Below are 111,638 nucleotides of genomic sequence, written 5' to 3'. Positions count from 1 at the left end.
CCCAGCTCGGCGACCACCCCCGACAACTCGTGCCCAGGCACGCTCGGCGTCCGGTCACGCCCGCCTCGGTCGGTCCACGTCCCGGGCCAGGCGAGTTCCCCGCGAGTGAAGCCAGCTGCATGCACACGCACAATGACGTCGTTCTCAGCAGCGTGAGGATAAGGCAGTTCCGTCAGAGTGAGGCCGCTGGCACCGGCATCACGGTTACGGACGGTGATAGCTTGCATAGAGATCATCCTCTGAAGAGCAAAGTAACGGCGAGCAAGCAGACATATGCCCGATAGGAACGACGTGGCACTCGACGCATCATGATCTCGACCGTATGCGCCATCCGCTGTCACCGCGTGGGCCACTTCCCAGGCAATGGAATGAGCCACTTTCGCGTCGCCAGCAGGGGTGGGCCCGCCATCCCATCCGAGGGCTGACCGGTCGTTGAGCCCCGGGCCGCCAGACTGAGACGGTGATGCGTCTTTCCAGGAGTCCCTCGATGCCTACATGAGACGTTGAGGTAGCCGGCGAGCTGCATACCCGGCTGAGCGGCAAGGTCAGCGAGCGTACGCACCGAGAGCTCACGGCCATCACAGCCCCCGTCACCCAGGTGACACTGCCACGGGGGCGACTTCGTAGGCCACGACCGGTGTCCGGGCAGTCGCCGGCCGGCTTCTCCAGCACGGCCTGTTCCTTCGTGTCGACGGTGAGCTTCCAGCGGAGCTTGGTAGCGACCCAGTCCGAGGCGTACGTGCACTGCGCGGCCGCAGCCGCGGAAGCCACACGGCGGGGTCCTTGTAGCTCTTGGACCGGTTCGACTCGGCAGTCCCCGCGACCCTGCTCCGCTCGCTGTCGAGGTGCCGAACGGCGGCGAAATCACGAAACCAGCCACGGGCAGGGGCGGCCGTCAGGGCTTGGCGTTGGCTCCCTGACGGCGGGCTTTGAGAGGTTCGGGCAGGAACCGGCTTCTTCTGTTCCTTGCCGATGGAGGTGTCGCCCATGCCGGCCCGTGGGTGGAAGTCGCTGTCGGTGGCTCCGGGCAGGGGGGTGGCGGAGATCGACGAGGTGATCAGAATGCGGCCTTGGCCACGCGCCAGCATGCCGGGGACGACGCGCTTGGCGAGGAGCACGACGGCATTGATGTTGAGCGCGATGAGCTTGAGCTCGTCGTCGAGGTCGGTATCGGTCGCGAAGGCGCCGCCGATGCTCCTTCCGGCGTCGAGGACGGTGATGTCCAGGGGGCGCCCGATCTCCTGGACCTGCTTCCAGAGCTCTTCGACACCGTCGCAGGTGCCGAGGTCGGCGCGCAGCGGATAGACGGTGACGCCCAGGGCCGCAGCTGTTCCGCAACCGTGTCGACGAATTCGTAGGTGCTGTTGAGGGGGCCGACGACGGGGTAGTTGAACCGTTTCGTTCCCCAGGTCCGCAGCCCCTCCCCCCGCCGTAGGCCGGCTGTCTCAGATCATCGGCGCCGATACCATCCTGCGGCTCTACCCCACCCTGGAGGCTGCTCCCGCCGCTTGACCCCGGAGGCCTGCTTCCGGACTGACACTCATTCGGCAGCCTTACTGTCGTCGGCCGCCAAGTCGGTGGCAAGAAGCTGGTCTCGCGAGGGTCTGGTCGGCACCCAAGGGACGGAGCCGGCCAGTGGCAGCAGTTTCGCCGCTTTCTGGCGCTTCGCTCGATCGTCAGCGACGGGCTTGGATCTTCAGGTCGCCGCGGGTCTGGAGGCGGATGTGATCGCTCGCGAGCATGGCGTGGGGGAATCCGAGGTCGATCGCGCTGACCTCGTCCAGACGCGCCATCTGGGACGGAGTGAGGTCGACTTCCAGAGCTCCTAGGTTCTCCCGCAGTTGCTCGGCGGTTCGAGCCCCTACGACCGACGCCGTCACCCCTGGGTTGTGCAGGGTCCAGGCGAGCCCCACCTGGGCCGGCGTGCGGCCTACCTCGTCAGCGACCTTCTTGACCACATCCACGATGGCGAGGTTGCGTTCGGTCACTCCGCCGAGGGCCATGTTGAAACTCTTGCGGGCGCTCTCGCTCTGGGCGGACGGCGTCGTGGTCAGGTCCTGGCGGCTGTACTTGCCGGTGAGTACCCCTCCCGCCAGCGGTGACCACAGAACTGTTCCCAGCCCCAGCTCCTGTGCCATCGGGATGAGGTCACGCTCGCCGGTGCGCTCCACGAGGTTGTACTCCAGCTGCAGTGCCACCAGCGGCGGCCAGCCGCGCAGGTCGGCCATCGTCTGCATGCGGGAGATCTGCCAGGCTGGGGTGTTGGAGATGGCCACGTAGAGGACTTTGCCCTGCCGGACCAGGTCGTCCAGACCGCGAAGTATCTCCTCCACGGGTGTGGTGGGATCCCATACGTGCAGGTAGAGCAGGTCGATGTAATCGGTGTTCAACTGTCGCAGACTGGTTTCGACCGACCCGAAGAGACTCTTTCGGCTCGCGCCACCGGAGTTGGGGTCGTCAGGCCGGCGCAGGGTCGTGTACTTGGTGGCCAGGACCAAGCTGTCTCGCCTGTCCCGGGCGAACTCACCGAGCATGCGCTCCGACGTGCCGTTGGTGTAGGTGACCGCCGTGTCGATGAAGTTCCCGCCGCGCTCGACGTAGAGGTCGAACAACCTCCGCGCCTCGTCCTTCTCCGCACCCCAGCCCCATTCGTTGCCGAAGGTGGCCGCCCCGAGCGCGAGCGGCGAGACCCGCAGGCCGGAACGTCCCAGTTGCCGGTAGGTGTCGAGAGTGAGTGGCATGGTGATCTCCTGTAGTGGTGGGTTTCTGAGGTTCGAGGCGCGCGGACCGGTGGTCGGCGTGCCTGTGTTCAGGCGCCGGGCTCGTAGCCGCCGGCCACGGCGAAGTCCTGGCCGGTGGCGTAGCCGGTGATGTCCGAGGCGGGGAAGGCGACGGCTTCCGCGGCCTCCTGGCTGGACCCGGAGCGCTCGAACGGAATCTTCGTGCGTATGGCGTCGCGGCCGTTCTGGGGTTCCCCCAGCTTGTCGAACAGCGGGGTCTCGGTCGCGCCGTTGCTCACGGTGTTGACGCGGATCCTGCGCGGAGCCAGTTCGAGCGCGAGCGAGGGCAGCATCGCCAGCACGGCACCGCGCAGCCCTGCCCCCACCGTGGCGCCAGGGCTGCCCCTGCGGGATGCGCTGTCCACGGTGAGGATGATCGGACCGCCGTCGTTCGTCTGCGGTCGGGCCTTCTGGAGGGTGTGCCGCCCCTTGAAGTTGACGTCGACGTGCTCGTCGAACGACTTCTCCGCCACGCCGGCGCGACCGGTGCGGGGCAGAAACCCGGGCGTTGTTGCGGAACAGCAGGTCGAGAGACCCGAAACGTTCGGACACCCTTGCCATGAGAGCCTCGGTTTCGGGGGAACGCGTACGTCGGATCGGACGACGATCATGTCGTCGGAAAGCTCACGTCGTGCTCGCGCGAGGGGCTCGGCGCTCTGTCCGGTGACGGCGCCCCGGTGGCCACGGGCGTGCAGTAGTGCGGCGTTCGCTCTGCCGATTCCGGTCGTGCCGCCGGTGATGAGTGCTGCGGGCATGGCGGGCCTTTCGTCGGGTGGGCAGGGTTGGGCACACCAGTAAGCGGGGAGGTCTCCGTTTGCACCCACCGCACACTTAACCGGAGACCTCCCCGAATCACCCCGTACTTCGACCCGACACTCCCGATCGCGAAGGCCATGACACCTCCACGCAACACCCTGCGCGCCGATGCCCAGCGCAACCGCGAGCACCTCATCGCCACGGCCGCTGAGGCCTTCGCCTCCGGAAAGGCAATCTCGCTGGACTCGATCGCCAAACGCGCGGGCGTGGGAAGCGGCACCCTCTACCGGCACTTCCCCACCCGAGAGGACCTGGTCGAAGAGGTCTACCGCGACCAGATCCGCCCTCTGCGCGACGACGCCCGGACCTTCTGGCCTCCGAGCAGCCCGCACAGGCTCTCCACGCCTGGATGCGCCGCTTCGCCGAGTGGGCGGGTGAACGACGCGGCATCTGCGAAGCCCTGGTCGCCATGAGCGCTTCCGGACGCTTCGGCACCGGGCCCGTCTGCGACGAGATCCAGCAAATCCTGGGGATGGTGCTGCAGACCGGCGCCGAAGCAGGAGAACTGCGTAGCGACATCGACCCGGTCGACGTCGGCGGCATCCTTGCCGGCGTGCTCTCCGTGGCCGGCGCGACCGGGCAGCGCGCCCAACTCGACCGCATGCTCACCGTCGTCGTGGACGGGCTGAAGCCGCTCCAGGAAGATCGAACGCGCACCCACCCCGCGCCTGTGCCCAATCGAGGCTGCACATGAGCGCGCATCTCTCTTGCGCCGCAGCTTCACGCTCAGGCGTCCGGCCTGGTCGACGCCGACGGGAGCGTGGAACGGGCCAAGGGCATCAAGGCAGCACTCTCGAATCCGCCGGCCGCTTCTGTGTCCAGTTGGAGGCCTCCCGGCTGAACCCACCGAGCTGACGCAGGTGGCCGCCCCGACCTGGGACGCGTGCCCGGCCGGAGAGATCTTCGTCCACTCCCGCGCAGCCTCCGAGTGCGGGACGCGACCGACACCCTCTTGGTCGTCACCACCAACCGTGACGGCGGCGCCGTCCACAAGCCGTCCTTCCTCCTCGTCCCCTAATCGCACCATGCACACGGATGGGGCAGCGCGCCACGCCGGCGGGCCTCCGCCCCCTCCCTGCGGCTGCCGAGCGATGGGCGTTTCCACGGTGCGGGATGGCGCAGGTAGCCGGCCTGGAGCGGCCGAGCTGGTGATCGGCGATTTCGCCGAAACCTGCCAAAGTATCTGCACTCCCGCGCAGATCTCCTGCGCGGGCACCCCGTTGGCTTTGAACAGTCTCGCCTTGGACTACTGCTCCTCGACCGAGACCACCCCTGACGGTTCCGGAGGACCCGCTGCCCCGGGTCACCTGCTACCTCGCCGATCTGCCGGGAACCATTTAGCAGATCGGCGAGGCCGCCACGATCGCTGACTTCAACGCCACCCACCCGGGCCGGCCGATCGGCCGGGTCCTTGGGCTGCGTGCCTTCCCGCCCCTCGACCCGCCGTGGGCGGATCAGATCTACGTCCACCACCACCTGGGCCACCCCGACTACGCCGCCCTGGAGGTCGGCGCCACCGGCGACCAGCCTCCCCTTGAGCAGTGACGTGTCGCGGGGGCACAGGGGTGGTGGGCGCGCAGCTCGTACGTGCCGCTGCCCGTCATGACGCCGCCCCCTTCACATGACGCACCCGTCGACGCTGCCACCGGCGCCGCACACAGGCCGGCCTCCGGGACGACGCAGCCGGTCACCACGGGCGAATCGGGCGCACCCCGATACGCCGGCCGTCCTCGTCCAGCAGGTGCCCCATCCGCTTGACGGTGCCCAGGCCCACGATCCGATCGGTGACCGTCAATGTCGGCAGCCGTGCGCACAGCGCGGTCTCGCGGCGCTGGATGTCGCCGAGGTCGTGGACCCACAAGGTTGCGAAGACGTTGGCGCTGCCGGTGACGGAGGCGACGAGCCGGCATTCGGGCAGTGCGGCCAGGGTGCGGTGGATCGTCGCCGTGTCCCGGGCGGGCGCCCGTCCGAGCAGTGAGACGGGGACGGGGCTCCCGGCGAGGGCGGACGCCATGTCGCAGCGCAGGGTGAGAACCCCTGAGTCGGCGAGGCGGCGGAGCCTGCGGCGCACGGTCGCGGGGCTGGCGGCCGCGTGGTCAGCGAGCGCGGCCAGAGGCAGACGGCCGTCGCGGACCAACGCGTCGAGCAACGCCCGGTCGACTACGTCGAGTTCGACCCCGGACAGCCGCTCGGCCGTGCCTGCGCCGGGTGGACCGAGGGCCGTGAGCTGGGTCGGGGCGAGCGAGCGGAGCCGCCACCGACTGCCTTCGACGGACAGGGAGGTGGCCAAGAGGCACTCGACGGAGACGAGGCCGGGCAGAGGTTCGAGCCGCGTGATGAGGAAACGCTTGAGAGCGGGCAGGCCGGGGGTCAGGACGTCGAGGAGCAGATCGGCACTGCCCGGCCCGGTGTGCTCGATGGTGGCGGCCTCCTCGAAGGCGCAGAGCCGCTCAGCGATCCGGGACCGGCTTCCCGGGGCGCAGCGCACCAGGACGAACGCGCTGCAGCGGGTGCGGGAGAACTCCCGGCCAGGCGCCGCGTAGACCCAGGCCAGGCCCTCTTCCTGCAGGCGGTCCCATCGCCGGGCGAGGGTGCTCGCGGTGACGCCGAGGGCAGGGGCCAGTTCGGTCCAGGACGCTCGGGGCCGCAGCTGGAGCGCGTTGACGAGCGCCAGGTCCAGTTCGCTCGCGGTAACTGTTTCTCGCATTCGGTGCCCGCCCCACGCCTGTTTCTGCCGAAAACCGGCCCAGTTCCGGCTGTTGCCCGCACAGTAGCGAGCACTTCGGAATCCGGCCACCAGAAGGGAAGGCCCCTGTGGTCACAGAAAGATCAGCGCAGAGCACAGCGGCGCGCGGCGCACTGTTCGCCGACGGGCGCGGCATGCTGGGCGCGATGGCGGTCGTCATCGTGCTGAGCGGCGTCGTCCAGGGCTATCTCACTCCCCTGCTGCCGGAGTTGGGCGGGCGGCTCGGCATCGATGGGGTGGGGCAGAACAACCTCTATCTGTTGTCGCAGTGCGCCTTCGCGGTGCTGACCCCGCTCCTTTCGCGCCTGGGCGACCTGTACGGGCACCGTCGTCTGCTGCGCGTGGCGCTCGGGATGGTGGTGACAGGTTCGCTGCTGATGGCCGTGCGGCCGTCGGTGGTGACGCTCACGGTGGGCATGGTGCTGCAGGGCGCGGTCGTCGGCTTCTTCCCGCTGCTCGCGGGGATTCTGCACTCGCGCGCTCCGGAGCGGGGCCGCAGCGGCATCTCGCTCCTGGTCGGTGCGCTCCTGATCTCCATCGGCGTCGGCGGCCTGGTGGCGGGGGTGCTGAGCGAGGGCCACGCGGAGGCGGGGCTGTGGGCTGCGGTGCCGGTGGCGGTGCTCGCCGTGATCGCCGGTGCGGTGCTTCCGGACAGCGACAGGAAGTTCGGCGGGCACTTCCACTTCGGGGCCGCGGCCCTGTTGACCGTCGGCCTCGTGGCGCTGGTCCTGGTGCTCGCACAGGGCGGTGCGTGGGGCTGGACGTCGGCGCGCTCCCTGGGGACCGGGGCGCTGGCCGTCGTGGTCCTCGTTGCCTGGGTGACGGTCGAGCGGCGGGCGGCGCATCCGCTGGTGAGCGTACGGATGCTGCGTGACCGGCGGCTCGCGGTGGTCAGCGCGCACACGTTCTGCGCGGCCTTCGGCACGATCGGGTTCCTCGGGGCCAACGCCCTTTTCCTGGGTGCCGATCGCGACCGGGTCGGCTACGGCATGGGCCTGGGGCCGCAGGCCATCGCGACGGTTTCGCTCTGCATGGTGGTGGCAGGTTTCGCCGGGTCCACCGCGACCCCGCGCCTGGCCCGGCGGTTCGGTGACCGGACGGTCCTCGCGACCGGCGGGGGCCTGATCGGACTGGGCTTCCTCGGCATGATCCTCTTCCACGACACGCTCCCCCAGTACGTCGTATCGGCGCTGGTCGTCGGCCTGGCCACAGGTCTGTTCGAGTCGATCACGCGGACACTGTCGGCCGAGGTCGTACCCCGGCGGCAGATCGCCCTCGCCGTGGGCCTGAACGAGCTGGCGCTGTCGCTCGGAGCGGCGATCGGCGCCGCCGTGATCGGCGGTCTGTTCGCGGCGCACCGGCACGGCGACGCGGGCGGTCACATCGCGGTGTCCGGCTTCGTCTGGAGCTGGGGTGCGTGCGCCGGGGTCGCGCTGCTCGGCAGCGCTCTGGCACTGGCGTACGGCCACGCGACGCCCGTTTCCCCGTCTGCCGCACGTGCGGTCCGCGTCACCTCGGAGGATGACCTCGCATGACAGACACGACGCCGCTTATGAGCACGGCGACGCAAACCGTGAAGAACACGGTGCAACACTGGCGCGCCCCTCTGATCGAGCTGAGTCACAGCCTGCACGCCGAGCCCGAGACCGCACTCCAGGAACACCGGTCGGCGGCGAAGATCTCCGCACTCCTCGACACCGCGGGCTTCACCGTGACGCGCCCCCTGGACACACTGCCGACCGCCCTCGACGCGTCTTACGGCTCGGGCGAGCTGGTGATCGCGTTCTGCGCCGAGTACGACGCACTACCCGACATCGGGCACGCCTGCGGTCATAACGTGAACGGCGCCGCCGCGGTCGGCGCGGCGCTCGGTCTCGCGGCCGTCGCCGACCGGCTCGGCGTCACGGTACGCCTGATCGGCACCCCGGCCGAGGAGGACACCGGCGGCAAGGTGCTGCTCATCGAGGCGGGGGTCTTCGGTGACGTCGCCGCGGCGCTGATGGCGCACGCCGCCCCCGACGACAGCGTCGGCTCCTCCTCGCTGGCGATCGGCGCATGGGACATCACGTATCGGGGCCGTCCCGCGCACGCGGCCCTCGCGCCGTGGGAGGGCGTCAACGCGCTCGACGCGCTGACGGTGGCGCAGTCCGCGATCGGCCTGCTCCGCCAGCAGTTGCCGCCCGGTTCCGTGGTGCACGGCATCGTCACCGACGGCGGCAGCGCGCCCAACGTCATCCCGGACCTCACCCGCGCCCGCTACGAGGTACGGGCGCCCACGGTCGAGCAGCTCAAGGCCGTACAGCGACGCGTCGGCGCCTGCTTCGAGGCCGGCGCCCTCGCCACCGGCGCCGAGCTCGAACTAGCCGCACACGGACGGGACTTCGCGGACCTGCGCCAGGACCCGTACCTCACCGAGGCCTACGCCGAAGCGGCACGTTCCCTGGGCCGCACGCCCCAGGCCCGCCATGGCGAGAGCACCGCGTCCACCGACATGGGCAACGTCTCGCGCCTGCTTCCCACGATCCACCCGACCATCGGTTACGACACCGCGGGCGCCACCCAGCACACGGCCGAGTTCGCGTCGTACGGCGCCTCGCCAGGTGCCGACCGCGCGGTCCTCGACGGAGCGACGGCCCTCGCCCTCACGGCGGTGGCGGCAGCCACGGACAAGACGCAGCGGGAGCGGCTGCTGAGGGGTGTCGCACGTCGCCGGGGGGCCGGTGGTGCCGCTTCCGCTGCGAGGTGAGAACGCCGCCCCGCCGTCCCCTCCACGCGGCGGGCCGGGTTGTCCAGCGCCATGCGGGCGCCGCGGGTGCCCAGCGCGTTGTCGGCCTGCGGGATCCCGTAGGGCGGGTCCTCATGGCTCGCACACGCCTGCCCGGGGATTGCCGCTGTGCCCAGGAGCCCTCCGGCTCCACCGCCAGCCACAGTTCGGCGTCGCCCTCGGTCTTCTCCGGCGACAGGCGGGTGCGCAGGAACTGAGGGCCGGTGCAGGCGCGATGCGGGTTCGACGGGAACCACTCGGTGAACACGTCCCGCCATAGTTCCTGGATGACCTGCGGTGCCGGACCGGAGGAGGTATCGGCCGGGACGGCCGGCGTGACCGTGCCCTCAAGAGCGGCCGCGGAGGTCATCACGCCGTGGTGGCTGCGATGCGTGCCGGATTCTGCAAGTCGAGGTCCTGCTCGAGACGGCCCTCGATGTGCTCCGCGGCCTGGTTCAGCCACTCCACCACCCCCGTCCTTCACTCTCTCTTCCTTCTCGCCGGCGGTGGTCGGCAACCGCATCTACCCTGCACTGCGGTCGGCGCCGTCCCCGTCCGGACCGGGGGTGTGCTGCCCCAGGCCCCGGCGGATCGCGATCTCCACGGGTGAGTACGCGCCGTCGGCCCGCTCCAGCTCGTACGGTGCGGCCGGCATCAGCGGCGGCTGGGCCATGAAGCGCGGCCGCACCCCATGGTGCGGTTGCGCCGCGTGCACCAGGAACGGATGACACAGGAAGACGTCGCCCGGAGACCCGGTGGCAACGGCGAGTGGCCGGTGGTCGGACGCCGCCGCCAGATCGGGGGCGAGGTCCAGCCCGCTCGCCCCGTCCTCCCCGTACTTCTCCAGCACCTTCGGCACATCGAGGTGTGAGCCGACCCGGATCCGGGTCGGGGCGTCCTCCTCCCCGACCTCGCTGAACAGGAACAGCATCAGCAGCGCCCGGCCCCGGGAGTACAGATTCGTGAAGTACCAGCTCTCACCCTCCGGCAGATAACTCCCCTCGATGTGCCAGCCCGCGTCGTCCGGCTCCTCCTCGTGCGGGAAACGCAGCGGAAACGTCCCCAGCGAGTAGCGCGGCTCCCAGCGCCCCACACCGACGAGCAGGTCGTACGCGCGGTGCAGTGACGGGGAGTTGGGCGCGGCGGCGAACGGCCCCTGCCCCATGCCGGGCACCCAGTGCACGGGCTGCGTCCACGTCGACGGGTCGTCCGGGTCGCAGCCCGTCTCCCGCCACAACAGCCGCGCACAGTCCACGGCCACACGCGGCGCGACAGCACCCTCCAACTTCACGAAGCCGTCACGGAGAAAACGGGATACCAACGTCGTGTCATCCATGCCCCCATCGTGCGGCGGCACCGGCCCCGAGCACCCGACATTCTCCGCACCGCCTTTATCGGGTGACCACCGCGACGCGACCACACAACACCCGCCGCCCAAGACCATGATCAATCCCGGCGGCGCTCTCTCGTACCGCACCTACACACCCGAACCCGCTGAGGGCACCTCACCGGTCCGGTCCGCAGGGGAGACAGGCCAGCTCGCAGGGACCACCCGATCCCCCCAGGCCACTGAACCGCAAGCCGGGCCGCCGACCTCCGGAAGCCTGGACTTCAGTCCACGCTGCCGTCGCCGTCCTCGTCCGCTCCGGCGCAATGCGGAACACACAACGGCCGCAGACCGCCGAAGCCAGGGCCGAGGCAGTGAAACCGCAGCAGCCGAACAGGGTCGGATCGCGGTGCCTGAGCGGGGACGGACAGGCGACCTCCTCGGATCTCGTGACCTTCAACGCGGAACTGATCGACAGCAGCGCAAACGCACTTCGTCATCCAGACCACAATGCCCTTGAGGACAAGGCCGAGGACCCCGAACTGGCTCTCCATACCCCCGCAGCACGTCTGGCCGATGGTGCCGCCCCTACCGTGACACACACCGCGAGCCGGCCCGTGACGGAACTCCTGCACGCTGCGCTCTCGCCCCTCGGAGAGCTACCTCCCCTCCTTCAACGGCGACCCTGCCCCCACCTCCCTTTTCGCTGACAGGAGATCACCGAGGCGGGGCTGCGCCACGCCGTCGGAAGCCGAGCCGTGTGATGCCGTGGCAGCCGTTGCTTTCCGGCTGCATCCCATAGCCCGAGGGGGGTTCGTCATGGCCGCAGGCCGGGTGTCGTATACCGGTCTGGCCGATCAGGCAGATCACCTTGCCTGTCCCGCCCAGCCATTTACTTATCGCCCACGACTGTGAAACAGCACCGATACACACCCCGCCTAACGTCCATCACCGGCTTCCGAGATGAGATGAGGGGTGCGGCAGATGTGGACGGACCGGCGGTCTTTTCTGGGACTCACGGCGGCAGCAGGGGCAGGAGCATTGGTCTCTTCCGCAGGAGCGCCGGCGTTCGCCGCGACCCGAGCCGGCAGGGAGCCGGCACCGGAGGCCCGTACGTCAGGGGACCCCGATCCCACGGTGTGGAGAGAGTTCGGCGACCCACTGGTGCCTGCGACGGGATTCGGTCCGCTGGCCGGACTGACCGTGGCCGTCAAGGACCTGTTCGCCGTCGAGGGGCATCGGGTGGGCGCGGGCAACCCCGCCTGGCTGGCCGGGAGCCGCCGGGAGACCACTACCGCTTCGGCGGTTGCGGCGTTGCTCGCGGCGGGCGCCGCCGTTGCCGGGGTTGCCCGTACCGATGAGTTCGCGTACAGCCTGGCGGGCACGAACGGCCACTACGGTACGCCGCCCAACCCGGCGGCCACGGAGCGTATTTCGGGCGGCTCGACCTCCGGTCCTGCCAGCGCCGTCGCGCTGGGCCAGGCCGACATCGGTCTCGGCACCGACACCGGAGGCTCGATCCGCATCCCCTCCTCCTACCAAGGCCTTTACGGAATCCGCCCGAGCCATGGCGCGGTGTCCACCAGCGGGTTGCTGCCGCTCGCGCAGTCGTTCGACACGGTCGGCTGGATCACCCGTGACGCCAGGGCACTGCGCGCCGCGGGGCGCGTTCTGCTGCCCCGCGGCGACCGCCCGGCTCCGTCGGGTGCCGTGCTCGCGCAGGAGATCATCGACGTGGCCTCGCCGGAGGTCGCCGCCTCGGTGCGCCGGGCGGTGGCCGGCTGGCGCGCAGCCGGACTGCCTCGTGTCCGGGGCGTACGGTTCGACGCCGGCGTGCTGCCCGGCTGGGTGCGCGCCTTCCAGACCAAGCAGGGCGTGGAGGCCTGGCGCCAGTGGGGGCCGTGGGTCTCGCGGCACTGGGAGTCCCTCAACCCGGATGTCAGGTCCCGGTTCGAGACCGCGTCGAAGTACACCTCGGACGATCTCGCCACAGCCGAGCGGGTCCTGCGCGAGGCGCGCGCCCGCGTCGACGACCTGCTCGGCGACCGGGTACTCCTCGTGCCGTCCGCGTCCTCGGTGGCCCCCACCCGTGAGGAGGCCGCACTCGGCGGCCCTGTCATCGAGCAGGCCAGGGCCCAGACCTTCCAGCTCACCTGCCTCGCCGGCATCACGGGCCGCTGCGCTGTCAGCATCCCCGTCCGCAGCCGCACCGCCCCGGTGGGCCTTTGTCTGGTGGGCCCGCGCGGAAGCGACCGTCACCTTCTTGACCTGGCGGTCCGCGTGGAGGCGGCCGAGGTGTGAGCGCGTCCACGCCTGCGCGCGCCGGGGCCTCCCAGCCCGGCGCCCGGCAAAGGGGCGGCCCGGGCGCGGCGGGCGGGCCGGGCCGCCCCGCGAATGATTCCGGTATCCCATATTCTGGACGACACCTAACCGGTCCGTGAGATGCATGAGATCGTTCCGGTGCCCGCACCGGTCGCGCGGCCTTGCCACGAGGGGGACCTGCGCCGCTGTGCGGGACCGTCGGCCCTTCACGTCGACGGCCGCACTCCGCCCTCGTGGGAAAGTCCCAGAGATGTACGCTCCCACTACCGGGCCCGCCCAGGCCCCGTCGCAGTCCCCGGCCGAGGCCGCGCCCGCCAACTCACGGTCCCGCGTCCTGATCGCCAGCCTCATCGGCACGACGATCGAGTTCTACGACTTCTACGTCTACGCAACCGCCGCGGTCCTGGTCTTCCCGAAACTCTTCTTCCCGAGCAGCGACGCGACCACAGCCCTGCTCTCCTCCTTCGCGGTCTTCGGCGCGGCGATGGTCGCCCGCCCGATCGGCGCGATCGTCTTCGGCCACCTCGGCGACCGCCTCGGCCGCAAGGGCACCCTGGTGGCCTCGCTGCTCACGATGGGCATCGCCACCTTCCTGATCGGCGTTCTGCCGACGTACGCGCAAGCCGGGTGGGTCGCCACGGCACTGCTGGTGCTGATGCGGCTCGCCCAGGGCTTCGCGCTCGGCGGTGAGTGGAGCGGCGCGGCCCTGGTCGCCACCGAGAACGCACCCGCCGGAAAGCGCGCGCTGTGGGGCACATTCCCGCAGCTGGGCGCCCCGCTCGGGTTCATCATCGGCAATGGCCTCTTCCTGATCATCGGCGCGCTGCTGCCCTCCGCGGCGGGCGCCGACCCCTCGCAGCCCTCCGACGCCTTCCAGAGCTGGGGCTGGCGGATCCCGTTCCTGTTCTCGGCTGTCATGGTCGCGATCGGTCTGTGGGTACGCATGCGCCTGGTCGAGTCGCAGGTCTTCGCGAAGACGCAGGAGACCGGCAAGGTCCGCAAGCTGCCGCTGGCCACCGTCTTCCGCCACCACTGGAAGCAGCTGGTCCTCGGCAGCTTCGCAATGCTGGCGACATACGTCCTCTTCTATCTGATGACGACGTTCTCGCTGAGCTACGGCCGCACCGCCGAGGACGCGGACGTACCAGGCCTCGGTTACAGCTACACCACGTTCGTCCTGATGATGATCTTCGGTGTGCTGTTCTTCGCCGCGTTCACCCTGATCTCCGGCCCGCTCGCGGACAAGTACGGCCGCCGCAAGACCCTTGCCTGGGTCACCGCCGGCATCATCGTCTTCGGCCTGGTCTGGGTGCCGCTGATCAACCTCGGCACGCTCGGCGTTGTCCTCTGGCTGGTCCTCGGCTTCACCCTGATGGGCACGACGTTCGGCCCGATGGGCGCGATGCTCCCGGAGCTCTTCCCGACCAGCGTCCGCTACACCGGCTCCGGCATCGCCTACAACGTCAGTTCCATTCTCGGCGCGGCCGTCGCCCCGTTCGTCGCGGTCGCCCTCTGGGAGGCCGGCGATGGCTCCCCGTGGCTGGTCGGCGTCTACCTCTCCGTGATGGCCGTCCTCACCCTGACCGCCCTCCTCATCGGCAAAGAGACGAAGGACGTCGCCCTGGACGAAGGCGAGGTCCCGGCGACCCCCGCCAGAACCGAGACCCCGTCCGCCTGACGCGTGTCTTGGAACTGGGCTTCGCGCCTCGCCTCCTGCCGGGATGATCGCGGTGTGGGGCGAGGGGATCTTTCAGTTGACCAGGGCCCCGTGGCGGGATCTGCCGACCGCATAACGGGCCGTGGCAGACGGTCCAGGGGCTCTTCCGCCGCTGGCAGCGCGATGACGTCCGGTCGTCAGTGCTGACCGGGCTGCAGGATGGGGCGGACGCCGCCGGTTTGATCACCTGAGAGGTGAACGTCGCCTCCACGTTCTGCCGGGCCCATCAGCAAGCGGCCGGCGCCCGGCGGGGACGGCCAAGCCCAGAAGGAACCGCCGGGCGGCCACCGGCCCGAACCCGACGATCACGGCCTGGGCCGTTCCCGCGGTGGCTGGACCAGGAAGATTCATCTGGCCTGCGAACAAGGGCAGCGGCCGGCGAGGCGGACACGTAGGACGAAGGGGCGAACATGCCAGCCTTCGATCTTTTGTGCCAGGTGACGCGACCGCCTTGTCGTGTCCTGCGAGGAAACCAGCAGAACGCATACCTGCCCGGAGAGGCAACAGACCCCCTATCTGGACACGTCGTGAAGCCGACGCGGTGACTCCGTCGCCGGGCACCTGCTCAGTCCCGCGCATCCTTCAGCCATATGAGGGCTTCCTCCAAGCGGGTGGTGCGGCACGGATTCCGGGAAAATGATGACGCGGCTCGTGGTCGCCTATTCGGATGATTCCTAGTGTCACAGTGTCCCCGGGTATGTACGTCGAGCGAATCGTCTCCCATTGGGAGCAGGACGAGGAGACAGAAGCCGTTGTCTGCGGCTCGGTGCGGCTCACGCGTGGGCAGGCCCGGTGCCAGCTCTTCCAGCTCGGGCATGCGCTGCGTCGGCAGAGGCTTGCTCCGGGCGACAGTGTGGGGCTGTTTCTAGGGAACCGGGCGGAGTCGGCGCTGCTGGTGCTGGCGGTGCATCTGATCGGATGCCGGGTGGTCATGCTGCCGCCGGAGCCCGGCCCTGGTGAGCTCGCCGCGCTCATCGACCAGTCGGGGGCCCGGGTCGTCGTGGTCGACCCGGCCTTCGGGCAACAGGCCCTCGACGCTGTCGGACGCTGCACCAGTGCCCCGGTACTGCTGAGCCTGGGCGAGACAGGACCTGCTGCCTTCGTCGGCGCGAACTTGTCGGCGCTCGCGGTGCGGTGCCCACAGCGGCGGCCCGAGGCGGCCCCTGAGCCCGGTATGAGCGACGTCGTCACCGTGCTCTACACCGGCGGCACCCTGGGCCGGCCGAAGCTGGCCGCACATGGGCGGCTGGCCTACGACGTGATGGCGGCGGGCGCCGAAGCGGCCCGCGCGCTGCAGCCGCCCGGCGGGGACCGGGTCCTTGCCGTGACTCTCCTGACCCACAGCAGCGGTCACCTGGCCATGCTCTACGCACTCCTCAGGGGCTCGGTGCTGGTAGTGCTGCCGCAGTGGGAGGCTGACGCCGCGTTCACTGCGCTGCGCGAGGAAGAGATCACCATCACGGCCGTGGTGCCCCCGATGCTGTACCAACTGCTGGACCATCCGGGTTGCAAGCCCGACGCCCTGCCCGCGTTGCGGCAGATCAACATCGGCGCGGCGCCGATCGCGCCGGACCGTCTGCGGCAGGCGGTCGAGACGTTCGGCCCGGTTATCGCCCAGGGCTACGGGCAGACCGAGTGCATGGGTATCACCTCCATGCCGCCGACGGACCTGCCCTCGCCCAACGACCTCACGTCTCCGCTGTGGCGTAGCTGCGGGCGTCCCCTGCCCGGCACGCAGCTCGAGATCCGCGGTCAGGACGGCGCATCGCTGCCCCAGGGAGAGGCGGGCGAGGTCTGCGTGCACAGTCCGGCGGCGATGCTGGGCTACTGGCAGGACCCGGAGCATTCCGCACAGGCGCTAGACGCGGCCGGGTGGCTGCGCACCGGCGACATCGGATACCTGGACGAGGGCGGCTTTCTGTACCTGGTGGACCGGGCGAAGGACATCATCGTGACCGGCCCGGCCAGCGACAACGTCTACACCCGGGTGCTGGAAGACTTCCTGCAGACACTGCCGGGCGTGCACCACGCTGCGGCCGTCGGCGTACCGGACGAGGCCACCGGGGAGAGAGTGAAGGTCTTCCTTGCGCCTGCCGAGGGCATCGATGCTGACGCCGTGGCCGACGCGGTCGTCGCGGAACTCGGTCCGCTCTACAGGCCGCAGGAGACGGTGCTGCTGCCTTCGCTGCCCATGACACGCATCGGGAAGGTCGACAAGAAGACGCTTCGTGAGTCAGGCGAACTGGCGCTCCCCAGCTGATAGCGGGCGCTCCGCCGCCTGAGGTCCGCCCTCGAGAGGAAGCCCGCCAGGCCGGGAGCCGTCCCGGCCCTCTGATGCGAGGACCGCCACCCTGCCCGTTCCGTATATCGACACGCCCACTGCCGCCCCACCACCATCGGGTGGCAATGCATTCCGGTCAAAAGGAACAGGGTTGCGGTGGGCGGGCGATACCGGAGGTGGCTTCGTTCATCTCTGGGAGGTTCTGGCACACATTCCGTGAGGACGATCAACGGCGTTCTGCCAGGGTGACGTCTCGTCACCTGGGACCGTGGCGCGGTGTGATGACCTCATGGCGGTGCTCTTTCCGCACTTCAGGGCGGTTCTGGTGGAATGGGTGTGCACAGAGTGGAACCGCGACACGCGTTACTCCTTCGAGTCATGCTCGAACACCGAGGGCTGGGCTGATTGAACAGCATGGCCTGCGGATGGTGACGAACTTCAGCGCTGTCGCCGTTGATCGTCCTCACGGAATGTGTGCCAGAGCCCTCTGGGAGCAGCGCTTGTTGATGGGTTCATGAGACAGGTGGTCATCAACTCACTCGGGAATGTTCACGAGAAATGCCCGCGCCGCCGTTGCGCGACAAGTTGGCAGCGAGCTGCCGGACGATGCCGCATGACATCACTTCTCGTTCGCTGACCACGTGGTCAGATGCACGTGGTAGTGCACGAAGCTTAATCGCGCGTTCGCCAACTACCGCCACTAGCCCATGAGACTGGTCCACGAGATCCATCAGCCGCCGCCAGGTGAGCTCTGTGATCTTGCGGTGCAGTTCGTTGTAGAACCGCAGGTAGCCCGCCCAAAGCTCATCCCACCGCGCACGGTGGTCACGCGGTGGGCAAAACTGCAACGAACGCATGGAGGCGATCATGAACGACCACGGATCCAGCCCGGCCCTCCCGCCCGTGGTGGACAGAAAGACCTGGCAGGAGGCGCGGGACGCACTCTTGGCACGGGAGAAGGCGCACACCCGCGAAGGGGACGCGATCGCGGCGGCGCGGCGGCGGCTGCCGATGGTGGAGGTCGACGCCACCATCGAGGTGATCGGTCCCGAGGGGCCGGTCACGATCCTCGACGTCTTCGAGGGCCGCAGGCAGCTGATCGCGTACTTCCACGCCTGGTGGCCCAGTCGACCCGCCGCGGAGCAGTGTGAGGGCTGCACGTTCTTCAACTGCCAGGTCCGCGAGCTGTCCTACATCCATTCCCGCGACGTCACATACGCCACGCTCTGTAAGGGCCCGTACGAGGCCAGTGTCCGCTACCGGAACTTCCTGGGCTTGGACATGCCGTGGTACTCGGTCGAGAAGACGGCGGCGCAGCTGCTGGAGGGTCGTGACTGGCAGCGTCACCACCTCGTGTGCTACGTCCGCGATGGCGATCGGGTGTTCGAGACGTACTACACCGGCGGCCGCGGCGTCGAGATCATGGCCCCCACCCACGGACTGCTGGACATGACCGTCTACGGACGCCAGGAGACGTGGGAGCACTCCCCCGACGGCTGGCCCCAGCCCTGGGGTGACGCTGAGAACCCCGAGGTCTGGCGTACGAACGGACGCCCCATCGCCCAATGGTCCCGCATCGAAGCCGGCCGCTCCGACGAGCTGACGTCCTAGGACCCGTCTGACGAGTGTCCACCTCAGTGATCGTCGTCGTGGTTGAGGGTGCTGGCGATGCGTTCGGCGAGGGCGCGGCGTAGTCGGGGAGTCAGTCGTTCGGCGGTGAGGGATTCGTACAGCCACAGGCCGTCGGCGGCGAGACGGGCGATGAACTGGTCGAGCGCGTCCGGGTCGCCGGCGTTGGTGGCGGTCAGTGGTGGGGCCATCGCTCCATGACCGCGTCCCAGGGGGCCGCGTGTTCGGGGGTGGTGGATCCTTCGAGCATGAAGAGGAGCTCGGCCCGTGTGGCGCTCTGGGTGGCGACGTGGGTGTAGGCGGGGAGCCGCTCGGTGGGGGTTGCCTCGTGGGCCGGTTTTCCCGCCGCCGCGGCGATTGCCGCTTCCCATTGGTCGGCGAGGTGCTGGTGGGTGGCTTGGACGAGGTCGTCGTGGGAGGCGAAATGGTAGAGGAGCCCGCCCTTGGTCAGGGCGGCCTCGGCGGCGACGGAGTCGAAGGTGACGCTCTTGACGCCTTCGCGCGTCACAACACGGGCGGCCGCTTCGAGAGTCTGGGTTCGTTTGCTGGTTCGCAATGGATGTTCCCGGGACAGGGTGTCAGTGGTGTGTGGGGGCGGACAGGGCCGATCCGGGGCCGTGGTGGCGCAGTAGAAGACCGGTCACGACCGCGCCGGCGGCCATGACAGCGGTGACCACGATCACGACGGTGAAGTAAGCGCTGTCGAAAGCGTCGGATGCGGCGGTGATCAACGAGGCGTGGTTTCCGGCTAGGGCGTATCCGCGATGTCGTCGGGTCGTTGGCCTGTTCGTGGTGCGTCGTCATGAAGTGACTGATCAAGCGTGGGCAGTGATCGGGCCGTTGCTGGCTCCGCCTCGGATGGGGCGGCCGGTGCGGGACCGGCGGCAGGTCCTCAACGGGATCCTGTGGAAGCTGTCCACGGGCGCCGCATGGCGGGACCTGCCGGAACGGTACGGGCCGTAGAAGACGGTGTACGAACGGTTCCGGCGCTGGCTCGCGCGAATTGATCGCGGGCCGTGTCCGGATCCCCGACCAGGGCAGCCGCGACCCCGGCCTCGAAGTTGTCCCAGAGGAATCCCCGGCGCAACGGCCTGGTGGGGCGTCGGAGTAGTCGCCTGTCCCGTTGGCCGCTCGCCCGGAATCGCGTTCCGCCTTGAGACGGGCGTAACGCTCACGAGGTACTCCGGCAAGCACCACCGCCACGGCCTGCACGTCCTCGCCCTGACCGACGAGAAAGGCCGCCTGATCTGGATATCCGCCGCCCGGCCCGGCCGCAGCCACGACGTCACCGCCGCCCGACGCGACCATCTTATGGCCCAACCGCGCAACGCCGACCTCGGCTTCACCGGCCTGCACGACGACCCAGGCGACGCGGTGGTCGTACCCGGCTTCAAGACCACCCGCGCCCGCAAACGCACCCCCGCCGAGAAGGAAGCCAACCGGGTCCTCGGCGCCGGACGCGCCCCTGTCGAGCACGGCTTCGCCCATCTGAAGAACTGGAGGATCCTCACCAAGCTCCGCACCGACCCCGCCCGGGCCACCCACCTCCTGCGAAGCCTTCTCATCCTGGCGAACCTCGAAGCCATCGCAAGCAGACTATCTACACCGCAGACAGCCGCCCACGACCAATTCATGCCCCCGGAACAGCGTCACCGGGCCGGGATCGGCTGAGTGAGGTTCACCGGGTTGCCGTCAGGGTCTTCGATGTGGGCGACGCGCTGTCCCCAAGGCATGTCGTTGGGGCCGCCGCTGACCGAGCCGCCCAGTGCCGTCACCCGGCCGAGCGTCTCGTCGACGTCGTCGACACCGATGCTGAGCAGGATCCGCGGCGTCCCCCCGGTCCCCGGGTTCGCCTTGGCCACCAGCCCGAGGTCGGTGTCGCCGATGCGCAAGCCGAGGTAGAAGGCCGGTCCCTTCGCCGGCTCCCGGAAGATCTCCTCAGCGCCGAACAATTCCGTATAGAAGCCGAGCAGAACGTCCTGGGAGGCAGTAATGATCACTGGCTGGATGGTGGACATGGCACTCCTGTCGAGAACGGTCGTGTCGCTTGGTAGACCGGTTGAGGGCGGTGAACTCATCGGCAAAACCATCCCGCCGGACGATCTACGACACAGACTGCCGACCACGACCAGCACGAGCACCCGGAAACGATTCCACGCCACTCCGCTGACCAGCCACTTCCAGATAGCGGAGCTTCAGTGAAGGGCCCTGGGAACCCGCCCCGGGAGCCTTTCCGCTGTCCGAGCACTACCGTCGGGCGTTCGATGGCCGCGTCCGCCTCCCCCAGCTCAACGACCGGGCCAAAGGCCGCTCCCGTCGCTCCCGTTCCCGCCCTACCTGGATCTCCAGCTCCCGGATGCGGCGCCCGGTCTGTCCGACCTGCCGGCGCAGCCGGTCCAGGAGAATCCGGTTCTTCTCCAGGTCGCTCATCCTGGCGGACTGCGGGGCGCCGTCAGGCATGGCTACGCCGCAGGGCCGGGTCTGAGCAGCCACCCGGTCCGGCCGGTGTCCACTCAGACCCGGCCCTGCCGTGTTCGGGATCTGGCCGCGTCAGGCGGTGTCCGGGCTCATGCTTACCGGCACGCCAACCAGGTCGCGATTTCGTCGACCACAGCCGGGTCCACATGCCCGGGCCGCGCATAATCGGCCGGGGTTGGTTGGCCGCTGCCGGGAAGGAAGAGATGGTTGACGTCCTCGTAGATCCGGATCGCCACTTCGGGCCGGTGGGCCAGGGCACGCTGCCAGCCTGTCAGGTCGTCGGCGACGGTCACTTGGTAGTCCCTACCGCCCTGAAGGATCAGCATGGGGCAGCCCAGTTTGGCCGCAGTCGCCACCGGATCGTAGGCGCGCAGGTCGAGCCAGTAAGCGGCGGAGAAACCCAGGGGCAGTTGGTTTGACGGAGTGTCGGGAGTGAGATCCGCGCCCGCCGCCGTCGCGGCCTGCCGGGCCATGGCCGCCACGGCCTTGTCCGCACTCGGGCCGGGGGCAAGCGCGGCGAGGTAGCGGGCCACCCGGACGGCCGCCTCATGCATCGGCTGCGTGTCGGCAGCCATCAGCACCAGGCCCGCGATCGACGGGTCGGCGGCGGCGATACGGGGCGCCACTTTGCCGCCCATGCTATGCCCGAGCAGGTGGATCCGGTCCGATGCCACCTCGGGCTGCTGCCGGAGCCGCTGGACGGCGGCGAGAGCATGGGGCAGGTACTCGTCGGCCATGGTGAAGTCCGATGGCAGCTGATCGGGATGCGCGAAGGTCACCTTGTCGAAGCGCAGCACGGCCACCTGCCGAGTGGCGAGCCCCCAGGCGAGATCCTTCAGCGGCTTGTTCGGGCCGCTGCTTTCGTCCCGGTCGAACGCGCCGCCACCGCTGAGCAGCACCACTGCAGGCCACGGTCCGGGGCCGGCGGGCAGACTGAGCGTGCCGGTGACCGCAAACGGCCCGGTACCGAGCAGGACCTCCCGCTCGGTGAACCGGTCAGCATCCGCGTAGTGAGGCGGCTCCCACTCGGCGCCGCTGTGCAGATCGAGTCTCAAACCCTGCAGAAGGCCGTTTTCGCCGACCGACGTGACCACGGTGAAGCTGCCGTTGGCGCAGGTCACCGGGATGCGCACGCGCACCAGGTCGGAATCGCCAGTCCCGGCCACCGGCTCGTCGAACACCTCGACACCGCCCTGTCCGGCAACTTCCGTCGTCCACGCGAGTCGCAGCACCTCGGCGGAGACCGCGGCGCGCAGCGGGGGCGCGAACAACTCGACGATCTCGCCGAATCGCTCCGCCTGCAGTAGCGCGGCAAGGTCCCGCGCCATCTTCAGTGCCCCACCCACATTTGTTCTCATAATTGAGAAAGGTAGCAGTTGTGAGAACGTTAGCCATGGACTCTCTGGAACTACTCGCCCACCCCATCCGGCTGCGGATCGTGCATGCGATGGGGGGCGGCCGGCTGCTGACCACCGCACAGCTGTGTGCGCGCATTCCAGAAGCCTCCAAAGCTACGGTCTATCGGCACATCGATCTGCTGGTGAGCGGTGGAATCCTGGAGGTGGCCGAGGAGCACAGGGTGCGCGGCGCGGTGCAACGGCACTACCGGCTGCGACAGGACCGGGCGGTGATCGGCTCCGAGACCGTCCGCACCCTCACCTCCGAGGGCCACCGGCAGGCATTCACCACCGCACTGGCGGCCTTGCTGGCCGAGTTCACCGCCTATCTCGACCGTGACGGAGCCGACCCGATGGCCGACCTTGTCGGTTACCGGCAGCATGCCCTCTGGCTCAGTCAGGCGGAACTGGAGGAACTCATCCACGAGCTGCGCGCGGCCATCGCGCCGAGGCTTGGCAATAAGCCGAGTCCCGAGCGAGCTCAATACCTGCTCAGCCCGATCCACTTCCCGGTGGAACCCCCGCAGGTAGAACCCGAGCGGCCGACGAGAGGAGCCGAGCAGAGGTCGGACATGTAAGCGGCTGAACAGCGCCGTGGCCTATCAGGGCACGTTCGCCTGGCAGTTCGCGAGGCGTGAACTGATTCCCGTACGAGACAGGCTGGTGCGTGGCGAAGACATCGAGTCATGCGTCGAGCTGCGCGCGAATGCGTGTCGAGTCGGTGCCACGCCGGGGACGAGGCGTTGACCGTGCCTTGGATGAGGGCGGGGATCTCGGAGGCTGCATCCAGCTCGGGCAGTTCGCCGGATCCATAGCGTTCCCGCGTCGCCTTGGTGATTTGGCGGGCGAGGGCGTCGATGCGGGGGTCCGAACTCGAAGGCGGCCTGGTGGGGTGTGCCAGTTTGTCGCAAGGAGGCGAAGGTGATCTCACCCCGGCGTTGTGGGACGAGCGGGACGAGGCGCCGCGGGGTATGACCGCCGTAGTCAGCAGGCTGTTCGTTGCCCCGCAGCGAGGGGAGATCGGACCGGAGCGCTGCTGATCGGCCAAGCGCTGGAGGAAACGGGCCTCGTGGCCTGCATCCGGTGCGCGACGTCGTCGCATCCGACACCGCGGCGGCAGGGCTGGGAGCTGATGGCCACAGTGGAGCAGCAGTGGAGTCCGCACCAGACGGTGGCCATCCGCTGCTACGCAGCGCCATCGTGACGTGGCCGGTCATAGCCACTCGTTGATGGCCGCGACGAGGACGGTCGCCTCGTAACGGACCGCGAGCTTCTCGTACCTCGTGGCCACGGCCCAGTGCATCTTGAGGCGATTCACGCCGCACTCCCTGCGTGCCGAGCTTTGCAGTCCTGCGAGTGGACCTTCGGCGGCCGACCGGCGTGCGATCCGCGCTTCTTGTGGTACCCGGCCTGGTAGGCCTTGTCCCGGAGGGTGCAGGGGATCCCGCGCCCCCGCAGGTAAGCGCGGGGCTCTTTGGCGTCCGCCTGTGCCTGCAGGTCGGAGAGGATCCGGTGCCCGGTGCCTTCTCGTTTCCAGCGGCTGGAACAGGTCGCACGGCACCGGCACCCTCGCCTCGGTCAGGCTCTGGTTTCGCCTCAGAGTCCAGGCAGAGGCTAGACGCCGGTCTGTCCGTCGACGAGTTCGCGCACCATATCGAGGTGACCGTTGTGGCGGGAAATTTCTTCGATGAGGTGGAGGACCACCCAGCGCAGGTCCACGTGGCGGCCGTCGCCGATAGGGCGCTCGGCAGCCGAGTTCAGGTCGCGGTCGGCCACCAGCCGGCGATAGCGGGCGCTCTGCTCCTCGTACTCGGCGAGAAGCTGGGGCAACGGGATGTCGACCGCTGTCCGCATCTCGGGGTCGGGGTCGTCGTCGGTCGCCGCCGTGAGCGGCCCCTCGGGCTCCTCACCGAGAAACATCACCTGGACCCAGTGATGCTCGACCCATCGCAAATGGCTGATCAGCCCGCACATCGTCATCAACGGTGAATTCGGGAGCGGTGCCTTGCGGGCGTCTTCCTCGGACACGCCCTCACACTTGGCTCGCGCCGTGTCACGGGCGTAATCCAGGAAGGTGGCCAGCTGCGTACGTTCGTCCCACGTGGGGGGTGTATCGGTTCGTTGTGTCATCGCGGGTGAGGCTTCCACACCTCGGCGGCGGTGTCGCAGGGTTTAGAGAGCGTTTTGTCCCGGCGGGTGTGTTTGATATGTCGCGCGCTAAAAGGCGGGTTGGGGCACACGCGGGGGCGTGTGAGGATCCGTCCGTGGAGTGCGATGTGTGTGGACGTGAGATGTGGCGATGGCCGACACCGCCGACAGTCTGGGAAGAGGAAATCTGGTCATGTTCCTGGTGCTACGCCTCCACCCATGTGGGTGGCGAGTGGTTCGAGGTCGCGCGGCCGCCGTACTTGCCCGTGGACATGCGTTGGGAGCGGGCCGTCGCGGACGGCCTCACCGCCGACGTCTCCCATGCTTTCGGCATCTTCGACAGGACGCTGTGCGGAATCCAGGTAGCCGGCATGTCGCCGTCGGAGTACTGGTGGCTGCCAGAGCGGGAGAACGCCTGTGGCGCCTGCCGGGATATGGCGGGTGTCATCGATGGCCGCTGGCCGCAGGCCTTGAGGGGTGAGGACGCGCGGGCCAGCGTGGCTCGGCGGCTATGAGTCCTTCCAGTTCGGAGTCGACTCTCGTGTGAGCCTGCGGCTCATCAGGTCGATCATCGCGAGGCGGATCATGGCTTCGGAGCGGTGGGGGTGAGTTTCGTAGTCGCGGGCGAGGCGGCGGTGATTCATGAGCCAGCCAAATGTCCGCTCGACAACCCAGCGCCGGGGGATGACCTTGAAGCCCTTCTGGCCAGGGTCGCGGCGGGTGACTTCGACGTCGATGCCGAGGGTGGCGCCATGGTCGATGGCTTTGGTTCGATAACCGCTGTCGGCCCATGCCTTGGTGATTCTGGGGTGGGCCTTGGCGATGCGCGAGAGCAGGTGGATCCCGCCGGCATTGTCGGAGACGCTGGCCGCGGTGACGCAGACCGCGAGGAGGAGGCCGAGGGTGTCGACGCCGATATGGCGCTTGCGGCCCGCGATCTTCTTGCCCGCGTCGATGCCCTGGCCGGTGGCCGGGACGTTGGCGGACGTCTTGATGCTCTGGGCGTCCAGGACGCATGCGCTCGGTTCGGCGTCCCGGCCTGCGGCCTCCCGGACAAGTCGGCGCAGCAGGCCGTTGAGCTGGTCAAACACGCCGTCCTTCTGCCAGGCAGCGAAGTATCCGTAGACGGTTTCCCACGGCGCGAAGTCGTGGGGAAGATAGCGCCAGGGGATCCCGGTCCGGTCCACGTACAACACCGCGTCCATGATCCGGCGCAGGTCGTGCTCGGGCGGTCGCCCGATATCCAGGCCCTTCCCTCGCCGCTCGGCCCGCCAGGCCGACACCATGGGCTCAAGCAGTTCCCATCGGGCATCGGACAGGTCACTCGGATACGGCCGCTGTCGAGACATGTTTCGATAGTTCCGTCGAGCGACATCCCGCCACAGGGCGCAAACAGGTGTGAGTGGGGGCGCCTTGGGATCAGACAGGAGCGAAGAGGCTCAAACGGACCCTCGACCGTCGTCACCCGCCACAGATGCCACGAAAGTGGCCGCCAGCCTCAACCTTCACAGGCAGTCCACTCATCCAAGAGCCCACCAAACACTCCCTCCGGGACAAAACGCTCTTTTACTGATCGTTTCATAATCAGGTTTCCTGATCGCCGATCCCTGTCAGCTGTCGAGACGCTGAAGGTCTGTACGGACTCGACAGAAGGGGCCGTCCCAGGCTCCCGACTGTCTGCTCTGACTCATCCGACGAGTTTGCCGGGTCAATCGGCCCACCTCAACGGGATCTTCCGCCTGGCGCGACGTGCCACGCCAGGAGGTGGGTTGCTCCGGAGTCACGGCGCCGTCCACGGGACTGGACCGAAGCCGGCGTCCGGCCCCGCCTGCACGTTGCGATTCTCACCGAACTGCGACGGCCTGGCTGCTGGAGTTGGACGACTGTGCCATCGACGGCTCGCACGCCCGGGCAGCGAGCAACACAGCATCGTCGACCGGCACGGCACACCGCTCGCGGTGTCACTGACCGGCGGCAACCGACACGATGTCACCCAGCTCATGCCGCTCGTTGACGCCATCCCTCCCCTACGTGGCCTGCGCGGACGGCCACGCCACCGCCAGCGGCGCCGGTACGCCGACCGCGGCTACAACCTCGACAAGTACCGGCGATTTCTACTTGAGCCCCGCTGCGTGGGTCGACCGGGCCGTGGCTTGCCAGCACCACTGGGGTGGCCTCGCACTGCCGCCGTCCCCGTTCCACGGACGCGGACTGCCCCGAGGGCTCCGCCACGGAGGGATCGGCCCCGGCGGATGGGTGGAATCAGTTCTCAGCCCTTGCGGGAACGGCACCTGCCACCGTCGTGGAGTATCAATGCAACCGAGTCCACGATCATTACCATGATCTCCGCCTGACCTGCACCAGAATCCCGGCCGGGTAAGTATGATCAAGCGATGTCTGACATGACGGAAACCACTCCCGGCTGGCTCACCACGGACGAACTGGACATGGCCAGGGCCCGGATGCCCGTCCTGTACGTCGAGGCCGTCCCGGTGCGGGTGGACGAGAGCGGCGACGTCACCAGCATCGGGCTGCTCCTCCGGATCGGCACCGACGGAACCATCAGCCGCGCCCTCGTATCCGGCCGCGTCCTGCACCACGAGCGAGTCCGTGACGCCCTGCTGCGCCATCTGGAGAAGGATCTCGGTTCGGTGGCCCTGCCGCGCGTCCCGGCCTCGCTGCAGCCCTTCACCGTTGCCGAATACTTCCCCACCGCGGGCGTCACCCCGTTCCACGATCCGCGCCAGCACGCGGTGTCCCTCGCATACGTCGTGCCGGTGACCGGGGATTGCCGCCCGCGGCAGGACGCACTGGACCTGGTCTGGTTCAGTCCGCAGGAGGCGGCCTCGCCGGCTGTGCAGAGCGAGATGCCGGGTGGCCACGGAGTGCTTCTGAAGCAGGCTCTGGCCCACATGGGACACGCCTACTGAAGGTTCTCGGGCGGCAGGCGCTCAACCCGGGTCCGCCCGCCCCAGCCGTAGGGGCCCTGCCTGAGGGCCGGAGGAGGATCAGGCGCGGCTTCGCTGGTCGGGTGGCCGCGCCCCGCCGCCTCCCTCCCCCTTCCCCGGACCGCCTGCACGGCGGCTCACTCCAGGACGCCCTCCAGCACCGCCCGGCCGAGACCCGTCCGATGGTGGAGCACCCGCACGCCCTGACGCTGCGAGAGCAGCAGTCCTGCCTCGCGGAGAACGGTGGCGTGCCGACTGGCCGTCGACGGCGCGAGGCGCAGCGCCGCGGCGATGTCCATCGTGGTCATCGGTCGGTCCAGCATCCGGAGGAGTTCGGCACGGGAGGCGCCGATGAGCTGCGCCACCGGGGCGTCCCCGCCGGAGCGGTTGCGTTCGAGCCAGCCGGGCGCGGGCGAGAGGGGGTGGACGAGGACCGGTGGCAGGTCTTCGTCGACGAGGGCGAGCGGGGCGCGTACGCAGAAGAAGGCTGGCACGAGCGTCAGCGTCCTGCCCCGCAGGCTCAGTTCACGCTCGACGGGATACGGGGCGCGCAGTCTCCCCTCCCGGTAGCGCCACCCGGGCAGTTGGTCGTATCCGGTGAGCAGGCCTTCCGCGCCGTGGCTGAGGACGGCCTGGGCGCGTACGGTCCGGTCGGCTGCCGCCTGCGCGCGTATCGCGGTGAGGTAGGGCTCGACGGCGACCTGATGGTAGGCGCGCAGGGCCCTTCCCAGGGCGCGCAGTGCTTTGGGGGATCCGTCGGCCAGCGTGCGCAGGCCGGCCGGGACAGGGCCTGCCGTGTGAGTGTGGAGCCGGGTGATCTCGGCGCGGAGGCGGTGTCGGGGGGTGGAGAGCAGCCGGTCGAGCCCGGTCTCCAGATCCGTGTCCCCGCGGCCGGGCGTGAGGAAGTCCGGGAAGTAGGAGCCGTCCGGGCAGAGTCGCGTCAGTGCGCGTGTCATGGGGATGAGGCCGGAGCGTCGCAGAGCCGCGCCCACTTCCCTGCGCCATGTCCCGAATGCGAGCGGCGCTTGGCGGTTCTGCAGGAGGTGCAGACTCAGCGCGGTCTCCCAGAGCGGGTCGACGCCGGACGCGACGCGTAAGCGGGCCAGTTCCTGGTTCGTGAAGTCCACCCGCAGCACGCCCACCCCCGGTGGTCACGGGCGCCGGTGGCGCCCGTCCAGCGAGACTCTACGCGCATCACGGAAATGACGCATGCATGCCAGAGTTGTGGTGAGGCCCGGCGACGGTTCGGCCGGAATGTGCGGTGGTCCGGCCGGAACTGCGCGCCGGCCGGACCACCTACGAGCGTCTGCGGTGGCTCAGCAGAGCGGGACGCCAGGCAGCTTCGCGTCCGGGTGATCGATGTAGATGTTGCTGATGAAGCCGTTCTGGTCACGCAGCTTGCTCCACCAGTTGTTGCTGTATCCCTCGGCGTTGACGGTGTCGCCCTGCTTCTGGCACACGACGCGCACAGCCGTCGGACCGGCGAGGGTGGTGACGACGGGCGCGCTGACGCGGGCGTCGGAACGGACATTCACCCCGCTGCCCCACGTGTTGAACGGGAGGCCGCTGCCGCCGCAGCCGTTGTCGCTGGTCAGGTATGCCTGGTTGTAGCTGCCTGGGTAGGAGAGGCCGGCACCGTTGATGACGATGTTCTGGCCCACCCCGTTGAGCAGTTGCTCGTAGTGGATGTGTGCCCCGGAGGAGTTGCCGGTGCTGCCGGTGACGCCGATCTGCTGCCCCTGGGCGACGGACGCGCCGCTGGGGACGGAGTAGGCGGAGAGGTGGAAGTAGTACGTCTTCCAGCCGCCGCCGTGGTCGATGGCCACGTAGTTGCCGGCACCGCTCGGCTGCGAGTAACGGGTCGCCGTGCCGGCTGCCGAGGCGAGCACCGGGGTGCCGGCCGTCGCACCGCCGTCGGAGCGCACGAAGTCCAGCGCCCGGCGCACTTCGGCCGAGTGGTGACTGTAGGTCCAGCGCTGGCCGCAGGGGTAGGGCGCCTTGAAGACGGGTGCGGCCGTGGCACCGGCCTCCCCCGCCTGTGCCGGGGCGACCGACAGTCCGGCCAGAGCCATCAAGGCGGCGACGAACAGAGCGGGAAGGCGTCTGAGGAACCTCACGATTGCTCCTAGGTGGGGAGGCGGCCCGGGCGGAGCCGGGTCGAGGCGCGGTGAGACGTCGGGAACGTAGCGAGGGCCCGTACCGCCGGCAAGGGTGCGCCGGGCTTCTTCGACCAGGGACGAATTGCTTGCACCTCCCGCACGGCCCGCACCACCGTGGCCTCCACGTGCCGCGGCGTCACCAGGCCGCCGGCCCCGGTGCGTCCGTGCCCCGAAGGAGCCCCGACTCCCATGCCTTCGCTCCGTGCCGCCCGGCTTCCGTCACTTCCCGGCGCCGCTCTCACCACTGCCGGGCTACTGCTCGCGCTGACCGGTTCAGCCCTTGCCGTACCCGTCGAGCAGGCCAACGCCACCGCCGCTCGACACGGTCCGTCCCCCGCCGCGTCCGTCGCCCTCCCGCCCGCTGTCCCCGCCATGGAGAATTCCGAGGCTGAGGGGGAGACGCAGGGAACGGAGGGCCGCACCGTCGTGGACATCCCCGCGGACGTCACGGCGGGCGTCGCGGTGTTCGACCGGCTCACCGGCCGCTTCACCGAGTCCCTCCAGGCGGACCGCCCCTTCCGTTCAGCATCCGTGGTCAAGTTGCTGCTCGCACTGGACTTCCTGTGGAACCGGGGCCCCGACTACGAGTTGCCGCAGGCGGACCGGGACCGGCTCGAGGCGATGCTGAGCAGGAGTGACGACGACGCCGCGAATCACTACTGGTCCGCGGGCAGCGGCAGCGCCGTGGTCTCCCGCATGGTGCCTCGTCTGGGGCTCACCGGTACGGCCCCGCCACCGGCCGGCTACCCGGGTTACTGGGGCTACACGGCGACCACCGCCGCGGACACCGTCCGCGTCTACCGCTACCTCCTGGACACAGCGCCGACGCCGGTCCGGGACCTCGTCATGGGCGCTCTGCACCGGTCCGAGAGGTGCGCCGCCGACGGCTTCGACCAGGGATTCGGGTTGCCTTCCGCGTTCGACGGGCCGGGGTCGGTCAAGCAGGGATGGTCCGGCTTCGCCTCAGGGGGCTGCATCTCCTCCGGGCCTCCGGCCGCCACGCCCGGCCGCGTCACGGGCGCGGGCCCCGGCACGTCCATGTCGGCAGACGGCATAGGAGGGCCCGGATCCCGAAGGACGTCCACCAGCGATGCGTCTCCCCCCGGGGGTTCCTCCGCCCCCGGGGGTTCCTCCGCCCCCGGGGTGGACCTGGCGTCCGACGCTCTGCACACCACCGGCACCGTGGGCCCTGACGACCGGACGGTGGTCGCCGTCCTCACCCTGCACCCCGACGGCACGCCGTACGGCACCGCGTACAGCAAGATCACCGCCCTCACCGGCTCCCTGGACGTCCCCGGGGCCGTCCGCCCCTCAGGCACCCGCTTCACCACCTGGGGCAGTGGTGTCCGTGTCCGCGCCTCCGCCACCACGTCCTCCGCCGCCCTCACGACTCTGCCCGCCGGGGTGGACGTCCTCGTCGGCTGCCAGCGGCAGGGCGGGCAGGTCTCGGTCCCGCCCTACGTCAACGACTGGTGGGCGTATCTGCCCCAGTACGGCGGCTGGATCACCAACATCTACATCACCTCTTCCGGTAACACGCTTCCGGGCGTGCCCGGTTGCTCGTAACCAAATTCTCTCTCCCCCCAGAAGGAGGCGCGCCATGCGCCGCGACCAGAGACCGAACGTCCCCACCGTCCGCTTCCGCCGAGGGACGGCTGTGGCCGTCTCCCTGCTGGCCGTCGTGGGTCTGACACTCACCGCCGGCCCTGCCGCCGCCCGCGACGCCGAGAACGGCGAAGGCCCGCTCGGGAGCATCAGCTGGCGGGCGGACCTGTCCGCGCCGACGACGGACGCGAGCAACGTCAGCCACACGGACGGCGGTCTGCGCCTGCGCGATCCCGGTCCGGCCCCTGCGTCCTCGCGCTCCGCCCGTGGCCACGGGACGGTTGTGCTGCCCGTACGCGTACTGGACCGCGCCGTCGACCTCCTCACCCCCGACCTCGAGGCCACCGTCCCTGCCGGAGCCGGGGTCGCCGTCGACGTACGCGGGCGTGACGGGCTGGGCCGGTGGACGGAATGGCGCGAGGCGCGCGCCGACGCCCCCGCCCTGCTCCCCCGGGCCGTCACCCGTGTGCAGACCCGGATCACCCTGAGCTCCGCGCCGAACGGCACCGCTCCGACCGTCAGCGCTCTGCGGCTGAGCGCCGAGCTCGGCGACACGCCGAAGGGGGCCGAAGCCGCGGAGGCCTTCACGACCAGCGTCTACGCAACCCGGGAGGGCCTGGTCGGCGGCACCACGGCGAACGGGCACGTGATCGTCCCGAACGATCACTTCGTGGCGCTGCCCTCCAGGCGCGGTCTCTCCCCGAAGGGTAGTGGGCAGTACTCGGTGCGCGTCTGCGGACCGGTGCGCTGCGAGACCGCGCCGGTGTGGGACGTCGGCCCGTGGAACACTCGCGACGACTACTGGAATCCGTCGTCCGTCCGCGAGACCTTCAAGGACCTGCCGCAGGGCAGGCCCGAGGCACAGGCCGCCTACCAGAACGGCTACAACGGCGGGCTGGACGGGTCGGGTCGCCGGGTGCTCAACCCGGCCGGCATAGACCTGGCCGACGGTACGTTCTACAACGTCGGCCTGAACAACAACGGCTGGGTCACCGTCACCTACCTGTGGACCGGCACCGGCGCTCCGACCACGTCGTTCCCGACCTGGGGCACCGCCGTCAACATCCGTCAGCAGCCCACCGGCGCGTCCACCCGCGTCGCCCAGCTCCCAGGCCCCACGACCGTGCGCGTGCAGTGCCAGGTACACGGCCAGCTCGTCGAGGCCGACGGCCACACCAACGACGCGTGGTCCTACCTGCCGGACTACGGCGGATACATCTCCAACATCTTCATCGACGTGGCCGACAGCTGGCTGCCCGGCGTTCCGAACTGCTGATCCGCCCGGCCGGATCTCACGGGCCCGCGCACCTGTGCGGGCCCGTGCGCGGCAGCTCAGCTCGGGTCGGCGCCCCCGTGCCCCGATGATCCGCTTCAGCTCCTTCGCGTTCCGCTCATCGACCTCGTGGGACCGCGGCTGGAACTGCGCCGGCGGCCGGCCGCCGACCTCTGCGGACGATGCTTCGCATACGTACACCGCGCGGTGATTCACGTCGCTCGCGAGACTTTGCCCGTCGAGGAGGGCCCTGATCTTGGAGCCGCGCTTCCTGCCGGTGGACGGTCTGCGACAGGCCTCATCAGGGGGCAGTCGGCACGTCCGGTGTCGACGGTCTCAGAGGGACTGTGACCGTTGCCGCAGCGGGCTGCTTGCCTGGTGCAGGCTCCTGAGCGCCTGTCCGTAGGAGGCGATGAGCGAGGTCTGAAGGTAGGCCACGCCCAGTTCCTCACAGTAGCGATGTACGAGAAGCTGCGCCTTGCGCAGATTCGGCGAGGGCATGCTCGGGAACAGGTGGTGCTCGATCTGGTAGTTCAGCCCACCCAGCACCACGTCCTTGAACCAGTTTCCGCGCACGTTGCGGGATGTGAGGACCTGACGGCGCAGAAAATCGGGTCGGTCGCCGCCGGTGAGCGTCGGCATCCCCTTGTGGTTCGGGGCGAAGATGGCCCCCAGGTAGACCCCGAACAGGCACTGGTGCACCACGAGAAACACCAAGGCCTTCCACGGAGAGACCACGAGGAACAGCGCACCGAGGTACAGGACGAAGTGAGCGACGAGCAGAGTTCCTTCGATCCGTCGCTGTTTGAGCGTACGGTCTGCCAGCGCCCTCAGCCCCGCGACGTGGAGGTTGAAGCCCTCGAGCGTCAGCAGCGGGAAGAAGAGATACGCCTGCACCCTGCCGAGCAGGCGGGGCAGACCGGTGGCCTTGCGAGCCTGGGCCTGGCTCCAGACCAGGATGTCGGGGGCCACATCGGGGTCGAGCTCTTCGTGGTTGGGGTTCGCGTGATGGCGGGAGTGCTTGTCCTGCCACCAGCCGTACCCCATACCGATCCCCATGTTGGCGGCCAGCCGCCCGATCAGCGCGCTCGAACGGCTGCGCCGGAATACCTGACGGTGACCGACGTCGTGCGCGACGAGAGCGACCTGGCCGAAAACCGCGGCGAGAAAGACGGCGGTGAGCAGCGTCCACCAACTGTCGCCGACCGTCACGAAAGCCAGCCAGCCCACAGCGTAGGCCGCGGTCACCAGCGCCATGCGCACGCCGTAGTAGAAGGGGCGACGCCGCATCAGTCCGGCGTCCTTGATCTGCTTGGAGAGTCGCGAGAAGTCACTGCCTGCGCGGTGTTCCCGAGTCGGTGCGATGGTGTCGCTCGCAGATTGCGTCGTGTCCATGGTCATCGTCGGTCCTGTCGTTCGCGGACAGAGCGGAGACAGGTGGTCGTCCGTAGACGACGAGTGGTCGGCATGATGCCTCATTTCCCGGCGCCGACCAGTACGCGAACGGCGTCACAACAGCACGTCGCGAACGGAATCGGGTCGGGGCGGTAGGGGGGGGTGAATCTATTACGCCGCGGTGGCCAAGTGTCCAGCAGATCGGTTCCACACGGTGCTGGCGCAGCACTGGGAATCACCGCGGGTCAGAGAATTTGGCGCGGACACCAGTACTTCCCCCAAAGTCCCGTCAGAGCAACCGTGGTCCGGGCATCCTGCCTTCAGGGTACACAACGCGGCGTAAGGGCCAGGTGTGGCCGGAACGCGACCGAGCCGGGGCCGCTCGCTGTCAGGCGGATCGCCGACGTGACGGCCCGACCACAGGCTCCGCCACACGACCGGTGGACCGGCCCGGACGGGGGCGCCCGTGCACTATACAGGCGGCAGTCTGAGGGGCAACCCGCCTGCCGGCGGCGGGTCTTGAGGTCGGCGGGCCGAGCAGGGCGCGCAGGAAGCGCATGGCGCGGGAGGGCGTCACGGAGTGCGGGGCCAGCCAGTCCTCAGGCGGGTGCAGGCGTGGTCGACCGGCGCGTGTCCGATGGCAAGGGCCCGGATGGCTTGTCTCTGCCATGGGTTTCGGGAGCCCTCATGGCGGCCGCCTTCGGGAGTCGGAGAGAAAACGACCAACTCACGGGCAGGGCGGGCCGCCACCATCAGGGTCGGCCCGGGGCTGCCCGTGCGGGCAGCCCCGGACGACGAAGGCCGGCTACACCTCGCCGGTGGCAAACAGCTCGAGATGCCCGCACTTGGGGCAGCGGAACGCCTCTATCTGCCGCCGGGTCCGGCCCATCCGCTTCGCACCCCCGAAAACTCCCCGCTCCAACGCACCCTCGATCCAGCGCGCGTACCCGCGCGAGTGCTCGCCGGCGTCCTCGACGAATCCATCAACCAGGCCGACAGTGCCGCAATGGGTGCACGTGTAGTTGTTCATCCCGCGAGTGTAGGAAACCGTGCGGCCACGACCACCCCGGCCCCTGACCGCCGGATCCTGTCCGGCTGGGCCACGGCATTCCCCTGCGGCCTCGCGGCATTCCGTCCGGCGACGACAGGGCCGCCGTCCTGACGCCGATTGACGGCGGTTGCGGACTCTCTGTTACGGGGCCGGACATCAGTAACTCTGTCGAGTGTCGAGCATGGCACCTGCGGGAGAACGCGAAACCTCGGTTGGGCGAGCGGCTGTCGAACTCGGGGAACCACCCAGCGCCTGCACGGTTCCACGATCGCGGTGCCCCAAGGCGGACGCGGATGATGCCCCGCCGGCCACCGGCTGACCGCAGCCGATTTCGACCTTGCCGCCCGCATCGATCAGACCGCCGCGGCCCACGGTGCGGAGTCCTTCGACGCCTGATTTCGAACGCACTCGTCCGATGGGGAACACTGAGTACATGAGAGACATCGTTTTCGCGCGCAAGAGCGGCTGGATTCCTGACGTGATCCGCGAGGACGGCGAGTTGAAACTGATGCTCGGTGCCGGGGCCGACGCCAACCATGCGCCTCGCACGTTCACGTTCTCGATCGGGGAAGCCCATCTTGCGGTGATTCGTGAGGACCTGGCCAGACACCTGCTGCTGTGGAGTGCGGTCCTTCCGCTGTGCGATGCCGCCGGTACCCGGGGCCGGCTCGACGAGGATGCCGCCGTCGCACTTTTGGACCCGATCCTCCTCTCCGCGCCCGCGGACGTCGACGCGTTCTTCCAGCGCATACGGTGGGACAAGGGTCGGCTCATTGCCCATGGAGCTGACATCGATCTGCTCGAGCGCGGTCAGGTCTGCGAGTCGATGCGCGCGGCGACAGAGACCTCCGACGGAGAACGAGCTCAGAAGTACCACGCGGACCGCCGACGCGCCGAGCGCGGAGCAGTACTCGGTCCACTCGACGCCGCGATTCTGATGTACACGGGCCAGTACCTGCACGGGTCGACGATTCCTGGGCGGAAGCCCGAGGCCGTCGCCCCCGCCCTGCTGACCGAGGTCATGCGTGTGATCGCCACCGCTGAGCAGTCGTGCGCGGGGATGCGGATCGGCCGCGATCCGCGACGGGGAAAGCGCGCAACGGACAAGCGCGACTGGGACCGGATGGCGAAGACGGTCGACGCGGCCGTGCGCCGTGCACACCCTGAGCTCGTCGACGACGCGGTGCGTACCGTGAGCTTCCTGATGTGTTCGGAGGCCGCGGACCGCTCCAGGAGCACGCCCATGGAGGAGGACGAGGAGGCTCCCGGCGACCGCGCCGACTTCGGCGAGAGTGCGAGAAAGACGATCCTGTCCTTCACCGACGACAAGGGCGTCGAGAAGAAGTGGCTCGCTGACAGCCCCCGCACTGCCACGGCGGAGTTCTGGGAGTTCGTCGGCGATCGCTCTGCCGCGGACAACGAAGTGTTCACCATCGAGGACGAGGAGATGGGCGAGGGGATCCAGCTCCACTTCTACGCGGATTCCATCGCCCGGATCACGACGGTGCACGCGGGTGGAGGGGGCGGGTCGGATCCGGAGTACCGGGTCGAGTACAGCCTGGTCGACGGGATCGGCGGATACCGGAACCTGGTGAGCGTCTTCGTCCGCGGCGGCTGCGCCGCACTCGAACAGCACGGCTCCTGGATGTCGGATGCCGCTGAGTTCGAGCGCGCACGCCGGCGGCGCGACGCCGAGTAGTCTCAGCGGGAGCCCGCGCACGCGCCCTGGGAAGGACCTGCGAAGAGCCGGTACCGGAGTCCGCGCGCCGGCCTGTGCAGCCAGTTGACTCGTGCGCATCGCTCGACCGGGAACCGGTTGGGCGCTTCTGCCGCTTCTGGGCCCCACCGGGTGCAACGGCCCGACGGAGTACTACATCCTCCTCGACAGTCGCCCCCTCGATGAGACCGATGAAGACCGGGACGAGTTCCTGCAACTGGTCCGCTCCCGCCGCCTCGAGGTCGTCGTTGCCCGGCCGGATCAGCCGCCTTCCCCGGCGGGAAGGCGGCTCTGCGTCGGAGACGAAGCGGGCTTCGCGGGGCGGCCGGCGTTCCAGGGTTCGGCGCCGGTCCACGTCACCGCGTGAACCGGTCCTGATCCTTGTGATCCCGTCAACACCGGCAGCCGCTGACGGACCAGCGGCTGAAGCGAGACGCCGGGTAACGACATGATGCCGTTCCCTCCGCTACGCCACATCTCAGTCGAACTGCCGTACGGGCTCGGCCAGCCGGCCCAGGTAATCGCCGTACCCGCCCCGGGCACGCGCGGTCAGGCGCGCGGAGGTGAGGACCGGGAAGCGTCTGGTGCGCAGGACGCGGTGGTCGCTCGCCTTCAAGGCAGCGACCAGCGCGTGGTCCTCACCTGTCGCCAGCGCAGGGTATCCCCCGCAGCGCAGGTAGGCGTCAGCCCGTACACCCAGGTTTGCACCGTGGACATGCGGATGGAGATCCGGCCGGCCGGGGTGGCGGCCGGCATCCTCGTACTCGCGCATGTGCCGACGGATCACGTCCGTGAGCGCCGGGTTCCATCCTTGCGGCCGGACGGTGCCCACCACCGCGTCCCAGCCCTCCTCGGCGCAGGCCCGCTGGTGGGCCAGCCAGCGGGTCGGGACTTCGCTGTCGGCATCGGTCGAGGCGATCCACACGGTGCTCGGTTCCAGGTCGAGGGTGCGCAGGGCCAGCGCCGCACCAGCGGCTCTGGCCCGCCCGGGGTTACGGGAGTCGAGCGGCGCGATCAGTGCGCCCGCCCGGCGCGCGACCGACTGAGTCGCGTCGGTGCAGGCATCCGCGGCGACGACCACGAGGACTCGGGTGGCGGCCAGGGCGGGGTGCCTGGCCGCCCGGGACACGGCGGCGAGGGCGGCGCCCAGCAGCACCTGCTCGTTGTGCGCGGGTATCACCACGGCCACGGCGGCGGCCCCTGTCACACGAGCCCCTCGAAAGCGGCGGGCGAGGCGGGTGCGGCCTCGCCGGGCAGGACCCGGCTGAAGGTCTGCAGGACGAAGTCCTCTTCCCGGTGATCGGCCCTCAGCAGCAGCCCGGGTTCACGGGCGAGGCGGTCGGCCAGCTGCGCGCCCGTGTGCAGGTGCTCGGGCACGGGGTGATTCCAGTGCACGGTGACCAGGGTCCCGCCCGGTTCGAGCGCGCCGGTGGCCCGTGACAGCAGTTCGTCCAGCCGGGGCTCGTCGAAGTAGTAGAGCAGCTCGGACAGCACGACGAGGTCGAAGCGCCCCTCGGGCCACTCATCAGGCACGGTGAGTCGGGCCACCTCCACCTGTTCGAGATCCGCGGTGCGCCGCCGGGTGGTGTCCACGGCGGAGGCGACCCGGTCGGCGGCGAGGAGTCGCTCACATCGTGGCGCCAGGAGTCGTGTCAACTGACCGACGGAGCATGCGGGTTCGAAGGCGTTACGGAAACGGGGCCTGGGCAGTGAGGCGAGGGTCAGCGCGTACTTGCGCTGCTCGTACCACCGCTCTTGAAGGTGCCAGGGGTCGTGCTCGCCCCGGTACATGTCCTCGAAGTATCCGGCGGGAGTGCTCACAGGAACACCACCTCGCGGGGGCGCAGATGGTGGGCGAGCTCCTCCGGCGGCAGGACTGCCGCATCCTCCGCTCCCGGCCCCAGGGGCCGGATCTGCGAGGCGAAGGCATCGACGGCGTGCCGCTTCCGGGCCTGGACCTCCGCGGGCAGGGTGAGCCGCGCCGCCCGTTCCCAGGGCACACGGGGATCCTCGGGGCGCGCCCAGTGCCACATCCAGACGGGGTATTCGACGAAGGGTGCGTCGGACTCGTGGGCCGCCGCCCGTGCCGCCCGCCCGGCCGCCTCGTGGTCGCTGTGCACGTCGGCGGTCCACGGAGCCGCGACCAGGACCGCTCCCGAGCACAGCTGCACGAGGGCCCGGCGTACCGCCTCCTCGTGGCGGTGCACACCGGAGTCGGGGACGTGCAGCCGTACGATCTCGGCGTCCCCCGCGCCGAGCCGTTCGAGAGCGGTCCGCGTCTCCTCGGCGCGGAGGCGGACGAGTTCGTGGGGGCGCACGACCCTGCTGTCGGGATGCGATCCCTCCCCGTCGGTCACGGACACCACGGTGAGACCGTGCCCGGTTGCGGCGAGCCGGGCCAGCGTGCCTCCGAGCCCCAGCACCTCGTCGTCGGGATGGGCGGCGACCACGACGACCCGGCCCCGGGGCGGCAACGGGAACTCACGCAGACTTTCCCAGCCCGGCCACGCCTCCCAGACGCTCTCGTCGGTACCGGGGGCCTGAATGGCGTCGGCGTAGGACGACGTGTCCTCGGTGCGCGTGCTCATTCCTCCTCCCGGCCGCTGACCAGGGCGCCGAGTTCGGCGAGGTTGCGCTCGGCGTGGTGCTGACGTACATAGACGGTCAGGTCGGCGACATCGCGCGCATGGCGTCGGTCGTGGCACAGGGGCCCCGCCCCGGTGGCCCGGCCCACATGCCCGAGCGTGCGGTCGCAGACGGCTTCGACGAATCCCCGTACGCGCAGGCTGCGCAGCCTGGCCTCACCCTTGGCGTCCAGGGGGTCGGCGTCGATCTCGGACGCCGCGGCCTCCAGGAGCAGACCGGCCGCCCGCAGGTCGATGTCCACGGCGCCGAGGTGTGCGTCGGTGTGCGGACCACCTCCGCGGTGTGCTGCGGCACGCAGGACGCGGGCGACAACACGCGCCCCGCCGAGCCAGCAGGCCGCCACCCCGATGCCACCGTGCTGGAAACCGGGCCGGTCCACATACCCCTCGACGCCCCCGACGGGTTCCGCGGCCGCCGAGTGGAAACGCACGTCCGGCGTGTCGGAGCCGGCCATGCCGAGCGCCTGCCAGCTGCCCTCCACCGGCTCGTACGTCCCCGCCGTCAGCGGTACGGCGAAGAGCCGCCGTCCGTCCTCGGCCCGGGCGGTGACAAGCGCGTGCGTACAGCTGTGCGCCCCCGAGCAGTACTGCTTGAGCCCGCTCACGCTCCAAAGTCCGTCGGCGTCCCGGACGGCGGAGAGCCCCTCGCCGGGGGGCTCGGCCGCCCACACCCCCCAGCGTCTGCCGGAGGCTGGGGCAGGGCCGCCCAGTTCGTCGAGGATCGCCAGCGCGTCGACGTGGCCCTCCACCAGCCGGGCGAGACACAGATCGTCCTCGGCCACGGCCCGCAGTGCGGCGAAGCGCTCGGCCGTCGCGCCGCTGCCCGGCAGCGGGAAGTTCAGGTCGCCCGCCTCGATCGCGGCAACCGCCGCGCTGAATCGCCCGGACGTCTCCGCCCGCAGGGCCCGGGCATCGAATTCATCGGCCTCCCCGGGCCGGGCCGGAGCGTCCGGCACGACGGGGCGCCGTACGGCATCCTCTGTCATTCGCGTGTCCTTCATCCATCCGGCCGGCCGCTTCATCCGTCCGGTCACCTGCGCTCACTCAGGTGCCCGGTGACGCGCGATTAAAGCCGAACCCATGAGAAACAGCGGCTCCGCGGGCGTCGATCACGTCGATGAGCCGAGTGCTGTTCCGGCCATGGCTCCACGACCGCCTCTCCGTGGCCCGGCGGCATGCGTACGCGCCGAAGGGGCCGCCGCGCCGTCCACAACAAGCGAAAGCTTCAGGGCACGGGGAGAAAATCCTGGCCTTCACAGAACCGCGGCACCGGACAACGCATCTTGCGGTCTGGATCGTTCACCCCTGGCGAGCGGAGAACCCGTACGCCTTCGCCGGAGCGGCCCCGGCGCCGTATCTGGAGGGTTCAGTTGCCACCGACGAACGTGACCGTCCGGTCGAGCGGCGCCCGGCCCGTACGGGCGTGATCGACCGTGGCGTCCTCGAATCCGATCGACATGCCACAGAAGAGGAGGAGCTCCTCCGGCGGGGACAATATCTCCGCTACGGTCCTGTGAAACTTCGCCCAAGCCATCTGCGGACAGCTGTGCAGGCCTTCGACGCGGAGCAGCAGCATGACGGTCTGCAGATACATGCCGACGTCGGACCACTGCGGCCGGCCCATGTTCCGGTCGATGTAGCAGAACAGGGCGGTGGGCGCGCCGAAGCAGTCCCAGTTCGCGGAGGCGGCCCTCTGACGCGCTTCTATATTCTCACGTGGAATGCCGAGCGCGCCGTAGCGCTGCTCGCCGAAGGCGGACCGGCGTTCACGGTAGGGGGACTTCAGGGTGGACGGGTATTGCTCGTACTCCGGCTCGTCGAAGGGGTCGCCTGCCGCCAGGCGCTCGCCGACACGCTTCTTGAGTACGGCCAGCGGGTCGCCTGCCAGGACGTAGGCGTGCCACGGCTGGATGTTCGATCCTGACGGCGTCCGAGCGGCGGTGGACAGCACGCGGTCCAGCGCTTCCTGAGGAACGTGCTGGTCGGTGAATCCGCGCACCGCCCGTCGGCTCGTGACCGCCTCGTAAACGTCCATGGTCGCCCTGGCTCCTCTGCTGCTCGACCCATTACTTCGTTACGAACAAGATAGTATCACTCGATACGGTATCGTGGTTGACTACTGACGGACGCGAACCTCGGTCCAAGATCCCGCCTCCGGCGCACCGCACCTTTGGAGAAGTCATGACCACGTTGCTCCACATCGACTCGTCCGTACTCCCTGGCGAGGCGTCCTCGTCCCGTTCCGTCACTGCTGCGTTCCGTGAGGCCTGGGAGGACCAGCACCCCGGAGGCACGGTGATCTACCGAGACATAGCCGCCTCCCCAGTCCCCCACATCACTGCCGACGCCTGGTCCGCCGGTCACGCCGTCGCGGCCGAGCGCACCCCACAGCAGGCCGCCGCGTTCTTCGGGCGTGTGGAGCTGATCGAGGAGCTGGAGCGGGCCGACGCCGTCCTGATCGGCGCCCCCATGTACAACTACTCGATTCCTTCGACCCTCAAGGCGTGGCTGGACAACGTCCTTCTGCTCGGCCGCACCGCGGGCGAGACCCCCTCCGCCCAGGGCACCCCGACCGTCGTCGTGGCAAGCCGCGGAGGCTCCTACGCGCCAGGCACCCCCCGGGAGGGCTACGAGTTCGTACAGAATTATCTGGAAGCCGTCCTCAAGGGCACCCTCGGCCTGGACCTCGACTTCATCGTCCCCGAACTCACCATGGCCCCCCGCAACCCGGCCATGTCCGAACTGGTCCCCCTGTACGAGACCTCCCGCGAGCGTGCCTTCGAGGAAGCGATCACCAAAGCCCGGGAACTCGCACAGCGCCTCCCCGTGTGAGCCGCAGACCGTGGTGTTGTGTTTTCGGCGCGCGGCGGAGTGACAAGTGCGCCGGCGCGCTTACGCCTCGCCGTCCGAGGGGTCAGCGAACCGGCTGAGCAGAGCCGTCAGCTTTTCGGGCTCGCCTGGCCCCAATTCGACAACGAGACGTTCAGCCAGCGGCTCCGCCGCCACATGTGCCGCATCGAAGAGCTCGACTCCCTGGGGCGTGATCTCAACCGCCCGCACGCGCCGGTCGCCGGGAACGGCCTTGCGTACCGCCAGCCCTCTGCGCTCCAGGTCATCCACGACCCGCATGATTCCCGCCTTGTCCGACCCCGTCGCTGCAGCCAAGTCCCGCTGCACTGTGGGCCCGTGGTTGACCAACTCGATCAGCACGGCAAAATGCCGCAGTTCGATGCCGAGCGGCCGAAGCGCCTCCCCCATCACCGCGGCTGCGCGCCAGTGCGCCCGGCGCAACAGCAAGCCGAGGGCGAAAGGCGACGTGTCCCCGGGGCGATCGGTCGCACGCGAGGCAGCGGCGAGGTGGGAAGCGTCGTCGGTGGCGTTCATGGGGTCCACATTACAGTCGACCATTCACTCGAGACGGTATCGATTGAAACTAAGCACTGCAAAAAGATACAGCGGAGTGGGCTCACGTCTGGCCGAAGGCCATGCATGCCGGGGAGCCGACCCCTACCCCTCCTGGCGCGGCCGGCGGCAGGACGGTCGGCGGCACGTAGGGTGTTTACGGACGCCCCTGACATACGGACCAGACCTCTTGCAGAAGTGTCCGGTAGTCCTCGCCGCAGGTGGCCACGGCGGCGTACACCGCGTCGAGGGCCGCCTGGAGCGGGTCGGCTTCGGCGGGTCGGCTTCGGCGGCGCCGAGCAGCGCCGGGATGGCCAGGTGCGGCTGAGACATTCGCAGGGACGGGTCCGGCGGTCCGGTCGTGACCTTCAGCGTTCGCGTTGCTCGGGCGAGCGGCGTCGGCTGCCCGGGCGGGCTCGGCAACTCCGTTGCGGCGGCCGCGGGGCCTACGATCTGTGGGGTCTGCCCAGGTTGGGGCGTCGGCGTATGCGCGCCGGCGTCGGCGGGCGGCCACTCCGGCGGGACAGGCCGGCCGACGGTCCTGTCGGGTACGCGCGGGTCGGATTCCAGGGCCTGCCACACGCGGGCGGAATCGTCGAAGAGCGGCGATAGCGGGCGCCCCTGGGCCAGTGCGGTCAGCGCCGTGGCGATCCAGTCGAGTTGTGCGAGGCCGGCCGCCTCGCACGCGTGGCGTGCCGCCAGCAGGGCCACGGCGCGCTGGGCCGCGGGGCCGGAGGCGTCGATGGCGTGGACGAGGGCTGGGTCGAAAGAGAGCAGACCGCGCACGTTGCCACCGACGTCGCGCAGTGTCTGACCAGGGAGCTGCCCGCCCCAGTCCCACCGTTCGTATGCGAGTCGACGTTCTTGCTCTGCCTGTTCCTGCGCGCGGCGGGAGAGAAGTTCGGCTTCGGCGCGTTCGGCAGGCGTGGGAGGGGGTGGCTGCCGGCGGGCGTAGTCGTGCCAGTAGGCGGCGTTCGCCGAGGTCTGCCGCAGTACGCGGTCCGGCGCGGGCGGAGCGGGCCAGAACTGCAAGAGATAGCGGTCGAGTTGGCGCTCGTCGTCCAGCCGGGCGGCCTGCTGGTGTGCCTCGTCCATGCCCTTGGCGCAGTAGCGCACCCGGTAGTCGGTCTCTTCCAGGTCGAGCTCCCAGGACGCCTCGCCTGCCCACTGCACGAGCATGCTGCCGGCGGAGACGGGGCGGAAGGAAACCTCAACACCCTCCTCCCACACCGGGTCCAGCAACGGCGGCGCCTGGTCGTGCACCTCGACGGTGAAGCGGACACTACCCGTATGCAGGCCAGTCGTCAGCCACAGCGTGCCGGGCATAGCCGCGCCGCACAGTCCGGCGCTCTGTCCCGCGAAGGACGCCGCGAGGTCCGGGCCGGAGCTGTCCGGATCGCTCTCGACGTAGATCTGACCGTAGTGAACATGGACCTCGCCCTCGACCGGCCTGCGCACGGCTACCCCCATCGTCTCCGGAACGGGACACTGCCGGTCAGCCTACGGAGCCACACCGACAGGCGGCGCAGGCCAGATGTCCGGAAGGGATCTGCTGCCAGCCCTGGCTCTGCTGCCGAAGGCCGGGGCGGTCGGTGCTCACTGTTCGAGGTCTGACGACAGGCTGCGGGGCGACGTGGTCGTGGCCTGCTGAAGGTCCCGGTCCAGGCTTGCACTTCCCTGATCCGCGCGAACGCCAACCGGATCGCCGGGAGGGGGCGGTGGTGATGCGGCCCGCGTGCCCGAGGGCCGGCTCGTCGTGCCGCAGTCGACCTGTGCTCTGCAGGCTTGACGCGGCGGGCCGGTGCCGGTCGGGTCCGCTCGGTGAGGCCGCGGATCTCAGGCGGGGCCGGGCGGTAGGTGGACGGTCATGATCAGGTGGCAGCTCTCGGTGCCCGCGCCGCGGTAGGTGGGTGTGGGCGGTGTCGCCGTCGAAGGCGGCTGTCTGGCCGGCCTCGACAGGGTGCTCGGCGCCGTCGACGACGAGCACCATCCTTCCGGCCGTGACGCTGACGGTCTCCACGACGCCGGCCTGGTGGGGGTGGCCGGGGTATTCCTCGCCGGGCTTCAGCGTCCAGCGCCAGACCTCGACCGGGGCTGATCCCGAGGTGGTCAGCATGAGCCGGGCTTCGCTGCCGCGTACGCCCTTCCACAAAGGCATGACGGCATCGGCGGTCACGACCCGGACAAGGCCTTCGGCCGGCTCCCCTTGGAACGGGCCCTGAAGCGTGCTGCAGAAGCCTGGGTTCGGTCAGGTGAAGCCCGGTTCTGTGCCTCGGTGGATCATGCGGCCAGGCGTGGTTGTGGGGGGCCGCGAGCTGCAACATCCGCAGCCCGGTGAACGTTTCCACCCACACGTCTCAGCCCGCGACACCCCACCCACACAGGCCAAATATTTGTTCCGGCGGCCCTCTGCAACACGCTTGGGTAAGCGCTGTGGGTGGCCTGCGGGAGAGCGTCCGGCCGGTGAATCGCCCCCGCAACGGACAGGTCTTCCACTCGGCCCCGGCGAGGCCGCCTCGTGGCCATTCCACCCGACTGGGTGAACCGGGTTCCGTCGTGGCGATGAGCTTGCGGGAGTCCGCAGGTCTACCTCTGGAGGGGATACAAGCGACTCATAGGGAGTAAGCCATGGGACTCATCCACATCGAGCTGTTCGCGACCCTCGACCTCGTCGGGCAGGCGCCCGGCGGCCCCGACGAGGACCCGGTGGGGTTCCCGTTCGGCGGCTGGCAGGCGCCCCTGCTGGACGAGGTCGCCGGGGCGCAGGTCGGTGCCGCATACGAGGGCACGGACGCCCTCCTGCTCGGCCGGCGGACGTACGACATCTTCGCCGCCTACTGGCCTCACCAGGAGGGCGGCGAGGACAACGAAATTGCGACACTCTTCAACAGCGTCCCGAAGTACGTGGCCTCTCGCGGCAGGCCCGACCTCGCGTGGGCCGGGTCCACGCAGCTCGGCCCGGACCTCGCCGGCTCGGTGCGCGAGATCCGTGACCGGCACGAACACGTGAAGGTCGTCGGGAGTCTGAACCTCGTCCAGAGCCTCCTGCGCGAGAAGCTCTTCGACCGTCTGGACCTCTGGCTGCATCCGATCGTGCTCGGCGTCGGGAAAAAGGTGTTCGACGATGGCACGGTGCCCACCAACGTCGCGCTCCTCGCACCTCCGGTAGCCAGCCCGAAGGGAACCGTGTACTTGCGCTACGGGCTCGCCGACGGCGTGCCCGCCACGGGGGACATGAGCGCACCCGATCGAGGTGCCGGCGTCGACGGCTGAGGCCAACCCCGCCTTGATGGGTCCGTGCCGCTGCGGAACGGGCACCGGGATGCCGGCCACTCCGGGCGGCTGCCTTGCTCGGGCCGGAGCGGCCGTAACCGGTGTATCCCTGCGGCAGCACCTTCGTGCCGCCGTCGGGGTCACACCACAGGCATACCGCGGCATCTTCCGCCCCACACTCCTCAGCAGCTTGACAAGCCGCAGTTCGATATCAGGGCTTGTGGAAGCCGAAGTCGTCGCGGCCCAGATCGCGAACCGGCCGGCCGGCGAGCCGGCGATCCTAGGCGCCGAGCACAACGGCCGGCGCGAGTGCCCCAACAGTGCCGAGCAGCAGGCCGTCGGCACTCACCGCGGCAAGGTATCCGGCTGCGGCAGTGCCCAGCGAGACGGGCAAGGCTCGGAGGCAGGAATACCGGTCGCTATGGCGACCCGGGTCGGTCGCGGGTAGCCATCGTCCGGGAGCGCTGCCTTGTTCATTCACCATTCGTTCGATCGCCGATACTTTGCGTGATGACAGTGAGTCGTTGCAGATGCGGCTCGCGGCATCGGAAGAAGGAACGACGCGCATGAAGAGACGCATGGCTACAAGCCTGGGGGCGTTGGCGGCCGCCGCAGCGCTGGCCCTCTCGGTCCCGGGTTCCGCATACGCGGCCGAAGGTGTGCTGGTCATCAATGGTGGTGAGTACAAGGACCCGTCCGGCTGCTACTCGATCAAGTGGTATCCGTCGTCGGTGACCAACCACACCGACGCCATCGCTGAGGTGCACTCCGGCCCCAACTGCACGGAGCAGGTGGAGGAGCTCGTCCATCCGGGCGAGACGTACCACTCCGAAACCGCAGGAAGCGTCTTCATCCTCTGACGTCCGGACAGACCACTCGCCAGCCTCGTGGTGCCTATGGCTCACCCTATGACGGCGGGTGGTCTGCGGGGGGGGCTCACCGGTGGCGTTTCATCGAACTGGGCGGCCCTGCCTCTTCGATGACGGCCCCTCTGGGACCCTGGCTGCTTCCCGATCCGCCCTCAGCGGCCGCCGGAAGTAGTTCTCCGGCTGGAGGGAGCGATTCCAGCTGCTGCCGCGGCGCTCAGCCACCGATCCTGACGTGCTCCCCGTGCCTCTGGGCCTGTCCGGTTCGCCCGAGCGGGTTGAACATCGCCGCGCATCCCCAGCGGCGGGACCTTGATCCACGGCTCGCCGTGCTACCGCACCGGCCCGGCCGCCGCCCGAAGGTCCGAGGGCCCTCTCCGCTGCCCACGAAGCCGCCGGCCCGCTCGGTCTCGCTACCTCGCCCTTCGACGTCGCCACCACGGGGATGCTGCCGGTCGGGCTGCTGACGCGATCAGTGAAGATCTGGGTGTCGCGCGATCACGCCGAGAGGAACGGCTCCGTCAGATGCGGCGTGGCCAGGTGCAGCACGTTGGCGACTTCGCGGCCGAGCATGCGCTCCCTCGAGTGCCTGGCCGCCTCAGGGTCGGCCTCGTGCGCGTAGGCGAGCTCGGGGTGGAGCAGCTGGAGCGCGTGCACCAGGAGGTCCCCGGTGATGAGCGCCCGCTCGCGTCCGTCGGCGACCAGCACGCTCTGGTGTCCGGGCGTGTGACCGGGCGTGGCGACCGCGCGCCCAGCGCGCAGCGGTGTGTCCCCGTCGAGGAGCCGGAGCCGGCCAGCTGCCACGAGCGGGTCGGTGAGGGTCTCGCGGAGCTGCGGGTTCAGCGTGTCGATGGCGTCGAACTCGCCTCGCTGGAGCAGGTATTCGGCGTTCGGGAAATAAGGGCGGCGGCCGCCGGTCGAAGCATTGCCTTCCACCGCCCCGCCCGCTGACGGGACGGCCGCCTCGGTCACAACTGCCCACCCGACGTGGTCGGTGTGCAGATGAGTGAGCACTACGGTGTCCACTTCGGCCGGGTCGATGCCCGCGGCGGCGAGCGACTCGGGGAGCGCACCGGGCACGGGCGCCCACGAGCCGGCCGGGCTGTCCGCCGGACCGATCCCGGCGTCCACGACGGTGAGGCCCTTGTCGCCGCGGATCGCGTACGCGCGGAACTGGAGCCGCCAGCGGCCCTCGGCGTCGACCGCGCCCGAGTCGTATTGGTCGGCCTCGGCCCACTGTGCGGCCGTGGCCTCGGGGAAGGCCTCGGAGCGCGGGGAGAAGAATGGACCCTCTCCGTCGGCGAGGGCGATGATCTCGGTCGAGCCGATCCACAGGCGGGGAACGCTGATGGCCATGCCCGGGATCCTGCCATGCCTTCCACACGGGTGGCGACTCACCTCATGCCGTGATGGTCTCGATGGGCAACGAGGCGAACTCTCAGATGAACCATGGGCAGTGTTGGGGTAGTTGTTGCCTGTTGCGCTGTCGGGCAAGCCGGCGGCATGAGGAGTTGGACGTGGCAGGTCGGGGCCGACGACAAAATACCTCGACATGGGGCGCGATGATCAGGCACGCTTCGCACGATGACCAGAATCGATGACACACCACCTGCGTGGGACGAGCGCACCCAGCTCACCACGTTTCTCGACTACACACGTGCCACCGCACGCGCCAAGTGCGAAGGCGTCTCTGCGGAGAACGCCCGCAAGGCGCTCCTCCCGGGCTCACCCCTGATGACCATGAGCGGAGTGATCAACCACCTCCGCTGGGTCGAGTACTACTGGTTCCAGGTGATCTTCCTCGGAGAGGAAGACCTGGCCCCCATGACCGACGAGGACCCCGACCGCGAAATGCGCATCGCCGTCGACTTCCCTCTCACGCAGTTGCTCGACGAGTACGCCGAACAGAGCGCCCGCTACCGCGAACTGGTCGCCGGGAACGGCCTGGGCGAGCAGGCCCAGGGAACCATCCGCAACGGCCTCCGCGTCGACCTGCGCTGGATCCTGCACCACCTCACCGAGGAGACAGCCCGCCACAACGGCCACCTGGACATCCTGCGCGAGATGCTCGACGGCAGAACCGGCAATCGATAGGTCATCTCATTCGGCGTCCGGGGGTCTTGAAATGAGAAGGGCGAGTTGGTGCAACCGCTGGTAGTACTTGCGGCCTGATGGGTCGCTGATCCGCGGAATCACTCGATCCAGGTCTTCGACGCTGGTCTGCAGGATGCGTCTGCGCCCTGGATCGAGGGCGCCGTCGTTGTTGATCCACGTGTAGGCGCAGCCTGCGGTAAATGTATCGAGCAGCACCATGTCGATGTCTTCGAACTCGACGCCTCGCAGGTTGACCGGGAATTCGGCGTCGAGGTGTTCCTCCCAGAGGCGGGCGGCCTTCTGCACCAGTTCGGGTCTGATCATCTGGCCATACTCCTGTACGCGGCAGCGGGTGTGGCGTGCAACTCAGGGGTTCATTCTCGGAGCCGCACCTTGCGTCTCAGCCTGCGGTCGCCGCCTCCTGGGACCTGGGGTACGGTCCGTCCGCTCAGGAACACCCTGTCATCAGCTACGGCGGAACTCGCGGCGCTTACATCCGTGATCTCACTCGGGCGCCACGGACACCGCCCCGAGGAGCCCGCGGAAGGGCTCGATCACCACCTGCGTCAGCGGTGCGGACAGGCGGACGACCCGACCGCAGTCCGCGTCCGTGCGGCCGGACGCTCTCAGGACGAGTTCCTGGCCATGCTCGCCGAACTCGTCGGGAGGCGGAATACACGGCAGTACGACGCCCTGCTCCTCGCCGGGGCGCACGGCATCGCCGACTGGTGCTCAGCGGCCACCTGGGCACAGACAGGTTGCGAACCATCACGGACGAGCTCGTCGACACCCTCGCCCGTGTGGTCGCGGACGCCGGCAGACCGACCTGGCGACGCCCCTCCCCCGTCGGCGGCCGGCGCGGTGGGGCGAGGCAGCGGGCGGTCGGCCACTGTTCCGTACCCTGGGGGCATGCGTATGCGCCCCACTCTGAGCTGGACCCCTGCCCAGGACCTGCCGCCGGGCACCACGGATCTGGAGCCCGTCATCGATGCGCTGAGCAGCGGCGGTGTGCTGGTGCTCAGCGGGGCGGGCATCTCCACGGAGTCGGGCATTCCCGACTACCGAGGCGAGGGCGGGAGCCTGAGCCGGCACACCCCGATGACCTACCAGGACTTCACCGCCGGCGCCCAGGCCCGGCGGCGGTACTGGGCGCGCAGCCACCTCGGCTGGCGCACGTTCGGCCGTGCCCGCCCCAACGCCGGGCACCGGGCCGTGGCCGCTTTCGGGCGGCACGGCCGGCTCTCGGGTGTGATCACCCAGAACGTCGACAGCCTGCACCAGGCCGCCGGCAGCGAGGGCGTCGTGGATCTTCACGGGAGCCTGGACCGGGTGGTCTGCCTTTCCTGTGGCACCTTCAGTCCGCGCGGTGAACTCGCCCGGCGGCTCGAAGCGGCCAATGCCGGGTTCAGGCCGGTGGCCTCGACGATCAACCCGGACGGTGACGCGGACCTCACCGACGAGCAGGTCGGGGACTTCCGTGTGGTGCCCTGCACGATCTGCGGCGGCATCCTCAAGCCGGACGTGGTGTTCTTCGGCGAGTCCGTGCCTGTTCCGCGGGTTGAGCACTGCCGCGAAATGGTCCGTGAGGCGGCCTCGCTGCTGGTTCTCGGCTCCTCACTGACAGTGATGTCCGGGCTTCGGTTCGTCCGCCTGGCGGCTCAGACCGGGAAGCCGGTGCTGATCGTCAACCAGGACGTGACCCGGGGTGACTCCCTCGCCGTCACCCGCATCGCGCTCCCGCTGGGAACGGCCCTCACCACCGTGGCCACCCGGCTCGGCATTCCCGTCGGCGAGGAGGCGGCAGGGCCTGTGTGAGGTGGGGTGAGGTGGCCGCACCTCGCTCCCCCGCAGGTGAGATCTCGCTTACTTTACTGTGCCGAAACCTCTGAAATACCTCAGATTTGTTTTCGTGAGGTACTACGCACTGTCAGAATCACAGGGTTCCTGATCATGCGCCTTCGAGCCATCGCCGGGCGCCTCCCCCACGGGCCCGGCCGGGATCGGCCATCTTCCCCTCACAAAGGCGACCCCCTTCCATGAGTGACGGCAGCATCGCAGCAGCCGGTCAGCCCGCCGCCGAGACACCGGCGAGCGCCCCCCACGTGGACGCCGGCGACGCCGGTTACAGCAAGGACCTCAAATCCCGCCACATCAACATGATCGCCATCGGCGGAGCGATCGGCACCGGGCTCTTCCTGGGCGCGGGAGGACGTCTCGCCGACGCCGGCCCCTCGCTCGCCATCGCCTACGCCGTCTGCGGTGTCTTCGCGTTCTTCGTCGTACGCGCGCTGGGTGAGCTGGTCCTCTACCGCCCCTCGTCCGGCGCCTTCGTCTCCTACGCCCGTGAGTTCATGGGCGAGAAGGGCGCCTTCGCGGCCGGCTGGCTGTACTTCCTCAACTGGTCCACCACCGCGATCGCGGACATCACAGCGGCAGCGACGTACGCCCACTTCTGGGGCACGTTCAGTGACGTCCCGCAGTGGATCCTGGCGCTGACCGCTCTCGCCGTGGTGCTCGCGGCCAACCTCATCTCGGTGAAGTACTTCGGCGAGATGGAGTTCTGGTTCGCGATCATCAAGGTGGCGGCCCTGGTCGCCTTCATGCTGATCGGCATCTTCCTCGTCGTCACCCAGCATCCGGTGGACGGTCACACACCGGGCCTGTCCACTGTCTCGGACACCGGCGTCTTTCCCGTCGGCATGCTGCCGATGCTTCTTGTGATCCAGGGCGTCGTCTTCGCCTACGCGTCCGTCGAGCTGTGCGGTGTCGCCGCCGGTGAGACCGAGAATCCCGAGAAGATCATCCCGCGTGCGATCAACTCCATCATGTGGCGGGTCGGACTGTTCTACGTCGGCTCGGTGGCGCTGCTCGCGCTGCTCCTGCCCTACACCGCCTACTCCGGGGACCAGAGCCCGTTCGTCACCGTGATGGACAAGCTCGGCGTGCCGGGTGCGGCCGGTGTGATGAACCTGGTCGTGCTGACCGCCGCCCTGTCCAGCCTGAACTCCGGCCTCTACTCCACCGGCCGGATCCTGCGCTCCATGGCGCTGTCAGGTTCCGCCCCCCGCTTCACCGGCCTGATGAACAAGGGGCAGGTCCCCTACGGAGGCATTCTGCTGACGGCGGGCTTCGGGGTGCTGGGTGTCGGGCTGAACTACGTGGTGCCCGGCCAGGCTTTCGAGATCGTGCTGAACTTCGCGTCCATCGGGATCCTCGGGACGTGGGGCATGATCATGCTCTGTTCCCTGGTGTTCTGGCACCGCTCGCAGGACGGACGGGTCACAAGGCCCGCCTACCGCCTGCCCTGGGCCCCGTACACCCAGATCGTCACACTGCTGTTCCTCGGCTGCGTGGCCTTCCTGATGTGGTGGGGCGGCGGGGTCGGCCGGACGACCGTGTTGCTCCTGCCGCTGATCGCGGCGGCGCTGATAGGCGGCTGGTTCATCGTCCGCGGCCGGGTGCGCGAGATGGCACGGGCCGGGCAGGACGCCTGAGCCCTTCTCACACCGGCCGGACTCTGCCTCCGCCCGGCTTGACGTGGATGTGGCCCCTACCTTCGGGTGGGGGCCACACGCCGTTCGGACGTCCGAGGCCGAGGTCGCGCCGGCGCTTCAGGGCCGAGGTGCCGGGAACGGAGCGGCTCCGCGCTCTCCGCAGCCGGCCGAAGTCCTCGTGCTGAACGTGCACGGGCCTTCGGCCGGTGCGGCCCAGAAGGTACGCGAACGCTTCTTTCGGGCCGCTAGCGTGTGGCGAGCCGCTCCAGCAGGGCGGCGCTCCGTGCCAGCAACGCCCGCTCCTCTTCCGTGAGTTCGGCCTCGATCGCCTGCGCGAGCCAACCTGCCCTGCGGCCGCGCTCCGCTTCGAGTGCGGCCCGGCCCGCGTCCGACAGCTCGACCAGCGACTTACGGCCGTCCGTGGGGTGCGCCCGGCGCGTGATCAGGTTCTGCTCCATGAGCAGCCCCACCGCCCGGGCCATCGACTGGGGTCGTACGCGCTGGTCGGCGGCAAGGTCACTGGTGGTCATGGCGCCGTCGCGGTCGAGTACACCGAGCACCGCGACCTGGCCCAGCGGGATGCGGTCCTCGTGTTTGACGCGTCGGGTGAGCTTGCCCATCGCCGTGCGCAGCACGGCGGCGATGGCGGCGGCTTCCGAGGTGGGCATAGGGCACTCTACCCCGCTGGTCAGCGTTGCTGTGCGGCTCACCTGCACAGCAACGCTGTACAGCAAAACTGAGCAGCATTGCTGTAGGGTTTGGCCTTGTCGGGCTCAGCGCCAGCGTTGTCGCAGCCGGGGCCACGACACATGACAACGGGAAGGAACTCCCATGTCCGCAAAGGCAGTCGAACCCGCCGAGCACCCCGAAGCCACCATCGAGACCGTCACCGCACGCCGGATCATCGACAGCCGGGGCAACCCCACGGTCGAGGTCGACGTCGTCCTGGCGGATGGTTCCCTGGGGCGCGCGGCTGTCCCGTCCGGCGCCTCCACCGGCACTCGGGAGGCCGTGGAACTGCGCGACGGGGACTCCGCGCGCTGGCACGGCAAGGGTGTCGACCGGGCGGTGGCCCACGTCAACGGGGAGATCGCGGCGTCCGTGCGCGGCCGGGACGCGGCGGACCAGGTCGGTCTCGACGCCGCACTGGTCGCCCTCGACGGCACCGCCACGAAGTCCCGGCTCGGCGCCAACGCGATCCTCGGCGTCTCCCTCGCCGCCGCCAAGGCCGCTGCGGCGGCCCGACGCCAGCCTCTCTACCGCTACCTCGGCGGCGCCGACGCCCACCTACTGCCGCTGCCGATGATGAACATCATCAATGGCGGCGCCCACGCGGACAATCCGCTGGATTTCCAGGAGTTCATGATCGCACCCGTGGGCGCGGACACCTTCGCCGAGGCCGTCCGCATGGGGAGCGAGGTCTTCCACACCCTGCGCCGCGATCTGCTGGCCGCCGGGCACTCCACGGGCGTGGGCGACGAGGGCGGCTTCGCGCCCGCGCTCCGCACCGCCGAGGAGGCGCTCGACTTCGTGATGACCGCCATCGAGCGCACCGGGTACCGCCCCGGCGCGGACATCGGCCTGCTCATGGACCCGGCGTCGTCGGAGTTCTTCCGTGACGGCGTGTACGAGTACGCGGGCGAGGGGGTGCGCCGCACCCCCTCCGAGAACGCCGCCTACCTGGCCGAGCTCATCGACGCCTACCCGGTCGTCTCCATCGAGGACCCGATGGCGGAGAACGATCTGGATGGCTGGCGCGAGCTGACCGCCCTCGTGGGTGACCGTTGTCAGCTCGTCGGCGACGACGTGTTCTGCACCGACGAGACGCTGCTGCGCGAGGGCATCCGCGACGGTGTCGGCAACTCGGTCCTGGTCAAGGTCAATCAGATCGGGACGCTGACCGAGGCGCTGGCCGCGGTGGCCACGGCCCACCAGGCGGGCTGGACGGCTGTCATGTCGCACCGTTCGGGCGAGACGGAGGACACCACCATCGCGGACCTGGCGGTGGCCACCGGATGCGGCCAGATCAAGACCGGCTCGCTCTCCCGCTCCGACCGCACGGCGAAGTACAACCAACTGATCCGGATCGAAGAGGAGCTGGGCGACTCGGCGCGCTACGCGGGCCGCTCCGCACTGCGTCGGGCGTGAACAGCAGGCAGAGGTAGAGACGAGCGGGCCCCCGATCGCGTATGGGGGCCCGCTCGCGTGCGGCGGACCGGCCGATGCCTGCGCCCCGAGACCTGTGCGCGGTGCCGCTCTCCAGCGTCCGGCACGACCGAGACGATCGGGACGTTTATGCGCGGCACGCAATATTGCGTGCCGCGCAGTTTTTGCTACCATGGATGACGTGAGTGGTCTTCGGGAGCGAAAGAAGGAAGCCACGCGGGCAGCCCTGAGCTGGGCCGCGATCAGGCTGACCGTCGAGCGCGGGTTGAACGCGGTCAAGGTCGAGGACATCGCCGAGGCGGTGGGCGTCTCTCCGCGTACGTTCAACAACTACTTCTCCAGCAAGGCCGAAGCGATCGCGTTCCGCTACCTCGAGCGCTCCTTGCGGGTCGCTGCCGATCTGCGCGAGGGGCCGCCCGGTGAGCCCTTGTGGGAGGCGATCACCCGTGCTGCGCTGCGGCAGTTGGAGCCGGGGCCGGAAGTGCGGCAGATGCCGCCGCAGGAGCCCGCCGACTGGGTGGCCGGCCTGCGGGTGATGCTGGCCGAGCCGGTGCTGCAGGCCGAGATGCTGCGAGCGGGCAAGACCGCGGAGAAGGAGCTCGCCGCGGCGATCGCCGACCGCACGGGCACCGATCCCGTGTCCGACCTCTACCCCCGGCTGGCAGCCGCGAGCGTGATGGCGGCCAACGGTGTGGCGATCGAACTGTTCGTGCAAGGCGGTACGGAGGAGCCGATGGAGGTCCTGCTGCCCAGGGCTCTCGACATGCTGGCCGCCGGGCTCCCCAACCCGTAGCCCTCCGCTTCACCCCGCAGTCGGGCGGGCCCCTTACCGCCCCATGCCCATTTCTCCGGTCTTTTCTGCTTTTTAGCCCTGAACAGGAGGATGCCCATGTTTGACGTAGTCATCGTCGGAGGCGGTCCGAACGGACTGATGCTCGCCTGCGAGCTGGCGTTGGCCGGAGTGCGCCCGGTCGTGCTCGAACGGCTCGCCGGGCCGAAGACCGAACCCCGGGCGAACGGTCTGGTCGGACAGGTGGTCCGCATGCTCGACCGCCGTGGTCTCTATGGACGCATCAGCGGCTCCGGCGAACCGCCTCGGCCGGCGCCCCGCTACATGTTCGGCGCGTTCACGCTGGAGCTCGCCGGCCTCGAGGACAATCCCGTGAGCCTGCTGCCCGCGCCCCAGGAACAGATCGAGAAGGTCCTCTCCGAACGCGCCGTCGAGCTCGGCGTGATTCTCCGCAGGGGGCAGGAGTTGGCCGATCTGCACCAGACCGGCGACCTCGTCCGGATCACCCTGGCAGGCGGTGAGACTCTCACCACCCGTTACCTGGTGGGAGCTGACGGCGGGCGCAGCCTGGTGCGGCGTCTGTCGGGGATCGGCTTTCCCGGTGTGACCGACGACGACTTCGTCAGCCGGTCCGCGCACGTGTCCGTGGCGGACGGGCACCTCGACGCGGACGGCGGCCTGATCGTCCCCGGCTACGGCACGCTGCCGCCCCTGCTGTACGTGCGCACGGAGCGAGGCACGATCGTGTGGGGGCTGCTGCCCGGCCGTGCGCCCGTACTCCACACCACGGAAAGCGGCTCGCCGGTCGAGCACCGTACGCCCATGTCCTTCGAGGAGATGCTGGCGAGCACGGAGCGAGTGCTGGGCGCGCCTGTCCCGGTAGGTCCGCCGGAGGGTGACGGGCCGCATCTGCTCCGCCGTCTCGTCGGCGGGAACACCCGGCTGGCCGAGCGCTACCGGGACGGCAGGGTACTGCTGCTGGGTGACGCGGCACACGTGCACTCGGCGATCGGTGGCCCGGGCCTCAACCTAGGACTTCAGGATGCGGTCAACCTCGGGTGGAAGCTGGCCGCCACGGTGCGGGGGTGGGCCCCCGAGGATCTGCTCGACACCTACGACGAGGAACGTCGTCCTGTCGCGGAACGCGTCGTGTCCTCGACGCTGGCACAGTCGGCGCTGATGCGTCCCGGGCCGGAAGTCACCGCTCTGCGGTCCGTCTTCGGTGAACTGCTCGCCTCGCCCGGGGGCACCGAACGCATCGCCCACCTGCTCGCCGGGACCACGGAGGGCTTCGCGCCCGATATCGAGCTGCTCACCGGCGGGGGAACCCGTCGGCTGGCGGAGTTGACGGCCTCCGGCCGCCCGTTGCTGCTGGACCTGGGCGGCGGCTTCGCCGACGCCGCCGAACCGTGGCGCGACCGGGTGGATGTCGTGAGCGGCAGGACGGACGGGACGAACGCGACCGGGCTGCTGCTGCGGCCCGACTGCCACATCGCGTGGACCGGTTACGAGTCGGACGACGTCAGCGGTCTGGGAGCCGCGCTGGGCCGGTGGTTCGGCGCACCGCTGCGTGATCCCCGTGAGCCGGAGTGCTGACACGGCGGGCCTGCGGCCGCTGCCGCCCGAGGCCGAACGGTCCGAACCTCAACCGGAAGGGGTGGCGGAGGACCGCACGCCGAACCACTGTTCGGCGCCGTACTCCTCGAAGCGCTCCACCTCGGTGAACCCCAGCTTGGCCGCGAGGCGCATCGAGCGGTCGTTGGCGGTCTGGGTGCAGAGCACCACCGGCTCGCCGGGGAGTATGCCGGCGAGCCACTCGAGTGCCGCTGCGCACGCCTCGACGGCGTACCCACGGCCCCACGCTTCCGGCAGGAAGGTGTAACCGAGCTCGGCTTCCCCGGCATCCGGGTGGACGTGCCCCGGGCGTTCGGCCTCGCGCCTGTCGAGCGCGACCATCCCGATCATCGCTCCGTCGAGTTCGACCACGAAAAGGCCGGGGCGCCGCCCGGGCACCTCGGGCACCGCGCGTTCGAGCTCTTCGCGCGGTCGTGGGCCACCGAGGTAGGTGCGCACCTCAGGCGAGGAGAACAGCTCGATGAACGCCGCACGGTCCCGGCCCTCGGACTCGCGGAGCACAAGCCGTGCGGTCCTTATCGGGGCGGGTGGCCAGGCGGCAACGGGTCCGAGTCCGGTCATGGCGGGCAACCTTATCGCACGCCTTGTGGGCGAGGTCCGGATCCGAGCCCGCAGCGGACGGAGGCAAGCCATGTGTCGCGCGCGCCGCATGTCCTGATCAGTAGTCGAGGTCGAGGTAGTCGATGTCGTTGATGGCGACGTCCGAGATACCCATGGCGCGGCTCCCACCGTCCTGGAAATAGGTCTCCTTGAATCCTTCGGCGATGATGTCGCGCATCTGCTGGTCGCCGGCTCCGGCGTCACGGGCGTCGAACAGGCGCTGGGCGAACTCGGCGGGGAGGCGGACCGTGAGGCGGCGGAAGCGGCCGTCGTCGGTCGTGCCGACCGGTGCCGTGTAGCCGAAGCGGGCCCTGGTCTCCACCGTGATCCCGGTGGTGGCGGCCTGCTTGCGCCGGCGCTTGCGGACCTGCGGCTGCCATCGGGACCGCACTGCCGCGTCGATCCTCGACGCGATGTCCGCCGGCGGATTCTTCCTGGCGCCGCGTCGATAGCGGTTCACGGAGTCCGCGGTGACACCGACCTCCGCCGCCACGGCCCTCGCGGTCCCCAACTGCCGAAGCAGGTAGTTGATACGCCCCTGAAGTGTCTTCGGCGGCTCACGGGTGAAGGATTCCTGGTCGGCACGCTCGATGGCGTCCTCGATCTCTCCCATGTCGTTCAGCTCCCTTCGGGGCGCACGGAGAACCCCGGGGCTCCCATGTGTGCGTCGTGGCGGTCCGGTGTCCGCTCCGGCTCCGTACGGGCTTCCGGCCGGGACGTGGTGCCGGCGGCGGCCACGGCCCTACTCGCCCTCGTCGAGGACGGCGTCGCCACCCTTGATGTGCCGTGCGGGGTTGTAGCCCTTCTCCATGAGATCGACCGCCCAGGCCATCTCCTGGACGCCTTCGAGCTTGGCCAGCCCCGGGCCGGGGCCGAGGCGGAACCCTCCCGGCTGCGGCTTCCCGGAAGCGCTGTAGGGCAGGAAGTCCAGTGGCGAGGCTCCCGGGCTCGGGTAGACGACGCAGTCGGACAGGACCGCGAGTGGGTACAGCCCCGTCATCCGGGCCATGTTGACCAGCTTGCGGTGCATGTTGACCCGGGCCTTGCTGATGACGGCGGCACGGATGTCGGGGCGCCAGGTCGGTCGCTCGAGGGCCGGCCACCTCTCGCCGTCGCGGTAGTGCTTGCCCTGGGGGCCCTCGCGGAGCTTGCCGACGCCGCCCTTGACGGTCGCCTTGACCGCGGTGAGAACGGCGGCCAGTGCGGGGTCGGTCTGCTTGTGGTGTTCCATCACCGTGAGGAATTCGGTGTCGGTGAGGTCCTTGGTGACGCCGAGATCGGCGAGGGTGTCGACGTAGGCCGTCCTGAGGCGGTCGTGCCACGGGTCGAGGTACGCACCGGTCTCGCGGCGCAGGTATGCCTCGAGCGGGGCGACGTTGTGGCCGAGCTCCTGGGCGTAGGCGACGGTGTGGGTCTGGTACCAGGCCGGGCCGGTGGGCCGTTCGCCGGTCGGTGTGAACGGTGAGGGCAGGCGCGGGTCGAGCTCGACGTGGGAGAGGTCGACGAACCACGAGCCGGGGATCTTCGGGTTGAACTGGGGGTGGCGGAAGTGATCGGGGGCGGACAGGCCGACCGTCAGCCGTGCGGCGGCCGCGAGGAACGCGGTGTTGAGGTCGAGGCCGACGGCGTGGGGCAGCAGGCACTCCTCATCGGTCAGCAGCGGGACGTCGCGTACCCACTGGAATGCCTCCTCGTTCAGGAAGCCGCCCTTCCAGCCCTGTGCGACGGGGTGTTCGGGCCTGGCTTCCGGCGGCGCGGGGTCCATCGGCTCCGTACCCAGCGAGCCGGGGTTGTGGCCGGGCACCCAGTTGCCGCTCTCCTTGTCCTGAACGGCCCTGGTGGGCGGTCGCAGGGCGGTCATCAGTTCCAGCCCGGATACGGCGGTGCTGCCGCGTGGGGTGATGACCCGCCGGGCGTAGATCCCCAGGACGCGGGCGACTTCGGCCGGTTCCATGTCCTGGACGCCCGGCCAGGAGCGCTCGTCGAGGGCGTCCCAGGAGAGGACGGCGAGCTGCACGCACTGACGCTGTCCGGTCCGGGCGGGGCGGTAGACGCGCGCCCAGGGGCCGAAGCCGCGCCGGGTCAGCTTCCACTTCGCCTCGGCGACCTGCTTGACCACGGGGTGGTCATCGGGCAGGCGCAGGGAGCGGCGCTGCGCGAAGCCCTCCAGTCGTTCGGGGAGTCCGAGCTTCACGGCCGCGGCGGCGGTGAGCACGAGCAGCGGGTCCGAGTCCTTGCCGTTGCGGTGCAGGCGCGGCGCGCCGAGGCCGGACTCGGCGAGGGTCCACTCCACCAGCTCCGGGACCGTGGTCGCCGGGCAGTCCAGGACGATGCCGTCGACGCCGTACGCGGAGCCGTCGCCGTCCAGGACCACGAGCGGGCCGTGCGGAAAACGCGGGTCCTGTGCGGGCTCGGCCGTCCGGGCCACCGGGTGGCGCGCTACCGCCCTGGGGCGGGCGGGGCGTTCGGACGACACGGTGTGAGGTCGGACGGCGGCCGTCGGCGCGGGAGCCGGAGGTGTGAGCGTGTGGGGGGCGGGCTGCGGCTGCGGCGCGGGGGGCGGGGTGGGAAAGGGCGCAGGGCCGCCGGTGCCGTGCGTGGGAAACTTCGCCGCCCACCCGTTCAGCAACCGCTGGTAGGCCTCCAGGCGGGGCGGCTTCGGCTCCGACCTGCCGTTCTCCCAGTTCTTCACCGTCTGGGTCGTCGACTTCAGGGCCTGCGCGAGCCGGGCCTGCGTGATACCGGCGGCCTCACGGAGCCGGGCGCGCTCCGACGGAGGCGGGAGCTGAGGCCCTTCCTCCAACAGTGCGTCGACCGACGCGAACAGCTCGTCCTCAGATGCCATGCCTGTCCACCTCCACCCCTGGACAGTAACAGCCCTCCCCACTGGATTTAGCCCGCGCCTTTAACCCGTTCGAAAGCTGCGCGGACGGGCAGGCGGACAGTTGGGCGGGCGTGGTCGTGCTTCCTAGGGCTTCTCGGGGCTCCGCGGACGAGCCTGCTGACGCGCTACGCGGTAGCGGAGGTAGACGACCTTCGACCCGAAGGTGCGGGTGTCCACGAGCTCCAGGTCCACCCGGTGCTCGCGCCGGGGGAAGAACGGAATGCCACCGCCGACGAGCACCGGGTAGACCATGGCCCGGTACTCGTCGACCAGGCCCGACGCGGCCGCCTCGGCGGCCAGCGTCGCGCCGCCGATCGCGATGTCGCCCTCCACCGGCTCGGCCCGCAACCGTTCGATTTCCTGCGCGAGGCCGCCGGAGACCAGGCGGGCATTGCCCTGCACCGCCGGCAGCGTGGTGGAGAACACCACCTTGGGCAGCTGCTTCCAGAGGGCGGCCCATTCGAGCATCGAGTCGTCGAGCGAGGGATCCTCGTCGGCGGTCTCCCAGTACAGCATCGTCTCGTACAGCCGCCGCCCCATCAGGTGGACGCCGATCTCCCGGGTGTCGTCGAGCCAGAAGCGAAAGACCTCCTCGTCGGGTTCCGTCCAGTCGAAGTCGCCGTCCGGCCCGACGATGTAGCCGTCGAGTGAGACGCCCATCGAATAGGTCACGCTGCGCATCAGCAGTCCTCCTCGGTAAGGGGTTCGACAGTACGGCCGCCGGATGCCGGAGGCCGTGTATCGAAAGTGCTTCTTGTTGTGGATGATCTCGGCTCATGGGCCGGGGCGATCTGACGGACGAGCAGTGGGCGATGCCTGAGCCCCGTTGCTGCCGATCGGTGCCAGGACGGGGCGGCCTCCCGTCTGGCCTCGGCGGCAGTTGATCGACTGCATACGGTTCAGGGTTCGGACCGGTGTTCCGTCGGTACCCCCGAGCACGGCCATGAGCAGGATGCCGACCACGGTGAAGTTCCTGTAATGGTCGGGGCGGCGGGCCAGCAGCGCCCCGTTCAGCGCGTTGGTGGTTGTCGCGACCAGGTTGATGAACGTGCCGCCGCCGGTGAATTCGAAGGAACCGAACCAACGGCATCCACGCCCAGGTGGCTTGCCGCGGTCAAGGCATGACGATGGCGAAGTCGGGGTCGGGAGTGTCGAGCAGGTTGGTGAGCGTGGCGAAGACCTGGGGGTCTCCCTGGACGCGGGCACCGGCCAGTCCCCTGCCGGCCAGTACGCCGAGGAGTTGCGACTTGGTCAGGGTCAGGGTCAGGTCGGCCGGGTCCGGCACGTCAACCCCGGCGGCGTTGTCGGTGCTGCGGTAGGTGAGGGCTCCGTTGGACAGCAGTAGATGCCAGGTGCGGCCCTCGTCGGTGACGTTCCAGTCCATTGTGAGCTTCTCGTCCCAGGCGCGCGGGCCGTCGATGCGGATGGCGAGTGAGTCGATGAGCATGTCGACGGTCAGGGCCATCGCCATCTCGGGGTTGGTCGTCTCCAGCGAGGTGTGCGCAATGGTGCCGCGCAGCTCCTGGGCGCCCATCAGGTAGAAGTTGCGCCACGTGGCGTTCTCCGCGCCGAAGCCGAGCTCCTCGTACACCGACGCCAGCGCCTGCTTGGCGTTCGAGTCGTCGGGGGCCGCGAAGACCGCGTGCCCCAGCAGCGTCGCGGCGAAGCGAAGATCCCCCGAGGCCGCGTACTCCTCACCCTTGGCGACCAGGGCTGACACGCCGCCGTAGTCGGCGGCGAACCGCTTGGCCTGCTCGACGGGCGGGTGCTCCCACAGGTGGGCCGGATTGCCGTCGAACCAGCCCATGTAGCGCTGGTAGATGGCTTTGGCGTTGTGGCTGACGGATCCGTAGTATCCGCGGTTCGCCCACCGGTTCGCGATGGCCGGCGGAAGTTCGATCCGCTCGGCGATCTCGGCTCCGGTCAGTCCCTGGTTGGTCATGCGCAAGGTCTGGTCATGGAGGTACGCCCACATGTCGCGCTGGCCCGCCAGATGGTCGACGATGCGGTCGCGGCCCCAGGTGGGCCAGTGGTGGGAGGCGAACGCGACCTCGGCCCGATCGCCGAACAGCGTGATCGCCTCGCCCAGGTAGTGCGCCCAGATACGGGTGTCGCGGACCACCGCCCCACGCAGGGTCAGGATGTTGTGCATGTTGTGCGTCGCGTTCTCCGCCATGCACAGCGCGCGCCGGTCGGGAAAGTAGAAGTTCATCTCCGAGGGCGCCTCGGTGTCCGGCGTCATCTGGAACACGATCCGCACCCCGTCGACCGTCTCCTCCTGACCGGTGTGCGTGATGTCCAGCGTCGGCGGAACCAGGGTGATCGTGCCCGTGGACGTCGTCATGCCCAGCCCGGCGCCGATCTGCCCGGCGGGCCCCTTCTCCAGCTCGGCGCCGTACATGTAGACCGCACGGCGCGTCATCGCACCGCCCGCGTACACGTTCTCCGCCACCGCGTGCTCCAGGAACCCGGCCGGGGCGATCACCGGCACCGGGGAGTGACCGTGCGGCAGAACCCCGCGGGAGCCGCCGAAGTGGTCGCCGTGGGAGTGGGTGTAGATCAGCCCGGTGACAGGCCGGTCGCCGCGGTGCTCGCGGTACAGCGCGAGGGCGGTGGCCGCGGTCTCGGCAGAGATCAGTGGGTCGATGACGACGACACCGGTGTCGCCCTCGACCAGCGTCATGTTCGACAAATCGAGGTTGCGGACCTGATAGATCCCGTCCGTCACCTCGAACAGCCCCTGCTTGGCGCACAGCCGGCTCTGCCGCCACAGGCTCGGGTGCGCACTGGCCGGGCAGTCCTCGTTGAGGAACGCGTACGCCTCCCCGTCCCAGATCACCCGGCCGTCGTCCGCCCGGACCACCGCCGGTGAGAGGGCGGCGAGGAAGCCCCGGTCGGCGTCCTCGAAGTCGGACCTGTCGGCATAGTCGAGATCACTCATAAGCAATAGATAGCCCAATTGACCCCAATAAGCGCATAACGGCACCGTGACTTCCGGTCTGTGCCCCTGTCCTCATTGGTCGACGGCGATGGACATATGGCGCAGGTGATGCACGAAATTACCGTGGTATCGAAAGCCTGCTCACCCAGCCTCGAATCGACTTTCGATACACGACCTGAAGGTTGTTGCAGCACGCCTGAGGTAGGGCATTCCTCTTGTATGGGTGGGGTGTTGCGGGCTGAGCCGTTGTGGGTGGAGACGTTCACCGGTCCTCAGCCCGCCCGGTCCCCGGGAACAAGGCTGACGCCGACGCCTGGCGAGAATCGGACCTGCCCGCCATGGAGAACTGGAAAATCCTCCGCGACTGCCGCCAGAAAGGAGACGGCTACCACGCCGTCCAAGCCGTCTCCACTATGCACAACCTCGCCACGGCAGGCTGAACCAGCAGGTCAAACACCACTTTGGCCTGCCCGCACCCGCCCTTCTGCAACAACCTATAGGGGGCTCGCGGCTCGCGAGAATCCCTGGGCCGGGTCATCTGACGAGATCACCGGCGTTTTGTGCCGGCGGCCCATGGGCCCGGCCTCGGCGAGGCTGTAGGCAGTGTGCACCGCGTCTCAGGACCCGGGCGGCCGTTGGTCCTCGGGTTCCCTGCCGTGCGATGCTGAAGAGCACGTGGGACCACGGCGGGTAGCGGAGAAAGTGCAGGGTGAGGGCAGTGCGGCGGGGCGGGGCCAGGTTGTGGGATCGGTTCGCGGCGTCCGATCCGGGGCTGCTGAGGCTCACGGCGGGGCTGCGGACCGTCTCGGCGATCGCCCTCGCCCTGGTGGTTCTGGCCCTGCTGGGCACCGGCGTCAACCACATGGTCGCCGGTGCGATGACGGCGATGACAGCCACCTTCGCCATCAAGGACAAGCTGGTGCGCGACCAGGCGGTCACGCTCGCCCTCGGTCTGCCGGTCTCACTCGTCGCGATGTCGCTGGGCGCGCTGTTGACTTCGCAGGTCGTCGCGGGCGACCTGTTCTTCATCGCCCTCATCTTCGGTGCCGTCTACTGCCGCCGGTTCGGCGAGCGTGGTACGGCACTTGGCCTCATCGGCTTCCAGGTCTACTTCCTCTCGCTGTTCGTCGGTGCCTCGACGGCCGCCCTGCCGGAGCTCTACCTGGCTCTGGCCGTCGGATTCGGCTGCAGCGCGGTGGTGCGGTTCGGCGTCGTTCCGGAAACGCCCCAACGCGTCCTGACACGGCTGCGCGACGCCTTCCGGACGCGGCTGGCCCAGCTCGTCTCCGTGCAGATCGAGCTCCTCGACGCCGGCCCCGAGCAGTTGGAGAAGGTGCTCGACGACATGCGACGGCGCACCGCGCGGCTGCATGAAACCGCTCTGATGATCCAGGGGCGCCTGGAGGAGGGCACTTCGGACGCGGACAAGGCCGCGCTGCTGCAACGCCGGGTCGCGGACGCCGAGATCGCCACGGAAAGGCTGGGGATGCTGCTGTTGAACGCCCGCAGCGTCGAGCGTGCCGACACCCTCACCCTGCATCTGCCGCACGCGCCCGTACCGCTCACCGGGGACTGGAGGCCGGCCGAGGACGACGCGACCATCGCCCTGCGCCGGGACCTCAAGGCGCTGCACCTCCTGGTGAGCCGCCCGGCGGCGCGCGACGGCGGCACGGCGGTGGCCCACATACGTAACAGGCTGCTCGGCTACCGCGACGAGGAGAGGCTTCCGTCCGCGCCGTCGGGCATCCAAGACGCCTTCCGGGGCATCGGCGAGGCCGCCCGGTCCGTCCTGGGGCTGCGACTCGCGCTGGACGGGCCCCAGGACGAGTCGGACGACTCTCCGGCCACGACCCGTTCGCGTGAGGAGTTCGACGCGGAGGACATCGCGCTGGCCTCCTCCGAGACGCCCGGGGACGAGGACCGTGCCGGGTTGCAGCGTCCCACCACGAGGGCGGCCTTCCAGGTGTCGGTGGGCTCGGTGCTGGCCATGATCGGCGGTGAGTTCCTCTCCTCGCAGCGTTGGTACTGGGCCGTTCTCACGTGCTGGGTGGTCTTTCTCAACACCGCTTCCACCGGTGAGATCCTGGTCAAGGGATACCGGCGGCTCCTGGGCACCATGCTGGGCGCGGTCGCGGGTGTCGCGCTGGCGGGACTGGTCGGTGACCACACGTGGGTCTCGTTCGCGCTGGTCCTCGTCTTCATCTTCGCGATGTTCTTCACGGCCCCGCTGTCGTACGCGGTCATGTCCTTCTTCGTCACGGCCATGCTGGGCCTGCTGTACACCTTGCTGAACTCGTACAGTTTCGACGTGTTGGTGCTGCGCATCGAGGAGACCGCGATCGGCGCGGCGTGCGGCGTCATCGCCGCCGTCCTGGTGCTGCCGGTGCGCACGGACCGCCGTACCGACGAACTGCTGGGAACCGTCCTGGAACGGCTGGGTGACGTCGCGTCCGCAGCTGTGGAGCAGCTCAGCGGTGGGCCTGCGTCCGACCTGCTCGGCAAGGCGCGCAGCCTGGACACGGCGCTGGACGAACTGCGCGACTCCACCAACCCGTTGACCTACCCGATCACTCCGCTGCGTGGGCGGCGTCAGACCGTGCGCTATCTGGTGGCGCTCCTGGAGACGTGTGCGTACCACGCCCGTTCGCTGGCGGCGACCGCGGAGCTCGTGCCGCACAGCAAGACCGTCGCGGCCGATCCGCGGCTCCACCGGGCGGGGCAGCGGATCGCCCACAACATCGAGGTGCTCGGCGCCTACGTCGAGGACGAGGGTGCCAAGGGGGAGGTGGAGTCCGGTGCCAGCATCGCCTCGACGCTGCGGGACGACGGGTCCGGCACCCAGCCGTCGGGGTCGGTGACCTTCCGTGTGCTGCGGCACCTGCAGCGTCTCGACGAGGGCGTGGTGGGGCTCGCCCGCCCCCTGGACGTGCCGGTGGCCGACCGCTCCGAGTCGAAGGCCGTACGCGGCTGAGGTCTCCCCTGGGCTCTGTCCGCTCCCACCCCACCCGGGTCAGCCGGTCCGGCCGTCGGGCCCCGCCACGAACCGGCTCAGCCGATAGGTGGTCGGCTGCAGCAGGCGTCCGCACAGCGTGTCGATCCGGATCAGCGACTCGTCGATCCGTGCCGCCCGGAGACTGCGCAGGCGATCACGGAACTCTGCCTCGTCCCAGGTCTCGAGGAGCACTTCCCAGCGCCCCGTGTCCGGGGCGGTGCGAGCCGTCAGCCGCTGCCTCGCCGCCTCCTGCCGATGCTTCCTCTTCCTCTGGCCTGGCACCGGCCCAGAATCACCGGCGGCTCGCGGAATGGCAAGGCCGTCGCGCCACAGGGCACGCGGCTCGATGATCAACTGCCGGACAGGCCCTGACACGGTCGGGTCCTGTGCGCGGTGTACTCGGTGACCGTCCACCGCTCCCCGTTCGCCCGCTCCAGCTTCGCCGTGACCGCGTACCTGACCGGCTGACCGGGCGGCGACGGAATCCGCCAGCCGGTCGTCGTGTCGAGGGTCTGCCAATTCGACCCGTCCACGCAGTCCTTCACCGTCGCCGTGGGTGGCTGCACGCCGGCGAGCACGCCGGCCTCCGGCTCGTGTCCGAGGTCGCCACGCATCACCGTGCGCTCCTTGTTCATGCGGGACAGATCCGCCTGGAACGCGGCCCACACGTCGGGCGCCGTGTACCGCTTCAGGTCCGTCCCGTCCGCCGAGGCAACCCGGTACGCCTTGATCTGCTCCGCCCACATCAGGCCGTACGCCTTCAGCACCTCGGCCTCGGCCGCCCCGGCCGAACCGCCGGCCGGGAGAGAGTGGGCGGCGTTGGGCACCGGTGCGGCGGGCATGGCCGCCGTGCGCGTGTCCGCGGGCGGTTTCGCGTCGCTTCCGCCGTGCCCATGGCCGCTTCCGCAGCCGGTCAGGACGAGAACGAACGTCGCGGCACCGCACCGGAGCGCGACACCCGCCCGGGAGCACTTCTGCCGAGCCGTCACCATCAGTACTCCCGGTTAGCCGTGCGGTATCGATCAGCGGCTCAACGACGCACGGCCACCTCGGGTCACCACCCCCGGGCCTCGCGTCGCCGAACAGCGCTCTCGGATCGGTGGGCGTGACGCACTGCCCGGTCAAGTTCTCCTCCATGAAAGGTGGTTGAGCAGTTGTCTCGCGGCAGGGCCTTGACGGGCTTCTGGTCTGTACCTATGGTCTCCGGTCAGCGCGAGTGTTCAACATCCAGTGCATCGTTCACATAGACGAACGGATGGCCCCCGCATGCCTGCCATTTCCGCGTTCCACCGCTCCGTCCGGCGTCCGGCGCTCATGCTCACCGCGGCCGTCGCGACCGCCGCTCTGACCGCCGGCTTCCTCTCCCTGCCCGGCGCCCACCCTGCCGAGGCCGCGCCCGCCGCCTTCACGCACCCCGGAGTCACCGTCTCCGAAGGCCAGCTGGAATTCGCCCGCGACAAGGTCGGCGCCGGGGCCCAGCCCTGGAAGGGCGCGTTCGACCAGATGATGGCGAGCAAGTACGCCGACCCGAGCCGCACCGCCAAGCCCCGGGCGACCGTCGAGTGCGGTTCCTACTCGAACCCCAACTACGGCTGTACGGACGAGCGTGAGGACGCGATAGCCGCCTACACCAACGCCCTCGCCTGGTACATCACGCGCGACGAGCGGTACGCGAAGAAGTCGATCGAGCTGATGGACGCCTGGTCGGCGGTGATCAGGAGTCACACCAACAGCAACGCCCCGCTGCAGACCGGCTGGGCCGGCTCCTCCTGGCCGAAGGCGGCCGAGATCATCAAGTACACCTACACCGGGACCTGGTCGAACTCCGGGCGCTTCGCGACCATGCTGCGCGACGTCTACCTGCCCCAGGTCATCAACGGCTCCCACTCCAACGGAAACTGGGAGCTGTCGATGATGGAGGCCGCGGTCGGCATATCGGTGTTCCTCGACGACAGGACGTCCTACGACAAGGCCATGGCCAGATTCCGGACGCGTACGGCCGCGTACGTCTACCTCGCCTCCGACGGCGCTGTGCCCAGGACCGTGCCCGGCCAGAATCTCGACACCACCGCGAAGATCGTCAAGTACTGGCAGGGTCAGTCCACCTTCGTCACCGGGCTCACCCAGGAGACGTGCCGCGACTTCACGCACACGGGGTACGGCATCTCCGCCATCGCCCACATCGCCGAGACCAGCCGGATCCAGGGGCAGGACCTCTACGGCACGGACGTCGGAGAGCGGCTGCGGCAGGCGCTCGGCTTCCAGTCCAAGTACGAGCTGGGCGAGCCTGCGCCGGCCTGGCTGTGCGGCGGGTCGCTGCATCCGGGCCTCGGCCCCGTCACCGAGGTCGGCTACAACGCGCTGCACAACCGCCTCGGCACCGCCATGACCAACACACAGCGGCTGACCGAGCGGAACCGCCCGGCCGGCAGCAACAACCTCTTCGTGGCCTGGGAGACACTCACCCACGGCGACAACCCGAACTGATCCGGCCGGATCAGCGGGCTCACCCGCCTTGCCGGGCGGGCGGAGGGGAGGCCCCGCGACCGTGTGCCGCAGGGGCGTCTCCTCCGGCACGGCCGTCGGGGCGGGCCTCCGTGGGCGGGTGTGAACGGGTCCACCGCAGACCCGGTACGGAGCCCGGCCGACCGGATGCTGTACGAAGACCTGTGTGAACGAACAGACCCAGCCCGCGACCGTACGCGTGTTCATCGCCCTCGCCCCGCCCGACCACGCGAAGGAGGAGCTGGCCCGGGAGCTGCGGCCCGCGTATGAGACGCACCCTCACATGCGATGGAACCGCATCGAGGACTGGCACATCACCCTGGCTTTCCTCGGGGAGCTTCCGGTCGGGAACGTTGCGCTCCTGCGCCGGCCGCTCGCCCTCCTCGCGGCGGACCGCCGGCCGCCCCGGCTGGCCCTGCGCGGCAGCGGCACCTTCGACGACCGGGTGCTGTGGAGCGGAATCGACGGAGGGCTCGACGAGCTGCAGATGCTCGCCGCCGATGTGCGTACGGCGGTGAAGGGCTCCGGTGTCGCTTTCGAGGACCGGCCTCTGCGCCCCCATCTGACATTGGCCCGTGCCCGCCGAGGAGACCGGACCTCGGCGGCAGAGATCGCTGAAGGGTTCGCAGGCTTCACCGGCAGCCCGTGGCAGGCCGAGCGTCTGCATCTGGTCGGCAGCAACGCCGGCCGTAGCCGTGGGCCGATCCACTACCGGGACATCGAGGCCTGGGCCCTCGGCGGCGGAGAACGATCTGGATCCTGAGCGGAGCGACCCGCGCCGGCGAGCCGGGCGGGACCGCCGGCGCAGCGAGCAGGACTTCGACGCCGCGGGCGCGCAGGGCGTCCACCTGGCCCGGGTCCGCCGAGTCGTCGGTCACCAGGGTCCAGCCTGGCTGCCAGGGGGCCCAGGCGCGGAAGGGGACCACGCCCAGCTTCGCCGCGTCCGCGAGAACGTAGACCCGGCGCGAACGGCGGGCCATGAGTTCCTTGAGCCTGATCTGCTCCGCGCCGGCGTGAGCAGGTCCGCCAGGTGCTGGTAGGCGCGCACCGGCTCCAGGAGCCTGGCCCACATGTTGATCTTCCAGGCGAGGGACCAGCCCTGCCCCGCCGTACCCCGCAGCTCCAGGCTCTTCACCGCGGCGGCGGCGAGTTCCGGGGTCGTGCGAGGATTGATCTGCGCGCTGGGGAACACCCCGTACAGGTGGGACACATGGCGGCTCCGCACCAGCGCCGCCTCCTCCCAGTCCTCCAGCCACTCCTGGATCTGGCCGAGGTAGCCGATTTTCGTGGGCGCGAGCCGGTCGCGTACCTCGCTGACCCGTTCGACGAGTCCGCGGTCCCGGCCCAGCACCTTGGCGGCCTGCCGGTAGGCGTCGAACAGATCCCGGAGGAGTTGCATGTCCATGGTGGGGCCGGCGCAGATGCTGACGCTCTCGCCCTCGTCCTGGTGGTGGGTGACCTCGGGCGACTGCGAGGGGTTGGTGACGAGCCGGCCCGTCTTCGCGTCCACGACCAGCGTGTCGAGGAAGAACTCCACGGCGCCCTTGATCACCGGGTAGTTGCGGCTGAGCGCACCGGTCTCACCGGTGAAGCGGTAGTGGTCCCAGAGCATCACGCACAGCCAGGCTCCGCCGGTCGGCCACATGCCGTACTGGGCGGCGTCCACCGGCGCCGTCCCGCGCCAGCCGTCGGTGTTGTGGTGCAGCACCCAGCCCGGGGGTCGCCGCACAGGCCGCCGCGCGCCGCATGACCGCCACCGGTGGCGGGGCGATCGTCAACGTCGCGTCGATCACCATGCACGGAGGCTGGGACTCGCTCGCCGCGTACGTCTCGACCAAGGGTGCCGCCGTCGCGCTCACGCGGGCTCTGGCCCGGGAGCTGGGACCGGCGGAGATCCGCGTCAACTGCGTCTCCCCCGGGGCCTTTCCCACCGCGGCCGAGGAGATCCATGAGGACCCTGAGGCCTACAGGCGCCAGGTGCTGGAGCGTCAGTCGCTGAAGCGGCGCGGCCGCCCCGGCGAACTGGCCTCGGTGGTCTCCTTCCTCGCGGGCCCCGATGCCTCCTTCGTCACCGGCCAGTGCATCGAGGTCAACGGAGGGTGGGTGATGTCGTGAAGCTGAACGGACGCGACTACGACCGTCAGGCCCTCGCGCGGCTCTCCGGCGACCTGAGCGCGGCGGGCGGCGTGCGGTCCGTCGTCCTGGACGACGGTTCCGAACGCGGGATCCGCACACTGGAGTTCCGCACCGGTGCGGGTCTCTCCTTCGACGTTCTCGTGGACCGGGCCATGGACCTGGGCGGGGCGGAGTTCGAGGGCCGCGGCTTCGGCTGGCGCTCGGCGACCGGGTTCCGCCATCCCGGTCTGCACGAATACCGGGACGACGACGGCCTCTCGATGATGCGCAGCTTCTCGGGACTGCTGCTCACCGCGGGCCTCGACCACACACTCTTCGGCGCCGAGGTGGACGCCTCCCAGTACCGGTATCCCCCTCGCCGCACGGTGTCGCACGGCCTGCACGGGCGCGTCGCCAACCTGCCAGCCCGGCTGACCGGTTACGGCGAACAGTGGCAGGACGACGGCCGCTGCGTGCTGTGGGCCGAGGGCGAGGTGCGCCAGGCCGCGATCTTCGGTGAGCACCTGCGGCTCACCCGCCGTATCGAGGCGGATCTCGGCGGCACGGAGATCCGGCTGACCGACCGGGTGCGCAACGCGGGCTTCGACGCCACACCGCACATGTACCTGTACCTGTACCACATAAACATCGGCTGGCCCTTCCTGGACGAGGGCGCGCGTTACGAGATGCCCGTGCGCCGCACACTGTGGCAGAGCGACAGCGTCGCCGAGCAAGGTGTCTCGAACACCTCGATGCCCGGCCCGCGGACGGGCTTCGTCGAGCAGGTCTACGAACACGAGCTGGAGCCGGACGCCGACGGCCGCGTCCGCCCCCGCCTGGTGAACGAACGTCTCGGCGTGTACTTCGAGTTGGAGTACGACGCGGCACAGTTCCCTGCATTCTTCCAGTGGCTGCATCTGCGCGAGGGTGCGTACGCGGTGGGCTTCGAGCCGTCCACCCACCATGTGGAGGGCGAGACCGCGGCACGCGAGAACGGTTCCATGACGTTCCTGGCTCCCGGCGAGGAACGCACCTATACCACCACGTTCAGGGTGGGGCGGCTCGGCTGAGCCCTCCGCCGGCTGCCCGCCCCGGGCGAAGTGGCCTGGGGCGAAGGGCCGTCCGACGCGGAAGCGCGCGGCAGCCCCGGCGTACACTCGGGTCGGCATCGACGGGGAGCGGAACACATGACGGCCGAGGCAGTGCAGAGGTGGGGGTCGGTCCTCGACTCCGTGGTGGTGTACGAGCAGGGCGCGGTCTGCCGCCGTCTGGCCCGGGGCGTCGTGCCGCCGGGCGGCAGGGTGCGGGTGACGGGACTGCCCCGCTCGCTCGATCCGGGTTCACTGCGCGCCCGCGTTCAAGGGGTGGGCGGGGCGCGGGTCAGCGAGGCCCGGGTGGAGGTCGAGGCTGAGCCGCTCGGCACGCCCGGGTCCGAAGACCTGCGGAGCAGCGTCGAGCGGCTTCGCGAGGAGTACACGGCAGCGCAGGGCCGCCGGGACCACCAGCTGAGCCTCATCGAGGAGGTCGGGGCTCTGCGTCCGGTCCCACCGGCCCGCAGACGTGAGGACGGTCATCGTCGCACCCCGGTCGACGCGTGGCTGGAGCTCGCCGGCTTCGTGGAGGAACGGCTGACAGGCCTGCACGCCCGCCTCGTCGAGTTGGAGGAGGCGCTGCGGCAGGCCGGGCACGAGCTCGGGATCGCCGTGGACAGGCTTGCCCGCGCCTCCACCGACGCGCCGTCGGCGCACGTGGACACCACGGTCTCCGCCGTGCTGCTCGTCGACGTCTCCGGTGCCGATGACCCCGGCGTGGAAGTAGAGCTCGAGCTCGAGTACGGGGTGCCGGGCGCCCTCTGGGCCCCGGCCTACCGGCTCACCTATCGTCAGGGCGAGCGCACCGGCCGCCTGGTGCTGCGTGCCTCGGTGGCCCAGCGCACCGGCGAGGACTGGACCGGCGTGTCCGTCGGCCTGGCGACGGCCGATCTGCGGCGCGGGACCGAGCTCCCGAGGCTCCGCTCGATCCGGGTCGGACGTGGGCAGCCAGCCTCCGCGCCTTCCGGATGGCGCGAGCCCCCGGCGGGTCTCACCGATCTGTTCGCCGGGTACGACGCCGCACTCCCCCGCCCGGCCTCGGCCGCCCCGCCCGTGGTCGTCCCGTCCGGACCCCTTCCACCGCCGCCTGCGCCCCAGGGGTACGGCGGGCCTCCCCCCGCGTTCTCGGCGCCGCCCCAGGTGGGCGGCGCCTCCCCCGAGCTCTTCGCCGGAGCTCCGCCCGCCCCGGCGCAGCGCCTCCGCCCGCGTACGGGCGGAGGTCGGAGCTCCGGTACGCCAGCCGCAAAGGCACCCGCGGCCCCTGGCGGAGCTCCGCCGCCTCCGCCCCCGGCGGCCGGTCCTCCTCGGCCCAGCGGCGCCGAGCTCGACTACGCCGCGCTCGTCCTGTACGGGCCCGACGCCCAGGAAGGCCGCAGGGGGAAGCTGTTCCCCGGTTCTCCCTTCGACCCGGTGGCGGCCGAGTACCGCCGACGGGCCGAGTCCGTGGCCACCCTGCCGCTGCCCGGTCACGCGGTGCGGCCCCGGGAGTCGGCGGGTTCCTTCGACCACCGCTTCGACACCGCCGCCCGAGCCGACATTCCGTCGGACGGCAGCTGGCACACCGTCACCGTCGGCGAGATCGCCGTAGGCATGCACACCGAGTACCTCTGTGTACCGTCCGTGGAACAGACCGTGTACGCGACCCTGGTGCTCTCCAACGCCTCGGACCAGGCCCTCCTCGCCGGCCCGGTGGAAGTCACGGTCGACGACGACTTCCTGCTGACCGCCGCCCTGCCCACGCTCGCCCCCGGCGGCGTACGCAGGGTCGGGCTCGGGCCCGCCGAGGGTATCCAGGTCACCCGCCGTACGAACCTCCACGAGTCCACCTCGGGTCTGCGGAACAGCACCACCGTGCTCGACCACCGCGTCCACGTGGAGCTGGCCAACCGCCTCCCGGGGCCCGTCACCCTGGAGGTCCGCGAGCGGGTGCCCGTCAGCTCCGAGCCGGACGTCCGGATCGAGGAGCGGGCCGACTGGACGGCGCTCCAGGAAGGGCCGGGGCCCGATCGCCATGCCCCGGGCACCCGCGTCTGGCGGGTGGAACTGCCTGCCGGAGGCACCGCCGTGCTCGACGGCGGCTACGAGATCCGCATGCCGGCCGGCAAGGCCCTCGTCGGCGGCAACCGCAGGAGCTGACACACGCCATGACGACGAGTCCGAAGCCCATCGCCCTTCCCGTGACCGCTGTGACCTGCCTGGAGGATCGCGCCCACGTCGAGCGTGCCGTCGTGCTCGACCTGGAAACAGGGGTCCAGCGGCTGCGTCTCGGCCCGGTCAGTGCACTGGCCGTCGACCGGACGCTCCATGCCGAACTGTCCGCCGATCACCCGGCGACCGTTCTCGACGTCCGGATCACGCGCACTTGGATGCCGCGCGGGCCCCTGCCGCAGGGCGACGACGACTCCGCCCTGCGCCGACGGCTGCACGCACTCGAAGACGAACGACTCACCCTGGAACAGCGGCGCGACCGGCTGCACACGCGCCGGGAGCTGCTCGGCCGTCTCGCCGCAGATCTGCTGCGGGAGATCGGCGAGGGTGCCGGCTCAGGGGAGACGGACAGACCCCGCTGGGCGGCTGAACTGGACCGGGTCGACGGCGAACGCGCCTCGTGCGGCGAGGAGCTGCGCACCGTGGAGACACGGCTGGCCGCTCTCGCCGACGAGCTCGGGCAGACCGAGCGAGCCATGCACGTGGCCGAGGAGGAGCCCGCCGAACTCGTCGGCCACATCGAACTGACCCTGGAGGCCGCAGCCGCCGGACCGGTCGGGCTGCGGCTGAGCCACCTCACCTCGTGTGCGCTGTGGCGGCCCGCCTACCGGGCGGTGCTCGACGGCGACTCCCTGACGCTGGAGACGGACGCGATGGTCTGGCAGCGCACCGGAGAGGACTGGTCCGACGTACGGCTGACGCTGTCGACGGCCCGCTCCGCGCTCGCCACCGAACCACCGCGCCTCGACGAGGACCGGCTGACGCTCACGGACCGCTCCGCCGCGGAGCGCCGCACGGTCGGTGTCGAGCTGCGTGAGGAGGAGATCGGGACCCTCGGCCCGGCCCCGGTCGTCGGACTGCCGGGAGTGGACGACGGCGGCGAGGCACGGGTGCTGCGGTCCCCCGCTCAGGTCTCCGTGCCGGGTGACGGCCGCGCGCACCGTGTGCCGCTGTCCGCCTTCACCACGCAGGCGCGCAGTGAGTACGCCTGCTCACCCGAGCTGTCTCCCCTGGTCACCCGGGTCGTACGCTTCGACAACCTGGCCGGCCACGCGCTGCTCGCCGGTCCCGTGGATCTGGTCCGCGGCAGTGGGTTCGCCGGGCGCGGCACGCTGGACTTCGCCGCCCCCGGCGCCCCGGTCGAGCTCGCCTTCGGCAGCTGCGACGACCATCGCGTGGTCCGGCATGCCGAGGAGTCACGGGACACCGCCGGAATCACACAGCGGACCGTGATCACCCGCACGGTCCGACTGCACGTGTCCAGGTTCTGCGGGCCCGGCGAGCGTGACGACCGGGTGGTCACCCTTCGGGAGCGGATCCCGGTCTCCGAGGTCTCGGCCGTGGAGATACGTCTGCGGAAGGAGCTCTGCGCCCCCGAGCCCGGCACGGTTGACGCCGAAGGCATCGTCAGCTGGGACGTCACGGTCCCGCCCGACGGCCACCGCACGGTCACCCTGGTCTACGAGTTGTCGGCGAGCGCCAAGGTCACCGGGCTCTGAGAGCTCTCGCCCTGCTCCGGGGCAGCGCGCCACCCGAGGGCGCTGGGCCAGGCACTCGACGCTCTACTCGGCCGGGGCTGAGGGCCGCGACAGCGGAGTTCCGTCGACGGACAGATCGACACGCTCGTTGTAGAACGCGATGAGTCCCGCGATGCGATTGGCGTGGATCGTCGGGAAGTCGTACGCCCAGGCGATGTCCGGGTGGGCGGCGACTTCACCGGCGAACGACCAGTAGCCGCTCGTCGTGCCCTTGTACGGGCAGCGGGTCACCTTGTCGGAGTGACGCAACCGGGTCCAGTCGACGTGCGTGCGGTCGAGGTAGTAGCGGGTCGGCAGGCCGGTCTCGAACAGCTTGACGCAGTGGGGGGCTTCCGCCAGCACTACGCCGTCCAGCTCCACGCGGACGCTGCTGGACGAACTCAGCGCGTCCACCCGGGAGTAAGGGCTCCTCGGGTGGACGAAGACCGGCTCGTCCTCCTCGAACCAGGAGTCCAGCGCCTCCCACTCGAAGCGGACGGTGCCCTGGAGACGTGCCGGGGCTCCGTGGTCCCACACCCATGCCGCACCCTCGCGAACCTCGGATCCGACCCGCAGCGTGTGACGTCGGGCGGGCCCGACACCCAACTGTTCCACGTGGTCGTCGTCGGCGAGCACAGCGTCGACCAAGTCGGCTGCCGGGATGCTGAATTGGGGGTAGGCGGACCGTTCCCACACATACAGTGCACGCCGGGTGTCGAAGGCGACGCGACCACCGATCGTCCCCCGGATACGCCGCGGCACGGGCTCGACATGCCCGACCGGGACGATCGAACTCGGGTACTGAACACTCTCGGCCGCCATGGTCACCTCGGTCCACTCGTTCCGCTTGCGCCCCGGAAGCTGCCCGAGACCCACCCCTTTTCGTCCGGAATGCTACTCAATCCACACGTGGCGGCACCTCAAGCACACGCCCCATGACGTCACCGGTTCCGCGACTCCGTCACCGAAGCGTCGACCCGGTTCGACTGATCGCTGAGGCTCGTCATCCACACCTCGAGATCGACGGACATGGATGCCGGCGAGTATCCGTCCGCTCCGGCACGGAGCGACGCACGGAAACCGGGTGGCCGCCGGTGAGAAGCGAAGCGATCCGGTCGGAATCCACCTTCAGATCGGCCGAGGGCGAAGAGCGCGTGGAGCGCCGCGGCCGGCCGTTCGGCGGCGCGCAGGAGCGGATAGAACCCGACGCTCGCCGCGATGGCCACCCGCAGGGACCTGCGCAGGATGACTGCCTCGCGACCGCGGTGGTCACGCTCGCGGCCTTGTCCTGCCGGGCCCTCCACACTCTGCTGGCCGGTGCGGGAGCGCCGCATGAGTGCGGTGGTGGAGCTCGCGGACCGCGGGCACATGTGCCGGCCCGGTTTCGAACGAACTCCTTGTCAATATCCAGGATCCTGTTTACTGTTTGATTCGTGAACGACCTGGACGCCCGCTTCCTCACCCGTAACGGCCTCGCCGCCCGGCAGCTCGCCGCCGTGCTCCTGCATCACGAGCCGGACACCCGCCTGCCCCGCGTGAGGGACTTCGCGGAGCAGCTGGGCTGCGGAAACGGCACCGTCCAGGCGGCCCTCCAACTGCTGGAGCAGTCGGGAGCCATCTCCACCACCGCGCGCGGCCACCTCGGCACGTTCCTCGTCCGGTCCGACCGCACCATCCTGTGGCGACTGTCGGGTCTCGGCACGCTGCTCGCCGCCATGCCGCTCCCCTACTCGCGGCGGTACGAGGGCTTGGCGACCGGACTGCGCGGGGCGTTCGAGGAAGCGGGCGCACCGTTCGCGGTCACGTTCATGCGGGGTGCCGGCGCCCGGACCGCGGCGCTGCTGGAAGGCAAGGTCGACCTGGTCGTGCTGTCGCGTTTCGCCGCCGACCGGCTGACCGCGGAGCACCCGGTGGAGCTGGTGGCCGATCTAGGGCCGGCCACCTACGTGGGCGCGCACGGCATGCTCGTGCGCCGGGGAACCGACCTGGAGGCACCAGGCCTGCGGGTCGCCATCGACCACACCTCGGAGGACCTGCGAATGCTCGTGGAGCGTGTCTTCGCCGGCCGGGAGGACATCGTGTGGCGGGAGACCTCGTACATGCAGCTGCCCGACCTCTTCTCCCGTGACGAGGTGGACGCGACCGTCTGGAATCTCGACGAGGCGCAGGACCGGATCGGCCCCGGCGTCGAAGTGCTCCCACTCGGCGACGAGGTCACCCGTGAGCTGGCGCTGCGCAACTCCAGTGCCGCGGTGATCTGCCGGTCGGACGGGGCGCAGGCGCTGGCCGCGATCCGCTCGTCGCTCGATCTGTCCCTGGTGAAACGGCTGCAGGGCGAGGTCCTGAGGGGTGAGCGCGTGCCCTCGTACTGACCGACGGACGACAGGGTGACCGGTGTCTCATTTTCCTGGAGCGTCGCCCGTCCTCAAAATACAAAATCCTGGTTACTGTTGATTTTAGGAGGATCATCATGGACGACCAGCTGGCACTGCGGCTCCAACTCTTCCGCGAGGGCGGCCAGGTCAGGCCCGAGGTGGCTGATTTCGTCACTGCCGAGCTGGCCTCCCTGGAGGCCGAGGGCCTGACCGTCACCGAAGCGACGGCCGGGATGTTCACGAGCCATCTGATGATGGCCCTCGGCCGGCTCCTGGACGGTGAGCCGATCGAGCAGTTCCTCACCGACGACCAGGTCGCCGCCGAGCTCGCCGGGCATCCCGATGCGGTGGCCCGCGCTCGCGCCGTCTCGGTCCGCGCCGAGAGGCAGCTGGGGACAGCGCTCCCCGACTCCGAGGTCAACTTTCTCGGCATGCACCTGGCCGTCCTGGCTCAGCAGCCCCCTTCCGCATCCACGTCCGGACCGGCCGCGGCCGGCTGACCGGGCCCTCGTTCCGTATCACCAACCGCTACAGAGAGAAGAGCAGTGATGACGAAGATCCTCACGGGCGGCGTCGGCAAGGTCGAGGTCACCCAGGCCATCGGCGGGCTCGGCATCGACGCCCTTGACATCGTCGCCTCCAGCGACATGGACGCCGCCATGAAACTCCGGATGGGCCAGGCCGACTACTACCTGGGCACCTGCCACACGGGAGCCGGCGCCTCGTTGGGCGTGCTCGTCGGGCTCATGGGCAGCGCGGCCTGCCACACCTTCGGGCGGAGCGTTCCCACCGAGGAGGAGATCACCACTCTGCTCGACGACGGCAAGAAGGTCTTCGGCTTCTCGATGGACCAGATCGACGTCATCGCCCCCCTCATGGCACGCGCCATCGCTGCCCGCGGCTGACATCAGCCTCTTCGCACCATCCCGGGCACCAAGGAGTGACTCGTGAGCACCACACTCGCCGCCGGTACCAGTCTCGACTTCACACTGGCCCAGCAACTCACCGTGATCGCCCTCTGCGCGCTGACGGCCTACATCTCGCACATGGCCCTGGCCGTCTTCAACGACGGGGTACGTCCCTTCCTTCTCGACTTCATCCAGGGGCGTACCACCCGCAGCGCGACGACGGCTGTCTCCTTCGGTCTCTCCGCGGGGTTCATCTTCGGACTCGGTGCCCCGATGGCGCTGTCCACCGGGGTGCTGAATCCGTGGCTGGTCTTCCTGCCCACCGACATCCTCGGAATGCTGTCGCCCAAGAAGTGGCTCGCCCCGATCCTGGGCGCCGCTTGGGGGGCCGTCGTCGTATTCGGGCTGAACGGCGCGAACAACGTGGCCCACGATCTCCCGGTCGACTTCCTGACCGCGATGCAGCAGATGTCGACGCCGATCCTGTTCCTCTTCACCCTGTTCCCGGTGCTCGCCATCACCAAGCAGTTCGGCCGCAAGTGGGGCGGTCTGGCCGGAGCCCTCGAACTGGCTCTCGTCGTCATGACCATGAAGCTGTGGCCGAACATGTTCGCCGGTGCGCTGGCCATGGCGGTCGGCGTGCTGATGCTCATCGGGCTGGCCGTTGCCAAGGACGTCAGGCAGCGCCGGGCCGACCGGACGTCGGGCGTCGTGGAGGAGGTCCCGCAGGACGATCCGATGGCGTCGCTCTTCAGCGCCAGCGCCGCTCGTCTGCGCAGGTATCTGCCGCTGTTCATGGTGCTCGGCGCCGGGGTCTGCGTGCTCGCGCAGATGCACATATTCGGCGGCGGCGAGGCGACCAGCTTCCTGATCGCGAAGGGGCAGTACTCCGAGGCCGCCCAGGTCGACTTCTACCGGGTCTTCGGCTTCATCCCGCTGATCGCGACTACCGCGCTGGCCTCCGGCGCGTACGGGATCGCCGGATTCACGCTGGTCTATCCGATCGGCTACCTCATGCCGAACCCGTCCCTGGCGGCAGTGGTCGGTGCACTCGTGTTCGCCGTCGAGGTGCTGGCGCTCTCCTGGATCGGCAAGCTCCTCGGCAAGCTGCCGAGCGTCCGCGACTCCTCCGAGCATCTTCGCAGCGCCATCGGGGACACCCTGCAGCTCGCGATCCTGTTCGGGTCGCTGATGGCCGCGAACGCCATGGGGGGCGGGCTCGGCATCCTCGTCGTCGGCGGTCTCTACCTGCTCAACGAGGCGATGGGCCGGCCGGTGGTGAGGATGGCCGCCGCTCCGGCTGCCGTGATCGTCGGCGGGATCCTCCTCAACCTCCTGTACTGGCTCGACCTGTTCACGCCGCTGAAGGGCTGACCACTTCACGGACAGGATCGGCCCGTACGCGAAAGAAGGCCCCACGATGCACCGCCCCTCACCCAGCGCCCTGCGCACCGTCACCGGAGAGCTGTCCACCGCCTCCGTGCGCGGTCCCGCCCTGTCCCACGAGCACCTGGTCCTCGACCTGGACCGTCGGGGCGACGGCGCGGCCGTCCTTCACCCGGAGCGCCACGCCGCGGCCGTGACCGCCGAACTCGCCTCCCTGCATAAGGAGTTCGGGCTCTCCCTGGTCATCGAGCTGACCTGCCGGGGTATGGGCCGCGACGTCGGTGCCCTGGCCAGGATCTCCCGGGACTCCCAGGTCGCCGTCGTCGCCTCGACCGGCTGGTACTACGAGCCGTTCCACACGCCGGAGATCGAGGACGGCACCGTGGAACAGCTGACCGAAGTCCTCGTCCGTGAGATCGAGGGCGGAATCGGCGCGACCGGTGTCCTGCCCGGCGTCCTCGGTGAAATCGGCAGCCATGGCGACGTACCGACCGCTCCTGAGACCAAGGTTCTCCGGGCAGGTGCGCGGGCCGCTCTGGCCACGGGCCTCTCCCTCGCCACGCACGCGCAACTCGGCCGGGGCGGGCTCGCCCAGGTGGAAATCCTGACCGGTGAGGGCCTGCCCGCAGACCGGATCAGCGTCGGCCACCAGGACCTGCTCGACGATCCGGGCGTCCACCGGGAGCTCGCCGCGCGAGGGGCGTACGTCGCTTTCGACACCGTGGGCAAGTCGTCGTACCGGAGTGACCGGGACCGGCTTGCGCTGCTGCTCGCCCTGTTGGAGGCCGGCCACGCCGACCGCGTACTGCTCAGCTGTGACATCTCCCGCCACGGCTACCTCGTGGAGGAGGGGGGCCAGGGCTACGGCCACCTCTTCGGAAGTTTTCTGCCCCGGCTCCGGACGGCGGGCGCCGACGACGATCTGGTCGACCTGCTGACCCGCCGCAATCCGCTGCGCTTCCTGACCGGCGCGAGCGAGGAGGACAACTGACATGAGCCCCGCACTCCCCCCGACCTTCCCGCTTGCGACCGTCTCCCTGGACGACGCCATGGCGATGCAGTTCCGGCTGCTGGAGGCCACCGCCGCCCACTTCGAGGGCGACCAGCTCTTCTCGTCGGACGCCGGAGTCGTCCCAGGACTCGGGCGCCCCCGCACCACCGCACGTGTCGAGGCGGTACTCGCGGACTTCTTCGGAGCCGAGGACGCCGCCTTCGTGCAGGGCGCGGGCACCGGCGCGATCCGGGCCGCCCTCAATGCCGCCGTCCGGGCCGGCGAGCCGCTGCTCATCCACCGTGCGCCGGTCTACCGCACCACCGAGGTCACCCTGCGGGGCATCGGGGTGAGGACGGTCGAGGCGGACTACAACGATCTCTCCGCTCTCCGCGAGGCGCTCGCGGCCGGGCAGGTCCGGTGGGCATACGTCCAGCACACCAGGCAACGGCTCGCAGATTCATACGATCCCGCCGAGGTCCTCGCGGCATGCCGGGCGGCCGGGGTCCGCACGATCGTCGACGACAACTACGCCGTCATGCGCGCCCCGGCGGCCGGTGTGGAACTGGGCGCCGACGCCTCCTGCTTCTCGCTCTTCAAGCTGCACGGGCCCGAGGGTGTCGGCCTGGTCGTCGGCGCCGGGGACCTCGTCGCGCACATCCGCCGTGACAACTACTCCGGCGGCGGGCAGGTCCAGGGCCACCAGGCACTCGACGCGCTGCGCGCCCTCACCCACGTACCCGTCATGTGGTCCGTGCAGTCGCGCGTCGGCGCCGAGGTCGCGGAACGCCTGACGGCCGGAGAGGTGGACGGTGTGGCCGAGGTACGTATCGCCAACGCCCAGGACCGCTGCCTGCTCGTCCGCCTGGACCGGCCCGTCGCCCGGGAACTGCCCTCGGTCGCCGCCCGCTTCGGAGCCGCCCCGTACCCCGTCGGCTCCAACTCCCGCTACGAGATCGCCCCCCTCTTCTACCGCATGTCCAGCTCCGCGCTGGACGACTCCCCCGGGCTGGCCGACTGGACCGTGCGCATCAACCCGATGCGGGCGGGCGCGGACCTCGTCGTCGACATCCTGCGGAGCTCGCTCGCCGCCCTGGACGACCCGAAGGACGACTGACCGTGTTTCTCGACACCCTGCTCACCCGTAACCCCGGGCTCGTCGACGCCGCGGCCGCTCTGCACCGGAACGGCTCGATCCCCCCGGACACGTACGTCATGGACCTGGACGCCGTCGAGGCGAACGCCGCGCTGCTGGCGGCCGAGGCCGAACGCCTCGGCATCGGGCTCTGGTTCGTCGTCAAGCAACTCGGCCGCAACCCCGAACTCATCCGGGCCATCGCCCGGCACATCCCCCGCTCCGCCGCCATCGACCCGGCCGAGGCCCGTACCCTGCTGGCTGCCGGAGCACGCCCCGGCAACGTCGGGCACCTCGTCCAGATCCCCCGGCGCACCCTGCCCGAGGTGCTGACCCGGCGCCCCGAGACCGTCACCGTATTCGACCTGGCCAACGCCCGTGCCGTCTCCGACGCGGCGCGCGAACTGGGCTTCGTCCAGGACGTCCTGATCCGGATCGAGGGCGCCGACGGCTCCGTCTACCCCGGCCAGGAGGGCGGCGTCCCGCTCGCCCGGCTGGGTGCCTTCGCGGAGGCCGCCGAGGCCCTGGACGGCATCCGGATCGGGGGCGTCACCGCCTTCCCCTGCGTCCTGTGCGATCCGTCGACCGGCCGGCCCGCTCCCACACCCAACTTCGACCTGGCGCTCAAGGCCCGCGAACTCCTCGTCTCGCGGGGGCACCACGACCTCAGGCTCAGCGCTCCCAGCGCCACCTCGATGGCCACCCTCCCGCTGCTCGCGGAGCTGGGCGCCACCCACGGCGAACCCGGCCACGCCCTCACCGGCACCACCCCGCTGCACGCCGTCGATCCGGCGCAGCCCGAGAAGCCCGCGTACGTGTACGTCAGCGAGGTCGCCCACACACTCGACGACGGACGCCCTGCGGTATTCGGCGGGGGCTTCTACGCCCGCTCCCACATCCGCGGCGCTCTCCTGCCCCGTACCGGCACGCGGCTGGGCGTGCAGAACGCTCCCACCGAGAACATCGACTACTACCGGCTGCTCGACGCACCCGCCGACGGGGCCGACGTCCGCCTCGGCGACACCGTGTTGTTCGCCTTCCGCACCCAGATCTTCGTCACCCGTTCGACCGTCGCCGTCGTCTCCGGAGTCGCCTCCGGCTCGGCCCGGCTGAACGGCCTGTACGACGCCCAGGGCCGAGCCCTGCAGTAAGGAGCAACCCCATGGCCAAGACCGTCATCGTCGTCATCGACGGGTTCGGGGTCGGCGCCATGCCCGACGCGGGTGCCCTGCGTCCGGGCGATCTCACCGCCGACACCTGCGGGCACGTCCTCGACCACGCCCGCACCGCGTTCGGCCGGCCGCTGCGCCTGCCGGTGCTCGGGGCCCTGGGGCTCGGGCTGGTCCACCCTCATCCCGACCTGGCACGCCGCACCCATCTGCCGGTCGCCGCGGGCAGGGCGGCACTCGGCTACCCCGGGGCGGACACCTTCGCGGGCCATCAGACCATGATGGGCGCCGACTTCAGCCGGGTGACGGTGGCCCGGCTCGCCGATCATCTCGACGAGGTGACCCGTGCGCTCCGAGCGGCGGGCCACCGGGCCGAACCGGTCGACGGGAAGCCCCTGCTCCTCGTCGACGGCACCGTTCTGGTCCATGACAACCTCGAGGCCGATCCCGGGATCAACTGGAACGCGTCCGGCCGCCTCGACGACCTCTCCTTCGACGGGCCCGGCGGGATCCTCGCCATCGCCCGTACGGTGCGCTCCGTCGCTCCGGTGGCCCGCGTCATCGCGGTCGGGGGACATGCGGACGGCCCGCTCCCCTCGTTCGTCCGCCCCGGCGGCGGGGGGACGGTCGGGCTGGACACTCCGGCCACCGGCTTCTATCGCAACGGCGGCCTTCAGGTGCAGCACCTGGGCGCCCCGCTCGATCACACCCGCCAGCTTCCCGACCTCGCCGCCCGCTCCGGCATCCCGGTCACCCTGGTGGGCAAGGCCGCCGACATCCTGGTGTGCGAGACGGCCGGGCGTCATCCGGCCGTGGCCACCGACGAGGTCCTGTCCCACACCCTGGAAGCGGTACGCACGGGAGGCGACGCGCTCGTGGTGGCCAACGTGCAGGAGACGGACCTGGCAGGGCATCAGCAGGACACCGAGCGGTACGGACGCCTGCTGGAGCAGGTGGACGCCGGACTCGCCGGGCTGACGGCGCTGCTCGCGGAGCCCGGTGACCGGCTGATCGTCACCGGTGACCACGGCAACGACCCCACGATCGGCCACGCGCACCACACCCGGGAGTACGTGCCGGTCCTGATCCACCGGCCCGGGACCGACGGGGTGGAACTGCTGCCGGACGCGCACAGCCTGGCGGACGTCGGCGCCACCGCCGCGGCGTCGCTCTCACTGGATCCTGAGGAACTGGCCGGCGGTACACCTCTGCACGCCGGCCGGCGTGCGGCCTGAGAAGGACCGGCCGCCACATGCGTCGGCGGGCCCGGCAGATGGTCCTCTGCCGGGCCCGCCACCGCTGGGGGCGCCGGCCGACGCCCCGTCTTCACCGAGGTGGGGTCAGCGGATCTCGGTGGTCCGCTGCTCCTTGCGTGCGGCGCAGTTGGAGTTCTCCACCGAGACGTACACGTTGGCGATGCTCCCGCCCCAGCTCACGCAGTAGCCCTTGCCGTACACGTAGCCCGGTCCCGCGTACGACGTGAAGTTGCCGTCGTCCCCGGCCCACGCGTCGGTCGCGGGGACGTAGATGTAGGCGGACATGGCCTTGGCCGTCCCCGGGTTGGCGCGGATGGTCGCGACACAGTTCTGGCCGTTGGAGGAGTTGTACGTCAGGTAGACGGTGCCCAGCGAGCCGACCGGCACGGAGTTCACGGTCTTGTAGGCCTTGCCGCAGACGCCCTGCGGCGTGACGTTCGGTGCGGCGGAGGCCGTCGTGCTCAGCGCGACCGTGCTGCCCACCGCCAGCGCGGTGACCGCCCCGAGAGCCGCGACATTACGAACGATTCTCATATTTCCCCCTTGTGTCCCTGAGAGCGTTTTACTCCCACTTGATGTGACCCACGAACGGCACGGATGGTTGCACTGCATCCACGGAGAGGTACCGAACGGATGAAGGGAGGGGTGTCAGCCGGCCGCGACGACCTCCACTCCGAGCGACGCGAGCCGCTGGACGCCGCGCCACGGGGATCCGCGTCGGTGATCAGCCCGGTGACCTTCTCCCACGGCAGCACCCGGACCGGGGCGGGCGGCGGACTCGCGGACGAGGTCGAGGACATCGAGGTGCTCGAACTGCCCTTCGCCGAGGCCCTCGCCATGATCCGCGACGGGCGCGTCACCGACGGGAAGACCATCATGCTGCCGCAATGGGCAGCCCTGGACGGACCCTTCGCCCTCGCGGCGGGCTGACGGTCGAGCGCGTCGGTCACTTCGGGGCGCCCCACCCGGACCGATCTGCCATTTTGCGGAACCTTTACCCGTACCCGGCCGTTTGACCGGGTGAGCGTACGAGCTCGTGACCGACAAATCAGAAGAAGACCGAGGGGACCTCGATGGCAGTGTGGGACCAACTCAAGAATCAGGCCAAGAATCTGCAGCAGTCCCAAGGAGCGCGCGGGTCCGCGCCCGGACGAAGCGGCGGGCAGGGATCCGGTGGTGGTTCGCGCGCCCAGTTGGTCAGCACGCTGAAGTCGCAGCTCGCTTCCCTCAAGACGGAGCTCAAGAGCGGCGCCTACCGCGATGCGAGTATGGCGATGTGCGCACTCGTCGCTGCCGCTGACGGGCATGTGGATCCTGCGGAGCGTCAGCACGTGGAGTCGATGATCCTCGGCAACGACGTCCTGCAGAACTTCCCGCCGGAGCAGTTGCGCCAACGCTTCAACAAGCACGTGGACCAGCTCACGCTCAACTTCCAGCAGGGCAAGACCGACGCCATGCAGGAGATCGTGAAGACCTCCAAGAAGCCGACCGAGGCAAGGGCCGTGCTCCAGACAGGCATCGTCATCGCCGGCTCCGACGGTGACTTCTCGCAGGCCGAGCACATGATTCTCCGGGAGGCATGCGCCGCGTTGGGACTGTCCCCGGCAGAATTCCAGCTCTGAACCGGCCGAGCGGCGGACCCGCCCTCACGGGGCGGCCCGCGACCCGTGAGGGCGGGATCCGTCCGGCGGCGGAATCGCCGCCGGACGGGCAGGCCGGGCGTCGGACAGGCGTGCCTACGGGCACCCCTCCGCGGGCGCGGAATGACCCTCGACGCGCCCGCGCGATTCCGTCCCTCAGTCCACGGAATCCGACGCGGATGCCCCGTTGCGAGGCCGACGGTCTGCGGGAAGCGCGCAGGTCGGCGTCCCGCCCGGCATCCGCTCGCGATTGTTCGCGACGAGCCGGTAGACACCGTGAGCGATCCAGCGGAGAGGAGGCAGGGTCAGCAACGCCCCCAGCACAGCCCAGCCGCTTCCCGCGTTCAGGAGCATCTTGGCGACCGCCTGCGCGCCCCCGTGGATCACCCCGGGGGGTGTGATCCACAACAGTTCGTACTCTGCTCGCTCTCGGGTGCACCCGAGGGGTTCCAACTCCGCGAACTGCCATGGAGTGATCTCACAACTTGGCCGGACATGCCGTTCAGCGAACATCACGGAGGAGGTACAGAAAGCGCAGTCTCCGTCGTAGATGAGCACAGGTCGCGTTCGCATGACCTCATCATGCCCCACATGATCCTCGGCATCCTCGGCGGAGTGCCCGCCCGGTCGCACTGTCGGCCCGTGAGAAGGCCGACGCAGCGGCCCGCGAGGTACTACGGCTCCTGGCGCCGGCGCGCGAGATGGACGGTGATGTCAGCGGCGACCTCGACCGTCTCCGGCAGAACCCGCATGATCCGGCCGAACACCTGCCGCTGCTCCGAGGCCGGCAGTACGAGATAGGCCGAGACGGTCGAGAGCTGGCCGACATAGTCGACAGCGCTCATGGTCAAGCGCCGTTCGATCACGGACTGTTGCACGTCGGTGAACCATTCGGACCGCTGAAGCTCAGTACCCGGCCACTGCATGGCATGGCCTGCGGGTGTCCCGTCCGGCGACGGAACCCCGTCGCTCTCCAGGAACGGTGCCCGTGCGGCTCGCACGGCTTCCTCCACAGCCGGATCGGCCGGCTGGATCGGCCCGCCGAACGAGGCGAACACCGCACCCGGCTCCAGCAGCGACGCCACGCGTGTCCACCGGCCCTCCGGGCTCGTCCAGTGCAGCGCGGCTGCCGCATAGACAAGCCCGTACCTCTCACCCGGCCTCAGGTCCTCGAACGCGGCTCGCACCGTCCTGACGCTCGCCGGCACGTGCTTGCTCAACTCGGCGAGCATGGCCGCGTCCGGTTCCGTCGCGGTGACCGTGACCCCGCGTCGCGCGAACAGGCGAGTCGCTTTACCCGTCCCGGCACCGATCTCGAGGGCGGTCCGCACCGGCTGTTCCGCGTACGCCGTCACCCTGTCGAACAGCTCCGCGGAGTACCCCGGCCGGAACCGTTCGTATGCTTCCGCCATCGCTCCGAAGCTCAGTGCGCGACCAGACATACAGCGCATCCTGACACGGTTGCTCTTTGCGCAAAACTTATCTTAGGGTTACCTAACTTTTACGGGACAGAGGGGCGCGGCCCAACCACGCCCGATACCACGAGCGCCTCACCGAAGGCGCCCGTCCAGGGAGAACAGCACACCATGGCCTCGCTCGATCGCCGTGTCCGCCGCGCAGCCGCGACCGCCATGGCGCTCGCCTTCGGCACCACTCTCACGCTGACCGGGACCGCCACGGCGGGAACCGGTACCGCGCGTACCGACATCGCGCCTGCCGACACAGCCGGCGCAGGCGCCCCGACCGGTTCGCACGTCACGCAGGTCCCGTTGGCGCAGGGTCTCTACCAGTCCGCGTACTCCGAACGTAACGACGTGCTCTGGGCCACCGCCTCCGTGGGGCAGCCACCGGCCCCTGTCACTGCTTCCCGGTTGCTGAGGATCGATCCCGACACCCTCGAGGTGGACGCCGCGTACACGCCACCCACGAACGGCACGGTCGAAGCCGTCTACGGCATCGATGTCGACGACGAGCACAACACCGTCTGGGTCACCAACACCCGGACCAACTCGGTGTCCGTCTACAGCCAGAGGACCGGCAGGCATCTCGTCACCCGGCCGGACGTGAACCACTCGCGCGAGGTCGTCGTGGACGAGAAGCGCGACGTCGTGTGGGCCAGCGCTTTCGGCGACGGCGCTCTCGTGGCCTTCGACAGCCGGACCCTCAGGGAGATCAGGCGTGTCACCGTCGAGGGGAGCGGGCCGACGGGGCTTGCGGTGAACGAACGGACCGGTGCGGTCTACGCCGCCGACTTCACGAACAACCGGATCATCGAGGTCGGTCCCGGCTCCGGGGCCCCGCGCCTCATCCCCACCGGCGAGGGGCCACTCTCGATCACGCTCTCCACCGACGGGCGCACCGCGTACACCGCCGACCAGGCCTCGGGGACCCTCTCGGTCGTCGGCCTGCACAAGGGCGCCGTCGCCAGGTCGGTGGCGACGGGCGAGGGCGCGAAATCCGTGACCGTCGACCCGTGCACGGGCCGTGTCCTGGTCGCCAACCGACTGGCCGGAAGCCTGTCGGTGGTCGACCCGCGTGCGGGGACGGTCGTGGAGAGCGTGACCACCGGTGCGTACCCCAACCACGTCAGGATGACCGACGACAGCACCGCCTACGTCGTCGACAAGTCCGGATCCGGTCCCTCCGGCGAGGACGGACTCACGCGCATACGCTTCGGCCCTCAGGGCTCGCACCGTCACGACACGGCTGCGACGCGCCCCGCCTGCTGATCCGGCCGCATCGAGCAACGACACGGGCGGCACATCGGTGGCGAACGGAAGTCCCCGCCCTATCCTGGAGCGCCAGAACGCTGTCGGCCGTGACCCTGCGCCCCCGAACGCCCGTGTATCCGGGGCGCACCGCGGAGTGCGCGGCAGCCCCCTCGGAGACAGGAAGTCGCCGCCCTCGTGCCCACCCCCCTCCCCCGCCGTGCCGCGCTCTCCGCTCTGGCCGGCCTCGTAGCCCTTCCGCTCGCCGGGTGCGAAACGTCCCCGCCGGCCGCAGCTCCACCGGCGCCCTCCGGGACAGCGCCCTCACCGCCCGAAGAGGCAGCACGCCGGACGGAGCCCGCGTTCCAGGAACTGGAGCGGAAGTTCGACGCTCGAGTGGGTGTGTACGCGGTCGACACCGGCAGCGGTCTGTCCGTCACGTACCGTCCGGACGAGCGTTTCGCCTACGCCTCGACCTGCAAGGCGCTGCTCGCGGGCGCGTTGCTGGACAGGTACACGCTCAAGCGGCTCGAACGGCGCGTGCGGTACGGCCCTGATGATCTCATCGCCAACTCCCCGGTCACCGAGCGGCACGTGGACACGGGGCTGACCCTGCGCGAACTGTGCGACGCAGCCATCCGCTACAGCGACAACGCCGCGGCCAATCTCCTCTTCCGCGAGCTCGGTGGTCCCCGTGGGCTGCAGGAGGCCCTCGGCGGTCTCGGCGACCGCACCACCCGGTGCGATCGCTACGAACCCGACCTCAGCGAAGCCGCGCCCGGCGATCCCCGTGACACCAGTACTCCTCGTGTCCTGGCCGCCGATCTGCGGGCCTATGTGCTCGGCGGCACCCTGGGCGCGGACAAGCGGGCCGTGCTGACCGACTGGCTCAAGCGGAACACCACCGGCGACGCACTCATCCGCGCCGGCGCCCCGGACGGCTGGGTGGTTGGCGACAAGACCGGCACGGGCGGCTACGGCACCCGCAACGACATCGCCGTCCTCTGGCCGCCGGAGTCCGCGCCGATCGTCCTCGCCGTGCTGACCCGTGGCGACGCCCGCGGAGCCGATCCGCAGGACGCCCTCGTCGCGCAGGCGGCCCGTGTCGCACTCACCGCCTTCGCCTGAGGACCTCCGCCCTCCCGGCGGTCAGGGACGGTAGCGGAGGGGGTGGTCGGCGGGCACCTCGGTCAGCACGATGCGGTGGCCGTCCGGGTCGGCGATCCACATCTCGATCAGGCCCCAGGGTTCCTGGAGAGGCGGGCGCAGGACGACCGCCCCACGGGCCGCCACTTCCTCATGTGCCGCCGCACAGTCCGCGACCTGCATCCAGAGCCGCAGGGACTCGGTCGGGGGTGTCTCCGAACGGCCCGACACCTCGAGGAAGCCCCCGCCGAGGAAGTACACCGTTCCACGGTCCGGACCGGTGCCGAACTCCCTGTAGACGGGCAGCCCGAGCGTCCGCCCGTAGAAGTCGCGGGAGGCCTCCGGGTCGACGGGCCTCAGCAATACCCTGCTGCTCAGTACGTGCACCATGGTCAAGACCCTACGCGGACGGCGCGGGAGAGGGGCCCTCCCGCCCCTCCCCCGGGCCTGCGGTCAGGACGCTTCCACCGCGGACTTGATCCGTTGCCCGAAGGCCGGGGCGTCCTTACGTGCGGCGGCGACAGCCAGACCGACGAGGAGCTTGCCCACCCGGTGGCCCTCCAGATCATTGAAGATCCGCACTCTCGTTCGATCACCCGCCAGGGGCTCGAGGTCGTAACCCCCTTCCCGGGCCGTCACGAGGTTGGACGACAGTTCGTTCCAGCGGATGCGCGTCGGAGCGGCGAGTTCGCTGATCCTGAATTCACGACGAGTCGTCATCCCGGCGTCCTTCACGGTGCTGCGGAACACCGTGCCCACCGCCGTCGGGCCGGCCGGGGACTTCGCGATGTCCTGGACACGGGGGCTGAACTTCCCGTCGTTCTCGCCATCCGCCAGGAAGGCGAATACCTCGGCGACAGGACGGTCGATGTCGACCGTCGCCTCGAAGCGGGCCATGGGGTCTCCTTCAGTACGCGGGCGCGGCGCACCCGGGGCAGCACTGGTTCAAGGATCCGCGCTCCATGGCCGCTCGGCAGCCGGGCAGGCACATCCGGTGCGCAATCGAGTGTCGTCGGCCACGGGGAGCGGGACCCGAAGCCCCGCCCCGCCGACGCCGTCGGGGCGCTCCGGCTGCGTCGCAGGTCAGAGGCTGGGCAAAGGCCTTCGGCAACGGGCCGCGCTTCGGCCCTCTGCGCACCGCCGGCCCGACTGGAGGCGGCGCTCGCTCTCCCGGCGGTGTTCGTGCGCTGTCGGGGTATGTCACCCGCTGTCGATCCCGACGACTTCGTCGCGGTGCCGTCCCTGGTCTCGAAGAGCTCCTCGACGCTGTCGGTCCGACTGGACACCTGAACCGGTGCGGCCCGGCGGATGACGAGGTCCGCCGGGCGGTGCCCGGGACACACGGGTTCAGTGGGCGATGGTGTCGATCAGCTCGCGGGCGCCCTGGCGCAGCAGGGCGACAGCCACGGAGGTGCCGAGCGTGGCGGGGTCGAGAGGGCCTGCCCACTCGTGTGCGTTGAGGACCGTCTTGCCGTCGGGGGTGAACACGCAGGCGCGCAGCGAGAGGTCTCCGTTGCGGTGGGCCGTGGCGTACCCCGCGATCGGCGAGTTGCAGTGGCCCTGGAGGACGTGGAGGAACATGCGCTCGGCCGTGATCTCCCGGTAGGTACCCGGGTGGTTGAGCGCGCTCACGGCATCGATGGCCGCCGTGTCGTCCTCGCGGCACTGCAGGGCGAGGACGCCTGCGCCGATGGGCGGGCACATCGTCTCCGGTGCGAGGACGTCGCTGATCACGTCGGGGCGGCCGATGCGGTGGAGGCCCGCGACGGCCAGGAGCAGGGCGTCGGCTTCCCCCGCGGCGAGTTTCGCCAGCCGCCGGTTGGCGTTGCCACGGAACGGAACACAATTCAAGTGAGGGTGGGACGCCGCGAGTTGTGCGGTCCGGCGGACGGATGAGGTTCCGACGCGCGCACCGTCCGGGAGCTGGTCGAGCGTGAGTCCGTCCGGGTGCACGAGGGCGTCGCGGATGTCGTCGCGCTCGAGGAACGCGGCGAACGTCGTGCCGGCGGGCAGCGGGCGGTCGGCCGGGATGTCCTTGACGCAGTGGACAGCCAGGTCAGCCTCCCCGGCAAGCAGGGCGGCGTCGACCTCCTTGGTGAAGGCTCCCTTGCCCTCGACCATCGACAGATCGCCCATCCACTTGTCGCCGGTCGTCCTGACGGGGACGACCTCGGTGACGATGCCGGGGTTACGGGCCACGAGTTCGGCCCTGACGCGCTCGACCTGGGCCAGGGCCATGGGGGAGTCGCGCGAGACGATGCGGATCAGCTCAGGGGCGGGCATGGCTCCCACGATAGACCGCCAGGCGCGGGCGGCGGCCCTCCGACGCGGACCCGGGCACCTGCTCCGGACGGACCCGGCGGAGACCGCGAAGATGGCCACCGTCGATTTCCGGCCGCATTGGAACAGCCCTCCGCGCGGCTGGAGCACGGGCTCCACACAACGGCCGGGTGCGCCAATAAACCCTCCAGCAGCAAGACTTGACACACCGTTGCCACGGAATGGCCGTACCCCTAGGTCCGGGCCCTGCGACGGACCCTTCTCCCTCGGGCCTCATGTGGCTGATTCGAAGCCCTGTGGCCTTGCCTCACTCCCCCGAGGACTGTCAGCCATCCCGCGAGATCCATAGCATGACCCCTCACGGACACCGACTTCACTCCCTGAGAACCGCGAGGGCTGGATGAGCAACGGGGACACCTCCATTCCGAAGAACATCGACGTGAACGTGCCGAGCGTCGCACGGATGTACGACTACTACCTGGGCGGCAAGGACAACTACCCTGCCGACCGGGTGGCATGTGAGCAGCTTCTGGAGCACGTGCCGAGCACCAAGGTCCTGGCGGTGAACAACCGAAGGTTTCTCCGGCGTGTCGTGCGCCACCTCGCATCCGAGTACGGAATCCGCCAGTTCATCGACCACGGGTCCGGCCTGCCGACCCAGGACAACGTCCATCAGGTCGCCCAGATCGTGGACCCCGGCGCCCGGGTCGTCTACATAGACAACGACCCGATCGTCCTGGCGCACGGCAAGGCCATACTCGAGGAGAACGACAGGACCGCGGTGATCCAGGCGGACATGCGGGACACCGAGGGGATCTTCGGTCACCCGGAGGTCAACCGGCTCATCGACTTCGACGAGCCGGTGGCCGCCCTGTTCGTGTCCGTGATGCACTGCATCCCCGACAAGGACGACCCCGCGGACCTGGTGCGCCGGACGGCGGCCCGTCTGGCACCGGGGAGCTTCCTGGTCGTGTGTCAGCTCGTGAGCGAGGACGCCGCCACCCGTGACTTCGTCACGGACTTCATGGCGAAGAGCACGGGCAACCAGTGGGGGCGGGTGCGCCGGCAGGACGACGTACACGCGTTCCTGGAGGGGCTGGAGGTGCTGGAGCCGGGACTGGTCGAGGTGTCGAGGTGGCGTCCCGATTCGGATCTGGCTCCGAAGCAGGCGACCCAGGAGTGGATCGAGTTCGGCGGCGTCGGCCGCAAGTGGTGAAGGATCACGTGGCGTCATGGCGGCGCTGACGGGTCCGGCGCGCGACGCGTCCCCGCTGTCGTGGGACCGGCCTCGGGCTCACGGCGAGTCCGCGGCGCGCTGTGGCGCCCGCCTGCCCCGCCGGACGGATGGGGCCGCCCGCAGGAGCTCGTACCGTTGACCGGAAGGGCCTCGGGCTCCCGCCCGTCGATCGATGCCGCGCTGGCCAGGCGACTGGTCGACACACAGTTTCCGCAGTGGGCGGAGCTGCCTCTGGAGGCGCTCGACCCGGCTGGTTCGGACCATGTGATCTACCGGCTGGGCGAAGAGCTGTCCGTACGGCTGCCCCGCCACGCCGGAGCGATCGGGCAGGCCAGGAAGGATGCGGAGTGGCTGCCCCGGCTCGCCCCGCATCTGCCCCTGGCCATCCCCGTACCCGTTGCGGTAGGTCAACCCGGCTTCGGCTATCCATGGTCATGGGCGGTGTCCCGCTGGCTGGACGGCGAGGTCGCGACCGTGGAGGCGCTGGCCGGCTCGTCCGAGACCGCGGTCAGACTCGCGACGTTCCTGACCGCCCTTCAGCAGTTCGCTCCCGAGGACCTGCCGGCCGGGCGCGCCCGCGTGGACCTCACCGCCGAGTCCCTGAGCGACCGGGACCGCTCGACCCGGGCAGCCATCGCGAAGACCGGCGGCGCGTTCGATGCCGCGGCCAATGACCGCCCTGTGGGAGGCCGCGCTGAACGCCCCGGGGTGGGATCGCCCGCCGGTCTGGTTCCACGGCGACTTCCACACCGGCAACCTGCTGACCGTCGGCGGCCGCCTCAGCGCGGTCATCGACTTCGGTGGACTCGGCATCGGCGACCCGGCCTGCGACCTGACCATCGCGTTCACCCTGATGTCGCCAGGGAGCAGGGCGGCCTTCCGGGCGGCGCTCGGCGTGGACGACAACACCTGGGCACGGGGCCGCGGCTGGGCCCTGACCACCGGCCTGAACGCGTACACCTCATACGCCGCGGCCGACCCACGGGTCGCGGCGCAGACGACCCGGCAGATCACCGAGGCTCTGATCGGCTGAGCACCCGTGGGAGGACGGTCACACAGCGGGGCCGCTGTCAGGGAACTGACCGCCGGCGCTGTAGCGCTCGAGCGCCAGCCTCAGCAGGCCCCTGCTCTCGGCCGGGCTCGGCGACTGGGCGCTGAGCGAGTCCAGGATCCAGCGGTACTCGTCCGTGCTCTCCGGCTTGTTCACGGACGTGGCGTTGGTCAGGTGCTCGATGTAGGCGACGTCGGGGAGCCCGTCCACCGCGAACCGCAGATAGGTGATGCCGTTGCCCGGGGACGTATGGGCGGTCACGTCGAATGGGGCGACCTGCACGATGACGTGAGGCAGCTCCGTCATCTCCAGCAGATGGGCGAGCTGCTCTCGCATGACCCGGGCGCCACCCGTCGGCCGCATCAGCACCGCCTCGTCCAGCAGCACCCAGAGCTTCGGGGCGTCCCGCCGCTGCAGCAACTGCTGTCGTCTGAGCCGCAGTTCGACGCGGCGGCGGGTGATCTCCTCCGATTCGAGAGCGTGACCGGAACGCACCACGGCATAGGCGTAGTCGGCTGTCTGCAGCAGCCCCGGAATGTAGTGACCCTCGTACGTACGGATCGACGCGGCGGCCTCCTCCAGACCGACCAGGGGCTCGAACCAGTCAGGCAGTACGTCGGCGTAGTTGCGCCACCACCCGCGCTGTCCGGCCCTTCGCACCAGGTCGACGAACTCGGCCGTCCTGGCGGGGTCGGTCACTCCGTAGAGCGTGAGGAGGTCGGCCGCGTCGCGTTCCTTGCAGGGAGAGTGCCCGGTCTCCATCCGGCTGATCTTCGCGGTCGAGCACCGGATCCGCTCCGCGGCGACTTCGGGGGTGATCCCCGCCTCGCCACGCATCCGCCGCAACTGCGCGCCCAGTACCAGGCGCAGGGCCGTGGGACTCGCGCCCGTGGCCGGGGTGAGCGTCGGCCTCCGTGACGGCTGAAGCTGTTCGATGCCGGGCATGCGGACTCCTGAGGACGGGCGTCGTGATGCCAGTGTGCCATCAGGAGCCCCGCCGTGGCCCGGCCGATGCAAGAGTGCCGTGACTTTTCGGCCCGCCCTGCCGCGAGTTCAGCCCGTCATGGTGTCGAAGTCGCCATCCCTGACACCCGCGAGGAACGCCCGCACTTCGTCTGCCGTGTACACGAGGGCGGGCCCTTCGGGGTGCCGGGAGTTGCGTACGGCCACTGCTCCACCGGGCAGCAGCGCCATCTCGACACAGTTCCCGCTCGGATTGCTGTGATGGCTCTTCTTCCACTCCACACCGGTCAGGGAGCTGGCGGGAACGCCGTTGTCGATGTGCTGCATGCGGTCCGTCCTTTTCGTTGCGCTGACATTCCTGGTGTGGCACCAGGGCCCGCGCCGGGTGAACAGGTGTCCCTGGCTCACACCCCCGGGTGCAATTCCGGGTGCAATTGCACCGCAGGTGCGGACGGCGAGGATACTAGTGGTCATCCGGCATCCACGGCACCATTGCGCCGGGCTTCGACGGAGGGTTGTCAGCGCTCATGCACGCGGAGAACACGCGACGTCACGGAGCGGCAGCACCCGTGCCCGGCCCTGCCGCGAGCGGCGCGGACCCGCACGAGGAACTGGCACGCGACCTCGGAATCGGGGCCCCGGGGTTCACCACACGCGGCCTGGGGGCCGATCCGGAGAGCCTGCGACAGGCGCGCGCGTTCGTCCGCGACGCACTCGAGCGGTGGGGCCTGGGCTCCTGTGCGGACGATGTCGCTCTCGTCGCGGGCGAGTTGGCGAGCAACGCCGTCTGTCACGGGCTGCTGCCCGCCGAGCGGTCGACGGCCCGGCTCGGCCTCGCGTGCCAGGACGGGGCGCTGGTCTGCGCGGTCAACGACCCCAGCCCGGAGGTGCCCGTACTGCGCCCGGCGGACGAGTCCTTCGAGCGCGGCCGGGGTCTGCGCATCATCGACGCGCTGAGCAGCTCCTGGGGCTGGTCACGACCCACCGGGGCGGGCAAGACCGTCTGGGCCAGGGTTCCGGTGCTACGGCCCCCGGCGTGCTACAGCCCCGTCAGGGCCGTCCAGGCCTCCGCCAGGACGGAATGCCCGAGCGGCGTCGGGTGGACTCCGTCGCCCGCGATGTACTCGGCACCGCCGGCGACGCGCGCCGCCTGGTTGAGCAGGCCGTCCGCCGCCAGCAGCGCGGCGTCGAACTCCTCGGACAGCCTGCGGACCGTCTGAATCCTCGGGTCGAGATCCTCCCGCCAGGCCCACTGCTCGTCCTGCACCGGCACGAGGAAGGGCTCGATGAGGATCAGCTGGGCGTCCGACTTCTCCCGGACCTGCGTGAGGATGGCGCGGTAGTCGTTCTCGTACGCGCTCACCGGGGTGACGGTGCCGTAGAAGTAGCGGCGGTAGGTCTCGTTCACGCCGATCAGGACCGACACCACGCTCGGCTCGAGGTCCAGGGCGTCCTCACGCCAGCGAGCGCGCAGATCCGAGACGCCGTCGCCGGCGACGCCCCGGTTGACGAACGTGATGTCACTGTCCGGAAGCGCGGACCGCACATGTTCGGCGGCCGTACGGACGTAGCCGTTGCCCAGGGGGCAGTCCCGTTCCAGCAGCCGTCCCGCATCGGTGATGCTGTCGCCCTGGAACAGGACGGTTGCCGAACGGTGCAGGCTGATGGTCACGCGGGCTCCGGGGGGGGGTGAGGATCCAGGGGGTCGACGGAGATGATCCTGCCCACCGAGGTCCTGCTTGATCCGGACCGGGCCCGCGGGCCCCGGGTGGTCCGGACCGGGGTCAGCGGGCGCCGGCCGCAGCACGCACCGCGCTGAAGTCGAGCGCGCTCTCCACCTCGAGCAGCGTCTCCTCGGCCACCCGCCGCACCTCGGCCGGAACGTCGCCCTGCTCCTCCACCAGACCGGCGTAGATCGGTGCGTCGGATGCCTCTGTGAAACTCACGTGAACTGCCTATCGATCGGTTATGCCCGCCAATCAGCGGAAACGGGAGCCGAGTGTACGCGTTCGCCTCCGGCCGTCCGGGGGCGGACCCCCGGGAACGGTCCTCGGCACCGTAAAACCGGTTGTCCGCGGCGGGGAGGGACTGCGACGCTGGTCACTCCGAAGGGGTGTAGCTCAGAGGCCAGAGCGCCGGTCTCCAAAACCGGATGCCGCAGGTTCGACTCCTGCCTCCCCTGCGGGACCAGGTCTCCCCGCCCGATGACAGGCGGGGAGACCTGGTCCGCTATTCGATGACGAGCTCGACGTCGATGTTCCCGCGCGTGGCCTTGGAGTAGGGGCAGTACGCGTGCGTCGCCTCGACCAGGCGCCTGCCGGTCTCCCCTTCGAGCGCCTCAGGCAGTTCGACGCGCATGACGACCGCGAGGCCGAAGCCCGAATCGTCCTTGCCGATCGAGACCTCGGCCGTTACGGAGACGTCCTTGGTGTCGACCTTCATCTCACGGGCGACCGAGCTCATCGCGCTGGCGAAGCACGCGGCATAACCGGCGGCGAAGAGCTGCTCGGGATTGGTGCCCGCCCCGTTGCCGCCGAGGGCCGGCGGCAGGGCGAGCGCGAGGTCGATCTGTCCGTCGGAGCTCACCGCCCGGCCTTCACGGCCGTTGGCGGTGGCGGCAGCGGTGTACAGCGCGTCCATGGGGTGACCTTCTCTCGTACGACGGTGACCGCGGCCCGGCCACCCCGCAAGAATGGCACGCAATTCAATTGCGCACAACTCAATAGCGGGCGGCAAGCTACCCTGGACTCATGACGCCACCCCCGACCCCCGCACCCGGACTGACCGAACTGCCGGACACGGAACTGCTCAAGCTGGACCACCAGGTCTGCTTCTCGCTGCAGGCGGCCTCCCGCGCCTTCGGTGGCGTCTACCGGGAAGCGCTCAAGGACCTCGGCCTCACCTACCCGCAGTACCTGGCCATGATGGTTCTCTGGGAACACGGCCCGCTCCCGGTCAAAACCATCGGCGAGCGGCTGCACCTGGACTCCGGCACGCTGTCGCCCCTGCTGAAGAGGCTGGAGTCGGCCGGTCTCGTCAGGCGGGAGCGCAGCGCGGAGGACGAGCGGTCCGTCACGGTCCACCTCACCGGCGCCGGGACGGACCTGCGCGAGCGCGCGCTGCCCGTCCCCCGCTCGATCCTCAAGGCCACGGGCCTGTCGGTCCAGGAGGTTCTGGCCCTGCAGGAGACCCTGGGGCGGCTCACCGCCTCCCTCGGCCGGGCCGGCTGACGGGCCGCGGGCGTCCGCGACCGGGGGCCGCACCAGCACTCGCCGGAGTTCCGACACCGAAATAGGATGCAGGGACTATCGCAACGCGGAGCGGCCCATGAACCGGCGTCGAACTCCCCGGTCGGCGAGCGCCGAGGACCTGCTCAGCACATTGCAGCACCTGACCGCCCGTGCCCGGGAAGAGGTGGAGCTGCACCAGGCCCGCGTCGAGCTGGCCCAGGCCCTGCAGCGCAAGATGCTGCCCGCGACGCTGCCTGTCTTCCCGGGGCTGCAGACGGCGGCTCGTTATGCTCCCGCCCGGGACGGGCTGGACATCGGCGGCGACTGGTACGACGGCTTCGTACTGCCGGACGGGTCACTCGGCCTCGCCATCGGCGATGTCCAGGGGCATGACGTGGAAGCGGCTGCCTTCATGGGGCAGATCCGCATAGCCATGCGCGCCATCGCCAGTTCGGTTGCCGATCCCGGTGAGGTGATGGGCCGCACGAACGATCTGATCCTTTCGATGGATTCGACGCTTTTCGCCACCTGCTCGTTCCTCCGGCTCGACCCTCGGACGCGGGAGCTCCGGAGTGCCCGCGCGGGCCACGTCGCGGCCGTGTGGGCGACGGCCGACGGACGCTCGGGCATCACCGCCGACGCCGGCGGGCTCGCCCTCGGCATCGAGCTGCGCCAGCACTACCCCGTCACCCGGCGCGATCTGGACGTGGCCGGCGCTTTCGTCCTCCTCACCGACGGGGTCATCGAAGGACCCTCGCTGTCGATCGACGACGGACTGGACCGGATCAGGCGCCTGGTGAGCGCCCACGTCGGCGCCGACGCGGAGGAACTGGCGGACCGGGTGCTCCAGGCCGCGGTGTTCACGGGCCATGAGGACGACGCGGCCGTGCTCGTCCTGCGCCACGATCGCCCCTCCCCGGGCCCCGGGTAAGCCGGTCCCGCCCCCGCGCGTGTCTCAACGGCTCGCCGTCACAGGCGGTGTCTTATGAGATGCGTGATCCGCAGCGAGGAAACCAGACGCCGAGCCGTGATCGTTCTGCAGATGCTGGGCATCGCCGCCGCCTATTACGCGTCCGGACGGCTCGGTCTCCTCAGACAGGTCGAGGTGGAGGGCGCGGTCGTCAGCCCCCTGTGGCCACCCTCCGGAATCGCCCTGGCTTCCCTGCTGTACCTGGGCCCACGGATCTGGCCCGGGATCGCGCTCGGGGCTCTGCTCACCGTCTTCTCCATGAGCGACGGCCCCACCTTGTGGGGACTCGCCGTCACCGCGGGCAGCGCTCTGGCCCCGCTGTGCTCCTTCCTGGCCCTGCGCACGGTGGGATTCCGGACGGAGCTGGACCGCCTGCGCGACGGTCTCGCCCTGGTCTTTCTGGGAGCCCTGGGCGGCATGATCATCAGTGCCACCGTGGGCAGCGGGGTCCAGCTGCTGAGCGGGGCGCTGTCCGCCTCTCAGTTCTGGCCGGTCTGGTCGGCCTGGTGGGCGGGAGACGCGATGGGCGTACTCATGGTCACGCCGCTGCTGCTCGTCCTGCGCAAGGCACGCCTGCCCAGGACGGACGACCGGTGGGCGGAGGCGGTGGCGCTCGCCGTGGTCGCGGTGGTGACGACGACCGTCGCGACCAGAAGCTCGCTGTCCATGATCTACCTCCTCTTCCCGGTACTCGTCTGGGCGGCGCTCCGCTTCCAGCTGGCCGGCAGCGCCCCCTGCGCTCTCCTGATGTCCGTCATGGCCATCATCGCCGGAACCGAGGAGATCGGACCGTTCGCCGGCCACTCGGTGCTCGAGGTCATGCTCAACCTGTGCATCCTCAACGGCTGCGTGGCGCTCACGGCGCTGCTGCTCGCGGCGATCGTGACCGAGCACAACAACATCCGCCATGAGACGGAGCTCGCCTGCGAGGAGCTGGCCTCTCTCGTGGAGGAGCTCGCGCCGGGTCCGTCACCGGGGCGCCGGCCCGGCGGACCGCCGTCCAACCGGAGGTAGCTCCCCCGTCCGGATCAGGCCGGACCACCGGGCGGGCCTGATCCGTGCGGGAGCTCCCATGAGCCTCAGCCGGTACGGGGGAAGTGGCCCGCCAGGAAAGCGTTGCGGAACGTGCCGGCGGGGTCGAGCCGCTCGGTCAGCCGCTCGAAGTCGGCATAGTGGCCGTAGAGCTCCCGGAGCGCTCCCGGCGGGGTGGTGAAGACCTTGCCCCAGTGCGGCCTGGCCCCGAAGGGGGCGAGAACCTCCTCGATGATCCCGAGGACGGGCGTGACAGCGGCCGTGTCGGGCACCCAGGTGAAGTGGAACGCCACGGAGTCCCTCCCCTGTGCCGGGCTCAGCCACAGGTCGTCGGCCGCCACCGTGCGGATCTCACCGATCTGCAGGAGCGGCGCGAACCGCTGCCGGATCCGGTCGAGGGCCTCGTAGGCCGCCACTGCGTCGTGCCGGGCGACGAAGTACTCCGACTGGAGTTCCTCCCCGTTGCTCGGCGTGAATTCCAGGCGGAAGTGAGGGAGCCTGGCGTGCCAGGGGCCCGGGACACCCTGCTGCTGAGTGCAGTGTTCCGCCGCCACACCGGGAACCGGGTGCCTCGCCCCTTCCGCGAGCGTCGCACCGAGCCACTGGTGCGGGGCGGTGCGGGCGCCGTCGCCACCGACACGCCGCTTGAGCCACACCTGGTCGACCGGACCGCCGTGCCAGCCGGTGAAGAGGCTCACGCTGTAGGCCTCGGACATCACCTCGTCGAACCGGCCGAGCAGCTGCTCCTGCGGGAGCCCCTCGTACACCCACTGCTGGATCTCGAACGCGGGCACGAGGTCGAGGGTCAGCCGGGTCACCACTCCCAGTGCGCCCAGGGAGACCACCGCACCGTCGAAGCCCGCGTCGCCCCGCTGCAGCGACAGGATGCCGCCGTCGGCGGTGACGAGCTCCAGCGCCCTGACGGCACCCGGCAGGGAGCGGTTCCCCACGCCCGAACCGTGGGTGCCTGTGGCGCACGCTCCCGCTACGGAGATATGGGGCAGCGAGCCGAGGTTGTGCAGGGCGAACCCGCTGCGGTGCAGGGTGCCGGTCAGCTCCCCGAAACGCAGACCGGCGCTCACCGTCGCGGTCTGCGCCTCCCGGTCGATCTCGATGGAGCGGGGCAGGCCCGCGACGGATATCAGGGCGCCGTCCGTGTCGGCGACAGCGTTGAAGGAGTGCCCGGTGCCCAGCACCCGGACGGCCGTCCCCGCGGACACGATGTCCTGGAGTTCGGCTACGGAGGATGGTGTGTGCAGCCGCTCCGCACCGAAGGTGATGTTGCCCGCCCAGTTCGTCCGGCGGGCAGACGGGGCGTACGCCGAATGGTCGATCATGCCTCCGGAGCTTACGCTCCGCCCGCCTCGGGCTCAGGGCTTGCGTCCCACACCGCTGACGGCGGGGCTCGGTGGTGCGGCCCGCCCGTCCGTGCCGGGGTCGGGGCGCCAGTCCACCGTCCTGACGACGCCCGGCTCGATCAGTTCCAGCCCGTCGAGGAACGCGGCGATCCTGTCCGGGCTGCGGAGGTGGTAGGGGCTCGGCGCATGCGCGTTGTACGCCTCGATCGCGCGGTTCATCGTCTCGCTGGTGTCCGTGCCGTCCGCGAGGGCCACATAGCTTCCGGGCTCGAGCGCCCCCACCAGCTGGGCTACCAGAGCCCACGGCTCCTCGTCGTCGGGCAGCTGCCCCATGATGCCCAGCAGGGTCAGCCCGACGGGGCGGCTGAGATCGAGGGTGCGGGCGGCCTCCTCGAGGATCCGGCCGGTGTCACGCACATCCGCGTCGACGTACGCACACGCGCCCTCGGGAGTGCTGGCCAGGAGCGCGCGGGCGTGCGTCAGCACGAGCGGATCGTTGTCGACGTACACGATCCGGGACTCAGGGGCTGTCCGCTGCGCCACCTCGTGCGTGTTGTCGGCCGTGGGCAGTCCCGTACCGATGTCGAGGAACTGCCGGATCCCTGCCTCCCCGGCCAGGAAACGGACGGCGCGGGCGAGGAAGGCCCGCTGGTCACGCGCGATGCCCGCGATGTCCGGGAAGGTCGCGAGGATCATCTCCCCCGCCTCGGCGTCCGCGGGGTAGTTGTCCTTGCCTCCGAGCAGGTAGTTCCAGACGCGGGCCGAGTGCGGCACGTCGGTCCTCAGCCGGTCGGCGGGTGACTTTCGCTGATCGCTCATGTCGAAGCCTCACACCCCGCGATGGCGACGGGTACACGTCCGGGCACGGCTCCGGGGCTCAGTACGGCAGGGGGCGCCCGGACGGTGTTCGCAGGTCCAGCGGGGGCGGCCCCGTGGGGGGCTGCGGACGGCGGACGATCTGGATGCGGCCCACGGCCACCACCTCCTCCTGGTAACCCGGTATCTGCCCACCCAGCCGCCCTTCACACGTCTGACGGCCCTCAGGCCCGTCCGGCGGCGCTCGCGGATGCGGACCCGGCGATGTGCGGTGACCCTTGTCGAGTGGGGGAAGCCGACACGAGGAGGATCCGCCATGTCCGCGCTGGACAAGATCAAGAAGATGCTGAAGGGCCACGAGGACCAGGCCGGAAAGGGTGTCGACAAGGCCGGAGACATGGTCGACGACCGGACGCAGGGCAAGTACGGCAAACATGTCGACACAGGCCAGGACAAGCTGAAGCAGCAGTTCGGCGCGGACCGCGACCAGGACAACCCGCCCCGCTCCTGACGGCGACGCCCGGGCTCGTCGTCCGACCCGCATCCCGGTGCCCGGCCCCGTGACGGCTCACTCCGTCACGGGGCCGGGCCCGCGGCGTGTACGGATTCCGGAGCGGATATCGAGCACCTGACCGGATTCCTGTTATCGTCCCCGCCGCACGGCGTCTCCCGAGTGTGGGAAGTGACGGAACAGGATCCCGGAAGAGTGAGCACAGCATGGGTGAGACACGCGAGACGGCGCTGATCAAGGCCGCGCAGAAGGGCGACCCCGAGGCGCAGGACCGGCTCGTCGCGTCCTACCTGCCGCTGGTCTACAACATCGTCGGCCGGGCACTGAACGGGCACACGGACGTCGACGACGTGGTCCAGGACAGCGTGCTGCGCATGCTCCGTGGCCTGCCCTCGCTGCGTACCCCGAAGAGCTTCCGGTCCTGGTTCGTGGCCATCACCATGAACGAGATACGCGGGCACTGGCGTGAGCGCAGGACCGGGGAGATGTCCGCGGACCGGATGGACGACACGTACGACCTCGTCGATCCCGCCGCCGACTTCGTCGAGCTGACGATCGTCCGGCTCGGCCTGACGGGCCAGCGCCGGGAGGCGGCCGAGGCCACGCGGTGGCTCGACGACGACGACCGCGAGCTGGTGTCGCTCTGGTGGCTGGAGACGGCCGGTGAGCTGTCCAGGGCGGAGATCGCGAGCGCCCTCGACCTGTCTCCCCAGCACACCGCCGTGCGTGTCCAGCGGATGAAGGAGCGTCTGGAGGCCTCCCGCGTGGTGGTACGCGCTCTGGCGGCGGACCCGCGCTGTGTCCTGCTCGAGGACCTGACGGCCCACTGGGACGGGGCGCCGTCCGCGCTCTGGCGTAAGCGCCTGGCGCGCCACGCTCGGGAGTGCACGGTGTGCGCCGGGCACCGGTCCGGGCTGGTCCCGGCGGAGGGTCTGCTGGTGGGCCTGGCCCTGGTCCCCGTGGCGGCGTCCGCGGGCGGACCGGCGGCGGAGTTCCTGCCGACGGCGTTCCTGCCCGCGACAGCCGCTGTGTCCGGCCCCGGACGTGCCGAGCGCCGGCGGGACGGCGTCAGACGGCGCCGGCGCACCACGGTCCTCGCCGGCCTTACCGCGGTCGCGGTACTGGGAGGCGGAGGGACCGCCGTCCACCTCTACACGGACGACGAGGGCGAGGACCCGGCGACCGCCGTAGCTCCGCTCCCCGGTCCCTCGACACCCGCGACCACGCCGTCGTCGCCCTCCTCCCCCGCACCCTCGCCCTCCTCGGCCTCGCCGTCGCCTTCGGCGACCACGTCTCCGTCCGCGTCCAGGAGCCGGAGCGCCACCCCCACTCCTGAGAAGACGCGGAGGCCGCGCACGCCCTCCTCCGAGCCGGCTCCGGCCCCTGCGCCGAAGGCCTCGTCGGCCCCCTCGGTCGCGGACGAGGTCATCGCCCTGGTCAACAACGAGCGGGCGAAGGAGGGGTGCGCGCCGGTGAGCGGCAACAGCCTGCTGGCGAAGGCCGCTTCACGTCACTCGGCGGACATGGTGGCAAGGGACTACTTCTCCCACACCTCTCCGGACGGCACGGACCCCGGCGCTCGCATCACCGCCGCCGGGTACCGGTGGAGCACGTACGGCGAGAACATCGCGAAGGGCCAGCCGACCGCCGCTGCGGTGATGGACTCCTGGATGAACAGCTCCGGCCACCGGGCGAACATTCTCAACTGTGCCTTCAAGGAGATCGGCATCGGCAGGGAGGACTCGTCCGGCGGCCCCGTGTGGACCCAGAACTTCGGCGCCGCCCTCTGACACCCCCGGTCCGGAAGACCGTCATGTCACGGAAACGGACAGGTAGCACACCCTCCACGTAGGGGATCTACGCTGGGCACGAGCCCAGGCCGAAGGTGTCCACAGGCGATCTCGTCTTCCCTCGCGGACAGGAGCACGGTGCCCCCGCCTTCTCTTCTTGCCGGCCGGCTTCCCCCTTGGCTCGCCCATGTGCTGCGCGCCCAGCGCGGACCGGTGCCGTGGAACGCGGTACTGCGCGGGGCGCTGGCCGCCCTGCCGTTGCTCGTCTCGGTCCTCGCCGAGCGGCCGACCGCCGGAATCCCCGCCGCTCTCGGCGCGATGCTGGCCGGCATCAACGACCGGCCCGGCAGCCGCCGCTCCTCGGTCGCCCGGCTGGGGTTCCCCGCCCTGGCGGGGTCGGCCGGCCTGCTGCTCGGCACGGTGATCACGGCGGCCGTCGGCGGTGGCCGGTCCCTGGTCGTCCTGCCGCTCCTGTTCGGGCTGCTGGGTCTGGTCGCGGGAGCCGTCAGTTCCACGGGGCCCGTCGCGTCCGCGTGCGGCACACAGGTGCTGGTCGCGGTCGTGATCGGGGCCGGTATGCCGTTGCCCGAGCCCGGCCCGGTGCGCGCGCTGCTGTTCCTGGCCGGTGCGGGATGGCTCCTTGTGCTCCGGCTGGTCCTTCCGTCGCCGGGCAGGATCGGCAGCGGGCCCTACCGGCTCGACGGCGAGCGGGAGGCGGTCGCCGCGGTGTACGAGGCGGTGGCCGTACTCCTGAGGGCCACAGGCGGCCCGCGGGCCCGCGCGGGGCGCGCAGCGCTGAGTGCCGCGCTCGACCAGGCGCAGGACGCTCTCTCCGGGCCACGGCTGCGGCGCTACGCGAGCTCCGCGGCGGAGCGTCGGCTGCACGCACGATACGCGGCGGCGTTTCCGCTGGCCGAGGCGGCGACCGCGCTGGCGTGGGCCGGGGCCCCGCTGCCGGAAAGGATCACGGAGGGCCCCCGCAGGCTGGCGGCCGCGGTGCGGATCGGCGGTCCCTGCGGGCCGTTGGCGGCTCCGGCCCGTACGGATGCCGGGCTCCGGGCCCTGGACAACGCCCTGCTGCGGGCCGCGGCGGCCTTCGACCGCCCCGTTGGCGCGCCGCCGGGCAAGCGCGGAGCACGCTCGTACGCGTCCGTCCTGCGCCGCGCGTGGAGTGCGGCGGGGCGTGAGTACGGTCTTCGGGTCGCTGTGTGCTGCGCGACGAGCACGGTCGTGGCGCAGTGGCTGCACCACGACCACTGGTACTGGCTGCCCGCCACCACCGTGTTCCTCGTCAAGCCCGATCTCGGACCGCTGGTCTCGCGCGTGGTGTGCCGGGCCGTGGGTACGGTCCTGGGCGCTGCGCTCTTCGGCGGCGCGGCCCTGCTGGCGTCGGGCCCGTACCCTCTGGTCGCGGCGGTCGCGCTCTGCGGGGCACTCCTTCCTGTGGCCACCCGTCACTTCGCCGTGCAGACAGCGGTGGTCACCGTCCTCGTGCTGTCCCTCGTCGTGCTGGGCGGTGAACCGCCTGCCTCGTGGGGGCGGGTCGTGGAGTCGCTCCTCGCGTGCGCGACCGTGCTGCTCGTCGGGCACCTCCCGCTGCCGGGCCGGAGGGGCCACGCCGTACGGGCCGCTCTCGATACGGCGGTGGGGGCGGCGCACCGCTATCTGGGGCATGTCCTGGAAGCCCGGGAGGACCACGCCGGAAGGGCGGCACTGCGCCGGGACGCCTACCGGTCGCTGGAGGCGGCCCGTGCGGCGATCGAGCTGTCGGCGGCCGAACTCCCGCCTGTGGCCCGGCACTCGGCCGGATCCGAGAGCGTGGCCGGTGCGCTGGAAAGGCTCATCGACACCACGACGGCGTGTGCGGTGCAGTTGGAACACCCGGCCGACGAACTGCCCTCGCCCCACTCCGAACTGCTCACCGCTCACCTCTCCGAACTCGACCGGGCATGGGCGGCCCCGGTCCGGTGAGTACGGGTTCCTAGGATGCTGGCATGATCGCTGAATTGCAGTGTGTGGTGCTGGACTGTCCCGATCCGGCGCGTCTGGCCCGGTTCTACGCGGCCGTGTTCGGCGGGGAGGCCGACCGGCCCGACAAGCGGTGGGCCCTGGGCGAGGACTGGGCGACGGTGCACACTCCCACCGGGCTCGTGTTCTGCTTCCAGCGGGTCGAGGAGTATCTGCCTCCGAGGTGGCCGGATCCCGCTCACCCACAGCAGTCCCACCTGGACTTCGGTGTCCCGGATCTGGACCGTGCCCAGGAGCAGGTGCTCGCGCTGGGGGCGACACTGCTGGACCGCGGGGACGACGCACGTGGCTGGCGTGTGTTCGCGGACCCGGCCGGGCATCCGTTCTGTCTGCTGCGCCACTGACCTCGGGTGCCTGGATCACGGGCACGGGCACCCGAGGCCGGGGTCAGCGGCCGATCAGCGTCAGGGCGGCGCAGGTGCCGCCCACCGTGCCGACGGCCAGGACGGACAACGCCACGCAACGGACCCTGAGCCGGTCGTAGCGCGCGGTGTACTCGCCCCGGAGTTCGTGGGCACGGCCTGCGATCCTTGTGAGCGTGTCCCGGCAGGCCTCGATCCTGTCCGCCACGTAGACGCGCTCGACGTCCTCACGCTGGGCGGTGGTGAGCCAGGGCAGCGCGTCGGTGAAGCGGCGGGCCTGTCGGCGGGCCTCGTCGACCTCCGCGTTCCAGAGCAGGTAGCCCTCCACCTGAGCCAGGCCCCGGGCACTCTCCTTGTCCGGCTTCACACGGTCCTCCTCTCTTCGGCCCGTCGCTCGGGAGGGCTAGGCCTGCTTGTCCCCGGGAGCCACGGTGACCGATTCGTGAGGGCGGTTCGCCGCGTCCTCGAGGGCTCGGATCGAGGGGTAGTGCAGGTCGAACGCCGGCGACTCGGAGCGGATCCGCGGAAGCGTCAGGAAGTTGTGCCGCGGGGGCGGGCAGGACGTCGCCCATTCGAGCGAACGGCCGTAGCCCCAGGGGTCGTCCACCTCGATCTTCTTGCCGTACTTGGCGGTCTTCCAGACGTTGTACATGAACGGAAGCATCGACAGTCCCAGCAGGAACGAGGAGATCGAGGAGACCGTGTTCAGGGCGGTGAAGCCGTCGGCTGCGAGGTAGTCCGCGTAGCGACGCGGCATGCCCTCGGCACCGAGCCAGTGCTGCACCAGGAAGGTGCCGTGGAAGCCGATGAACAGCGTCCAGAAGGTCATCTTCCCGAGCCGCTCGTCCAGCATCTTGCCGGTGAACTTCGGCCACCAGAAGTGGAACCCGGCGAACATCGCGAAGACCACGGTGCCGAAGACGACGTAGTGGAAGTGCGCGACGACGAAGTACGAGTCGGAGACGTGGAAGTCCAGCGGCGGCGAGGCCAGGATCACGCCGGTCAGACCACCGAAGGCGAAGGTGATCAGGAAGCCGACGGACCAGAGCATCGGTGTCTCGAAGGACAACGACCCCTTCCACATCGTGCCGATCCAGTTGAAGAACTTCACACCGGTCGGCACCGCGATGAGGAATGTCATGAAGGAGAAGAACGGCAACAGCACGCCACCCGTCACGTACATGTGGTGCGCCCACACCGTCGCGGAGAGTCCGGCGATGGCGATCGTCGCCGCGATCAGACCGACGTAGCCGAAGATCGGCTTGCGGCTGAACACCGGAATGATCTCGGAGACGATTCCGAAGAACGGCAGAGCGATGATGTACACCTCTGGATGGCCGAAGAACCAGAAGAGGTGTTGCCAGAGCAGTGCGCCGCCGTTGGCCGCGTCGAAGACATGTGCGCCGAATTTACGGTCGGCTTCCAGCGCGAGCAGCGCGGCGGCGAGGACCGGGAAGGCCAGCAGGACCAGGACACCGGTCAGCAGGACGTTCCAGGTGAAGATCGGCATACGGAACATCGTCATGCCGGGGGCGCGCATGCAGATGATCGTGGTGATGAAGTTGACCGAGCCGAGGATCGTGCCGAAGCCGGAGAAGGCCAGACCCATGATCCACATGTCGGCACCGACGCCCGGCGAGCGGACGGCGTCCGACAGCGGGGAGTAGGCGAACCAGCCGAAGTCGGCCGCACCCTGCGGGGTGAGGAAGCCGGCCACGGCGATCAGCGAACCGAAGAGATACAGCCAATAGGCCAGCATGTTCAGCCGCGGGAACGCCACGTCGGGCGCGCCGATCTGCAGCGGCATGATCCAGTTCGCGAACCCAGCGAACAGCGGCGTCGCGAACATCAGCAGCATGATCGTGCCGTGCATCGTGAACGCCTGGTTGTACTGCTCGTTGGACACCAGCTGCGTGCCGGGATAGGCCAGCTCGGCACGCATGACGAGAGCCAGGACACCCCCGAGGAGGAAGAACAGGAACGACGTGCTCAGGTAGAGCGTGCCGATCGTCTTGTGGTCGGTGGTGGTCAGCCAGTTGATGACCACCTTCCCCGGCTGCCGACGCCGTACAGGCAGCTCGTCCTGGTAGGCGGGATCGGCTTCCGCCGATACTGCGGGGCCCCTCGTCGTCACTGCGGCACTCCTTCGGTCGACGGCCGATTGCGAACTCGGCGACCAGGATGGACTCCCCCGCAGGGGTACCGCAGGTCATCTCCGTGTGCACTGCACCAGTGGCTGGCAAAGGACACTCCACTGGCCGATGGCCACGCACGCTGTGTTGACGAGCACATCGCCGTCCGCGGGAGCGAACTGGGCCCTCAGCCCTTGGCCCAGTCGCGCATCGCCTTCCGGGAGGGGAAGTCGGCCACGTTCTTGTCGAGCGGGTCGTCGGTGTACTGATGGATGCGCCACTCCGCTTCGATCCGTGGTGCGGCCGCCTTGCCGTAGTCGGCGATCCAGAGGCCGTCGCCGGCGTACGAGCTCGTGTCGTGGTTGATCCAGAAGGAGCGGTTGCAGTACAGCAGCACACGGTGATGGGGCCTCAGCCTCTTCACCTCCCGGATGAAGCGGTCCTTGTCCGCGCTGCTGGCGTGCGTGCCCTCGCCCGTCTGTTCCCAGTCGACGGCGAGGAGGTCGCCCTCCTTCTCCGGCGTCTTGTCGAGGAAGTAGTCCGCCTGCTCCTTCGCGTTTCCGGGCCAGAGGAAGTGGTAGAAGCCGACGACACAATCGGCGTCCCTCGCGCGCTTCACCTGGCTCTTCAGTCTCGGATTGACATAGGAGCGGCCTTCGGTCGACTTGACGAAGACGAAGTCCGAGCCGTCAGTGTCGTAGTCCGTCTGAAAAGCGCTGACATCTACGCCGTGCAGCACGGGCACCACCTCCAAGTGGGGCATCGTGATTCCGTTTCTCTCCCCCATACGTGCCCACACGGAGCCCTCCCATCCGTCACCCGGGTGCTGAACCGATTCGGCGCGCCCGGAATAGCGTCCGCACCCCCGGGGTTGGTGATCCGTCGAGACCCTTTCACCCCAGGCACTCGGCATCGGAAGGTCGGATTTTCATGAAGATCGGCATCATCGGGGCAGGCAACATCGGCGGCAACCTCACCCGGCGTCTCACCGCGCTCGGACACGACGTGTCCGTCGCCAATTCCCGGGGGCCCGAAACGCTCAAGGACCTCGCCGAGGAAACGGGTGCCACAGCGGTCACGGCGGCGGAGGCGGCGCGGGGAGCACGGATCGTCGTGGTGACCGTTCCGCTCAAGTCGGTTCCGGACCTGCCCTCGGGCATCCTCGACGGAGCGACCGACGATGTAGCCGTCATCGACACGGGCAACTACTACCCGCAGCAGCGTGATGGACGTATCGCAGCCGTCGAGGACGGGCTGACGGAGAGCCGGTGGACCGAGCAGCAGATCGGCCACCCGGTGATCAAGGCGTTCAACGGCACATACGCCCAGGACATCCTCGACAAGGGCCGGCCCCAGGGCACGCCTGGCCGGCAGGCCCTCCCCGTGGCCGGCG

At 69.9% G+C, this 111,638-nt stretch carries 106 protein-coding genes, 1 tRNA gene and 8 pseudogenes (2 of these 115 running past the window's edge); 59 read left to right on the top strand and 56 right to left on the bottom strand.

Annotated elements, in window-relative coordinates; genetic code table 11:
- The 4 genes from ACIQM3_RS20830 to ACIQM3_RS20815 all read right to left on the bottom strand — a co-directional run.
- Positions 1-227, bottom strand: partial view of an NADP-dependent oxidoreductase gene (locus ACIQM3_RS20830; RefSeq protein WP_401626333.1) — the beginning only. 718 nt of this gene lie to the left of the window's left edge; 227 of the gene's 945 nt are visible here — the first part of the coding sequence; it begins with the start codon at positions 225-227; the stop codon falls past the left edge of the window.
- 363 nt (positions 228-590) lie between these two features.
- Positions 591-1,298, bottom strand: coding sequence for an SDR family NAD(P)-dependent oxidoreductase (locus ACIQM3_RS20825; protein ID WP_401626502.1), 708 nt, complete (start codon positions 1,296-1,298; stop codon positions 591-593).
- Between the two features lie 378 nt (positions 1,299-1,676).
- Positions 1,677-2,741 (bottom strand): aldo/keto reductase, encoded by a 1,065-nt coding sequence (locus ACIQM3_RS20820; protein ID WP_401626331.1) that lies wholly within the window; start codon positions 2,739-2,741, stop codon positions 1,677-1,679.
- 68 nt (positions 2,742-2,809) lie between these two features.
- The gene (locus ACIQM3_RS20815; RefSeq protein ID WP_401626329.1) at positions 2,810-3,535 is read right to left on the bottom strand and encodes an SDR family NAD(P)-dependent oxidoreductase; all 726 of its coding nucleotides are present in this window, start codon (positions 3,533-3,535) and stop codon (positions 2,810-2,812) included.
- A gap of 138 nt (positions 3,536-3,673) precedes the next feature.
- Between ACIQM3_RS20815 and ACIQM3_RS20810 the strand changes: the two genes are divergently transcribed.
- A complete protein-coding gene (locus tag ACIQM3_RS20810; protein WP_401626326.1) occupies positions 3,674-4,009 on the top strand; it encodes a TetR/AcrR family transcriptional regulator in 336 nt (111 codons plus the stop codon).
- Complete coding sequence (locus ACIQM3_RS20805) at positions 3,946-4,290, top strand: hypothetical protein (RefSeq protein ID WP_401626324.1); 345 nt, start codon at positions 3,946-3,948, stop codon at positions 4,288-4,290. The genes ACIQM3_RS20810 and ACIQM3_RS20805 overlap by 64 nt, the downstream gene beginning before the upstream one ends.
- A 993-nt stretch (positions 4,291-5,283) precedes the next feature.
- Here ACIQM3_RS20805 and ACIQM3_RS20800 read toward each other — a convergent pair.
- Complete coding sequence (locus ACIQM3_RS20800) at positions 5,284-6,303, bottom strand: Lrp/AsnC family transcriptional regulator (protein ID WP_401626321.1); 1,020 nt, start codon at positions 6,301-6,303, stop codon at positions 5,284-5,286.
- A 107-nt stretch (positions 6,304-6,410) separates the two neighbouring features.
- Between ACIQM3_RS20800 and ACIQM3_RS20795 the strand changes: the two genes are divergently transcribed.
- Together ACIQM3_RS20795 and ACIQM3_RS20790 are read left to right on the top strand one after the other, a co-directional pair.
- A complete protein-coding gene (locus ACIQM3_RS20795) occupies positions 6,411-7,877 on the top strand; it encodes an MFS transporter (protein WP_401626318.1) in 1,467 nt (488 codons plus the stop codon).
- Positions 7,874-9,088, top strand: a complete 1,215-nt coding sequence (locus ACIQM3_RS20790) for an amidohydrolase (RefSeq protein ID WP_401626315.1) — start codon at positions 7,874-7,876, stop codon at positions 9,086-9,088. Before ACIQM3_RS20795 ends, ACIQM3_RS20790 begins: the two co-directional genes overlap by 4 nt.
- Before the next feature lie 541 nt (positions 9,089-9,629).
- Here the strand turns inward: ACIQM3_RS20790 and ACIQM3_RS20785 are convergent.
- Entirely contained in the window at positions 9,630-10,442 is an 813-nt protein-coding gene (locus ACIQM3_RS20785; RefSeq protein ID WP_401626312.1) for a phytanoyl-CoA dioxygenase family protein, read from the bottom strand.
- Between the two features lie 1,155 nt (positions 10,443-11,597).
- Between ACIQM3_RS20785 and ACIQM3_RS20780 the strand changes: the two genes are divergently transcribed.
- From ACIQM3_RS20780 to ACIQM3_RS20770, 3 genes are all read left to right on the top strand, one after another.
- A complete protein-coding gene (locus ACIQM3_RS20780; protein WP_401626309.1) occupies positions 11,598-12,734 on the top strand; it encodes an amidase family protein in 1,137 nt (378 codons plus the stop codon).
- A 271-nt stretch (positions 12,735-13,005) separates the two neighbouring features.
- Positions 13,006-14,433: an MFS transporter gene (locus ACIQM3_RS20775; protein ID WP_401626306.1), complete on the top strand. Its 1,428-nt coding sequence runs from the start codon at positions 13,006-13,008 to the stop codon at positions 14,431-14,433.
- Positions 14,434-15,169: 736 nt separating this feature from the next.
- A complete protein-coding gene (locus ACIQM3_RS20770; protein WP_401626304.1) occupies positions 15,170-16,732 on the top strand; it encodes a class I adenylate-forming enzyme family protein in 1,563 nt (520 codons plus the stop codon).
- Positions 16,733-17,283: 551 nt separating this feature from the next.
- On the opposite strand, the gene ACIQM3_RS20765 is transcribed toward ACIQM3_RS20770, so the two are convergent.
- The gene (locus ACIQM3_RS20765; RefSeq protein WP_401626301.1) at positions 17,284-17,610 is read right to left on the bottom strand and encodes a hypothetical protein; all 327 of its coding nucleotides are present in this window, start codon (positions 17,608-17,610) and stop codon (positions 17,284-17,286) included.
- Positions 17,611-17,620: 10 nt separating this feature from the next.
- Here ACIQM3_RS20765 and ACIQM3_RS20760 point away from each other — a divergent pair, with 10 nt between their 5' ends.
- Positions 17,621-18,364 carry a DUF899 family protein gene (locus tag ACIQM3_RS20760; protein WP_401626298.1) on the top strand — a complete coding sequence of 248 codons (744 nt, stop codon included), beginning with the start codon at positions 17,621-17,623 and terminating at the stop codon, positions 18,362-18,364.
- A gap of 23 nt (positions 18,365-18,387) precedes the next feature.
- Here the strand turns inward: ACIQM3_RS20760 and ACIQM3_RS20755 are convergent, their stop codons facing one another.
- The 3 genes from ACIQM3_RS20755 to ACIQM3_RS20745 all read right to left on the bottom strand — a co-directional run bounded on the left by ACIQM3_RS20755 (position 18,388) and on the right by ACIQM3_RS20745 (position 19,113).
- Complete coding sequence (locus ACIQM3_RS20755; RefSeq protein WP_401626499.1) at positions 18,388-18,594, bottom strand: hypothetical protein; 207 nt, start codon at positions 18,592-18,594, stop codon at positions 18,388-18,390.
- Positions 18,558-18,890, bottom strand: a complete 333-nt coding sequence (locus ACIQM3_RS20750; RefSeq protein ID WP_401626296.1) for a TetR family transcriptional regulator — start codon at positions 18,888-18,890, stop codon at positions 18,558-18,560. The genes ACIQM3_RS20755 and ACIQM3_RS20750 overlap by 37 nt, the downstream gene beginning before the upstream one ends.
- Positions 18,891-18,960: 70 nt before the next feature.
- Positions 18,961-19,113: a hypothetical protein gene (locus ACIQM3_RS20745; RefSeq protein WP_401626294.1), complete on the bottom strand. Its 153-nt coding sequence runs from the start codon at positions 19,111-19,113 to the stop codon at positions 18,961-18,963.
- A 58-nt stretch (positions 19,114-19,171) separates the two neighbouring features.
- On the opposite strand from ACIQM3_RS20745, the pseudogene ACIQM3_RS20740 reads away from it, so the two are divergent.
- Positions 19,172-19,342: pseudogene (locus ACIQM3_RS20740) on the top strand (transposase); the annotation flags it as partial.
- A gap of 9 nt (positions 19,343-19,351) precedes the next feature.
- A complete protein-coding gene (locus ACIQM3_RS20735; protein WP_401626291.1) occupies positions 19,352-20,053 on the top strand; it encodes a transposase family protein in 702 nt (233 codons plus the stop codon).
- Here ACIQM3_RS20735 and ACIQM3_RS20730 read toward each other — a convergent pair.
- Complete coding sequence (locus ACIQM3_RS20730) at positions 20,032-20,400, bottom strand: VOC family protein (protein WP_401626289.1); 369 nt, start codon at positions 20,398-20,400, stop codon at positions 20,032-20,034. The genes ACIQM3_RS20735 and ACIQM3_RS20730 overlap by 22 nt on opposite strands.
- 555 nt (positions 20,401-20,955) lie before the next feature.
- Positions 20,956-22,206, bottom strand: coding sequence for an alpha/beta fold hydrolase (locus ACIQM3_RS20725; protein ID WP_401626286.1), 1,251 nt, complete (start codon positions 22,204-22,206; stop codon positions 20,956-20,958).
- Positions 22,207-22,253: 47 nt separating this feature from the next.
- On the opposite strand from ACIQM3_RS20725, the gene ACIQM3_RS20720 reads away from it, so the two are divergent.
- Positions 22,254-22,835 (top strand): helix-turn-helix domain-containing protein, encoded by a 582-nt coding sequence (locus ACIQM3_RS20720; RefSeq protein ID WP_401626283.1) that lies wholly within the window; start codon positions 22,254-22,256, stop codon positions 22,833-22,835.
- A gap of 1,036 nt (positions 22,836-23,871) precedes the next feature.
- On the opposite strand, the gene ACIQM3_RS20715 is transcribed toward ACIQM3_RS20720, so the two are convergent.
- Complete coding sequence (locus ACIQM3_RS20715) at positions 23,872-24,387, bottom strand: DinB family protein (protein WP_401626280.1); 516 nt, start codon at positions 24,385-24,387, stop codon at positions 23,872-23,874.
- A gap of 134 nt (positions 24,388-24,521) precedes the next feature.
- Here ACIQM3_RS20715 and ACIQM3_RS20710 point away from each other — a divergent pair, with 134 nt between their 5' ends.
- A complete protein-coding gene (locus tag ACIQM3_RS20710; protein WP_401626278.1) occupies positions 24,522-24,920 on the top strand; it encodes a hypothetical protein in 399 nt (132 codons plus the stop codon).
- On the opposite strand, the gene ACIQM3_RS20705 is transcribed toward ACIQM3_RS20710, so the two are convergent.
- Positions 24,915-25,754 carry an IS5 family transposase gene (locus ACIQM3_RS20705; RefSeq protein ID WP_401626275.1) on the bottom strand — a complete coding sequence of 280 codons (840 nt, stop codon included), beginning with the start codon at positions 25,752-25,754 and terminating at the stop codon, positions 24,915-24,917. The two genes, ACIQM3_RS20710 and ACIQM3_RS20705, sit on opposite strands and share 6 nt — an antisense overlap.
- A 391-nt stretch (positions 25,755-26,145) precedes the next feature.
- Here ACIQM3_RS20705 and ACIQM3_RS20700 point away from each other — a divergent pair.
- Together ACIQM3_RS20700 and ACIQM3_RS20695 are read left to right on the top strand one after the other, a co-directional pair.
- A pseudogene (locus tag ACIQM3_RS20700) lies at positions 26,146-26,522 on the top strand (transposase); the annotation flags it as partial.
- A 276-nt stretch (positions 26,523-26,798) separates the two neighbouring features.
- On the top strand, positions 26,799-27,335 hold the full coding sequence (locus tag ACIQM3_RS20695; protein ID WP_401626272.1) for an NUDIX hydrolase family protein: 537 nt from the start codon (positions 26,799-26,801) through the stop codon (positions 27,333-27,335).
- A 155-nt stretch (positions 27,336-27,490) separates the two neighbouring features.
- Here the strand turns inward: ACIQM3_RS20695 and ACIQM3_RS20690 are convergent, their stop codons facing one another.
- Complete coding sequence (locus ACIQM3_RS20690) at positions 27,491-28,480, bottom strand: ArsR/SmtB family transcription factor (RefSeq protein ID WP_401626269.1); 990 nt, start codon at positions 28,478-28,480, stop codon at positions 27,491-27,493.
- A 189-nt stretch (positions 28,481-28,669) separates the two neighbouring features.
- Positions 28,670-29,470 (bottom strand): peptidoglycan DD-metalloendopeptidase family protein, encoded by an 801-nt coding sequence (locus ACIQM3_RS20685; RefSeq protein ID WP_401626267.1) that lies wholly within the window; start codon positions 29,468-29,470, stop codon positions 28,670-28,672.
- Positions 29,471-29,701: 231 nt separating this feature from the next.
- Between ACIQM3_RS20685 and ACIQM3_RS20680 the strand changes: the two genes are divergently transcribed.
- Both ACIQM3_RS20680 and ACIQM3_RS20675 read left to right on the top strand, forming a co-directional pair.
- Complete coding sequence (locus tag ACIQM3_RS20680) at positions 29,702-31,078, top strand: hypothetical protein (protein WP_401626265.1); 1,377 nt, start codon at positions 29,702-29,704, stop codon at positions 31,076-31,078.
- Between the two features lie 34 nt (positions 31,079-31,112).
- Positions 31,113-32,393: a hypothetical protein gene (locus ACIQM3_RS20675; protein WP_401626262.1), complete on the top strand. Its 1,281-nt coding sequence runs from the start codon at positions 31,113-31,115 to the stop codon at positions 32,391-32,393.
- Positions 32,394-32,726: 333 nt separating this feature from the next.
- Here the strand turns inward: ACIQM3_RS20675 and ACIQM3_RS20670 are convergent, their stop codons facing one another.
- Positions 32,727-33,791, bottom strand: coding sequence for a fatty acid desaturase family protein (locus ACIQM3_RS20670; RefSeq protein ID WP_401626259.1), 1,065 nt, complete (start codon positions 33,789-33,791; stop codon positions 32,727-32,729).
- 799 nt (positions 33,792-34,590) lie between these two features.
- Entirely contained in the window at positions 34,591-34,815 is a 225-nt protein-coding gene (locus tag ACIQM3_RS20665) for a hypothetical protein (protein WP_401626257.1), read from the bottom strand.
- Between the two features lie 324 nt (positions 34,816-35,139).
- Between ACIQM3_RS20665 and ACIQM3_RS20660 the strand changes: the two are divergent.
- Positions 35,140-35,232, top strand: a pseudogene (locus tag ACIQM3_RS20660) (4a-hydroxytetrahydrobiopterin dehydratase); the annotation flags it as partial.
- Positions 35,233-35,269: 37 nt separating this feature from the next.
- Complete coding sequence (locus tag ACIQM3_RS20655; protein WP_401626254.1) at positions 35,270-36,535, top strand: DUF6357 family protein; 1,266 nt, start codon at positions 35,270-35,272, stop codon at positions 36,533-36,535.
- 496 nt (positions 36,536-37,031) lie between these two features.
- Here the strand turns inward: ACIQM3_RS20655 and ACIQM3_RS20650 are convergent, their stop codons facing one another.
- The 5 genes from ACIQM3_RS20650 to ACIQM3_RS20630 all read right to left on the bottom strand — a co-directional run bounded on the left by ACIQM3_RS20650 (position 37,032) and on the right by ACIQM3_RS20630 (position 41,233).
- Positions 37,032-37,760: a glycosyltransferase gene (locus ACIQM3_RS20650; RefSeq protein ID WP_401626252.1), complete on the bottom strand. Its 729-nt coding sequence runs from the start codon at positions 37,758-37,760 to the stop codon at positions 37,032-37,034.
- Positions 37,757-38,374, bottom strand: coding sequence for a class I SAM-dependent DNA methyltransferase (locus ACIQM3_RS20645; RefSeq protein WP_401626250.1), 618 nt, complete (start codon positions 38,372-38,374; stop codon positions 37,757-37,759). Before ACIQM3_RS20645 ends, ACIQM3_RS20650 begins: the two co-directional genes overlap by 4 nt.
- A complete protein-coding gene (locus tag ACIQM3_RS20640; RefSeq protein WP_401626247.1) occupies positions 38,371-39,141 on the bottom strand; it encodes a PIG-L deacetylase family protein in 771 nt (256 codons plus the stop codon). Before ACIQM3_RS20640 ends, ACIQM3_RS20645 begins: the two co-directional genes overlap by 4 nt.
- Positions 39,138-40,184: an acyl-CoA dehydrogenase gene (locus ACIQM3_RS20635; protein WP_401626246.1), complete on the bottom strand. Its 1,047-nt coding sequence runs from the start codon at positions 40,182-40,184 to the stop codon at positions 39,138-39,140. Before ACIQM3_RS20635 ends, ACIQM3_RS20640 begins: the two co-directional genes overlap by 4 nt.
- Before the next feature lie 380 nt (positions 40,185-40,564).
- A complete protein-coding gene (locus tag ACIQM3_RS20630) occupies positions 40,565-41,233 on the bottom strand; it encodes a nitroreductase (RefSeq protein ID WP_401626244.1) in 669 nt (222 codons plus the stop codon).
- A gap of 146 nt (positions 41,234-41,379) precedes the next feature.
- On the opposite strand from ACIQM3_RS20630, the gene ACIQM3_RS20625 reads away from it, so the two are divergent.
- The gene (locus ACIQM3_RS20625) at positions 41,380-42,030 is read left to right on the top strand and encodes an FMN-dependent NADH-azoreductase (protein ID WP_401626242.1); all 651 of its coding nucleotides are present in this window, start codon (positions 41,380-41,382) and stop codon (positions 42,028-42,030) included.
- A 60-nt stretch (positions 42,031-42,090) separates the two neighbouring features.
- Here the strand turns inward: ACIQM3_RS20625 and ACIQM3_RS20620 are convergent, their stop codons facing one another.
- From ACIQM3_RS20620 to ACIQM3_RS20610, 3 genes and pseudogenes are all read right to left on the bottom strand, one after another.
- The gene (locus ACIQM3_RS20620; RefSeq protein WP_401626239.1) at positions 42,091-42,582 is read right to left on the bottom strand and encodes a MarR family winged helix-turn-helix transcriptional regulator; all 492 of its coding nucleotides are present in this window, start codon (positions 42,580-42,582) and stop codon (positions 42,091-42,093) included.
- Positions 42,583-42,705: 123 nt separating this feature from the next.
- Complete coding sequence (locus ACIQM3_RS20615; RefSeq protein ID WP_401626236.1) at positions 42,706-44,058, bottom strand: hypothetical protein; 1,353 nt, start codon at positions 44,056-44,058, stop codon at positions 42,706-42,708.
- 378 nt (positions 44,059-44,436) lie between these two features.
- Positions 44,437-44,800, bottom strand: a pseudogene (locus ACIQM3_RS20610) (cupin domain-containing protein); the annotation flags it as partial.
- A gap of 428 nt (positions 44,801-45,228) precedes the next feature.
- On the opposite strand from ACIQM3_RS20610, the gene ACIQM3_RS20605 reads away from it, so the two are divergent.
- On the top strand, positions 45,229-45,873 hold the full coding sequence (locus ACIQM3_RS20605; protein WP_401626233.1) for a dihydrofolate reductase family protein: 645 nt from the start codon (positions 45,229-45,231) through the stop codon (positions 45,871-45,873).
- A gap of 280 nt (positions 45,874-46,153) precedes the next feature.
- On the opposite strand, the gene ACIQM3_RS20600 is transcribed toward ACIQM3_RS20605, so the two are convergent.
- On the bottom strand, positions 46,154-46,453 hold the full coding sequence (locus ACIQM3_RS20600; protein WP_401626230.1) for a hypothetical protein: 300 nt from the start codon (positions 46,451-46,453) through the stop codon (positions 46,154-46,156).
- On the opposite strand from ACIQM3_RS20600, the gene ACIQM3_RS20595 reads away from it, so the two are divergent.
- Positions 46,452-46,733: a hypothetical protein gene (locus tag ACIQM3_RS20595; protein ID WP_401626228.1), complete on the top strand. Its 282-nt coding sequence runs from the start codon at positions 46,452-46,454 to the stop codon at positions 46,731-46,733. The genes ACIQM3_RS20600 and ACIQM3_RS20595 overlap by 2 nt on opposite strands.
- Before the next feature lie 504 nt (positions 46,734-47,237).
- Here ACIQM3_RS20595 and ACIQM3_RS20590 read toward each other — a convergent pair.
- Entirely contained in the window at positions 47,238-48,095 is an 858-nt protein-coding gene (locus tag ACIQM3_RS20590) for an MBL fold metallo-hydrolase (RefSeq protein WP_401626225.1), read from the bottom strand.
- Positions 48,096-48,323: 228 nt separating this feature from the next.
- On the opposite strand from ACIQM3_RS20590, the gene ACIQM3_RS20585 reads away from it, so the two are divergent.
- Positions 48,324-48,833, top strand: a complete 510-nt coding sequence (locus ACIQM3_RS20585; RefSeq protein WP_401626222.1) for a DinB family protein — start codon at positions 48,324-48,326, stop codon at positions 48,831-48,833.
- Between the two features lie 6 nt (positions 48,834-48,839).
- Here the strand turns inward: ACIQM3_RS20585 and ACIQM3_RS20580 are convergent, their stop codons facing one another.
- Both ACIQM3_RS20580 and ACIQM3_RS20575 read right to left on the bottom strand, forming a co-directional pair.
- Complete coding sequence (locus ACIQM3_RS20580) at positions 48,840-49,157, bottom strand: hypothetical protein (protein WP_401626219.1); 318 nt, start codon at positions 49,155-49,157, stop codon at positions 48,840-48,842.
- A gap of 180 nt (positions 49,158-49,337) precedes the next feature.
- Positions 49,338-49,547 (bottom strand): hypothetical protein, encoded by a 210-nt coding sequence (locus ACIQM3_RS20575; protein ID WP_401626216.1) that lies wholly within the window; start codon positions 49,545-49,547, stop codon positions 49,338-49,340.
- Between the two features lie 195 nt (positions 49,548-49,742).
- On the opposite strand from ACIQM3_RS20575, the gene ACIQM3_RS20570 reads away from it, so the two are divergent.
- Positions 49,743-50,648 (top strand): NAD-dependent protein deacetylase, encoded by a 906-nt coding sequence (locus tag ACIQM3_RS20570; protein ID WP_401626213.1) that lies wholly within the window; start codon positions 49,743-49,745, stop codon positions 50,646-50,648.
- A 221-nt stretch (positions 50,649-50,869) separates the two neighbouring features.
- A complete protein-coding gene (locus ACIQM3_RS20565; protein ID WP_401626210.1) occupies positions 50,870-52,327 on the top strand; it encodes an amino acid permease in 1,458 nt (485 codons plus the stop codon).
- A 245-nt stretch (positions 52,328-52,572) separates the two neighbouring features.
- On the opposite strand, the gene ACIQM3_RS20560 is transcribed toward ACIQM3_RS20565, so the two are convergent.
- Positions 52,573-52,995, bottom strand: a complete 423-nt coding sequence (locus ACIQM3_RS20560; RefSeq protein ID WP_401626208.1) for a MarR family winged helix-turn-helix transcriptional regulator — start codon at positions 52,993-52,995, stop codon at positions 52,573-52,575.
- 163 nt (positions 52,996-53,158) lie between these two features.
- Here ACIQM3_RS20560 and eno point away from each other — a divergent pair, with 163 nt between their 5' ends.
- From eno to ACIQM3_RS20545, 3 genes are all read left to right on the top strand, one after another.
- Entirely contained in the window at positions 53,159-54,475 is a 1,317-nt protein-coding gene (gene eno / locus ACIQM3_RS20555) for a phosphopyruvate hydratase (protein ID WP_401626205.1), read from the top strand.
- Between the two features lie 190 nt (positions 54,476-54,665).
- On the top strand, positions 54,666-55,286 hold the full coding sequence (locus tag ACIQM3_RS20550; protein WP_401626202.1) for a TetR/AcrR family transcriptional regulator: 621 nt from the start codon (positions 54,666-54,668) through the stop codon (positions 55,284-55,286).
- A gap of 96 nt (positions 55,287-55,382) precedes the next feature.
- Complete coding sequence (locus tag ACIQM3_RS20545) at positions 55,383-56,879, top strand: FAD-dependent monooxygenase (RefSeq protein WP_401626199.1); 1,497 nt, start codon at positions 55,383-55,385, stop codon at positions 56,877-56,879.
- A 48-nt stretch (positions 56,880-56,927) separates the two neighbouring features.
- Here the strand turns inward: ACIQM3_RS20545 and ACIQM3_RS20540 are convergent, their stop codons facing one another.
- The 5 genes from ACIQM3_RS20540 to ACIQM3_RS20520 form a co-directional block, all read right to left on the bottom strand.
- Positions 56,928-57,479, bottom strand: a complete 552-nt coding sequence (locus tag ACIQM3_RS20540) for a GNAT family N-acetyltransferase (RefSeq protein ID WP_401626196.1) — start codon at positions 57,477-57,479, stop codon at positions 56,928-56,930.
- Positions 57,480-57,576: 97 nt separating this feature from the next.
- Positions 57,577-58,131: a telomere-protecting terminal protein Tpg gene (tpg, locus tag ACIQM3_RS20535; RefSeq protein ID WP_401626193.1), complete on the bottom strand. Its 555-nt coding sequence runs from the start codon at positions 58,129-58,131 to the stop codon at positions 57,577-57,579.
- Between the two features lie 129 nt (positions 58,132-58,260).
- Positions 58,261-60,363 (bottom strand): telomere-associated protein Tap, encoded by a 2,103-nt coding sequence (gene tap / locus ACIQM3_RS20530; protein WP_401626190.1) that lies wholly within the window; start codon positions 60,361-60,363, stop codon positions 58,261-58,263.
- A gap of 123 nt (positions 60,364-60,486) precedes the next feature.
- A complete protein-coding gene (locus tag ACIQM3_RS20525; RefSeq protein ID WP_401626187.1) occupies positions 60,487-61,083 on the bottom strand; it encodes a dihydrofolate reductase family protein in 597 nt (198 codons plus the stop codon).
- 433 nt (positions 61,084-61,516) lie between these two features.
- Positions 61,517-63,343, bottom strand: a complete 1,827-nt coding sequence (locus ACIQM3_RS20520; RefSeq protein WP_401626184.1) for an alkyl/aryl-sulfatase — start codon at positions 63,341-63,343, stop codon at positions 61,517-61,519.
- A gap of 338 nt (positions 63,344-63,681) precedes the next feature.
- Here ACIQM3_RS20520 and ACIQM3_RS20515 point away from each other — a divergent pair.
- A pseudogene (locus tag ACIQM3_RS20515) lies at positions 63,682-63,783 on the top strand (IS5/IS1182 family transposase); the annotation flags it as partial.
- 269 nt (positions 63,784-64,052) lie between these two features.
- Positions 64,053-66,314 carry an FUSC family protein gene (locus ACIQM3_RS20510; protein WP_401626182.1) on the top strand — a complete coding sequence of 754 codons (2,262 nt, stop codon included), beginning with the start codon at positions 64,053-64,055 and terminating at the stop codon, positions 66,312-66,314.
- Positions 66,315-66,353: 39 nt separating this feature from the next.
- Here ACIQM3_RS20510 and ACIQM3_RS20505 read toward each other — a convergent pair whose 3' ends face one another.
- Together ACIQM3_RS20505 and ACIQM3_RS20500 are read right to left on the bottom strand one after the other, a co-directional pair.
- Positions 66,354-66,617, bottom strand: coding sequence for a hypothetical protein (locus ACIQM3_RS20505; RefSeq protein WP_401626179.1), 264 nt, complete (start codon positions 66,615-66,617; stop codon positions 66,354-66,356).
- A gap of 68 nt (positions 66,618-66,685) precedes the next feature.
- Positions 66,686-67,327 carry a secreted protein/lipoprotein gene (locus tag ACIQM3_RS20500; protein WP_401626176.1) on the bottom strand — a complete coding sequence of 214 codons (642 nt, stop codon included), beginning with the start codon at positions 67,325-67,327 and terminating at the stop codon, positions 66,686-66,688.
- A 274-nt stretch (positions 67,328-67,601) separates the two neighbouring features.
- On the opposite strand from ACIQM3_RS20500, the gene ACIQM3_RS20495 reads away from it, so the two are divergent.
- The gene (locus ACIQM3_RS20495) at positions 67,602-68,822 is read left to right on the top strand and encodes an alginate lyase family protein (RefSeq protein WP_401626174.1); all 1,221 of its coding nucleotides are present in this window, start codon (positions 67,602-67,604) and stop codon (positions 68,820-68,822) included.
- Positions 68,823-69,006: 184 nt separating this feature from the next.
- Positions 69,007-69,603: an RNA 2',3'-cyclic phosphodiesterase gene (gene thpR, locus ACIQM3_RS20490; protein WP_401626171.1), complete on the top strand. Its 597-nt coding sequence runs from the start codon at positions 69,007-69,009 to the stop codon at positions 69,601-69,603.
- 111 nt (positions 69,604-69,714) lie between these two features.
- Here the strand turns inward: thpR and ACIQM3_RS20485 are convergent, their stop codons facing one another.
- Positions 69,715-70,569, bottom strand: coding sequence for a glycosyl hydrolase family 95 catalytic domain-containing protein (locus ACIQM3_RS20485; protein WP_401626169.1), 855 nt, complete (start codon positions 70,567-70,569; stop codon positions 69,715-69,717).
- A gap of 17 nt (positions 70,570-70,586) precedes the next feature.
- On the opposite strand from ACIQM3_RS20485, the gene ACIQM3_RS20480 reads away from it, so the two are divergent.
- The 4 genes from ACIQM3_RS20480 (at position 70,587) to ACIQM3_RS20465 (ending at position 75,753) form a co-directional block, all read left to right on the top strand.
- Positions 70,587-70,955 carry an SDR family NAD(P)-dependent oxidoreductase gene (locus ACIQM3_RS20480; RefSeq protein ID WP_401626167.1) on the top strand — a complete coding sequence of 123 codons (369 nt, stop codon included), beginning with the start codon at positions 70,587-70,589 and terminating at the stop codon, positions 70,953-70,955.
- A complete protein-coding gene (locus ACIQM3_RS20475) occupies positions 70,952-72,025 on the top strand; it encodes an aldose 1-epimerase family protein (RefSeq protein WP_401626165.1) in 1,074 nt (357 codons plus the stop codon). Before ACIQM3_RS20480 ends, ACIQM3_RS20475 begins: the two co-directional genes overlap by 4 nt.
- A gap of 117 nt (positions 72,026-72,142) precedes the next feature.
- Complete coding sequence (locus ACIQM3_RS20470) at positions 72,143-74,182, top strand: DUF4139 domain-containing protein (RefSeq protein WP_401626162.1); 2,040 nt, start codon at positions 72,143-72,145, stop codon at positions 74,180-74,182.
- Positions 74,183-74,190: 8 nt separating this feature from the next.
- Positions 74,191-75,753, top strand: coding sequence for a mucoidy inhibitor MuiA family protein (locus ACIQM3_RS20465; protein WP_401626161.1), 1,563 nt, complete (start codon positions 74,191-74,193; stop codon positions 75,751-75,753).
- A 63-nt stretch (positions 75,754-75,816) separates the two neighbouring features.
- Here the strand turns inward: ACIQM3_RS20465 and ACIQM3_RS20460 are convergent, their stop codons facing one another.
- Positions 75,817-76,593: a DUF427 domain-containing protein gene (locus ACIQM3_RS20460; protein WP_401626497.1), complete on the bottom strand. Its 777-nt coding sequence runs from the start codon at positions 76,591-76,593 to the stop codon at positions 75,817-75,819.
- A gap of 611 nt (positions 76,594-77,204) precedes the next feature.
- On the opposite strand from ACIQM3_RS20460, the gene yhfZ reads away from it, so the two are divergent.
- From yhfZ to ACIQM3_RS20420, 8 genes are all read left to right on the top strand, one after another.
- Entirely contained in the window at positions 77,205-78,143 is a 939-nt protein-coding gene (gene yhfZ, locus ACIQM3_RS20455) for a GntR family transcriptional regulator YhfZ (RefSeq protein WP_401626158.1), read from the top strand.
- Positions 78,144-78,241: 98 nt separating this feature from the next.
- Positions 78,242-78,646 carry a transcriptional antiterminator gene (locus tag ACIQM3_RS20450; protein ID WP_401626155.1) on the top strand — a complete coding sequence of 135 codons (405 nt, stop codon included), beginning with the start codon at positions 78,242-78,244 and terminating at the stop codon, positions 78,644-78,646.
- Positions 78,647-78,694: 48 nt separating this feature from the next.
- On the top strand, positions 78,695-79,051 hold the full coding sequence (locus ACIQM3_RS20445; protein WP_401626152.1) for a DUF2620 domain-containing protein: 357 nt from the start codon (positions 78,695-78,697) through the stop codon (positions 79,049-79,051).
- 42 nt (positions 79,052-79,093) lie between these two features.
- Positions 79,094-80,428: a YhfT family protein gene (locus ACIQM3_RS20440; RefSeq protein WP_401626150.1), complete on the top strand. Its 1,335-nt coding sequence runs from the start codon at positions 79,094-79,096 to the stop codon at positions 80,426-80,428.
- Between the two features lie 46 nt (positions 80,429-80,474).
- Entirely contained in the window at positions 80,475-81,431 is a 957-nt protein-coding gene (locus tag ACIQM3_RS20435; RefSeq protein WP_401626147.1) for a phosphotriesterase, read from the top strand.
- A 1-nt stretch (position 81,432) separates the two neighbouring features.
- Positions 81,433-82,548: an aminotransferase class V-fold PLP-dependent enzyme gene (locus tag ACIQM3_RS20430; protein ID WP_401626144.1), complete on the top strand. Its 1,116-nt coding sequence runs from the start codon at positions 81,433-81,435 to the stop codon at positions 82,546-82,548.
- A gap of 2 nt (positions 82,549-82,550) precedes the next feature.
- Positions 82,551-83,717, top strand: a complete 1,167-nt coding sequence (locus ACIQM3_RS20425; RefSeq protein ID WP_401626141.1) for an alanine racemase — start codon at positions 82,551-82,553, stop codon at positions 83,715-83,717.
- A gap of 11 nt (positions 83,718-83,728) precedes the next feature.
- Positions 83,729-84,970, top strand: coding sequence for a phosphopentomutase (locus tag ACIQM3_RS20420; RefSeq protein ID WP_401626138.1), 1,242 nt, complete (start codon positions 83,729-83,731; stop codon positions 84,968-84,970).
- A 105-nt stretch (positions 84,971-85,075) separates the two neighbouring features.
- Here the strand turns inward: ACIQM3_RS20420 and ACIQM3_RS20415 are convergent, their stop codons facing one another.
- A complete protein-coding gene (locus ACIQM3_RS20415) occupies positions 85,076-85,525 on the bottom strand; it encodes a spore-associated protein (RefSeq protein WP_401626135.1) in 450 nt (149 codons plus the stop codon).
- 222 nt (positions 85,526-85,747) lie between these two features.
- Between ACIQM3_RS20415 and ACIQM3_RS20410 the strand changes: the two are divergent.
- Together ACIQM3_RS20410 and ACIQM3_RS20405 are read left to right on the top strand one after the other, a co-directional pair.
- Positions 85,748-85,921, top strand: a pseudogene (locus ACIQM3_RS20410) (GDP-mannose pyrophosphatase); the annotation flags it as partial.
- Positions 85,922-86,064: 143 nt separating this feature from the next.
- The gene (locus ACIQM3_RS20405) at positions 86,065-86,613 is read left to right on the top strand and encodes a tellurite resistance TerB family protein (RefSeq protein WP_401626132.1); all 549 of its coding nucleotides are present in this window, start codon (positions 86,065-86,067) and stop codon (positions 86,611-86,613) included.
- A 174-nt stretch (positions 86,614-86,787) separates the two neighbouring features.
- Here ACIQM3_RS20405 and ACIQM3_RS20400 read toward each other — a convergent pair whose 3' ends face one another.
- Both ACIQM3_RS20400 and ACIQM3_RS20395 read right to left on the bottom strand, forming a co-directional pair.
- Entirely contained in the window at positions 86,788-87,204 is a 417-nt protein-coding gene (locus tag ACIQM3_RS20400; RefSeq protein ID WP_401626129.1) for a thiol-disulfide oxidoreductase DCC family protein, read from the bottom strand.
- 101 nt (positions 87,205-87,305) lie between these two features.
- Positions 87,306-88,073 (bottom strand): class I SAM-dependent methyltransferase, encoded by a 768-nt coding sequence (locus ACIQM3_RS20395; protein ID WP_401626127.1) that lies wholly within the window; start codon positions 88,071-88,073, stop codon positions 87,306-87,308.
- Between the two features lie 144 nt (positions 88,074-88,217).
- On the opposite strand from ACIQM3_RS20395, the gene ACIQM3_RS20390 reads away from it, so the two are divergent.
- Together ACIQM3_RS20390 and bla are read left to right on the top strand one after the other, a co-directional pair.
- On the top strand, positions 88,218-89,360 hold the full coding sequence (locus ACIQM3_RS20390; protein ID WP_401626124.1) for a YncE family protein: 1,143 nt from the start codon (positions 88,218-88,220) through the stop codon (positions 89,358-89,360).
- A 177-nt stretch (positions 89,361-89,537) separates the two neighbouring features.
- Positions 89,538-90,467, top strand: coding sequence for a class A beta-lactamase (gene bla, locus ACIQM3_RS20385; RefSeq protein WP_401626121.1), 930 nt, complete (start codon positions 89,538-89,540; stop codon positions 90,465-90,467).
- A gap of 21 nt (positions 90,468-90,488) precedes the next feature.
- On the opposite strand, the gene ACIQM3_RS20380 is transcribed toward bla, so the two are convergent.
- The 3 genes from ACIQM3_RS20380 to hemC form a co-directional block, all read right to left on the bottom strand.
- Complete coding sequence (locus ACIQM3_RS20380) at positions 90,489-90,875, bottom strand: VOC family protein (RefSeq protein WP_401626118.1); 387 nt, start codon at positions 90,873-90,875, stop codon at positions 90,489-90,491.
- Between the two features lie 63 nt (positions 90,876-90,938).
- Positions 90,939-91,382: an SRPBCC family protein gene (locus tag ACIQM3_RS20375; RefSeq protein WP_401626115.1), complete on the bottom strand. Its 444-nt coding sequence runs from the start codon at positions 91,380-91,382 to the stop codon at positions 90,939-90,941.
- 450 nt (positions 91,383-91,832) lie between these two features.
- Entirely contained in the window at positions 91,833-92,768 is a 936-nt protein-coding gene (hemC, locus tag ACIQM3_RS20370) for a hydroxymethylbilane synthase (protein ID WP_401626112.1), read from the bottom strand.
- Between the two features lie 397 nt (positions 92,769-93,165).
- Here hemC and ACIQM3_RS20365 point away from each other — a divergent pair, with 397 nt between their 5' ends.
- Both ACIQM3_RS20365 and ACIQM3_RS20360 read left to right on the top strand, forming a co-directional pair.
- On the top strand, positions 93,166-93,981 hold the full coding sequence (locus ACIQM3_RS20365) for an SAM-dependent methyltransferase (RefSeq protein WP_401626109.1): 816 nt from the start codon (positions 93,166-93,168) through the stop codon (positions 93,979-93,981).
- Positions 93,982-94,137: 156 nt separating this feature from the next.
- Positions 94,138-95,035 (top strand): annotated as a pseudogene (locus tag ACIQM3_RS20360) (aminoglycoside phosphotransferase family protein).
- 18 nt (positions 95,036-95,053) lie between these two features.
- Here ACIQM3_RS20360 and ACIQM3_RS20355 read toward each other — a convergent pair.
- Together ACIQM3_RS20355 and ACIQM3_RS20350 are read right to left on the bottom strand one after the other, a co-directional pair.
- Positions 95,054-95,998 (bottom strand): helix-turn-helix domain-containing protein, encoded by a 945-nt coding sequence (locus ACIQM3_RS20355; RefSeq protein WP_401626106.1) that lies wholly within the window; start codon positions 95,996-95,998, stop codon positions 95,054-95,056.
- Between the two features lie 108 nt (positions 95,999-96,106).
- A complete protein-coding gene (locus ACIQM3_RS20350) occupies positions 96,107-96,343 on the bottom strand; it encodes a DUF397 domain-containing protein (RefSeq protein ID WP_401626105.1) in 237 nt (78 codons plus the stop codon).
- 200 nt (positions 96,344-96,543) lie between these two features.
- On the opposite strand from ACIQM3_RS20350, the pseudogene ACIQM3_RS20345 reads away from it, so the two are divergent.
- Positions 96,544-96,969 (top strand): annotated as a pseudogene (locus ACIQM3_RS20345) (ATP-binding protein); the annotation flags it as partial.
- Between the two features lie 86 nt (positions 96,970-97,055).
- Here the strand turns inward: ACIQM3_RS20345 and ACIQM3_RS20340 are convergent.
- A complete protein-coding gene (locus ACIQM3_RS20340; RefSeq protein WP_401626103.1) occupies positions 97,056-97,688 on the bottom strand; it encodes an SGNH/GDSL hydrolase family protein in 633 nt (210 codons plus the stop codon).
- Between the two features lie 112 nt (positions 97,689-97,800).
- The gene (locus tag ACIQM3_RS20335; RefSeq protein ID WP_401626101.1) at positions 97,801-97,962 is read right to left on the bottom strand and encodes a hypothetical protein; all 162 of its coding nucleotides are present in this window, start codon (positions 97,960-97,962) and stop codon (positions 97,801-97,803) included.
- Positions 97,963-98,125: 163 nt separating this feature from the next.
- Between ACIQM3_RS20335 and ACIQM3_RS20330 the strand changes: the two genes are divergently transcribed.
- Positions 98,126-98,198: transfer RNA gene (locus tag ACIQM3_RS20330), tRNA-Trp, on the top strand.
- A 47-nt stretch (positions 98,199-98,245) separates the two neighbouring features.
- Here the strand turns inward: ACIQM3_RS20330 and ACIQM3_RS20325 are convergent.
- Positions 98,246-98,656 carry an organic hydroperoxide resistance protein gene (locus ACIQM3_RS20325; protein ID WP_104782565.1) on the bottom strand — a complete coding sequence of 137 codons (411 nt, stop codon included), beginning with the start codon at positions 98,654-98,656 and terminating at the stop codon, positions 98,246-98,248.
- A 110-nt stretch (positions 98,657-98,766) separates the two neighbouring features.
- Here ACIQM3_RS20325 and ACIQM3_RS20320 point away from each other — a divergent pair, with 110 nt between their 5' ends.
- The 3 genes from ACIQM3_RS20320 (at position 98,767) to ACIQM3_RS20310 (ending at position 101,230) form a co-directional block, all read left to right on the top strand.
- A complete protein-coding gene (locus ACIQM3_RS20320; RefSeq protein ID WP_401626099.1) occupies positions 98,767-99,246 on the top strand; it encodes a MarR family winged helix-turn-helix transcriptional regulator in 480 nt (159 codons plus the stop codon).
- A gap of 97 nt (positions 99,247-99,343) precedes the next feature.
- Positions 99,344-100,177 carry a PP2C family protein-serine/threonine phosphatase gene (locus ACIQM3_RS20315; RefSeq protein ID WP_401626097.1) on the top strand — a complete coding sequence of 278 codons (834 nt, stop codon included), beginning with the start codon at positions 99,344-99,346 and terminating at the stop codon, positions 100,175-100,177.
- Positions 100,178-100,240: 63 nt separating this feature from the next.
- Positions 100,241-101,230 (top strand): MASE1 domain-containing protein, encoded by a 990-nt coding sequence (locus ACIQM3_RS20310; RefSeq protein ID WP_401626095.1) that lies wholly within the window; start codon positions 100,241-100,243, stop codon positions 101,228-101,230.
- A 65-nt stretch (positions 101,231-101,295) separates the two neighbouring features.
- Here the strand turns inward: ACIQM3_RS20310 and ACIQM3_RS20305 are convergent, their stop codons facing one another.
- Both ACIQM3_RS20305 and ACIQM3_RS20300 read right to left on the bottom strand, forming a co-directional pair.
- Positions 101,296-102,585: an FAD-binding protein gene (locus ACIQM3_RS20305; protein WP_401626093.1), complete on the bottom strand. Its 1,290-nt coding sequence runs from the start codon at positions 102,583-102,585 to the stop codon at positions 101,296-101,298.
- Between the two features lie 33 nt (positions 102,586-102,618).
- Positions 102,619-103,425 carry an SAM-dependent methyltransferase gene (locus tag ACIQM3_RS20300; protein ID WP_401626091.1) on the bottom strand — a complete coding sequence of 269 codons (807 nt, stop codon included), beginning with the start codon at positions 103,423-103,425 and terminating at the stop codon, positions 102,619-102,621.
- Between the two features lie 313 nt (positions 103,426-103,738).
- Between ACIQM3_RS20300 and ACIQM3_RS20295 the strand changes: the two genes are divergently transcribed.
- The 4 genes from ACIQM3_RS20295 to ACIQM3_RS20280 all read left to right on the top strand — a co-directional run bounded on the left by ACIQM3_RS20295 (position 103,739) and on the right by ACIQM3_RS20280 (position 108,095).
- Positions 103,739-103,933 (top strand): antitoxin, encoded by a 195-nt coding sequence (locus ACIQM3_RS20295; RefSeq protein ID WP_401626088.1) that lies wholly within the window; start codon positions 103,739-103,741, stop codon positions 103,931-103,933.
- A gap of 206 nt (positions 103,934-104,139) precedes the next feature.
- Positions 104,140-105,723, top strand: coding sequence for a sigma-70 family RNA polymerase sigma factor (locus ACIQM3_RS20290; protein ID WP_401626085.1), 1,584 nt, complete (start codon positions 104,140-104,142; stop codon positions 105,721-105,723).
- Between the two features lie 138 nt (positions 105,724-105,861).
- Positions 105,862-107,694 carry an FUSC family protein gene (locus ACIQM3_RS20285; protein ID WP_401626083.1) on the top strand — a complete coding sequence of 611 codons (1,833 nt, stop codon included), beginning with the start codon at positions 105,862-105,864 and terminating at the stop codon, positions 107,692-107,694.
- Between the two features lie 23 nt (positions 107,695-107,717).
- Positions 107,718-108,095, top strand: coding sequence for a VOC family protein (locus tag ACIQM3_RS20280; RefSeq protein WP_401626080.1), 378 nt, complete (start codon positions 107,718-107,720; stop codon positions 108,093-108,095).
- A gap of 43 nt (positions 108,096-108,138) precedes the next feature.
- Here the strand turns inward: ACIQM3_RS20280 and ACIQM3_RS20275 are convergent, their stop codons facing one another.
- The 3 genes from ACIQM3_RS20275 to ACIQM3_RS20265 form a co-directional block, all read right to left on the bottom strand.
- Positions 108,139-108,480 carry a hypothetical protein gene (locus tag ACIQM3_RS20275; protein WP_401626077.1) on the bottom strand — a complete coding sequence of 114 codons (342 nt, stop codon included), beginning with the start codon at positions 108,478-108,480 and terminating at the stop codon, positions 108,139-108,141.
- Between the two features lie 36 nt (positions 108,481-108,516).
- Positions 108,517-110,247, bottom strand: a complete 1,731-nt coding sequence (gene ctaD / locus ACIQM3_RS20270; protein WP_401626074.1) for a cytochrome c oxidase subunit I — start codon at positions 110,245-110,247, stop codon at positions 108,517-108,519.
- A 185-nt stretch (positions 110,248-110,432) separates the two neighbouring features.
- Positions 110,433-110,984, bottom strand: coding sequence for a glycoside hydrolase family 25 protein (locus tag ACIQM3_RS20265; protein ID WP_401626494.1), 552 nt, complete (start codon positions 110,982-110,984; stop codon positions 110,433-110,435).
- A gap of 191 nt (positions 110,985-111,175) precedes the next feature.
- On the opposite strand from ACIQM3_RS20265, the gene ACIQM3_RS20260 reads away from it, so the two are divergent.
- On the top strand, positions 111,176-111,638 hold the 5' portion of the coding sequence (locus ACIQM3_RS20260; RefSeq protein WP_401626072.1) for an NADPH-dependent F420 reductase. It continues 197 nt past the right edge of the window; only the first 463 of its 660 coding nucleotides appear in the window; it begins with the start codon at positions 111,176-111,178; the stop codon falls past the right edge of the window.

The organism is Streptomyces sp. NPDC091271 (assembly GCF_044757505.1).
Lineage (GTDB): Bacteria > Actinomycetota > Actinomycetes > Streptomycetales > Streptomycetaceae > Streptomyces.
The sequence above is the reverse complement of the archived record's forward strand: the minus strand, read 5'-3'. Positions and strand labels throughout refer to the sequence as shown.

Coding starts and splice junctions, on each gene's coding strand:
- ACIQM3_RS20630 (WP_401626244.1), bottom strand. CDS start 41,233: ATGGACGTTTACGAGGCGGTCACGAGCCGACGGGCGGTGCGCGGATTC.
- ACIQM3_RS20680 (WP_401626265.1), top strand. CDS start 29,702: ATGCCTTCGCTCCGTGCCGCCCGGCTTCCGTCACTTCCCGGCGCCGCT.
- ACIQM3_RS20815 (WP_401626329.1), bottom strand. CDS start 3,535: ATGCCCGCAGCACTCATCACCGGCGGCACGACCGGAATCGGCAGAGCG.
- ACIQM3_RS20525 (WP_401626187.1), bottom strand. CDS start 61,083: ATGCGCAGCGTGACCTATTCGATGGGCGTCTCACTCGACGGCTACATC.
- ACIQM3_RS20445 (WP_401626152.1), top strand. CDS start 78,695: ATGACGAAGATCCTCACGGGCGGCGTCGGCAAGGTCGAGGTCACCCAG.
- ACIQM3_RS20635 (WP_401626246.1), bottom strand. CDS start 40,184: ATGACAGAGGATGCCGTACGGCGCCCCGTCGTGCCGGACGCTCCGGCC.
- ACIQM3_RS20540 (WP_401626196.1), bottom strand. CDS start 57,479: ATGACCGGACTCGGACCCGTTGCCGCCTGGCCACCCGCCCCGATAAGG.
- ACIQM3_RS20305 (WP_401626093.1), bottom strand. CDS start 102,585: ATGATCGACCATTCGGCGTACGCCCCGTCTGCCCGCCGGACGAACTGG.
- ACIQM3_RS20380 (WP_401626118.1), bottom strand. CDS start 90,875: ATGGTGCACGTACTGAGCAGCAGGGTATTGCTGAGGCCCGTCGACCCG.
- ACIQM3_RS20470 (WP_401626162.1), top strand. CDS start 72,143: ATGACGGCCGAGGCAGTGCAGAGGTGGGGGTCGGTCCTCGACTCCGTG.
- ACIQM3_RS20770 (WP_401626304.1), top strand. CDS start 15,170: ATGTACGTCGAGCGAATCGTCTCCCATTGGGAGCAGGACGAGGAGACA.
- ACIQM3_RS20805 (WP_401626324.1), top strand. CDS start 3,946: ATGCGCCGCTTCGCCGAGTGGGCGGGTGAACGACGCGGCATCTGCGAA.
- ACIQM3_RS20465 (WP_401626161.1), top strand. CDS start 74,191: ATGACGACGAGTCCGAAGCCCATCGCCCTTCCCGTGACCGCTGTGACC.
- ACIQM3_RS20480 (WP_401626167.1), top strand. CDS start 70,587: ATGACCGCCACCGGTGGCGGGGCGATCGTCAACGTCGCGTCGATCACC.
- tap (WP_401626190.1), bottom strand. CDS start 60,363: ATGGCATCTGAGGACGAGCTGTTCGCGTCGGTCGACGCACTGTTGGAG.
- ACIQM3_RS20730 (WP_401626289.1), bottom strand. CDS start 20,400: ATGTCCACCATCCAGCCAGTGATCATTACTGCCTCCCAGGACGTTCTG.
- ACIQM3_RS20300 (WP_401626091.1), bottom strand. CDS start 103,425: ATGAGCGATCAGCGAAAGTCACCCGCCGACCGGCTGAGGACCGACGTG.
- ACIQM3_RS20675 (WP_401626262.1), top strand. CDS start 31,113: ATGCGCCGCGACCAGAGACCGAACGTCCCCACCGTCCGCTTCCGCCGA.
- hemC (WP_401626112.1), bottom strand. CDS start 92,768: ATGCCCGCCCCTGAGCTGATCCGCATCGTCTCGCGCGACTCCCCCATG.
- ACIQM3_RS20625 (WP_401626242.1), top strand. CDS start 41,380: ATGACCACGTTGCTCCACATCGACTCGTCCGTACTCCCTGGCGAGGCG.
- ACIQM3_RS20570 (WP_401626213.1), top strand. CDS start 49,743: ATGCGTATGCGCCCCACTCTGAGCTGGACCCCTGCCCAGGACCTGCCG.
- ACIQM3_RS20585 (WP_401626222.1), top strand. CDS start 48,324: ATGACCAGAATCGATGACACACCACCTGCGTGGGACGAGCGCACCCAG.
- ACIQM3_RS20400 (WP_401626129.1), bottom strand. CDS start 87,204: ATGCGAACGCGACCTGTGCTCATCTACGACGGAGACTGCGCTTTCTGT.
- ACIQM3_RS20800 (WP_401626321.1), bottom strand. CDS start 6,303: ATGCGAGAAACAGTTACCGCGAGCGAACTGGACCTGGCGCTCGTCAAC.
- ACIQM3_RS20590 (WP_401626225.1), bottom strand. CDS start 48,095: ATGGCCATCAGCGTTCCCCGCCTGTGGATCGGCTCGACCGAGATCATC.
- ACIQM3_RS20790 (WP_401626315.1), top strand. CDS start 7,874: ATGACAGACACGACGCCGCTTATGAGCACGGCGACGCAAACCGTGAAG.
- ACIQM3_RS20665 (WP_401626257.1), bottom strand. CDS start 34,815: ATGAACAACTACACGTGCACCCATTGCGGCACTGTCGGCCTGGTTGAT.
- ACIQM3_RS20350 (WP_401626105.1), bottom strand. CDS start 96,343: ATGCAGCACATCGACAACGGCGTTCCCGCCAGCTCCCTGACCGGTGTG.
- ACIQM3_RS20375 (WP_401626115.1), bottom strand. CDS start 91,382: ATGGCCCGCTTCGAGGCGACGGTCGACATCGACCGTCCTGTCGCCGAG.
- ACIQM3_RS20355 (WP_401626106.1), bottom strand. CDS start 95,998: ATGCCCGGCATCGAACAGCTTCAGCCGTCACGGAGGCCGACGCTCACC.
- ACIQM3_RS20435 (WP_401626147.1), top strand. CDS start 80,475: ATGCACCGCCCCTCACCCAGCGCCCTGCGCACCGTCACCGGAGAGCTG.
- ACIQM3_RS20390 (WP_401626124.1), top strand. CDS start 88,218: ATGGCCTCGCTCGATCGCCGTGTCCGCCGCGCAGCCGCGACCGCCATG.
- ACIQM3_RS20695 (WP_401626272.1), top strand. CDS start 26,799: ATGTCTGACATGACGGAAACCACTCCCGGCTGGCTCACCACGGACGAA.
- ACIQM3_RS20705 (WP_401626275.1), bottom strand. CDS start 25,754: ATGTCTCGACAGCGGCCGTATCCGAGTGACCTGTCCGATGCCCGATGG.
- ACIQM3_RS20460 (WP_401626497.1), bottom strand. CDS start 76,593: ATGGCGGCCGAGAGTGTTCAGTACCCGAGTTCGATCGTCCCGGTCGGG.
- ACIQM3_RS20810 (WP_401626326.1), top strand. CDS start 3,674: ATGACACCTCCACGCAACACCCTGCGCGCCGATGCCCAGCGCAACCGC.
- ACIQM3_RS20595 (WP_401626228.1), top strand. CDS start 46,452: ATGGCTACAAGCCTGGGGGCGTTGGCGGCCGCCGCAGCGCTGGCCCTC.
- ACIQM3_RS20395 (WP_401626127.1), bottom strand. CDS start 88,073: ATGTCTGGTCGCGCACTGAGCTTCGGAGCGATGGCGGAAGCATACGAA.
- ACIQM3_RS20785 (WP_401626312.1), bottom strand. CDS start 10,442: ATGGATGACACGACGTTGGTATCCCGTTTTCTCCGTGACGGCTTCGTG.
- ACIQM3_RS20495 (WP_401626174.1), top strand. CDS start 67,602: ATGCCTGCCATTTCCGCGTTCCACCGCTCCGTCCGGCGTCCGGCGCTC.
- ACIQM3_RS20720 (WP_401626283.1), top strand. CDS start 22,254: ATGGACTCTCTGGAACTACTCGCCCACCCCATCCGGCTGCGGATCGTG.
- ACIQM3_RS20450 (WP_401626155.1), top strand. CDS start 78,242: ATGGACGACCAGCTGGCACTGCGGCTCCAACTCTTCCGCGAGGGCGGC.
- ACIQM3_RS20580 (WP_401626219.1), bottom strand. CDS start 49,157: ATGATCAGACCCGAACTGGTGCAGAAGGCCGCCCGCCTCTGGGAGGAA.
- ACIQM3_RS20765 (WP_401626301.1), bottom strand. CDS start 17,610: ATGCGTTCGTTGCAGTTTTGCCCACCGCGTGACCACCGTGCGCGGTGG.
- ACIQM3_RS20290 (WP_401626085.1), top strand. CDS start 104,140: ATGGGTGAGACACGCGAGACGGCGCTGATCAAGGCCGCGCAGAAGGGC.
- ACIQM3_RS20520 (WP_401626184.1), bottom strand. CDS start 63,343: ATGAGTGATCTCGACTATGCCGACAGGTCCGACTTCGAGGACGCCGAC.
- ACIQM3_RS20320 (WP_401626099.1), top strand. CDS start 98,767: ATGACGCCACCCCCGACCCCCGCACCCGGACTGACCGAACTGCCGGAC.
- ACIQM3_RS20655 (WP_401626254.1), top strand. CDS start 35,270: ATGAGAGACATCGTTTTCGCGCGCAAGAGCGGCTGGATTCCTGACGTG.
- ACIQM3_RS20325 (WP_104782565.1), bottom strand. CDS start 98,656: ATGGACGCGCTGTACACCGCTGCCGCCACCGCCAACGGCCGTGAAGGC.
- ACIQM3_RS20565 (WP_401626210.1), top strand. CDS start 50,870: ATGAGTGACGGCAGCATCGCAGCAGCCGGTCAGCCCGCCGCCGAGACA.
- ACIQM3_RS20550 (WP_401626202.1), top strand. CDS start 54,666: ATGGATGACGTGAGTGGTCTTCGGGAGCGAAAGAAGGAAGCCACGCGG.
- ACIQM3_RS20420 (WP_401626138.1), top strand. CDS start 83,729: ATGGCCAAGACCGTCATCGTCGTCATCGACGGGTTCGGGGTCGGCGCC.
- ACIQM3_RS20620 (WP_401626239.1), bottom strand. CDS start 42,582: ATGAACGCCACCGACGACGCTTCCCACCTCGCCGCTGCCTCGCGTGCG.
- ACIQM3_RS20760 (WP_401626298.1), top strand. CDS start 17,621: ATGAACGACCACGGATCCAGCCCGGCCCTCCCGCCCGTGGTGGACAGA.
- ACIQM3_RS20405 (WP_401626132.1), top strand. CDS start 86,065: ATGGCAGTGTGGGACCAACTCAAGAATCAGGCCAAGAATCTGCAGCAG.
- ACIQM3_RS20640 (WP_401626247.1), bottom strand. CDS start 39,141: ATGAGCACGCGCACCGAGGACACGTCGTCCTACGCCGACGCCATTCAG.
- ACIQM3_RS20295 (WP_401626088.1), top strand. CDS start 103,739: ATGTCCGCGCTGGACAAGATCAAGAAGATGCTGAAGGGCCACGAGGAC.
- eno (WP_401626205.1), top strand. CDS start 53,159: ATGTCCGCAAAGGCAGTCGAACCCGCCGAGCACCCCGAAGCCACCATC.
- tpg (WP_401626193.1), bottom strand. CDS start 58,131: ATGGGAGAGATCGAGGACGCCATCGAGCGTGCCGACCAGGAATCCTTC.
- ACIQM3_RS20415 (WP_401626135.1), bottom strand. CDS start 85,525: ATGAGAATCGTTCGTAATGTCGCGGCTCTCGGGGCGGTCACCGCGCTG.
- ACIQM3_RS20670 (WP_401626259.1), bottom strand. CDS start 33,791: ATGACCATGGACACGACGCAATCTGCGAGCGACACCATCGCACCGACT.
- ACIQM3_RS20820 (WP_401626331.1), bottom strand. CDS start 2,741: ATGCCACTCACTCTCGACACCTACCGGCAACTGGGACGTTCCGGCCTG.
- ACIQM3_RS20605 (WP_401626233.1), top strand. CDS start 45,229: ATGGGACTCATCCACATCGAGCTGTTCGCGACCCTCGACCTCGTCGGG.
- ACIQM3_RS20280 (WP_401626080.1), top strand. CDS start 107,718: ATGATCGCTGAATTGCAGTGTGTGGTGCTGGACTGTCCCGATCCGGCG.
- ACIQM3_RS20315 (WP_401626097.1), top strand. CDS start 99,344: ATGAACCGGCGTCGAACTCCCCGGTCGGCGAGCGCCGAGGACCTGCTC.
- ACIQM3_RS20560 (WP_401626208.1), bottom strand. CDS start 52,995: ATGCCCACCTCGGAAGCCGCCGCCATCGCCGCCGTGCTGCGCACGGCG.
- ACIQM3_RS20365 (WP_401626109.1), top strand. CDS start 93,166: ATGAGCAACGGGGACACCTCCATTCCGAAGAACATCGACGTGAACGTG.
- ACIQM3_RS20500 (WP_401626176.1), bottom strand. CDS start 67,327: ATGGTGACGGCTCGGCAGAAGTGCTCCCGGGCGGGTGTCGCGCTCCGG.
- ACIQM3_RS20775 (WP_401626306.1), top strand. CDS start 13,006: ATGTACGCTCCCACTACCGGGCCCGCCCAGGCCCCGTCGCAGTCCCCG.
- ACIQM3_RS20430 (WP_401626144.1), top strand. CDS start 81,433: ATGAGCCCCGCACTCCCCCCGACCTTCCCGCTTGCGACCGTCTCCCTG.
- ACIQM3_RS20715 (WP_401626280.1), bottom strand. CDS start 24,387: ATGACACAACGAACCGATACACCCCCCACGTGGGACGAACGTACGCAG.
- ACIQM3_RS20600 (WP_401626230.1), bottom strand. CDS start 46,453: ATGCGTCTCTTCATGCGCGTCGTTCCTTCTTCCGATGCCGCGAGCCGC.
- ACIQM3_RS20545 (WP_401626199.1), top strand. CDS start 55,383: ATGTTTGACGTAGTCATCGTCGGAGGCGGTCCGAACGGACTGATGCTC.